At 71.0% G+C, this 115,343-nt stretch carries 100 protein-coding genes, 1 tRNA gene and 1 pseudogene (1 of these 102 running past the window's edge); 59 read left to right on the top strand and 43 right to left on the bottom strand.

Translation table 11 applies throughout. From position 1 onward, the window contains the following. On the top strand, nucleotides 1-1,121 hold the 3' portion of the coding sequence (locus tag AB0K82_RS17130; RefSeq protein ID WP_364397875.1) for a glycosyltransferase. It extends 16 nt beyond the left edge of the window; the window shows 1,121 of its 1,137 coding nt (coding positions 17-1,137); its start codon lies off the left edge, out of view; it ends in the stop codon at nucleotides 1,119-1,121. Here AB0K82_RS17130 and AB0K82_RS17125 read toward each other — a convergent pair. Then, nucleotides 1,112-1,834, bottom strand: coding sequence for a luciferase family protein (locus AB0K82_RS17125; protein WP_364397874.1), 723 nt, complete (start codon nucleotides 1,832-1,834; stop codon nucleotides 1,112-1,114). The genes AB0K82_RS17130 and AB0K82_RS17125 overlap by 10 nt on opposite strands. A gap of 148 nt (nucleotides 1,835-1,982) precedes the next feature. Here AB0K82_RS17125 and AB0K82_RS17120 point away from each other — a divergent pair, with 148 nt between their 5' ends. Further along, nucleotides 1,983-2,924, top strand: a complete 942-nt coding sequence (locus tag AB0K82_RS17120; RefSeq protein WP_364397873.1) for a threonine/serine dehydratase — start codon at nucleotides 1,983-1,985, stop codon at nucleotides 2,922-2,924. Nucleotides 2,925-2,984: 60 nt separating this feature from the next. Further along, the gene (locus AB0K82_RS17115) at nucleotides 2,985-3,590 is read left to right on the top strand and encodes a Uma2 family endonuclease (RefSeq protein WP_364397871.1); all 606 of its coding nucleotides are present in this window, start codon (nucleotides 2,985-2,987) and stop codon (nucleotides 3,588-3,590) included. A gap of 6 nt (nucleotides 3,591-3,596) precedes the next feature. On the opposite strand, the gene AB0K82_RS17110 is transcribed toward AB0K82_RS17115, so the two are convergent. Further along, the gene (locus tag AB0K82_RS17110) at nucleotides 3,597-4,574 is read right to left on the bottom strand and encodes a magnesium transporter CorA family protein (protein ID WP_364397869.1); all 978 of its coding nucleotides are present in this window, start codon (nucleotides 4,572-4,574) and stop codon (nucleotides 3,597-3,599) included. Then, nucleotides 4,565-6,070, bottom strand: coding sequence for a phospholipid carrier-dependent glycosyltransferase (locus AB0K82_RS17105; RefSeq protein ID WP_364397867.1), 1,506 nt, complete (start codon nucleotides 6,068-6,070; stop codon nucleotides 4,565-4,567). Before AB0K82_RS17105 ends, AB0K82_RS17110 begins: the two co-directional genes overlap by 10 nt. Before the next feature lie 212 nt (nucleotides 6,071-6,282). Here AB0K82_RS17105 and rsmI point away from each other — a divergent pair, with 212 nt between their 5' ends. Both rsmI and AB0K82_RS17095 read left to right on the top strand, forming a co-directional pair. Next, nucleotides 6,283-7,131 carry a 16S rRNA (cytidine(1402)-2'-O)-methyltransferase gene (gene rsmI, locus AB0K82_RS17100; protein ID WP_364397865.1) on the top strand — a complete coding sequence of 283 codons (849 nt, stop codon included), beginning with the start codon at nucleotides 6,283-6,285 and terminating at the stop codon, nucleotides 7,129-7,131. A gap of 116 nt (nucleotides 7,132-7,247) precedes the next feature. Beyond that, on the top strand, nucleotides 7,248-7,547 hold the full coding sequence (locus AB0K82_RS17095; protein WP_364397863.1) for a hypothetical protein: 300 nt from the start codon (nucleotides 7,248-7,250) through the stop codon (nucleotides 7,545-7,547). Nucleotides 7,548-7,605: 58 nt separating this feature from the next. On the opposite strand, the gene AB0K82_RS17090 is transcribed toward AB0K82_RS17095, so the two are convergent. Then, nucleotides 7,606-9,192, bottom strand: a complete 1,587-nt coding sequence (locus tag AB0K82_RS17090; protein ID WP_364397861.1) for a hypothetical protein — start codon at nucleotides 9,190-9,192, stop codon at nucleotides 7,606-7,608. A 214-nt stretch (nucleotides 9,193-9,406) separates the two neighbouring features. On the opposite strand from AB0K82_RS17090, the gene AB0K82_RS17085 reads away from it, so the two are divergent. The 5 genes from AB0K82_RS17085 to AB0K82_RS17065 all read left to right on the top strand — a co-directional run bounded on the left by AB0K82_RS17085 (nucleotide 9,407) and on the right by AB0K82_RS17065 (nucleotide 15,550). Next, on the top strand, nucleotides 9,407-10,771 hold the full coding sequence (locus AB0K82_RS17085; protein WP_364397860.1) for a glycosyltransferase family 2 protein: 1,365 nt from the start codon (nucleotides 9,407-9,409) through the stop codon (nucleotides 10,769-10,771). A gap of 235 nt (nucleotides 10,772-11,006) precedes the next feature. After that, a complete protein-coding gene (metG, locus tag AB0K82_RS17080) occupies nucleotides 11,007-12,797 on the top strand; it encodes a methionine--tRNA ligase (protein WP_364397859.1) in 1,791 nt (596 codons plus the stop codon). A 43-nt stretch (nucleotides 12,798-12,840) separates the two neighbouring features. Beyond that, a complete protein-coding gene (locus AB0K82_RS17075; RefSeq protein ID WP_364397858.1) occupies nucleotides 12,841-13,680 on the top strand; it encodes a TatD family hydrolase in 840 nt (279 codons plus the stop codon). Nucleotides 13,681-13,787: 107 nt separating this feature from the next. Beyond that, entirely contained in the window at nucleotides 13,788-14,651 is an 864-nt protein-coding gene (rsmA, locus tag AB0K82_RS17070; protein ID WP_364397857.1) for a 16S rRNA (adenine(1518)-N(6)/adenine(1519)-N(6))-dimethyltransferase RsmA, read from the top strand. An 11-nt stretch (nucleotides 14,652-14,662) separates the two neighbouring features. After that, a complete protein-coding gene (locus AB0K82_RS17065; protein WP_364397920.1) occupies nucleotides 14,663-15,550 on the top strand; it encodes a 4-(cytidine 5'-diphospho)-2-C-methyl-D-erythritol kinase in 888 nt (295 codons plus the stop codon). A gap of 189 nt (nucleotides 15,551-15,739) precedes the next feature. Here the strand turns inward: AB0K82_RS17065 and AB0K82_RS17060 are convergent, their stop codons facing one another. Further along, nucleotides 15,740-15,949, bottom strand: coding sequence for a hypothetical protein (locus AB0K82_RS17060; RefSeq protein ID WP_364397856.1), 210 nt, complete (start codon nucleotides 15,947-15,949; stop codon nucleotides 15,740-15,742). Between the two features lie 95 nt (nucleotides 15,950-16,044). On the opposite strand from AB0K82_RS17060, the gene AB0K82_RS17055 reads away from it, so the two are divergent. The 4 genes from AB0K82_RS17055 (at nucleotide 16,045) to AB0K82_RS17040 (ending at nucleotide 20,693) form a co-directional block, all read left to right on the top strand. Then, complete coding sequence (locus tag AB0K82_RS17055; protein ID WP_364397854.1) at nucleotides 16,045-17,778, top strand: ABC-F family ATP-binding cassette domain-containing protein; 1,734 nt, start codon at nucleotides 16,045-16,047, stop codon at nucleotides 17,776-17,778. Between the two features lie 64 nt (nucleotides 17,779-17,842). After that, nucleotides 17,843-18,955, top strand: a complete 1,113-nt coding sequence (locus tag AB0K82_RS17050; protein WP_364397852.1) for an amidase — start codon at nucleotides 17,843-17,845, stop codon at nucleotides 18,953-18,955. A gap of 92 nt (nucleotides 18,956-19,047) precedes the next feature. Next, a complete protein-coding gene (locus AB0K82_RS17045; RefSeq protein WP_364397850.1) occupies nucleotides 19,048-20,163 on the top strand; it encodes an amidase in 1,116 nt (371 codons plus the stop codon). Continuing rightward, nucleotides 20,163-20,693, top strand: coding sequence for a DUF488 domain-containing protein (locus AB0K82_RS17040; RefSeq protein ID WP_364397848.1), 531 nt, complete (start codon nucleotides 20,163-20,165; stop codon nucleotides 20,691-20,693). Before AB0K82_RS17045 ends, AB0K82_RS17040 begins: the two co-directional genes overlap by 1 nt. 58 nt (nucleotides 20,694-20,751) lie before the next feature. Here the strand turns inward: AB0K82_RS17040 and AB0K82_RS17035 are convergent, their stop codons facing one another. Then, nucleotides 20,752-21,252, bottom strand: coding sequence for a MarR family winged helix-turn-helix transcriptional regulator (locus AB0K82_RS17035; RefSeq protein ID WP_345354618.1), 501 nt, complete (start codon nucleotides 21,250-21,252; stop codon nucleotides 20,752-20,754). A 119-nt stretch (nucleotides 21,253-21,371) separates the two neighbouring features. On the opposite strand from AB0K82_RS17035, the gene AB0K82_RS17030 reads away from it, so the two are divergent. Further along, nucleotides 21,372-21,746 carry a VOC family protein gene (locus AB0K82_RS17030; protein WP_364397846.1) on the top strand — a complete coding sequence of 125 codons (375 nt, stop codon included), beginning with the start codon at nucleotides 21,372-21,374 and terminating at the stop codon, nucleotides 21,744-21,746. A 74-nt stretch (nucleotides 21,747-21,820) separates the two neighbouring features. Here the strand turns inward: AB0K82_RS17030 and AB0K82_RS17025 are convergent, their stop codons facing one another. From AB0K82_RS17025 to AB0K82_RS17015, 3 genes are all read right to left on the bottom strand, one after another. Then, nucleotides 21,821-22,129 (bottom strand): hypothetical protein, encoded by a 309-nt coding sequence (locus tag AB0K82_RS17025; protein WP_364397845.1) that lies wholly within the window; start codon nucleotides 22,127-22,129, stop codon nucleotides 21,821-21,823. 133 nt (nucleotides 22,130-22,262) lie between these two features. Continuing rightward, nucleotides 22,263-23,006, bottom strand: coding sequence for a TetR/AcrR family transcriptional regulator (locus AB0K82_RS17020; RefSeq protein WP_364397919.1), 744 nt, complete (start codon nucleotides 23,004-23,006; stop codon nucleotides 22,263-22,265). A 105-nt stretch (nucleotides 23,007-23,111) separates the two neighbouring features. Beyond that, nucleotides 23,112-24,053 (bottom strand): acyl-CoA desaturase, encoded by a 942-nt coding sequence (locus tag AB0K82_RS17015; protein WP_364397843.1) that lies wholly within the window; start codon nucleotides 24,051-24,053, stop codon nucleotides 23,112-23,114. Between the two features lie 349 nt (nucleotides 24,054-24,402). Between AB0K82_RS17015 and AB0K82_RS17010 the strand changes: the two genes are divergently transcribed. The 9 genes from AB0K82_RS17010 (at nucleotide 24,403) to cysN (ending at nucleotide 33,498) form a co-directional block, all read left to right on the top strand. After that, a tRNA-Gln gene (locus AB0K82_RS17010) sits at nucleotides 24,403-24,474 on the top strand. A gap of 305 nt (nucleotides 24,475-24,779) precedes the next feature. After that, nucleotides 24,780-26,228 (top strand): bifunctional UDP-N-acetylglucosamine diphosphorylase/glucosamine-1-phosphate N-acetyltransferase GlmU, encoded by a 1,449-nt coding sequence (glmU, locus tag AB0K82_RS17005; RefSeq protein WP_364397841.1) that lies wholly within the window; start codon nucleotides 24,780-24,782, stop codon nucleotides 26,226-26,228. A gap of 13 nt (nucleotides 26,229-26,241) precedes the next feature. Continuing rightward, complete coding sequence (locus tag AB0K82_RS17000) at nucleotides 26,242-27,222, top strand: ribose-phosphate diphosphokinase (RefSeq protein WP_364397839.1); 981 nt, start codon at nucleotides 26,242-26,244, stop codon at nucleotides 27,220-27,222. 181 nt (nucleotides 27,223-27,403) lie between these two features. Beyond that, nucleotides 27,404-28,045: a 50S ribosomal protein L25/general stress protein Ctc gene (locus AB0K82_RS16995; RefSeq protein WP_364397837.1), complete on the top strand. Its 642-nt coding sequence runs from the start codon at nucleotides 27,404-27,406 to the stop codon at nucleotides 28,043-28,045. 114 nt (nucleotides 28,046-28,159) lie between these two features. After that, entirely contained in the window at nucleotides 28,160-28,747 is a 588-nt protein-coding gene (gene pth / locus AB0K82_RS16990) for an aminoacyl-tRNA hydrolase (protein ID WP_345354600.1), read from the top strand. 269 nt (nucleotides 28,748-29,016) lie between these two features. Further along, the gene (locus AB0K82_RS16985; RefSeq protein WP_364397835.1) at nucleotides 29,017-30,495 is read left to right on the top strand and encodes a sugar transferase; all 1,479 of its coding nucleotides are present in this window, start codon (nucleotides 29,017-29,019) and stop codon (nucleotides 30,493-30,495) included. A 17-nt stretch (nucleotides 30,496-30,512) separates the two neighbouring features. Further along, nucleotides 30,513-31,283 (top strand): 3'(2'),5'-bisphosphate nucleotidase CysQ, encoded by a 771-nt coding sequence (locus tag AB0K82_RS16980; RefSeq protein WP_364397834.1) that lies wholly within the window; start codon nucleotides 30,513-30,515, stop codon nucleotides 31,281-31,283. Nucleotides 31,284-31,305: 22 nt separating this feature from the next. After that, nucleotides 31,306-32,235: a sulfate adenylyltransferase subunit CysD gene (gene cysD, locus AB0K82_RS16975; RefSeq protein ID WP_364397833.1), complete on the top strand. Its 930-nt coding sequence runs from the start codon at nucleotides 31,306-31,308 to the stop codon at nucleotides 32,233-32,235. Beyond that, nucleotides 32,236-33,498: a sulfate adenylyltransferase subunit CysN gene (gene cysN / locus AB0K82_RS16970; protein ID WP_364397831.1), complete on the top strand. Its 1,263-nt coding sequence runs from the start codon at nucleotides 32,236-32,238 to the stop codon at nucleotides 33,496-33,498. A 61-nt stretch (nucleotides 33,499-33,559) separates the two neighbouring features. Here cysN and AB0K82_RS16965 read toward each other — a convergent pair whose 3' ends face one another. Then, nucleotides 33,560-34,021 (bottom strand): PPOX class F420-dependent oxidoreductase, encoded by a 462-nt coding sequence (locus AB0K82_RS16965; RefSeq protein WP_364397829.1) that lies wholly within the window; start codon nucleotides 34,019-34,021, stop codon nucleotides 33,560-33,562. A gap of 59 nt (nucleotides 34,022-34,080) precedes the next feature. Here AB0K82_RS16965 and AB0K82_RS16960 point away from each other — a divergent pair, with 59 nt between their 5' ends. After that, entirely contained in the window at nucleotides 34,081-34,977 is an 897-nt protein-coding gene (locus AB0K82_RS16960; RefSeq protein WP_364397828.1) for a glycosyltransferase family A protein, read from the top strand. A gap of 291 nt (nucleotides 34,978-35,268) precedes the next feature. Here AB0K82_RS16960 and AB0K82_RS16955 read toward each other — a convergent pair whose 3' ends face one another. After that, on the bottom strand, nucleotides 35,269-37,143 hold the full coding sequence (locus AB0K82_RS16955; RefSeq protein ID WP_364397826.1) for a Wzz/FepE/Etk N-terminal domain-containing protein: 1,875 nt from the start codon (nucleotides 37,141-37,143) through the stop codon (nucleotides 35,269-35,271). Between the two features lie 108 nt (nucleotides 37,144-37,251). Continuing rightward, nucleotides 37,252-38,322: a hypothetical protein gene (locus AB0K82_RS16950; RefSeq protein WP_364397825.1), complete on the bottom strand. Its 1,071-nt coding sequence runs from the start codon at nucleotides 38,320-38,322 to the stop codon at nucleotides 37,252-37,254. A gap of 204 nt (nucleotides 38,323-38,526) precedes the next feature. Here AB0K82_RS16950 and AB0K82_RS16945 point away from each other — a divergent pair, with 204 nt between their 5' ends. The 5 genes from AB0K82_RS16945 (at nucleotide 38,527) to AB0K82_RS16925 (ending at nucleotide 45,934) form a co-directional block, all read left to right on the top strand. Then, nucleotides 38,527-39,954: an O-antigen ligase family protein gene (locus AB0K82_RS16945; protein WP_364397824.1), complete on the top strand. Its 1,428-nt coding sequence runs from the start codon at nucleotides 38,527-38,529 to the stop codon at nucleotides 39,952-39,954. Then, the gene (locus AB0K82_RS16940) at nucleotides 39,951-41,540 is read left to right on the top strand and encodes an oligosaccharide flippase family protein (RefSeq protein WP_364397822.1); all 1,590 of its coding nucleotides are present in this window, start codon (nucleotides 39,951-39,953) and stop codon (nucleotides 41,538-41,540) included. The genes AB0K82_RS16945 and AB0K82_RS16940 overlap by 4 nt, the downstream gene beginning before the upstream one ends. A gap of 1 nt (nucleotide 41,541) precedes the next feature. After that, nucleotides 41,542-42,444, top strand: coding sequence for a sulfotransferase domain-containing protein (locus tag AB0K82_RS16935; RefSeq protein ID WP_364397820.1), 903 nt, complete (start codon nucleotides 41,542-41,544; stop codon nucleotides 42,442-42,444). Between the two features lie 218 nt (nucleotides 42,445-42,662). Then, on the top strand, nucleotides 42,663-44,723 hold the full coding sequence (locus tag AB0K82_RS16930) for a fibrinogen-like YCDxxxxGGGW domain-containing protein (RefSeq protein WP_364397819.1): 2,061 nt from the start codon (nucleotides 42,663-42,665) through the stop codon (nucleotides 44,721-44,723). Nucleotides 44,724-44,833: 110 nt separating this feature from the next. Beyond that, nucleotides 44,834-45,934, top strand: coding sequence for a glycosyl hydrolase (locus AB0K82_RS16925; RefSeq protein ID WP_364397818.1), 1,101 nt, complete (start codon nucleotides 44,834-44,836; stop codon nucleotides 45,932-45,934). A gap of 24 nt (nucleotides 45,935-45,958) precedes the next feature. Here the strand turns inward: AB0K82_RS16925 and AB0K82_RS16920 are convergent, their stop codons facing one another. Genes AB0K82_RS16920 through AB0K82_RS16910 form a run of 3 tightly spaced genes read right to left on the bottom strand, consistent with a single transcriptional unit; the run spans nucleotide 45,959 to nucleotide 48,203 of the window. After that, nucleotides 45,959-46,510: a glycosyltransferase gene (locus tag AB0K82_RS16920; RefSeq protein WP_364397817.1), complete on the bottom strand. Its 552-nt coding sequence runs from the start codon at nucleotides 46,508-46,510 to the stop codon at nucleotides 45,959-45,961. Then, nucleotides 46,507-46,956, bottom strand: coding sequence for a PssD/Cps14F family polysaccharide biosynthesis glycosyltransferase (gene pssD / locus AB0K82_RS16915; protein WP_364397815.1), 450 nt, complete (start codon nucleotides 46,954-46,956; stop codon nucleotides 46,507-46,509). Before pssD ends, AB0K82_RS16920 begins: the two co-directional genes overlap by 4 nt. Then, nucleotides 46,953-48,203, bottom strand: coding sequence for a hypothetical protein (locus AB0K82_RS16910; protein WP_364397814.1), 1,251 nt, complete (start codon nucleotides 48,201-48,203; stop codon nucleotides 46,953-46,955). The genes pssD and AB0K82_RS16910 overlap by 4 nt, the downstream gene beginning before the upstream one ends. A gap of 177 nt (nucleotides 48,204-48,380) precedes the next feature. Between AB0K82_RS16910 and AB0K82_RS16905 the strand changes: the two genes are divergently transcribed. Beyond that, nucleotides 48,381-49,247, top strand: coding sequence for a beta-1,6-N-acetylglucosaminyltransferase (locus tag AB0K82_RS16905; RefSeq protein ID WP_364397813.1), 867 nt, complete (start codon nucleotides 48,381-48,383; stop codon nucleotides 49,245-49,247). Between the two features lie 18 nt (nucleotides 49,248-49,265). Here the strand turns inward: AB0K82_RS16905 and AB0K82_RS16900 are convergent, their stop codons facing one another. From AB0K82_RS16900 to AB0K82_RS16860, 9 genes are all read right to left on the bottom strand, one after another. Next, entirely contained in the window at nucleotides 49,266-49,832 is a 567-nt protein-coding gene (locus tag AB0K82_RS16900) for a hypothetical protein (protein ID WP_364397811.1), read from the bottom strand. A gap of 131 nt (nucleotides 49,833-49,963) precedes the next feature. Continuing rightward, a complete protein-coding gene (locus AB0K82_RS16895) occupies nucleotides 49,964-50,629 on the bottom strand; it encodes a hypothetical protein (protein WP_364397810.1) in 666 nt (221 codons plus the stop codon). 79 nt (nucleotides 50,630-50,708) lie between these two features. Continuing rightward, nucleotides 50,709-51,392: a response regulator transcription factor gene (locus AB0K82_RS16890; RefSeq protein ID WP_364397808.1), complete on the bottom strand. Its 684-nt coding sequence runs from the start codon at nucleotides 51,390-51,392 to the stop codon at nucleotides 50,709-50,711. Nucleotides 51,393-51,457: 65 nt separating this feature from the next. Next, nucleotides 51,458-52,825, bottom strand: coding sequence for a histidine kinase (locus AB0K82_RS16885; RefSeq protein WP_364397806.1), 1,368 nt, complete (start codon nucleotides 52,823-52,825; stop codon nucleotides 51,458-51,460). 350 nt (nucleotides 52,826-53,175) lie between these two features. Next, entirely contained in the window at nucleotides 53,176-53,268 is a 93-nt protein-coding gene (locus AB0K82_RS16880; protein WP_364397804.1) for a DUF397 domain-containing protein, read from the bottom strand. An 11-nt stretch (nucleotides 53,269-53,279) separates the two neighbouring features. After that, complete coding sequence (locus tag AB0K82_RS16875) at nucleotides 53,280-53,684, bottom strand: hypothetical protein (protein WP_364397803.1); 405 nt, start codon at nucleotides 53,682-53,684, stop codon at nucleotides 53,280-53,282. A 571-nt stretch (nucleotides 53,685-54,255) separates the two neighbouring features. Then, the gene (locus tag AB0K82_RS16870) at nucleotides 54,256-57,507 is read right to left on the bottom strand and encodes an RHS repeat-associated core domain-containing protein (protein WP_364397801.1); all 3,252 of its coding nucleotides are present in this window, start codon (nucleotides 57,505-57,507) and stop codon (nucleotides 54,256-54,258) included. A gap of 856 nt (nucleotides 57,508-58,363) precedes the next feature. Continuing rightward, entirely contained in the window at nucleotides 58,364-58,456 is a 93-nt protein-coding gene (locus AB0K82_RS16865; protein WP_364397800.1) for a DUF397 domain-containing protein, read from the bottom strand. After that, on the bottom strand, nucleotides 58,444-59,232 hold the full coding sequence (locus AB0K82_RS16860) for a helix-turn-helix transcriptional regulator (RefSeq protein ID WP_364397798.1): 789 nt from the start codon (nucleotides 59,230-59,232) through the stop codon (nucleotides 58,444-58,446). Before AB0K82_RS16860 ends, AB0K82_RS16865 begins: the two co-directional genes overlap by 13 nt. A gap of 130 nt (nucleotides 59,233-59,362) precedes the next feature. Between AB0K82_RS16860 and AB0K82_RS16855 the strand changes: the two genes are divergently transcribed. Both AB0K82_RS16855 and AB0K82_RS16850 read left to right on the top strand, forming a co-directional pair. After that, on the top strand, nucleotides 59,363-59,818 hold the full coding sequence (locus AB0K82_RS16855) for an ATP-binding protein (RefSeq protein ID WP_364397797.1): 456 nt from the start codon (nucleotides 59,363-59,365) through the stop codon (nucleotides 59,816-59,818). Then, on the top strand, nucleotides 59,815-60,021 hold the full coding sequence (locus tag AB0K82_RS16850; RefSeq protein WP_364397795.1) for a hypothetical protein: 207 nt from the start codon (nucleotides 59,815-59,817) through the stop codon (nucleotides 60,019-60,021). The genes AB0K82_RS16855 and AB0K82_RS16850 overlap by 4 nt, the downstream gene beginning before the upstream one ends. A 238-nt stretch (nucleotides 60,022-60,259) precedes the next feature. On the opposite strand, the gene AB0K82_RS16845 is transcribed toward AB0K82_RS16850, so the two are convergent. The 3 genes from AB0K82_RS16845 to AB0K82_RS16835 all read right to left on the bottom strand — a co-directional run bounded on the left by AB0K82_RS16845 (nucleotide 60,260) and on the right by AB0K82_RS16835 (nucleotide 63,673). After that, nucleotides 60,260-61,222 (bottom strand): sulfite exporter TauE/SafE family protein, encoded by a 963-nt coding sequence (locus tag AB0K82_RS16845; RefSeq protein ID WP_364397793.1) that lies wholly within the window; start codon nucleotides 61,220-61,222, stop codon nucleotides 60,260-60,262. A gap of 128 nt (nucleotides 61,223-61,350) precedes the next feature. Further along, nucleotides 61,351-62,907, bottom strand: coding sequence for an adenylyl-sulfate kinase (cysC, locus tag AB0K82_RS16840; RefSeq protein WP_364397791.1), 1,557 nt, complete (start codon nucleotides 62,905-62,907; stop codon nucleotides 61,351-61,353). Between the two features lie 61 nt (nucleotides 62,908-62,968). Beyond that, entirely contained in the window at nucleotides 62,969-63,673 is a 705-nt protein-coding gene (locus tag AB0K82_RS16835; protein WP_364397789.1) for a class I SAM-dependent methyltransferase, read from the bottom strand. A 194-nt stretch (nucleotides 63,674-63,867) separates the two neighbouring features. On the opposite strand from AB0K82_RS16835, the gene mfd reads away from it, so the two are divergent. The 6 genes from mfd (at nucleotide 63,868) to AB0K82_RS16805 (ending at nucleotide 75,667) form a co-directional block, all read left to right on the top strand. Beyond that, the gene (mfd, locus tag AB0K82_RS16830; protein WP_364397787.1) at nucleotides 63,868-67,452 is read left to right on the top strand and encodes a transcription-repair coupling factor; all 3,585 of its coding nucleotides are present in this window, start codon (nucleotides 63,868-63,870) and stop codon (nucleotides 67,450-67,452) included. Between the two features lie 93 nt (nucleotides 67,453-67,545). Continuing rightward, nucleotides 67,546-68,229 (top strand): hypothetical protein, encoded by a 684-nt coding sequence (locus AB0K82_RS16825; protein ID WP_364397786.1) that lies wholly within the window; start codon nucleotides 67,546-67,548, stop codon nucleotides 68,227-68,229. Further along, nucleotides 68,217-69,146, top strand: a complete 930-nt coding sequence (locus AB0K82_RS16820; RefSeq protein ID WP_364397784.1) for a MazG family protein — start codon at nucleotides 68,217-68,219, stop codon at nucleotides 69,144-69,146. The genes AB0K82_RS16825 and AB0K82_RS16820 overlap by 13 nt, the downstream gene beginning before the upstream one ends. Before the next feature lie 94 nt (nucleotides 69,147-69,240). Then, nucleotides 69,241-71,439, top strand: a complete 2,199-nt coding sequence (locus AB0K82_RS16815; protein WP_364397782.1) for a transglycosylase domain-containing protein — start codon at nucleotides 69,241-69,243, stop codon at nucleotides 71,437-71,439. Between the two features lie 125 nt (nucleotides 71,440-71,564). Next, nucleotides 71,565-73,961: a transglycosylase domain-containing protein gene (locus AB0K82_RS16810; protein WP_364397780.1), complete on the top strand. Its 2,397-nt coding sequence runs from the start codon at nucleotides 71,565-71,567 to the stop codon at nucleotides 73,959-73,961. A 185-nt stretch (nucleotides 73,962-74,146) separates the two neighbouring features. Beyond that, nucleotides 74,147-75,667 (top strand): MFS transporter, encoded by a 1,521-nt coding sequence (locus AB0K82_RS16805; protein ID WP_364397778.1) that lies wholly within the window; start codon nucleotides 74,147-74,149, stop codon nucleotides 75,665-75,667. An 82-nt stretch (nucleotides 75,668-75,749) separates the two neighbouring features. Here AB0K82_RS16805 and AB0K82_RS16800 read toward each other — a convergent pair whose 3' ends face one another. Beyond that, on the bottom strand, nucleotides 75,750-77,483 hold the full coding sequence (locus tag AB0K82_RS16800; RefSeq protein WP_364397776.1) for an alpha/beta hydrolase-fold protein: 1,734 nt from the start codon (nucleotides 77,481-77,483) through the stop codon (nucleotides 75,750-75,752). A 214-nt stretch (nucleotides 77,484-77,697) separates the two neighbouring features. Between AB0K82_RS16800 and AB0K82_RS16795 the strand changes: the two genes are divergently transcribed. After that, entirely contained in the window at nucleotides 77,698-78,279 is a 582-nt protein-coding gene (locus tag AB0K82_RS16795) for a Uma2 family endonuclease (protein ID WP_364397774.1), read from the top strand. Nucleotides 78,280-78,286: 7 nt separating this feature from the next. Here the strand turns inward: AB0K82_RS16795 and AB0K82_RS16790 are convergent, their stop codons facing one another. Genes AB0K82_RS16790 through AB0K82_RS16780 form a run of 3 tightly spaced genes read right to left on the bottom strand, consistent with a single transcriptional unit; the run spans nucleotide 78,287 to nucleotide 81,012 of the window. Further along, nucleotides 78,287-79,171 (bottom strand): ABC transporter permease, encoded by an 885-nt coding sequence (locus tag AB0K82_RS16790; protein ID WP_364397773.1) that lies wholly within the window; start codon nucleotides 79,169-79,171, stop codon nucleotides 78,287-78,289. Beyond that, entirely contained in the window at nucleotides 79,161-79,940 is a 780-nt protein-coding gene (locus AB0K82_RS16785) for an ABC transporter ATP-binding protein (protein ID WP_364397771.1), read from the bottom strand. The genes AB0K82_RS16790 and AB0K82_RS16785 overlap by 11 nt, the downstream gene beginning before the upstream one ends. Nucleotides 79,941-79,968: 28 nt before the next feature. Beyond that, nucleotides 79,969-81,012, bottom strand: coding sequence for an ABC transporter substrate-binding protein (locus tag AB0K82_RS16780; RefSeq protein ID WP_364397769.1), 1,044 nt, complete (start codon nucleotides 81,010-81,012; stop codon nucleotides 79,969-79,971). A gap of 428 nt (nucleotides 81,013-81,440) precedes the next feature. Here AB0K82_RS16780 and AB0K82_RS16775 point away from each other — a divergent pair, with 428 nt between their 5' ends. The 6 genes and pseudogenes from AB0K82_RS16775 to AB0K82_RS16750 all read left to right on the top strand — a co-directional run bounded on the left by AB0K82_RS16775 (nucleotide 81,441) and on the right by AB0K82_RS16750 (nucleotide 87,330). Next, complete coding sequence (locus AB0K82_RS16775) at nucleotides 81,441-83,054, top strand: IS200/IS605 family accessory protein TnpB-related protein (RefSeq protein WP_364397767.1); 1,614 nt, start codon at nucleotides 81,441-81,443, stop codon at nucleotides 83,052-83,054. 83 nt (nucleotides 83,055-83,137) lie between these two features. Next, nucleotides 83,138-84,418: a phosphopyruvate hydratase gene (gene eno / locus AB0K82_RS16770; protein WP_364397766.1), complete on the top strand. Its 1,281-nt coding sequence runs from the start codon at nucleotides 83,138-83,140 to the stop codon at nucleotides 84,416-84,418. A 12-nt stretch (nucleotides 84,419-84,430) separates the two neighbouring features. Continuing rightward, nucleotides 84,431-84,853, top strand: a complete 423-nt coding sequence (locus AB0K82_RS16765; protein WP_364397764.1) for a septum formation initiator family protein — start codon at nucleotides 84,431-84,433, stop codon at nucleotides 84,851-84,853. Between the two features lie 171 nt (nucleotides 84,854-85,024). Then, on the top strand, nucleotides 85,025-85,579 hold the full coding sequence (locus AB0K82_RS16760; RefSeq protein WP_364397762.1) for a DUF501 domain-containing protein: 555 nt from the start codon (nucleotides 85,025-85,027) through the stop codon (nucleotides 85,577-85,579). Nucleotides 85,580-85,739: 160 nt separating this feature from the next. After that, a pseudogene (locus AB0K82_RS16755) lies at nucleotides 85,740-86,333 on the top strand (exopolyphosphatase); the annotation flags it as partial. A gap of 508 nt (nucleotides 86,334-86,841) precedes the next feature. Next, nucleotides 86,842-87,330 (top strand): hypothetical protein, encoded by a 489-nt coding sequence (locus AB0K82_RS16750; RefSeq protein WP_364397761.1) that lies wholly within the window; start codon nucleotides 86,842-86,844, stop codon nucleotides 87,328-87,330. Between the two features lie 402 nt (nucleotides 87,331-87,732). Here AB0K82_RS16750 and AB0K82_RS16745 read toward each other — a convergent pair whose 3' ends face one another. Then, the gene (locus AB0K82_RS16745) at nucleotides 87,733-88,194 is read right to left on the bottom strand and encodes a hypothetical protein (protein WP_364397760.1); all 462 of its coding nucleotides are present in this window, start codon (nucleotides 88,192-88,194) and stop codon (nucleotides 87,733-87,735) included. Nucleotides 88,195-88,335: 141 nt separating this feature from the next. Here AB0K82_RS16745 and AB0K82_RS16740 point away from each other — a divergent pair, with 141 nt between their 5' ends. The 4 genes from AB0K82_RS16740 to AB0K82_RS16725 are packed head-to-tail and all read left to right on the top strand — an operon-like array spanning nucleotide 88,336 to nucleotide 93,815. Next, on the top strand, nucleotides 88,336-89,868 hold the full coding sequence (locus tag AB0K82_RS16740; protein ID WP_364397758.1) for an NAD(P)-binding domain-containing protein: 1,533 nt from the start codon (nucleotides 88,336-88,338) through the stop codon (nucleotides 89,866-89,868). 10 nt (nucleotides 89,869-89,878) lie between these two features. Further along, nucleotides 89,879-90,913, top strand: coding sequence for an alpha-hydroxy acid oxidase (locus tag AB0K82_RS16735; RefSeq protein WP_364397756.1), 1,035 nt, complete (start codon nucleotides 89,879-89,881; stop codon nucleotides 90,911-90,913). Beyond that, nucleotides 90,910-92,274 carry a cytochrome P450 gene (locus tag AB0K82_RS16730; protein ID WP_364397754.1) on the top strand — a complete coding sequence of 455 codons (1,365 nt, stop codon included), beginning with the start codon at nucleotides 90,910-90,912 and terminating at the stop codon, nucleotides 92,272-92,274. The genes AB0K82_RS16735 and AB0K82_RS16730 overlap by 4 nt, the downstream gene beginning before the upstream one ends. Then, nucleotides 92,271-93,815 (top strand): MFS transporter, encoded by a 1,545-nt coding sequence (locus tag AB0K82_RS16725; protein ID WP_364397753.1) that lies wholly within the window; start codon nucleotides 92,271-92,273, stop codon nucleotides 93,813-93,815. The genes AB0K82_RS16730 and AB0K82_RS16725 overlap by 4 nt, the downstream gene beginning before the upstream one ends. On the opposite strand, the gene AB0K82_RS16720 is transcribed toward AB0K82_RS16725, so the two are convergent. Further along, a complete protein-coding gene (locus AB0K82_RS16720) occupies nucleotides 93,763-95,067 on the bottom strand; it encodes a HAMP domain-containing sensor histidine kinase (protein ID WP_364397751.1) in 1,305 nt (434 codons plus the stop codon). The two genes, AB0K82_RS16725 and AB0K82_RS16720, sit on opposite strands and share 53 nt — an antisense overlap. 22 nt (nucleotides 95,068-95,089) lie before the next feature. Further along, nucleotides 95,090-95,788 carry a response regulator transcription factor gene (locus AB0K82_RS16715; RefSeq protein WP_364397749.1) on the bottom strand — a complete coding sequence of 233 codons (699 nt, stop codon included), beginning with the start codon at nucleotides 95,786-95,788 and terminating at the stop codon, nucleotides 95,090-95,092. Nucleotides 95,789-95,926: 138 nt separating this feature from the next. Between AB0K82_RS16715 and AB0K82_RS16710 the strand changes: the two genes are divergently transcribed. Next, a complete protein-coding gene (locus tag AB0K82_RS16710; RefSeq protein WP_364397747.1) occupies nucleotides 95,927-96,313 on the top strand; it encodes a hypothetical protein in 387 nt (128 codons plus the stop codon). Between the two features lie 75 nt (nucleotides 96,314-96,388). Here the strand turns inward: AB0K82_RS16710 and AB0K82_RS16705 are convergent, their stop codons facing one another. From AB0K82_RS16705 to AB0K82_RS16675, 7 genes are read right to left on the bottom strand one after another with little or no spacing between them, the layout of a single operon-like run. Next, nucleotides 96,389-97,330 (bottom strand): N-acetylmuramic acid 6-phosphate etherase, encoded by a 942-nt coding sequence (locus AB0K82_RS16705; RefSeq protein WP_364397745.1) that lies wholly within the window; start codon nucleotides 97,328-97,330, stop codon nucleotides 96,389-96,391. 39 nt (nucleotides 97,331-97,369) lie between these two features. Then, on the bottom strand, nucleotides 97,370-98,281 hold the full coding sequence (locus AB0K82_RS16700; RefSeq protein ID WP_364397917.1) for a MurR/RpiR family transcriptional regulator: 912 nt from the start codon (nucleotides 98,279-98,281) through the stop codon (nucleotides 97,370-97,372). A gap of 2 nt (nucleotides 98,282-98,283) precedes the next feature. Continuing rightward, a complete protein-coding gene (locus AB0K82_RS16695) occupies nucleotides 98,284-99,297 on the bottom strand; it encodes an ABC transporter ATP-binding protein (protein ID WP_364397743.1) in 1,014 nt (337 codons plus the stop codon). Then, the gene (locus AB0K82_RS16690) at nucleotides 99,290-100,294 is read right to left on the bottom strand and encodes an ABC transporter ATP-binding protein (RefSeq protein ID WP_364397741.1); all 1,005 of its coding nucleotides are present in this window, start codon (nucleotides 100,292-100,294) and stop codon (nucleotides 99,290-99,292) included. The genes AB0K82_RS16695 and AB0K82_RS16690 overlap by 8 nt, the downstream gene beginning before the upstream one ends. Further along, nucleotides 100,291-101,190: an ABC transporter permease gene (locus AB0K82_RS16685; protein ID WP_364397740.1), complete on the bottom strand. Its 900-nt coding sequence runs from the start codon at nucleotides 101,188-101,190 to the stop codon at nucleotides 100,291-100,293. The genes AB0K82_RS16690 and AB0K82_RS16685 overlap by 4 nt, the downstream gene beginning before the upstream one ends. After that, complete coding sequence (locus AB0K82_RS16680; protein WP_364397739.1) at nucleotides 101,187-102,149, bottom strand: ABC transporter permease; 963 nt, start codon at nucleotides 102,147-102,149, stop codon at nucleotides 101,187-101,189. The genes AB0K82_RS16685 and AB0K82_RS16680 overlap by 4 nt, the downstream gene beginning before the upstream one ends. A 13-nt stretch (nucleotides 102,150-102,162) precedes the next feature. Further along, nucleotides 102,163-103,737 (bottom strand): ABC transporter substrate-binding protein, encoded by a 1,575-nt coding sequence (locus AB0K82_RS16675; RefSeq protein WP_364397737.1) that lies wholly within the window; start codon nucleotides 103,735-103,737, stop codon nucleotides 102,163-102,165. An 85-nt stretch (nucleotides 103,738-103,822) separates the two neighbouring features. Between AB0K82_RS16675 and AB0K82_RS16670 the strand changes: the two genes are divergently transcribed. The 4 genes from AB0K82_RS16670 to AB0K82_RS16655 all read left to right on the top strand — a co-directional run bounded on the left by AB0K82_RS16670 (nucleotide 103,823) and on the right by AB0K82_RS16655 (nucleotide 108,903). After that, nucleotides 103,823-104,941 (top strand): serine hydrolase domain-containing protein, encoded by a 1,119-nt coding sequence (locus AB0K82_RS16670; protein ID WP_364397735.1) that lies wholly within the window; start codon nucleotides 103,823-103,825, stop codon nucleotides 104,939-104,941. After that, nucleotides 104,941-106,110 (top strand): anhydro-N-acetylmuramic acid kinase, encoded by a 1,170-nt coding sequence (locus tag AB0K82_RS16665; protein ID WP_364397733.1) that lies wholly within the window; start codon nucleotides 104,941-104,943, stop codon nucleotides 106,108-106,110. The genes AB0K82_RS16670 and AB0K82_RS16665 overlap by 1 nt, the downstream gene beginning before the upstream one ends. Then, nucleotides 106,107-106,616: a GNAT family N-acetyltransferase gene (locus AB0K82_RS16660; RefSeq protein WP_364397731.1), complete on the top strand. Its 510-nt coding sequence runs from the start codon at nucleotides 106,107-106,109 to the stop codon at nucleotides 106,614-106,616. Before AB0K82_RS16665 ends, AB0K82_RS16660 begins: the two co-directional genes overlap by 4 nt. An 88-nt stretch (nucleotides 106,617-106,704) precedes the next feature. Continuing rightward, nucleotides 106,705-108,903, top strand: a complete 2,199-nt coding sequence (locus AB0K82_RS16655; RefSeq protein WP_364397729.1) for a molybdopterin oxidoreductase family protein — start codon at nucleotides 106,705-106,707, stop codon at nucleotides 108,901-108,903. A gap of 77 nt (nucleotides 108,904-108,980) precedes the next feature. Here the strand turns inward: AB0K82_RS16655 and AB0K82_RS16650 are convergent, their stop codons facing one another. After that, nucleotides 108,981-109,541: a GtrA family protein gene (locus tag AB0K82_RS16650; protein WP_364397727.1), complete on the bottom strand. Its 561-nt coding sequence runs from the start codon at nucleotides 109,539-109,541 to the stop codon at nucleotides 108,981-108,983. A 220-nt stretch (nucleotides 109,542-109,761) separates the two neighbouring features. Here AB0K82_RS16650 and AB0K82_RS16645 point away from each other — a divergent pair, with 220 nt between their 5' ends. Continuing rightward, entirely contained in the window at nucleotides 109,762-110,052 is a 291-nt protein-coding gene (locus AB0K82_RS16645; protein WP_364397725.1) for a hypothetical protein, read from the top strand. A gap of 729 nt (nucleotides 110,053-110,781) precedes the next feature. Here the strand turns inward: AB0K82_RS16645 and AB0K82_RS16640 are convergent. After that, nucleotides 110,782-112,359, bottom strand: coding sequence for an MMPL family transporter (locus tag AB0K82_RS16640; RefSeq protein ID WP_364397915.1), 1,578 nt, complete (start codon nucleotides 112,357-112,359; stop codon nucleotides 110,782-110,784). A 146-nt stretch (nucleotides 112,360-112,505) separates the two neighbouring features. Between AB0K82_RS16640 and AB0K82_RS16635 the strand changes: the two genes are divergently transcribed. The 3 genes from AB0K82_RS16635 to AB0K82_RS16625 all read left to right on the top strand — a co-directional run bounded on the left by AB0K82_RS16635 (nucleotide 112,506) and on the right by AB0K82_RS16625 (nucleotide 115,161). Beyond that, the gene (locus AB0K82_RS16635) at nucleotides 112,506-113,207 is read left to right on the top strand and encodes a response regulator transcription factor (RefSeq protein WP_364397723.1); all 702 of its coding nucleotides are present in this window, start codon (nucleotides 112,506-112,508) and stop codon (nucleotides 113,205-113,207) included. Continuing rightward, nucleotides 113,207-114,379 (top strand): HAMP domain-containing sensor histidine kinase, encoded by a 1,173-nt coding sequence (locus tag AB0K82_RS16630; protein WP_364397721.1) that lies wholly within the window; start codon nucleotides 113,207-113,209, stop codon nucleotides 114,377-114,379. Before AB0K82_RS16635 ends, AB0K82_RS16630 begins: the two co-directional genes overlap by 1 nt. A gap of 119 nt (nucleotides 114,380-114,498) precedes the next feature. Then, nucleotides 114,499-115,161, top strand: coding sequence for a hypothetical protein (locus tag AB0K82_RS16625; protein WP_364397719.1), 663 nt, complete (start codon nucleotides 114,499-114,501; stop codon nucleotides 115,159-115,161). The last annotated feature ends 182 nt before the right edge of the window (nucleotides 115,162-115,343 follow it).

Genomic DNA, 115,343 nt, shown 5'->3' with positions numbered 1-115,343 from the left:
ACATCTTCATCGTCTGCAACAACCACGAGGAGCTCGGCGGCCTGCAACGCTGGGCGCACCACGTCGGCCGGCTGTTCACCGAGCGCGGCCACCGCGTGCACATCATCGGCATCACCCACGCCGAGGACGCCCACGACTACGGCCGGGACCTGCCGTACCGGCTCACCACCCTGCACGACACCCCGCCGCCGCCCCGCAAGGGCGGCCGCGTGCGCGAGCTGCGGCGCCTCGCCTTCCAGCGCAAGGGCGCGGCCAGGCTCAGCGAGATCTTCCGCGCCGCCCGACCCGGCGGGATCGTCATCGCCGCGCAGGTCTGGGCCATGGAGTGGGTCGCCCTCGCCGACACCGCCGGGATGCCGGTCATCGGCATGAGCCACGAGTCGTACGAGGCGACGAAGGGGTCCTCGCGGTTCCCCCGCGTGCAGCGCTACTTCGGCGACGTCGACCGGCTGCTCGTGCTCACCACCGAGGACGCCGACGCGTGGGCCCGTGCCGGAATGTCGAACGCCGACGTGATGCCCAACCCCCTGCACGTCACCCCGACGGCCTTCCCGGACCTCGCCGAGCCCGTCGTCGTCACGCTCGGCCGGATGTCGTTCGAGAAGGGCCAGGACATGCTCCTCGAGTCCTGGGCCAAGATCACCGCCGGGGCGCGGTCCGCGCCGTCGCCGAACCGCCCGCCGACGTGGCGGCTGCGGCTGTACGGCTCCGGGCCCGAGGAGGAGGCACTGCGCAGACAGGCCGCCGAACTCGGCGTCGACGCCGAACTACCCGGCAGCACCTCCGACGTCCAGGGTGTCCTGACCAGCGCGTCGATCTACGCGCTGCCGTCCCGGAGCGAGGGCTTCCCGATGACCATCCTGGAGGCCATGGCGTACGGCCTCCCCGTCGTCGCATTCGACAGCGCCCCCGGCATCCGGGAGCTGATCACCCACGAGGTCGACGGCCTCCTGGTCACCCCCGGAAACGTCACCGAGTTCGCCGCCGCGCTCGAACGCCTCATGGACGACCCCGGGCTGCGCACGAAGATGGGAGAGGCGGGGCGCAGGTCGGTCCAGCGGTTCTCCGCCCAGGTGGTCGTCGACCGCTGGGAGCGCATGTTCGAGCTGGTCTACCGCTGACGGAGCGGCCGCACCCGCCGCAGTGGCCGGGGCAGGGAACGCGCCGACGCCCCGGCCGCTAAGGTCCCCTCGTCCCGTCGGTCCTGGTCGGGATCGCCGGGACGCTCGCTCTCGTGACCCTCCTCGCCAGGGGCCTCCGCCGCGCCGGAGGCGCGCCAGGGGCGCGCACTCTCCTCGTCGCGCCGGGTGCGATCGGCGCCGGTGAGCCGCGCACCGCGTCGGGTCGGCTCCGCCCCCACGGGTCGTTCATCCTCCGCACCCGCTTCGCGGGTGGCCTCCGCCCTCGACGGTCCGGTCCGATCGCCGCGTCGGGTTCGCTCCCAGGTGCACGGGCGGGCCGGTGTCGTCCGGTCCTCCACGGCCTGGATGGCCAGGCTCATCAGGCTGATGAGCAGGGACCCCGCGGTGTCGGTGTCCAGCCGCACGGTCACCCAGTCGTCGCCCGGCCGGACGACGATCTGCCCGGACTCGGCCAGCACCTGGTCCACCCGGTCGATGAACGATCGGGTGAGCCGTAGATCGGCCTCATCCCCGGTGTGCAGATGAAGAATCTGGGTGCCACGGAACGCGAATCCGCGGCCGACGCCGCACGACGGCCGGCCCGCGGCCAGCCCCGGCCAGGTCGTCAATTGTGCGGCTACGCGTTCGGCTGTGCTCCGGCTCTTCGGAGGGCCTGTCACGGCCCCAGGATCCCGTGTCGCCGCCTTTCTCATAAGGGCTCGCGCCTCAATCGTTATCAATCGATTTACCGTTCTCTTCCCCTTCCCGCCACCGCCACGACGCACACCGGTCGTTTCCACCGACGAGGCGGAGGCCCAGGCCCGGCGACGGATCCTTCCCCGCTGGTCGTACGGTGGACGGGTGATCTCTCGCAGCGACGTGACGGCGGCCGGCGCCCGCATCGGGTCCCGGGTCCGCACGACTCCGGTGTTCGACGACGGGGAGCGGTGGCTGAAGCTGGAGCAGCTCCAGCACACCGGATCGTTCAAGGCCCGCGGTGCGTTCAACCGGATCCTCGCGGCCGTCGAGCAGGGCGGCCTGCCGGACGCGGGCGTGGTGGCCGCGTCGGGCGGCAACGCCGGGCTCGCCGTCGCGTACGCGGCACGTGAACTGGGCGTCCCCGCGGAGGTGTACGTCCCGGAGACCGCGCCCGCGGTCAAGGTGGCCGGGTTGAGAGCGCTCGGCGCCTCCGTCGTCCAGGTGGGCCGCGAGTACGCCGAGGCGTACGACGCCGCGACCAAGCGCGTGGCCGACACGGGCGCGCTGTTCTGCCACGCGTACGACCAGCCGGAGATCTGCGCGGGGCAGGGCACCCTCGCCCTCGAACTCGAGGAGCAGACCGGCGGGGTCGACACCGTCCTGGTCGCGGTCGGCGGTGGCGGGCTGATGGCCGGCATCGCCGCGGCCCTGGAGGGCAGGTCCCGCGTCGTCGCCGTCGAGCCGTACGGCTGCCCGTCCCTGCACGCCGCCCTCGAGGCCGGCGAACCGGTCGACGTGGAGGTCTCCGGGGTGGCGGCCGACTCCCTCGGCGCCCGCAGGGTCGGCGACATCGCCTTCGACGTCGCCCGCCGGACCGGCGTGACGTCCCTCCTGGTGTCCGACGAGGACGTCGTGGCCGCCCGACGAGAGCTGTGGCGGCGCCACCACCTCGTGGTGGAACACGGCACCGCCGCCGCGTACGCCGCCCTCCTCACCGGCGCCTACCGTCCGGCCCGCGGCGAGCGCCTCGCCCTCATCTGCTGCGGCGCCAACACCGACCCGTCGGATCTCACAGAGCGTCGAACTCTGACCACCGCACAGTGAACCTTGGTAGCGTGGCCATTGACAAGGTTCCTTGGAGGTCGTCTCCGCGGAGGACATCAGATGACGGTGGCGCCGATGACCGACATGCCTGACACGCCACGGAAGCGTCCGTGGTACATCCCTCCGGAGGGAGGCTTTCGGGCCGAAGACCTCGATCGCATTCCGGAGTTGCCTCCTCACACACAGCTAATCGATGGCAGTCTGGTCTTCGTGAGCCCCCAGGCCAACTTCCACATGCTGACGATTTCTCTCCTCGAGATGGTGCTGCGTCGACTCGCCCCGTCCGGGCTGCGTGTGCGCCGGGAGATGACGATCACGATCGGTCCGAGGCAGCGGCCGGAGCCGGATCTTCTGCTCGTCCGGGCGGAAGGAATCACGGGCCCTGAGCAGACGACGTATCGACCGGAGCATGTGGAACTCGTCGTCGAGGTGGTCTCGCGAGAGTCGGAGGTGCGGGATCGGGAGCGGAAACCGCAGCTTTACGCGGGGGCGAGCATTCCGCATCTCTGGCGAGTGGAGAACACCGGAGGACGGCCGACGGTTTACGTGTACGAGCTCGATCCCGCGACTGACTCCTACGCGCTCACCGGGATCCATCACGATCGGCTGAAGCTGACGGTGCCGTTCGACCTGGACATCGATCTCACGGAGGTCGATCGGCTCTGACCGTGCTCAGAGCCAGTCGCGTTTGCGGAAGACGGCGTAGAGGGCCACTCCGGTGACGATGAGCACGGCGATGCTCGTGACGAAGCCCCACTGCTTGCCGAAGCCCGGGTACGGGACGTTCTCGCCGTAGAAGCCGGTGATGGCGGTGGGCACGGCGATGACGGCGGCCCAGCCGGTGAGCTTCTTCATCACCAGGTTCAGGTGGTTGCCCTGCAGGGCGATGCGCGTCTCCTGCAGGCTCGTCACCGTGTCACGCAGGCTGTCGGTCCACTCGGTGGCGCGCAGCACGTGGTCGTAGACGTCCTGGAAGTACGGGGCCATGGGCGCCGGGATGACGTCGAGGTCGCGGCGCAGCAGGCTGTTCACGACCTCCCGCATCGGCAGCACGACCCGGCGCAGCAGCGCGAGGCTCTTGCGCAGCCGGTAACTCCGCTGCTGGGTGTCGGGAGGCACGCGGTCGGCGAACAGTTCCTCTTCCAGCCCGTCGATCTTGTCGTCGAGCGCCTGTACCGCCGCGAAGTGCCCGTCGACGACCAGGTCGAGCAGCCCGTGCAGGAGGAAGGCGACGCCGTACTTCGCCAGGTCCGGCGAGCCGTCCCAGCGCCCCCGCAGCTCGTCGAGGTCGAAGCCCTCGTCCGTGCGCACGGTGACCAGCGCCCGTTCGGTGATGAACGCCGAGATCTCGTGCTTGTCGAGCTCGGTGCCGTCGGCGGAGAGGCGGACGGAGTAGGCGTTGAGGAACAGGTGCCCTTCGTAGCGGTCGAGCTTGGGCCGTTCGTGGTGGCTGACGGCGTCCTCGACCGCGAGCGGCGACAGCCCCAACTCCTCGCTGATGAGGTCGAGCCCCGCGGCGTCGGGCGCGCAGAGGTCCAGCCAGACGACGGTGTCGGACTCGGCCAGGTAGTCGCTGATCTGCTCGGCCGGGAAGTTCTCCTTCTCCAGCCGCCCGTCGCGCCAGACCCGCGTCCGAGGGCTCAGATCCATGAGAGCAACCACATGCGGGCGTGCCAGGAGTCGTACGTCATGACCTGTCCCGCCAGCACCGGGTAGAAGTAGTAGAAGTTGGCCAGCGCGACCAGGACGTACGCGCCGGCGATCGCGGAGCCGAACACCCGGCGGGCCGGGGGCGCGGTCGCCGGACCGACGAGCAGTCCGAGCGCCAGCACGATGGACAGCACCATGAACGGCAGCATCGGCGTGGCGTAGAACAGGAACATGGTGCGGTGGTTCAGGCCATAGTAGAACCACGGCACCCAGCCGGCCAGGAACCCCAGGAGGGTGGCGCCCGCCCGCCAGTCGCGCTGCACCAGCCACCAGGCGGCCACGATGAGCATCGTGATGATGGAGATCCACCAGATGGCCGGGGTGCCGATGTCGAGGACCTCGCGCGAGCAGGTGGCGGCCCCGCAGCCGGAGGGCTGGGTGTAGTAGAAGGCGACCGGCCGCTTGAGGATCAGCCAGTTCCACGGCCAGGACTGGTAGTCGTGGTGGGCCGTGAGCGTGGTGTGGAAGTGCCACATCTGCTGGTGGTAGTCCCACAGCCGGGGCATCGCCTGGAAGAACGCGGTCACCGGGTTGGCGGCGACGCGGCCGCGACCCCAGCCGCCCGCGTTGAAGATCCAGCCGCTCCACCAGGCGACGTAGGTGATCAGGCTGAGGATCACGAGGGAGACGAAGGCGGGCACGGCCTCGAAGGCGAACGCGCCGGCGTACGGGCGGCGCACTCCCGCGGCCCGGCGGGCGCCCATCGACCACACGAGGGTCAGGATCCCGAACGCCGCGATGTAGTACATGCCGGTCCACTTGGTCGCGGTCGCCGTGCCCAGGCAGAGGCCGGCCGGGATGAGCCACCAGTGCATGACGAACGGGCCGAGGCCGTCGTCGTCCCCGCGTTCGGCGATCTTGCGGGCGAGCCGGGCGCGCGAGACGTCCCGGTCGATGACGATGAAGGCGAATCCGGCCAGGATCCAGAACATCACGAAGACGTCGAGGATGGCCGTCCGGCTGGTGACCAGGTGCATGCCGTCCACCGCGAGCAGCAGGCCGGCCGCCGTGCCGAGCAGGTTGGACCGCGTCATCCGCCGGGCGACCCGCGCGAGGATCAGCACCGACAGGGTGCCGATCAGGGCGGCGGAGAAACGCCAGCCGAACGGCGTCATCCCGAAGATGGACTCACCGACGGCGATCAGCCACTTGCCGGCGGGAGGGTGCGCGATGAAACTTCCACCGTCCGCCCAGATGTGGAGGTCGGACGGGTGCTGGAGCAGGAGCTTGTCGGCGTCCTTGACGGTGTTGTGCTCGTAGCCGAACTTCAGCAGCGCGTACGCGTCTTTGGCGTAGTACGTCTCGTCGAAGATGACGGCCCTGGGCCTGCCGAGATGCCAGAAGCGCAGCACACCGGCGAACAGCGTCACCAGCAGGGGGCCGACCCACCCCATGAGTCTGCTGCCGGGCACGTCCGGTTTGAGCCACTGACGCAATGAAGGTGGTCTTCTTCCCTGCTCGGGTCGGGTCTCGGGTTCGATTCCTGTCATCGCCACCACTCCGACATCGTACGGGCGGAAGCCGAGGCGCTCGCGCACTTCACCGCCAGAAGGGTTCCGCGACGACGCGTTCGACACCGCGGACCCCCTGCGCGAGCGGCGCGCGCGGTCTGGACCGAGTGCCGGTGGAGACCCCCGAAGATGGAGGTGTGGAGAACTCAGGGACGCTGACGCTGGCCGCCGCACCGATCGGACGAGTGGAGGACGCGTCGGCGCGGCTGCGTACGGCGCTGGCCGAGGCGGACATCATCGCGGCGGAGGACACCCGGCGGCTGCGGAGGCTGGCCGCCGACCTGGGCGTGTCACCGGCCGCGCGGGTGGTCTCGTACTACGACGCGAACGAACGGGCCAGGGCGGCCGAGCTCCTCGACGAGCTGCGCGCGGGCCGGGACGTGCTGGTGATCACGGACGCGGGGCTCCCGGGCGTCTCCGACCCCGGGTACCGCCTGGTCACGGCGGCGGTCGAGGCGGAGGTGCCGGTCACCGTGCTGCCCGGTCCGTCCGCGGTGACGACGGCGCTCGTCATCTCCGGGCTGCCCAGTGACCGGTTCTGCTTCGAGGGGTTCCTGCCGCGCAAGGGCGGGGAGCGCGCCGCGCGGCTGCGCGCCCTCACCGACGAGCCGCGCACGATGGTGTTCTTCGAGGCGCCGCACCGGCTCGCGGTGACGCTGGAGGCGATGGCGGCGGCACTGGGGAGCGACCGCCGGGCCGCCGTGTGCCGCGAGCTGACCAAGACGTACGAGGAGGTGCGCCGCGGTCCGCTCGGCGAGTTGGCCGAGTGGGCGGCGGGCGGCGTGCGCGGGGAGATCACCCTGGTCGTCGCCGGGGCGCCGGAGGAGACGGGGCCGGTGAACGTGGCGGACCTCGCGGCGGAGGTGGAACGCCGGGTGGGGGAGGGCACGCCGCGAAAGCAGGCGATCGGGGATGTGGCGCGAGAGCACGGGATACCGAAAAGAGAAGTTTATGACGCGGTCATTGCCTACAAAGCGGATCATTGACCCTTATTTGAACTTATTTTTGCGAGGCCGCCCCCGCGCTAAGCGCCTCTTGGTGGGAAAGATGAGTTCGGTGCGTATTCCACGCGTGTACGCCGATTCCCCCGGGGGTGACGCTGATGCACGAATCCATGATCTCGAATGAGACGTGGACCTACGAATGCCTCGTCTGTCTGCTCGACTGGCACGAGGATTTCGAGGTCGGCCACTGCGCCGACGGGCACGGCGGCGAGGTCGTCTACTACCGCCGCAACGGCCATCGCTGCACCTCTCCGTGGGCGGAGCTCTACTGCCCGTCCTGCGGGGCGTACGACGTCAAGATCCTCCCGCCGGGACGGCCGCGGAGCCAGGCCGTCCCGCCCCACCGTCACGCCGAGCTTGAGATGATCTTCAAGCTCCGCAGGCTTCACGCGTACTGATCGGCCACCGGGCGTGTCTCCGGCCGCACGCGGCCCGGGGGCACGCCCTGCGCCTGCCCTACGCCGGCACGGCGTCGCCGGACGACGACGAGGTGCTCTCCGCGTCCGCCGCGCCGCCGCGCCGCCGGAACATCCGGGCGAGCTTCCGCCGCGGCTCGTCCGAGAAGGTGATCGCCGCGGCGATGCAGGCCAGCGGCACCGTCGGCAGGACGTACCGGTAATCGAACTCCGCCGTCGCCGGCGGCACGAGCAGCAGCCCGGTCGCGGTGATCCACGGCAGCAGCGCGGCCCCGCCCCACCGCCGCCAGAGCGGGATCAGCCCGGCCAGGCCGACGATGAGGATGCCGCCCAGCAGCGTGCCGGGCAGGTGCACGAACCGCTGGTAGGTCCGGATGGTCGTGGCCCACGGGTCGACGATCTTCGTCCGGGCGTTGCCCTGCTCGTACGTGTGGGCCTCGGCCGCGGCCGTCTTGTCCTTGCTCATCCGCCAGGTCGGCAGCGCGGCGGACTTCTTGCTGAACTGGTACATCTCGTACGTCGCGCGGTCCGGGAAGACCGTGCGCCTCCACCGGAACGTGAACAGGAAGTCGTCGCCGACGACCCGCAGATAGTCGAGAGGCTGGGCGATGATCGCCCGCTTGGCGAAGTCGCTGGCGAGCTGGTTCTGATAATCGGTGAATCGCTGCGCCGGAATGCGGTGGAACGGGGAGTTGCGGTTCCAGATCGCGTCCTGGGAGAAGACCAGCGGCGTGTGCGAGGTCTTGTTGTTCTTGCACAGGGCGTACTCGGTCACCGGCGGTTTGATCTTGTTACAGTCCGCGAACGCCGACACCCGCGCGTACAGGAAGACGCCGCTGCTCATGGTCATTCCCGGCTTGCCGTAATACGACCAGAACCAGCCGGCGTAGGCGGCGAGGGGCAGCGCGCACACCGCGACGGTGGCGACGATCACACGCCACTTGATCCGCCGCACGAGGAAGTACACGACCACGGCGGCCAGGACCGGCGTGCCGACGGTACGGGTCAGCGTCGCCAGGCCCAGCAGGAGCCCCGCGAGGGCACCGGTCTTCCAGGTGAGGTCCCGGCCGTGCCACAGCAGCAGTGTAACGATCGACACGAGCAGGAAGCCGAACATCGTGTCGGACAGGATCAGGTGCTCGAGCTGGATCTGGTAGCCGTCGTACAGCACCGGCAACGTCGCCAGGCTCGCCCCCCACCCCGGCAGCCGGAACCTCCTGCGCAGCACGGCGTAGATCATCACCGCGGAGGCCAGGCCCATCAGGTGCTGGATCGTGGCGACCAGCATGAAGCTGTGGAAGGGCTTCAAGATCCACAGCAGGAAGGAATACCCGTCGGGCCGGATCGGGTGCGGATACGGCGCCATCGCGACGTGCAGGTAGTCGAACGAGTCGTTGAACCAGGCCGCGGGCCGGTAGCCCAGGGTGGCGATCATCCGGAGCAGCGCACCGCCCGCCAGCACGACGGTGAAGATCTTGTGCCGCCCCACGAGTGCGCGCAGCCCGAAACCACTGACGGCCGGCGTCTTTTCCGTCACATTCTCGTCAACCGTCGTGACCTGCGGTTCCTCGTCGGAACGCGTATTGGTCACCACGGTGGACCCGCCCCGCTCTCCGGCGTTCGTCAAGTCCGGACCGACCTTCCTGGACCGCACAGCCCCTATCCTGATATCCCCAGCCTGCCGTTGTCCCTGTGCTCCATGTGGAGTTAAAGGTTGCGACTTTGCAACACGCGGTCGCTCGTCGGCAGGCATCATGGATAACACGCGCCACTTGTCGGAACACGACGAGGTTAGTCGAAAAGCCCCCAAGCCAGTGCTGCGGGGTGATGGAGGACACGACGTGGAACTCTCCGTGGTGATGCCGTGCTTGAACGAGGCTGAGACCGTCGAGACCTGTGTTCGCAAGGCCCTCGGCTTCTTCGCCGAGCACGGTGTCGACGGCGAGGTCATCATCGCCGACAACGGCAGCACCGACGGCAGTCGCCAACTCGCCCGCGACGCCGGGGCCCGAGTCGTCCCCGTGGCCGCCAAGGGTTACGGCAACGCCCTCATGGGCGGCATCCGCGCCGCCCGCGGCACGTATGTCGTCATGGGCGACGCCGATGACTCCTACGACTTCACCGCCCTGCTGCCGTTCCTGGAGCAGTTGCGGGACGGCGCCGACCTCGTCATGGGCAACCGGTTCAAGGGAGGCATCGCGCCCGGCGCCATGCCGCCGCTGCACAAGTACCTCGGCAACCCGGTGCTGAGCTTCGTCGGGCGGCTGTTCTTCGGCAGCAAGATCGGTGACTTCCACTGCGGGCTGCGCGGGTTCCGGCGGGACTCCATCCTGCGGCTTGAGCTGCAGACCGGCGGCATGGAGTTCGCCAGCGAGATGGTGGTCCGCTCCACCCTCGCGGGCTACGACATCCGCGAGGTCCCCACGACCCTGTCGCCCGACGGCCGGTCGCGTCCGCCGCACCTGAGCACGTGGCGCGACGGCTGGCGCCACCTGCGCTTCCTGTGCCTGTACAGCCCGCGCTGGCTGTTCCTGATCCCCGGCCTGCTCATGATGGCGATCGGGCTCATCGCGGGCGTCGCCCTCGCCGCCGGGCCGATTCGCGTCGGCGACGTCGCGTTCGACGTCGACACCCTCGTCGGGGCCTCGGCGGCGCTGGTGATCGGCTTCCAGGCCGTGCTCTTCGCGTTGCTGACCAAGGTGTACGCCATGGAGGAGGGATTCCTTCCCCATGACAAACGGGTGCAGCGCATCATCGACAACTGGAGCCTGGAGCGCGGCCTCGTCGTCGGCGGCCTGCTCGCGCTCGCCGGTCTCGTCGGGCTGGTCGCCTCGCTGTCCCACTGGCAGGTGCACAGCTTCGGCCAGCTCGAGCCCCGCCACTCGCTGCGCCTCGTCGTGCCGTCGGCGACCGCGCTCATCATGAGCTTCCAGATGATCTTCGCGTCGCTGTTCGTGAGCATCCTCGCGATCCGCCGCCGCTCGCACCCGCCGGTGACCGACGCGGTGGACGAGGCCGCCGGCGTGGTCGACGCCGCGGCGGACAAGGTGCGCAGCGAGAGCCAGGCCGACGAGGCCGCCGCGAGCGCGCGCGCCGACGCGGAGGCGGCCGACGACGGCGAGGACACCGCCGCCGAGACGGCGTCCGCGGAGGCCGTGCCGGCCGAGGCCGGTGCGAGCGCCGAGGGCGCCGACAAGACCGTCTGACCCGATCCCCCACGAGGCCCCGGCGATCCGCCGGGGCCTCTTTCATGCGCCCGGCACGACGGCACCGGCGCCGGACGCGCGGACCTTCCGGCTGGACCGACGGCCTCGGCGTCCCGGCTGACGTACGAGCGGGCGTGCGGCGCCGGGCGGGAGCCGGCGCCGCACGCCCGAGACCCGCATGCCGGAAAGGCGACATTGGAATGAGTCATCGGCGGGCGACCCGTAGGCTTAGCACATGTCCAGCCGTCACATCCTGACCGCGCCCGCCTGGCCGTACGCCAACGGGCCCCGCCACATCGGGCACGTCTCCGGCTTCGCGCTGCCCGCCGACATGTTCAGCCGCTACCAGCGGATGGCGGGCAACAAGGTCCTGATGGTGAGCGGCACCGACGAGCACGGCACCCCCATCCAGGTGCAGGCCGACAAGGAGGGTGTGTCGGCCCGCGAGCTGGCCGACCGCTACAACCGGGTGATCGCCCAGGACCTGCACGGCCTCGGCATGTCGTACGACCTGTTCACCCGGACGACGACGCGCAACCACTACGCCGTCGCCCAGGAGATCTTCAAGGGCCTGTACGACAACGGCTACGTCTTCGAGAAGAAGACGATGGGCGCGATCTCCCCGTCCACGGGGCGCACCCTGCCCGACCGCTACATCGAGGGCACCTGCCCGATCTGCGGGTACGACGGGGCGCGCGGCGACCAGTGCGACAACTGCGGCAACCAGCTCGATCCGATCGACCTGATCAACCCGCGGAGCCGCATCAACGGCGAGACGCCGAAGTTCGTCGAGACCGAGCACTTCTTCCTCGACCTGCCCGCGTTCTCCGAGACCCTCGGCTCGTGGCTGCAGGGCAAGGAGGGGCTCTGGCGGCCGAACGTCTACAAGTTCACCCGCAACCTCCTCGACGACATGCAGCCCCGGCCGATCAGCCGCGACCTCGACTGGGGCGTGCCCGTGCCGCTGCCCGGCTGGATCGACCGGCCGGACAAGCGGCTGTACGTCTGGTTCGACGCGGTCGTCGGCTACCTGTCGGCCTCGGTCGAGTGGGCCAGGCGCAGCGGCGACCCCGACGCCTGGCGGGCCTGGTGGCAGAACCCCGACGCCGAGACGTACTACTTCATGGGCAAGGACAACATCGTCTTCCACGCCGAGATCTGGCCGGCGATGCTGCTCGGCTACAACGGCGAAGGCGACAAGGGCGGCACGGCCGGCTCCCTGGGGAAGCTCAGCCTGCCCACCGAGGTGGTCTCCTCGGAGTTCCTGACCATGGAGGGCAAGAAGTTCTCCTCCTCGCGCCAGGTCGTCATCTACGTCCGTGACTTCCTCGAGCGGTACGACGTCGACGCGCTGCGCTACTACATCGCCGTCGCCGGCCCGGAGAACCAGGACACCGACTTCACCTGGTCGGAGTTCGTCCGCCGCAACAACGACGAGCTCGTCGCCACCTGGGGCAACCTGGTGAACCGCTCGATCTCCTTCGCGGCCAAGAACATCGGGGAGATCCCGGCGGCCGGCGAGCTGACCGACCTCGACCGGGACATCCTGGAGCGGTCGCGCAAGGCGTTCGACGCGGTCGGCGCCGAGCTGGCGCGCTCGCGGTTCAAGAACGCCGCGAACGAGGCGATGCGCACCGTCGCGGAGGCGAACAAGTACCTGTCCGAGCAGGCGCCGTGGAAGCTGAAGAACGACGACCCGGAGCGGATGAGGACGATCCTGCACGTCGCGCTGCAGCTCGTCGACGACGCCAAGTCGCTGCTGACCCCGTTCCTGCCGGGCTCGTCGGAGAAGGTCCACCGGATGCTCGGCGGCCAGGGCGAATGGAGCGGCGCCCCGGAGATCCGCGAGGTCGCCGAGGAGGGCGGCCCCGACTACCCGGTCCTGACCGGGTCGTACGACACCGAGGCGCGCTGGGAGTCGCGGCCCATCGCGGCCGGCACGCCGCTGGCCCCGCCCACGCCGCTGTTCGCCAAGCTCGACTCCTCGGTCGTGGACGAGGAACTGGCCCGGCTGGAGCAGTCCTGACACCGCGCTCATACCGGGCCGCGACACCGGGCAGGGTGCTCATATGAGCGAGAGGGCGGAGATGAACACGTCGGACGGGTTCCGCGGCGCGGCGTTCCCGCCACTGCCCGAGCCCCTGCCGGTCGAGGTGTTCGACAGCCACTGTCACCTGGACATCCTCGAGGTGCCGATCACGGAGGTGCTCGCCGCCGCCCACTCGGTCGGCATCCGGCGGGCCGTGACCGTGGGCTACGACCTCGCCTCGTCGCAGCACGCCGCCGACGCCGCCGCGACGTACGACGACGTGTACGCCGCGGTGGCGATCCACCCGAATGACTCGGGTGACGCCACCGCCGACGTCCTCGCCGACATCGCCAAGCTCGCCGCGCTGCCCGACGTCCGAGCCGTCGGCGAGACCGGCCTGGACTACTACCGCGACTGGGCCACGGTCGAGGACCAGCAGCGGTCGTTCCGCGCCCACATCGACATCGCCAAGCGCACCGGCAAGGCCCTCGTCATCCATGACCGGGACGCCCACGACGACGTGCTGCGCATCCTGGAGGAGGAGGGCCCGCCGGACAAGGTCGTCTTCCACTGCTTCTCCGGCGACCGGGAGATGGCCAAGGTCTGCGCGGACCACGGCTACCACATGAGCTTCGCGGGCAACGTCACGTTCAAGAACGCCGGCGGCCTGCGGGAGGCGGCGGCCGTGGCGCCGCTGGACCTGATCCTCGTCGAGACGGACGCGCCGTACCTCACGCCGGTGCCGCACCGGGGCAAGCCGAACGCCCCGTACCTCGTCCCGCTCACCGTCCGCGCGCTGGCCGAGACCAAGGGCGTCGACCTGGCCGAGCTGTGCGCCGCCATCGCCGCCAACGGCGAACGCGTCTTCGGCCCCTGGTAGCCGCAGCACGCGTGATCACGGGTGTTCGCCGTCCGTAGAGGGCGGCGATCGTCAGTGATCATGGGATGGGGGCCGGCGCCCCCTCCCGCGTACGGGACACTAATCGTGTGGGTGAACGACTTCTCGGGCCGGCGGACGTCCGCGCGCTGGCCGGTGGGCTGGGGTTGCGGCCGACCAAGACCCTCGGACAGAACTTCGTCATCGACGCGAACACGGTGCGGCGCATCGTCCGCGACGCCGACGTCGGACCGGAGGACGTCGTCCTGGAGGTCGGTCCCGGGCTGGGCTCGCTGACCCTCGCGTTGCTGCCCATCGCCGGTCGCGTCGTGGCCGTCGAGGTCGATCCGGCCCTCGCGCAGCGGCTGCCCGAGACCGTCGCCGAGCGCGCTCCCGACCTCGCCGACCGCCTGAACGTCGTGCCCGCCGACGCCCTGCGGGTCACCGAGCTGCCGGGCCCGCCGCCGACCGCGCTCGTCGCCAACCTCCCGTACAACGTCGCGGTGCCCGTCGTCCTGCACCTGCTCGGGGCGTTCCCGTCCCTCCGGCACGGGCTGGTCATGGTGCAGGCCGAGGTCGCCGACCGGCTGACCGCGGGCCCCGGCGGCAAGGTGTACGGCGTGCCGTCGGTGAAGATGGCCTGGTACGCCCGGGCGCGCCGGGCCGGGAACGTCGGCCGCGCGGTGTTCTGGCCCGCGCCGAACGTCGACTCCGGGCTCGTCGCCTTCACCCGCCGCGAACCACCGACGAGCGCGGTCCCGCGCGAGGAGGTGTTCGCCGTCATCGACGCGGCGTTCGCCCAGCGCCGCAAGACCCTCCGCGCGGCGCTGGCCGGCTGGGCCGGTTCGGCCGCGGCGGCGGAGGAGGCCCTGCGCGCCGCGGGAGTCGACCCCACGGCCCGCGGCGAGGCCCTCGACGTCACCGCCTTCACCCGTATCGCCGAGCACCGGCCCCCGTCGCCTACGATCGGTTGATCGTGACCACTGTGACCGTGCGCGTGCCCGCCAAGGTGAACCTCCAGCTGAGCGTCGGCCCCGTCCGCGACGACGGCTACCACGACCTCGTCAACGTCTTCCACGCCGTCTCGCTGTTCGACGAGGTGACCGCGGTCCCGGCCGACGCGCTCAGCGTCACGGTCGACGGCCCGGCGGGCGTGCCGACCGGCCCGGACAACCTCGCGGCCCGCGCCGCCGCCCTGCTGGCCGAGCACGTCGGCAGGCGCCCGGACGTCGCGCTGCACATCCGCAAGGACATTCCGGTCGCGGGCGGCATGGCCGGCGGCAGCGCCGACGCGGCGGCCGCCCTGCTGGCCTGCGACGTGCTGTGGGAGGCCCGGCTCGACCGCGAGACGCTGCTGGAGCTCGCCGCCCGGCTGGGCAGCGACGTCCCGTTCGCCCTGCTCGGCGGCACCGCCGTCGGCCTGGGGCGGGGGGAGCGGCTGACCCCGGTCGAGGTCACGGGGGAGTTCCACTGGGTGTTCGGGTACGCCGACGGCGGCCTGTCCACGCCCGCGGTGTACGCCGAGTGCGACCGCCTGCGCGCCGCCGGGGAGCAGGACAGCGTGTGGCCCGAGGTGTCGGACGACCTGATGGCCGCGCTGAAGACCGGCGACGCCGAGGCGCTCGGCCGGGCCCTGCACAACGACCTGCAGCCGGCGGCGCTGAGCCTCCGCCCGTCCCTGCGCGACGCGCTCGCGGTCGGCCGTGACGCCGGCGCCTTGGGCTCGCTGGTGTCCGGATCCGGCCCGACCTGCGCCTTCCTCGCCGCCTCCCTCGACCACGCCGCCGAACTCGCCGCCGCCCTGAACGACTCAGGCCGGTTCGCCGCCGTACGCCCCGCCTCCGGACCCGTCCCCGGCGTCACCCTCGTCTGACCCGATTCCGGCGCGCCCGCGAAGGGACGATCGCGCTCGCCTGCGGACGCCACCGGCGAGCGCGATCGTCCAGGGTTCTCCCCGCCGTCGGCGCTGACCAGGACGCATGACGTCGTACCGTCGGTCAGCCGCCGACGACCTGAGTGTCACATCGCACTCCGGACGCGCCGGAGAGGCGGGCGTCCTTGGTCACCAGCGGACACTCGTAAAAGACGCGGCGTATCCGTCGTCGCGGTCTTCGAAGCGGGCGAGTACGGCCGCGTTTCGTGACTTGCGGGCCTCTGCCTTGATCACCTGCAGCAAGTAGGCCTGCAGGGACTGTCCCCGCATCCGAGCCATCTCTGCGAGCGTGTCACGAACGTCTTCGGGGACGTCACGGATCTGGAGAGCGACGTTCATGCATGCATTTTGAATGCAATCGCTCTGTGATCGCGCGGTTTCACGGTGAGAGCGCGCCGGAGCGCGAACGCGGAGCCAGTAGGCTTGGTGGCGTCGTGAATCTGATCAATGTTGAAGGCCTCGGTAAGGCGTACGGGCCGGTTCCCCTGCTCGACGATGTCTCCCTCGGCGTGTCCGCCGGTGACCGGATCGGCGTGGTCGGCCGGAACGGCGGCGGCAAGAGCACGCTGGTCGCGCTGCTCGCCGGGCGCGTCGAGCCCGACAGCGGGCGGGTCACGCACACGCGCGGGCTGCGGCTGGGCTTCCTGACGCAGCGCGACGCCTTCCCCGAGGGGGCGACCGTCCGCTCGGTCGTTTTCGGCGACCGGGCCGAGCACGAGTGGGCGGGGGACGCCCGGGCGCGCGAGATCCTGGCGGGGCTGCTGCCCGGCGTCTCCCTGGACAGCCCCATCGAGGGCATGTCCGGTGGTGAGCGGCGGCGCGTCGCGCTCGCCCGGCTGCTCGTCCCCGAGACCGACCTGCTGGTGCTGGACGAGCCCACCAACCACCTGGACATCGAGGCGATCGCCTGGCTGGCCGGGCACCTGAAGGACCGGACGCTCATCGTCGTCACCCACGACCGGTGGTTCCTGGACGCGGTCACCGACCGCACCTGGGAGGTGTCCGACGGGCGGGTGCACCGCTACGAGGGCGGGTACTCCGCGTACGTCCTCGCCAAGGCGGAGCGGGCCCGCATCGCGGCCTCCGCCGAGGAGAAGCGGCAGAACCTCCTCCGCAAGGAGCTCGCCTGGCTGCGCCGAGGGCCACAGGCCCGCACGTCGAAGCCGAAGTTCCGGGTCGAGGCCGCGAACGCCCTCATCGCCGACGAGCCGCCGGCCCGCGACACCGTGGAGCTGGTGCGGTTCGCGACGGCACGACTCGGCAAGACGGTGTACGACGTCGAGGACGCCACCGTGCGCGTCGGCGACCGTGTGATCTTCCAGCACCTGACGTGGCAGCTCGGCCCCGGCGACCGAGTGGGCGTCGTCGGCGTCAACGGCAGCGGGAAGACCACGCTGCTGCGGCTGCTGGAGGGGACGGTCGCGCCGGCCGCGGGCCGGGTGGTGCGCGGCAAGACGGTGCAGCTCGCGCACCTGTCACAGGAGCTCGGCGAACTCGACCCGGCGCGGCGCGTCCTAGAGTCGGTCGAAGAGATCAAGCGTCGCATCAGTCTCGGCAAGCGGGAGTTCTCGGCGAGCCAGATGCTGGAGCGGTTCGGTTTCCGCGGTGACGCCCAGTGGACTCCGGTGGGCGACCTGTCCGGCGGCGAGCGCCGGCGCCTTCAGCTCCTGCGGCTGCTGATGGCCGAGCCGAACGTCCTCCTGCTCGACGAGCCGACCAACGACCTGGACATCGAGATACTGACCGAGCTGGAGGACCTGCTGGACGGCTGGCCCGGGTCGCTCGTCCTGGTCAGCCACGACCGGTACTTCCTGGAGCGGGTCAGCGACCATGTCGTCGCGCTGCTGGGCGACGGCCGGCTGTCGCTGCTGCCCGGAGGAGTCGACGAGTACCTCGACCGGCGGAGTCGCTCGACGCCGGAACCCCAGCCCGTACGGGCCGCCGAGCCGAAGCCCGCCAAGAACTCCTGGCAGGCGAAGAAGGAGCTCGACCGGCTGGAACGGCGCATCGAGAAGCTCGGCGACCGCGAGGCGGAGCTGCACGAGCTGATGGCCGCGCACGCCACCGACCACGAGAAGCTGCTGCGGCTTGACGCGGAGCTGAAAACGGTGCGGGCCGAACGCGAGGAGATCGAGGAGCAGTGGCTCGTCCTCGCTGATGAGGCGTAGACCGCCCTACCAAGTAGTAATGAGGGGTGTTCTTCGCCGCTCGATCCGGCCATGATCGCATTCCATGGCGACATGGATGATGCGGTTGGACGACTTGGGTGACGGGCCGCGGCTGGCGGTCAAGGACGCGATGGACGTCAAGGGCACGCCGACGAGCGCGGGCAGCCCCGCCGTCGCCGACCGCGCCGAGCCGGCGGCGGCCGATGCCGCGGTCGTCGCGACCGCACGCGCCCAGGGCGCCCGCATCGTCGGCAAGACGAACCTGACCGAGCTGTGCCTCGGCGCGGACGGCGTGAACCCCTGGTTCGGCACCCCGGTGAACCCGCTGGACCCCTCCAGGGTCCCCGGCGGTTCGTCCAGCGGATCGGCCGTGGCCGTCGCCACCGGGGAGGCGGACGTGGCGCTCGGCACGGACACCGCCGGGTCGGTGCGGATCCCGGCCGCCTGCTGCGGCATCGCGTCGCTGAAGACGACGTACGGCCGCGTGCCGCTCGACGGCGTTCATCCGCTGGCGCCCTCCGTCGACGTGGTCGGCCCGATGGCCAGGGACGTCGCCGGGGTGACGCTGGGGATGGGACTGATCGAGCCGGGCTTCACCCCCGCTTCGTACGACCCGGGGATGACGGTCGGCAGGTTGCGGATCCCGGGAGTGGCGGAGCCGGCGATCGACGCGGCCGTGGACGCCGCGCTGCGCCGGGCCTTCAGGATCGTCGACGAGACCTGTGCGCACTTCGTCGACGCCGTCCTGGCCAACGGGGTGTTCGTCGGCGAGGAGGCCTACCGGCACAACGGTCACCTTCTGGCCGACTCGAGCCGGCTCAGCGAGCGGATCTACCGGCGGGTCAACGGCCTGAAGGCCGACGCCAAGGGCAAGCGGGGCTGGGCCGAGGCGACCCGGCGTGCCATTCGCACCGAGCTGGACACCCTGTTCAAGCGGCACCCGGTCCTGGCCCTGCCGGTCCTGCCGACGGTGGCGCCGCCCCCGCCGGCGGGCGACGACGACCTGCTGTTGTGCGTGCTCACCGCGCCGTTCAACCTCGCCGGGCTGCCGGTGTTCGCGCTGCCGGTGCCGCTGCCCGGATCCCATCTGCCGACCGCCGTGCAGCTCGTCGGGCCGGCGGGGGGCGAGGAGATGCTGTGCGGCGTCGCCGCCGCCCTGGCGGCCGCGCTGTCCTGAGCCGGTCGCGAGCGGTCGGGGCTGTCGGATCCGTGGCGGGACGGGCAAGATGAGTCCGTGACCTTGGCGATGGCGAGTGGGCGAGGCGGATCGTGACGACGTGGCTCTTGCGGATGGAGGCACCCGGAGACGGCCCGCGGCTCGCCGTCAAGGACGCCATCGACGTCGCCGGAGTGCCGACGACGGCGGCCTGCCCCGTCATCGGGGACCGGGCGGCACCGGCCGAGGCGGACGCCCCGTGCGTCGCCGCGGCCCGCGCGCAGGGCGCTCGGATCGTCGGCAAGACGAACCTCACCGAGCTGTGCCGGGCCGCCGACGGCATCAACCCGTGGACGGGCGTCCCGGTGAACCCGGTCGATCCGGAACGGGTGCCGGGCGGTTCCTCCAGCGGCTCGGCGGTGGCCGTGGCGACCGGCGAGGCCGACGTCGCGCTCGGCACCGACACGGGCGGGTCGGTGCGCATCCCCGCGGCCTGCTGCGGAGTCGCCGGCTTGAAGACCACCCACGGCCGGGTGCCGCTCGCGGGCGTCTTCCGGTTCGCGCCGTCACTGGACACCGTGGGACCGCTCGGCCGTGACGTGGCGGCGGTCGCGCTGGGCATGCGGCTGATCGAGCCCGGATTCGCGCCGGAGCCGTACGAGCCCGGAGCCACCGTGGCGCGGTTGCGTCCGGAGGGCGTGGCGGTGGACCCGGCGGTGGACGCCGCCGTCGACGCCGCGCTGCGCGCGGCCGGTCTGACGTTCGTCGACGAATCCGTCGACGCCTGGCAGGAGGCCCTGTCCGCCGGCAACACGCTGATCCGGGGCGAGGGCCACCGCGAGCACCGCGGCCTGCTCGCCTACCCGGACCGGATGAGCGCCCGCATCCGCCGGCGCATCGAACGCGGCGCCCTCGTCACCGACGGGCTCTTCGACGAGGCGTACGCCACCCAGGTGGCGACGCGCGACCTGTTCGACAAGCTCCTCGAGCACTATCCGGTGCTCGCGCTGCCCACGATCTCCCAGCCGCCGCCCCGGATCGGCGCCGAGCGCGAGGTCGACCTGACCGAGCTCACCCTGCCGTTCAACCTCTCCGGCCATCCGGCGCTGGCGCTGCCCGTGCCGGGGGCCGGCACGGGCCTGCCCGCCTCGCTGCAACTCGTCGGGCCGGCCGGAGGCGAGGAGCGGCTGCTGGCCATCGGCGCGGTGGTCGAGGCCGCCCTGCGCTGATGGCCGTTCTCACCTTCGGGCACGGCACCGCGTCGGCGGACCGGATCGCCGAGCTCCTCGGCGCGGCCGGTGCCGAGCTGCTGGTGGACGTGCGTACGGCGCCCGGCAGTCGCCGCAACCCCCACGTCGCGCGGCACGAACTGGAGCGCTGGCTGCCCGAGCGTGGGATCGGCTACCGATGGGACAAGCGTCTCGGCGGCTTCCGGCGGCCGCCCGCCGACTCGCCCGACGTCTTCTGGCGCGAGGAGATGTTCCGCGGCTACGCCGCCCACATGCGCACCGAGGAGTTCGGCGCGGCGGTTGACGCGCTGCTGGCGGAGGAGCGCCGGCAGGCCGTGATGTGCAGCGAGAGCGTGTGGTGGCGTTGCCACCGTCGGCTGATCGCCGACTACCTCGTCCTGGTCCGGCAGGTGCCGGTCGTCCACCTCATGCACGACGGGCGTCTCACCCCGCACACGCCCGCGCCGGGGGCCCGCGTCCGCGACGACGGGTTCCTCGTGTACGACGGCGGCCAGGAACCGCTGATCTGACCTTCGGCGGCGTGGCCCCGTACCGGGGGAGCACGCCCTCGCGACGGCCCGACGGCGGTCAGGCGGCCGGGTCGGTGTCGAAGGGGATCAGCAGGGAGCGCAGGAGGTTCGCGAGCGTGCGGCGGTCGCCGGGGCTGAGGGCGCCGAGCAGGTCGCGTTCACGGTCGACGAGGTCGGCGAACGCGGCGTCCACCCGGGTGCGGCCCGCGTCGGTCAGGCGGACGAGGACGCCGCGCTTGTCGTGGGGGTCGGGGCTGCGGCGGACGAGGCCGGCGGACTCCAGGCGGTCGATCCGGTTGGTCATCGTCCCGGAGGTCACGAGGGTGGCGTGGAGCAGCCGGCCGGGGCTCAGTTCGTACGGCGGGCCCGCGCGCCGCAGCGCGGTCAGCACGTCGAACTCCCACGACTCCATCCCGTGCGCGGCGAACACCGCCCGCCGGGCGCGGTCGAGGTGCCGGGCGAGGCGGGAGACCCGGCTGAGGACGTGCAGGGGCTCCACGTCGAGGTCCGGACGCTCCGCGTGCCATGCCTCGACCAGCCGGTCTACCTCGTCCTCCACAATCGATCACCTTACCTGTCTTGACATCGAGATATCGACGCCGGGAGCATCTGCCTTGACGTCAAGAGATATGGGCGCCGGCGCTCCGGCCCGGACGCCGGGCGGAGGAGAGCACAAGGATGAGCCTCCTGATCGGACTGCACCACGTACAACTCGCGGCCCCGCCGGGCACGGAGCCGCGAATGCGGGAGTTCTACGCCGGCACCCTGGGCCTCACCGAGGTGCCCAAACCGCCGGCCCTGGCGGCGCGCGGCGGAGTGTGGTTCCGGGCGCCGGGCGTCGAGGTCCACATCGGCGCCGAGGCCGACTTCCGGCCTGCCGGGAAGGCCCATCCGGGGATCCTCGTGAGCGACCTGGACGCGCTCGTCGACCGGCTCCGGGCGGCCGGTCACCAGGTCCGGCCCGACGACCGGCTGCCCGGATACCGTCGCTTCTACGTCGATGACCCCGTCGGGAACCGCCTGGAGTTCCTCCAGTCGAACGAGACGGCCTGAGCCGATCCGCTCCCGCGGCGCCGCCCGCGGACCGGGTGGGCGGCGTCGCGCGGACGGCCCCACACGGAGGTCGATCACGGGCCGCGCGCCTCCCGATCGGCCAGCATCTCCCAGTCGGCCAGCACGTCGAGCAGGATGCCGAGGATCCGCCGCAACTCCTCGACGTGCTCGGTCTTGCGGACCGCGTCCTCGAAGCCGGTCGGCTGGGCGTCGAGTGCCAGGACGGCGTCCTCGAGGCTCTCGGTGAGCCGCGTCGCGCAGGCGTCACCCGAGGTGTCGGCCGTGCGGCCCGCGCGTCGGGATGTCCCGACCCCCTCGGCCGCCCCGCCACGCGGCCGGTGGCCGACGCGGCCGTGGTCGGAGTCGCCGGATCGGTATCGCACTGCCCACCTCCTGGATCCGCCGACGGCGGATCGTCGCCCGCGAGGGCGGGCGGCCCGCGCCGGGCGAGAGCCCGTCACCGTCGCTTGTCGCGAACACGGTAGGGGCCGGGTGTGACAGAACGGCTACGGAGGGTCAGATGGCGGCGGGGTCGATGCCGTTGCGGCGAGCGGCCCGGGCCTGCTCCTTGGCCTCTTTGGCGGCTTCCTTCGCCTTGGCCTTCAGCTCTTTCTGGCGGGCCTTGTAATCCGTCGTGAGGTGGGGCTTCGGCTCCAGCCCGGACAGGCCGTTCCAGGCGAGGTTCACCAGGTGGGCGGCGACCTCCTCGCGCTTGGGCTTGCGCACGTCCAGCCAGTAGGTGCCGGTCATCGCGACCATTCCGATGAGCGCCTGGGCGTACAGCGGGGCCGCCTTGGGGTCGTAGCCCTTCTCCTTGAACTCGTCCCCGAGGATGTGTTCGACCTGGTTGGCGATGTCGCTGAGGAGACTGGCGAACGTGCCCGTCGCCGAGGCGGCGTGCGAGTCGCGGACCAGGATGCGGAAGCCCTTGCTGCTGTCCTCGATGTACTCGAGGAGTGCGAGGGCCGCGCGTTCGATCTTCTGGCGCGGGTGCCCGCCGACGAGCGCCTTGGTGACCAGATCGAGCAGTCGCTCCATCTCGCGGTCGACGACGACCGCGTACAGGCCCTCTTTGCCGCCGAAGTGCTCGTACACCACCGGCTTGGACACTCCCGCCACGCTGGCGATCTCCTCTATGGAGGTGCCGTCGAATCCGCGTTCGGCGAAGAGTGTCCGGCCGATGTCGAGCAACTGTTCCCGTCGTTCTTTTCCGGTCATGCGCTTCCGGCGTGACCGTGGGGGTTCGCTCACGTTCTCAATTGTCGCGGTAGCAACCGAATCGTTGGCTACGCTCACTGCTCGCTCTTCCCTGGCGGCCCTGGATTCCCGACCGCAGGCGGCGCCGTGTGAGACTGTTAGTTTCGCTTACGATATCCGCTTTGTGGCGAGACGTTGCTCGTTCGGCCAACGAACATCGGAGACCCAGCCGAGCTTCTCGAACATCCAGATCAGCCGCGCGCTGATGTCGATCTGACCCTTGAGCACGCCGTGCCGGGCGCACGTCGGGTCCGCGTGGTGCAGGTTGTGCCAGGACTCGCCGAACGACGGGATCGCCAGCCACCACACGTTCTTCGCCTTGTCCCGCGAGTCGAACACCTCGTCGCCCATCACGTGACAGATGGAGTTGATGGCCCAGGTGACGTGGTGCAGCAGGGCGACGCGCACGAGCGAGCCCCAGAAGAAGGCGGTCACCGCGCCCCACCAGGACATCGTGACCAGGCCGCCCAGCAGGGCCGGCAGGAGCATCGAGACGGCGACGAGACCGGGGAAGACCCGGCTGATGCGGCGGATGTCCTTGTCGGCCACCAGGTCGGGGCAGAACTTCGCCGGGGAGGTGCGGCGGGCGTCGAACAGCCAGCCCATGTGCGCCCAGACCAGGCCCTTGGACAGCGCCTTCCAGTCGCCGCCGAACCGCCACGGCGAGTGCGGGTCGCCCTCCTTGTCGGAGTACTTGTGGTGGCGGCGGTGGGTGGCCACCCAGTCGATCACGCTCATCTCGATCGAGAGGCTGCCCGCGAGGGCCAGCGCGATCCGCAGCGGACGCTTGGCCTTGAAGGACTTGTGGGTGAAGTGCCGGTGGTAGCCGACGGTCACCCCCAGGCCGGTCACCGTGTACATCACCACGGTGATGGCCACATCGCTCCAACCGAGACCCCAGCCCCAGGCGAACGGCACGGCCGCCGCGACGGCGAGGAGCGGTACCGCGATGAAGACGGCCAGCAGGACGCGTTCGAAAACGCCCTTGGGCTTCGCTTCGATCTCAGGTAGGGCCTGCGGTCGAGGTGGCGCGGACGGGGCTATGGTCATGCGGTTCCTCCTGCCCATCGGGAAACTTACGGCTACGCAACCGTAACCTACGGCGGCGTAAGTTAGGTAGATACCCGGCAGGATTTCCGCAAACATGTCGTGTCGGTCACACGAGGGTTGCCAACTCGCAAGTCGCGACTTAGCGCCTCATAGCGACAGCCGTGCTCCGGCGGCCGATCCGGGCCGCGCCCCGGCCTCGGCTCCGGCGGCCGGTCGCGACCGCGCTCCGGCTTCGGCTCGCGCGGCCGATCGCGGCCGTGCTCCCGGCTTGATCGAAACGAGCGCGCCGCCTGCCGAGGCAACCGCTATCGTTAGGGGTGCCGTGCGGCAGGCGATGCCGTGGCGGCGATCCGGCGTGGTGAAATCGGCATCACGGAGGGTTTTGGTCCCTTTATTTCTGGTTCGAATCCAGGCGCCGGAGCCCTCTTCTCCACCGGGCCTGCGCGGTCCCCGGAGGCCCGGTGACCTCGGCTTCGCCGCTCCGCGTCCCTGACCGGGGCGCATGGGGTCCGCCCGCGGGCGGTATCCTTCGGGTGTCGGGCGGGTTACGGGCCTGCGACCCCGCCTCTTCGCAGGCCGGCACCCTCGCCGGAGGTCCTCCCAGACGTCCGCGCCCGGCTTCGAACCTGTCAGCGACGCCGAGGAGCCTCCTCCAGTGAGCGGAGCGAGCCACCGGGCGATGCCATGTCACCAGCACCTCACCGAGCCGTCCGGTGAGGTGGTCGCGTGACCATGAGCCGCCCCGCAGCCGTCATCGTCCTCGCCGCGGGCGAGGGCACCCGGATGAAGTCCCGCACCACCCCCAAGGTCCTGCACGAACTGGGTGGGCGCAGTCTGGTCGGGCACGTCCTCGCCGCAGCCCGTGACCTGCGGCCCGAGCGACTCGTGGTGGTCGTCGGGCACGGCAGGGACAAGGTCGTCGAGCACCTCGCGCAGATCGCGCCGGACGCGGTCGCCGTGACCCAGGAGCAGCAGAACGGCACCGGCCACGCGGTCCGGATCGTCCTCGAGGCGGTCGGTGCGCTCACCGGCACCGTCGTCGTCACCAACGGCGACCACCCGCTGCTGCGCGGCGAGACACTGGCCGAGCTGGTCCGCACGCACGAGACCGAGGGCAACGCCGTCACCGTCCTGAGCACCGAGATCCCGGACCCGACCGGCTACGGCCGCATCGTGCGCGGCCCCGGCGGCGAGGTGGCCGGGATCGTCGAGCACAAGGACGCGGGGCCGGACGAGCGCGCCATCCGCGAGATCAACGTCGGCATGTACGTCTTCGACGGCAAGCTCCTGGCGGACGCGCTCGGCCGGGTGACCACCGACAACGCCAGCGGCGAGGAGTACCTCACCGACGTCGTCGGGATCCTCCGCGAGGACGGCCACCGGGCCGGCGCGTACAAGGCGGCCGACTGGATCGAGACTCAGGGCGTCAACGACCGGGTCCAGCTCGCCCAGGCGCGGCGCCAGCTCAACGACCGCGTGCTCGAGGCGCACATGCGCGCCGGCGTGACGATCGTCGACCCGCTGTCCACGTGGGTCGACGTGCAGGTGACGCTCGAGCCCGACGTGGTCATCGAGCCGGGCACCCAGCTCCACGGCGCCACCCACGTGTCCGCGGGCGCCCGGATCGGCCCGAACTGCACGCTGACCGACACCTCCGTGGGCGAGGACGCCGTCGTCGTGAACGCCGTGTGCGTCTCCGCCGAGATCGGCCCGGAGGTCAGCGTCGGCCCCTTCGCGTACCTGCGGCCGGGCACCAGGCTCGCCCGCAAGGCCAAGATCGGCACGTACGTCGAGACGAAGAACGCCGTGGTGGGCGAGGGCACCAAGGTGCCCCACCTGACCTACGTCGGCGACGCGGAGATCGGCGAAGGCTCCAACATCGGCGCCGCCTGCGTCTTCGTCAACTACGACGGCGTGACCAAGAGTCGCAGCGTCGTCGGCGACCACGTCAAGGTCGGCAGCGACAACATGATCGTCGCTCCGGTCACGATCGGGGACGGCGCGTACACCGCGGCCGGTTCGGTGATCACGAACGACGTGCCGCCGGGCGCGATGGCGGTCGCGCGCGCCCGCCAGCGCAATGTCGAGGGGTGGGTCGAGCGCAGGCGCGCCGGCACCCCCTCCGCGGAGGCGGCCCAGCGCGCCCGCGAGCAGGACGGCCAGGACAGCGAGTAGGGAGACTGTACGCGTGACAGGGATCAAGGCGACGGGCGAGAAGAAGCTGATGCTCTTCTCCGGCCGGGCATACCCCGAGCTCGCCGAAGAGGTGGCCGAGGCCCTCGACGTCGAGCCGACGCCCACGTCGGCGTACGACTTCGCGAACGGTGAGACGTTCGTGCGGTTCAACGAGTCGGTGCGCGGCTCGGACGCCTTCGTGCTGCAGAGCCACACCGCGCCGATCAACCAGTGGATCATGGAGCAGCTGATCATGGTCGACGCGCTCAAGCGCGCGTCGGCCAAGCGGATCACGGTCGTCGCGCCCTTCTTCGGGTACGCCCGGCAGGACAAGAAGCACCGCGGCCGGGAGCCGATCTCCGCCCGGCTGATGGCCGACCTGTTCAAGACGGCCGGCGCGCACCGGCTGATGGTGGTCGACCTGCACACCGCGCAGATCCAGGGCTTCTTCGACGGCCCGGTGGACCACCTGTTCGCCCTGCCGATCCTCACCCGGCACATCCGCGCCAAGCTCGACACCGAGCAGGTGACGGTGGTCGCCCCGGACGCCGGCCGCGTGCGCGTCGCCGAGCGCTGGAGCGACGAGCTGGGCGGCTGCCCGATGGCCATCATCCACAAGCGCCGCGACCCCGAGGTCGCGAACGAGGTGAAGGTCTTCGACGTCGTCGGCGAGGTCGCCGGGCGCACCTGTGTCGTCGTCGACGACATGATCGACACCGGTGGCACGATCGTGAAGGCGGCCGACGCGCTGTTCGAGGAGGGCGCCGCCCGGGTCGTGGTGGCCGCGACGCACGGCGTGCTGTCCGGGCCCGCCGTCGACCGGCTGAAGAACTCCCGGATCTCCGACGTCGTGCTCACCAACACGCTGCCGATCCCGGACAACAAGCGGTTCGACAAGCTGACCGTGCTGTCGATCGCGCCGCTGCTGGCCCGGGCGATCAGTGAGGTGTTCAGCGACGGCTCGGTGACCAGCCTTTTCGGCGGCCACAGCTGAGATTTCGTCCCTCGGCACGAAGCGGAACGCCGATCGGCTAAACTTGGGAGACCGTGTGCGTCCGACGCTGCCTCCATGGGCTCGCCCACTCTGAGTCCGGCCGCGAGGAGCATCGATGATCTTCGACGTTACTTGCGTCGACTTGTACTGACAAGCTTCATTTGAGCGAGGAGTTTTCGCCGTGTCCGAGGTACGCATTGCCGCCGAGCCCCGCACCGAATTCGGTAAGGGCCCCGCCCGGCGCGCTCGCAGGGCCGGCAAGGTGCCCGCTGTTCTGTACGGACACGGCACCGACCCGAAGCACATCACGCTGCCCGGCCACGAGCTGATGCTCGCCCTCAAGACGCCCAACGTGCTGCTGCGCGTGGAGGGCCTTGGGGACGGCGCCGAGCTCGCGCTGCCGAAGGACGTCCAGCGCGACCCGCTCAAGGGCTTCCTCGAGCACGTCGACCTGCTCGTCGTGAAGCGCGGCGAGAAGGTCACCGTTGAGGTTCCGGTCCAGGTGACGGGCGAGGTGGCGCCGGGCGGTCTGCTCGACCAGCAGCTGGTGCAGGTGGCCCTCGAGGCCGAGGCGACCCACCTTCCCGAGGCGGTCGAGGTCGACGTCGAGGGCCTGGAGGTCGGCACGCAGGTCCTCGCCAAGGACCTCAAGCTGCCGGCGGGTGCGACGCTGGGCGCCGACGAGGAGGCCCTGGTGCTGCACGTGCTGCCGTCGCCGACCGCCGAGCAGATCGAGGCGGCGACCACCGGCGAGGGCGAGGCGCCCGCCGCCGAGGCGCCCGCGGCCGAGGGCGAGACCGCGGAGCAGGGCGGCGAGGAGTAACACAGCCCAGTGTGGGCGCCCCCGGACGGGGGCGCGTCGAGCCCGTGCGGAATGGGCGTCGGACAGGCCCGGCGGTCCACGCGCGGGCTCTGATGTGTCGGAGGGTGGTCGGTGATGCCGGACGTGGGCGCGGACGCTCCCTGGCTCGTCGTCGGGCTCGGCAACCCGGGCCCCGAGTACGCCGGCAACCGGCACAACGCCGGCTTCATGGTCCTCGACGTGCTGGCCGCACGAATGGGCGGCCGGTTCAAGGCGCACAAGGCGCGTGCCGAGGTCGTCGAGGGACGGCTCGCCGGGCTCCGGGTCGTGCTCGCCAAGCCCCGGTCGTACATGAACGAGTCCGGCGGCCCCGTAAAGGCTTTGCGCGACTTCTACAAGGTGCCGCTCGAGCGTGTCGTCGTCGTGCACGACGAGCTCGACATCCCCTACGGCACGCTGCGCCTGAAGCGTGGTGGCGGCGACAACGGGCACAACGGCCTGCGCTCGATCACCAAGGCGCTCGGCGGGCGTGACTACCTACGGGTCAGGTTCGGGATCGGCCGGCCGCCCGGCCGCATGGACGCCGCGGTGTTCGTGCTGCGCGACTTCGCCGCGGCCGAGCGCAAGGAGCTCGACCTGAACACCGAGCGCGCCGCCGATGCGACGGAGTCGTTGCTCACGGACGGCCTGGACCGGGCGCAGAACATCTTTCACACTGCTTAGAAGAACTCTCTCCCCGGGCGAACTCGACACGTACGGCGATTACGTGGTTTCCGCCCCTCTGTGCGTTCTAGGTCTCTATCGTGCCAGGTGTACCCCCAGGAGCCACGGTGCCGTCCCGGCGGTCGTCGCCCGAAAGATCACTGTTTCGACGCCCACTGGTCCTCGTGTGACACGACGGGCGATTTTTGGCGGAACGTGTGAACCTTCCATGTCCCCTGGGCGTCCTGCTTCAGCAGAGTCCTGTGTGTGTTACCTCGGCGAGGGGTGAAATGGCGGTCGTCGGAGAAGCGTGGCCCGAGGCCCAGGCCGCCCACGACAGTCGTTCGCGGATCCAGTCCTGGACCTCCGGTTATGCGCGGCAGGCCTGGTGTGTCGATTTTCTCGTCGCCCTGCTCGCGGGGCTGTTCGCCTTCGTCGCGCGGTTCCGCTACCCGACCTTCGGCGACCCGTGGAGCACTCCCTACATCGGACTGAGCCTCGTCCTGCCCTTCCTGTGGACCGGCGTGCTCGGCGTGGCACGCGCGTACGAGCAGCGGCTCATCGGCGTCGGGTCCGAGGAGTTCCGCCGGATCATCCAGGCCGGTTTCTCGCTGACCGCCACCGTGGCGATCCTCGCGTACGCCACCAAGATCGACGTCGCCCGCGGCTACGTCATCGTGGCGCTGCCCCTCACCACGGGACTCGACCTGGTCGCGCGGTACCAGCTCCGCAAGCGGCTGCACCGGCGGCGCAAGGCCGGCGAGTGCATGCGCCGCGTCGTGGCCGCCGGGCACCGGGCCGCGGTGGCCGACCTGGTACGGCAGTTGCGCCGCGAACCCCAGCACGGCATGCAGATCGTCGCCGCCTGTCTCCCGCCGATGCTCGCCGCGGGTGACGACGCGGTCCGCGAGATCGAGGGCGTACGGGTCGCCGGTGACTTCGCCCGGATCGCCGGTACCGTCGAGGCGGTGCACGCCGACACCGTCGCCGTGCTCGCCTGTCCCGAGCTGGACGGGGTGGCCCTGCGCCGCCTCGCCTGGCAGCTCGAGAAGGACGACGTCGACCTCGTCGTCGCACCGGCGCTCATGGAGGTCGCCGGTCCGCGCACCTCCATCCGCCCGGTCGCCGGGCTGCCGCTCCTGCACGTCGAGCACCCCGAGCTGAGCGGCGTCCGCCGGCTCATCAAGAACGCGTTCGACCGCACCGTCGCGGCCGCGGCGCTGATGGTCCTGTGGCCGCTTCTGGCCGCCATCGTGATCGCCATCCGGCTGGAGAGCCCCGGCCGCGCGCTGTTCCGCCAGGTCCGGGTCGGCCAGGACGGCCGCGAGTTCACCGTGCTGAAGTTCCGGACGATGGTCGTCGACGCCGAGCGGCGCAAGGCCGAACTCCTGCAGCTCAACGAGCACGACGGCGTCCTGTTCAAGATCAAGAACGATCCGCGGATCACCCGGATGGGGGCCTGGCTGCGGCGCTACTCCCTCGACGAGCTGCCCCAGCTGTTCAACGTGCTGTGGGGCGACATGTCGCTGGTCGGCCCCCGCCCGCCGCTGCCCGACGAGGTCGCACAGTACGGTGATGACGTGCGCCGCCGCCTCGTCGTACGACCGGGCATGACCGGTCTGTGGCAGGTGAGCGGACGGGCGGACCTGACCTGGGAGGAATCCGTGCGCCTGGATCTGCGTTACGTCGAGAACTGGTCCTTGACCCTCGACCTGCAGATCCTCTGGAGGACCTGGGCCGCCGTCCTGCATGGTTCTGGTGCCTACTGACGTGTAGAGAGAAGTACGTGATCCACGACGACCACGCCCTCGCCAGGGATCTGGCCACCGAGGCGGGAGCGCTGCTCCTGCGCCTGCGCGCGGAGTCCGGCTTCGCCGACGTACGAAGACTGCGGGACACCGGCGACCGGGAGGCGCACCTGTGCCTGACCGAGGCGCTCGCCCGGCAGCGTCCCGGTGACGCCGTCCTCAGCGAGGAGGGCAAGGACGACCTCGCCCGCGTCGACGCCGACCGCGTCTGGATCGTCGACCCGCTGGACGGCACGTACGAGTACGGCGAGGAGGGGCGGTCCGACTGGGCCGTGCACGTCGCGCTCTGGGAGCGGGACTCCGACGGCACCGGGCGGCTCACCGCCGGGGCCGTCGCGCTGCCCGCCCAGGGCCGCACGCTCTCCACGGCCGAACCGCCGTCGCTGCCTCCGCTGCGCGACCCCGCGCAGATCCGGATGACGGCCAGCCGCAGCCGCCCGCCCGCGTTCCTCGACCGGCTCGTCGACGAGGTCGAGCCGGACGTGCGGGTCATGCCGATCGGCTCGGCGGGCGCGAAGGTCGCCGCGGTGCTCCTCGGCGACGTCGACGCCTACGTGCACGCGGGCGGTCAGTACGAATGGGACTCCGCGGCGCCGGTCGCGGTCGCCCTCGCGGCGGGCGCCCACGCCTCCCGCATCGACGGGTCACCCCTGACCTACAACAATGAGAACACCCTGCTGCCGGATATCCTGGTTTGCCACCCGGATTTGGCGCCAACGCTGCTCGCCGGCATCCGGGCGGTCTCGTAAGCGAACCCGGGAGCGGCACCACATGCAGCGCAGCACCGCTGACACCCGTGACTACCGGACGTCCCAGCTCGGCGTCCTGGAGTCCGAATCGATCCACATCATCCGGGAGGTCGCGGCCGAGTTCGAACGGCCCGTCCTGCTCTTCTCCGGTGGCAAGGACAGCATCGTCATGCTGCGCCTCGCCGAGAAGGCCTTCTGGCCGGCACCGATCCCGTTTCCGGTCATGCACGTCGACACCGGCCACAACTTCCCGGAGGTCATCGAGTACCGCGACCGCCGGGTCGCCGAACTCGGCGTCCGCCTCGTCGTCGCGTCCGTCCAGGAGTCCATCGACAAGGGCCGCGTGGTCGAGGAGACCGGCCGGCGGGCCAGCCGGAACCGCCTGCAGACCACCACCCTGCTGGACGCCATCGAGGAGCACCGGTTCGACGCCGCGTTCGGCGGGGCCCGGCGCGACGAGGAGAAGGCCCGCGCCAAGGAGCGCGTCGTCTCCTTCCGCGACGACTTCGGCCAGTGGGACCCGAAGAACCAGCGGCCCGAGCTGTGGAGCCTCTACAACACCCGGATCCGCCAGGGCGAGCACGTCCGGGTCTTCCCGCTGTCGAACTGGACCGAGCTCGACATCTGGGACTACCTCCGGCTGGAGGGCCTGGAGATCCCCTCCATCTACTTCGCCCACACCCGCACGGTCTTCGAGCGCGACGGCATGCTGCTCGCCGACAGCCCGTACTCCAATCGGGGTGACGACGAGCCGGCCTTCGAGGCGATGGTCCGCTATCGCACGGTCGGCGACATGAGCTGCACCGGCGCCGTCGAGTCGACCGCGACCGGCCTGGACGAGGTCATCGCCGAGATCGCCGCCACGCGGGTCACCGAGCGCGGTCAGACCCGCGCCGACGACCGCACCAGCGAGGCCGCCATGGAGGACCGCAAGCGGGAGGGTTACTTCTAAATGGACATTCTGCGGCTCGCCACCGCGGGCTCGGTCGACGACGGCAAGTCCACCCTCATCGGGCGTCTGCTGTTCGACTCCAAGTCGATCTTCGAGGACCAGCTCGAGGCCGTCGAACGCACCAGCCGCGACCGGGGTGAGGACTACACCAACCTCGCCCTGCTGACCGACGGCCTGCGCGCCGAGCGGGAGCAGGGCATCACCATCGACGTCGCCTACCGCTACTTCGCCACGCCCCGGCGCAAGTTCATCATCGCCGACACCCCCGGGCACATTCAGTACACCCGGAACATGGTGACCGGCGCCTCGACCGCCGACCTGGCGATCGTCCTGATCGACGCCCGGAAGGGCATCCTGGAGCAGTCACGCCGCCACGCGTTCCTGGCGACGCTGCTGCGGGTGCCGCACCTCGTGCTCGCGGTCAACAAGATGGACCTCGTCGACTACGACGAGGCGACGTTCGAGCGGATCAAGGACGAGTTCACGTCCTTCGCGGCGAAGCTGTCGGTCGGCGACCTGACGTTCATCCCGATCTCGGCGCTGCACGGCGACAACGTCGTCGAGCGGTCGGCCAACATGCCCTGGTACGACGGCCCGTCGCTGCTGCACCACCTGGAGAACGTCCACATCGCCTCCGACCGGAACCTCATCGACGTGCGGTTCCCGGTGCAGTACGTCATCCGGCCGCACAAGTCGACCGACCCGGAGCTGCACGACTACCGGGGCTACGCCGGCCAGGTCGCGGGCGGTGTGCTCAAGCCCGGCGACGAGGTCATGCACCTGCCGTCCGGGCTGACGACGCGGATCAAGCGGATCGACACCGCCGACGGCGCGGTGGACGAGGCGTTCCCGCCGATGTCGGTCACGCTCCTGCTCGAGGACGACATCGACATCTCCCGGGGCGACATGATCTGCCGGCCGCACAACCGGCCGCAGGTCACCCAGGACGTCGACGCGATGGTCTGCTGGATGTCCGACGAACGCCCGCTCGTGCCGCGCGGCAAGCTGGTCATCAAGCACACCACCCGCACCGCCAGGGCGATGATCAAGGAGCTGCAGTACCGGCTCGACATCAACACGCTGCACCGGCACGAGGACGCCGAGCGCCTGGAGCTCAACGAGATCGGGCGGGTACGGCTGCGCGTCACCCAGCCGCTGTTCGCCGACGACTACTCCCGTAACCGCGGCACCGGTGGGTTCATCCTCATCGACGAGGCCACCAACGCGACCGTCGGCGCCGGCATGATCATGGAGAACCGCTAGGACACGTCCTGACCGTACGGGCCCGGCTTCCCGGTGGGAGCCGGGCCCGTACGCGTTGTGATCAGGGCCGCTCGGGCGGGAAACCGCCGGTCGCGATCGGTCCCCACTCCTCGATGTGGATGCGGATCAGCGACTTGTCCTGGCGCCGCATCGCCTCGCGGTACTCGTCCCAGTCGGGGTGCTCGCCGGCGATGCAGCGGTAGTACTCCACCAGCCCGTCCAGCGCCGCCGGCATGTCGAGCACCTCGGCGCGCCCGTCGACCTGGACGTACGGGCCGTCCCAATCGTCGGACAGCACGCAGATCGACACCCGCTCGTCCCGCCGCAGGTTCCGCGCCTTGGCCCGCGCGGGGTACGTGGAGACGACGATCCGTCCGTCGGCGTCCACGCCGCACGTCACGGGCGACATCTGCGGTCGGCCGTTCGCCCGCACCGTGGACAACAACCCGTGGTGCCGGGGCCGCAGGAACTCCAGCAACTGGTCTCGCTCGACCCGCTCGGCGGTCGCGATCCTCGGAGCCACGTGAAATCACCTTTCCGGACGCTGCTCGTCGTTTTCCGCAGCACTCTAAACTGTCGCGCGTGCCGCCCTCCGTGGGAGTGGTCATCCCCACTCACAACCGTCCCCAACTGCTGCGCAAGGCGATCGAGTCGGTGCTGGCCCAGGACTACGCCGGGCAGGTCCGCGTCGTGGTCGTGTACGACCGGGCCGAGCCCGACCTGAGCCTGGCGGGCGACCGGGTCGAGGTGCTCGCCAACACCCGTACGCCCGGCCTCCCCGGCAGCCGCAACACCGGGATCCTCGCGCTCGACACCGACCTGGTGGCCGCCTGCGACGACGACGACGTGTGGCTGCCCGGCAAACTGGCCGCCCAGGTCGCCGCCCTGGAGGCCGAGCCCGACGCGGTCCTCGCCAGCTGCGGCATCCTGGTCGACTTCGACGGCCGGGAGGTGCCCCGCCTGGCCGGCGCCGACCGGGTCCTCTTCGACGACCTCGTCGGCGACCGCGTGATGAGCGTGCACTCCTCGACGTACGTCTTCCGGCGCGAGGCGCTGATCGACATCGGCATGGTCGACGAGACGATCCCGGGCGGCCAGGGCGAGGACTGGGACCTGGCGCTGCGCGCCGCCCGGCGGCATCCGATCGTCAACGTCGACCGGCCGTACGTCCGCGTGCTGTTCGGCCAGACGTCCTACTACGCGCAGGCGTGGGAGACGAAGGTCGAGGCCCTGCGGTGGTTCCTCGACCGTTACCCGGAGATCGGCCGGTCCCCGGCCGCGGCCGGGCGGGTGTACGGGCAGATCGCGTTCGGCTGCGCCACCATCGGCCGGCGCCGGGAGGCCGTGCGCTGGGCGGGACGGGCGATGCGGGCGAACTGGAAGGAGCGGCGGGTGCCGTTCGCGCTCGCGGTGGCCAGCGGCGCCGTCTCGGGCAAGCGCGTCCTGCTGACGCTGCACGCCCGCGGCCGGGGCATCTGACCCAGGTCGGCGCACGCGGCGATGCCGGACCGGATCGCGCCACCGCGAGGCCCGGACTCGACACCACCGCAAGCCTCATGGACCGGGGCATACCGACCCTGCGGGGGCGGCGTCCGTGTTCGGCGGTGTTTCGTGAGACGAGAAAATTCTCGTCTCACGAAACAGCTCCGAAAGCCAGCACCCCTGCTCGGGCCCCTACCAGCGGCATCCGCCAAGGATCACGATTTTGAGACCCGACGCGCACGGCGGCCGGCGCGCGGAGTCGTGTCTTCGCGCGCTGAACGGCGGTGCTCAGGTCCAGGTGACCTTGGGGTTCGCGGCCGTCTCCGCCGCGCTGTTGTCGGCCGGTGCCGGCCGTGCCGACTCGGTGCCGTCGGTGCGCGGGGCCGCCTCGGCCGACCGGGCCGCCTCGGCCGAGCGGGCCGGGTCGACGGAGCGGGCCAGGTCGGACCGGGGCTGACCGGTGGAGCGCGTCGGCGCCTGGGGCCGGGCGGCCTCCTCACCGGACGCGGGCGGGAGCGGTTCGGGGCGGTGCCGCCGGCCCTTCGGCGGAAGGGCGCCCTCGTCGGACACGGCCACCATGTCGAGCACCGTCGGCGCGTCCTCGATGGCCTCGTACTTGTTCTGCTTCGGCGGCGCAGCGGCCGGCCGCTCGCGCAGCGGCGGCGGGGTACGGGCCGGCAGGGGCCGGGACGGCGGCGGCGCCACCTTGTCGTCCTGTACGGGCAGTACGACCGCGCCCATCACCGCGGCGCCCATCCGGTCGATGCGCCGGACCCCGTCCCGTATCTGGGCGTAGCGCGCGAGGGGGATCTCGACCACCATGAGCGCGGCGTCCGCCAGGTCCGCCAGCGCCTGGGCGTCCGCGCCCAGCTCGGTGGACGGGGCTTCGATGACCGTGAAGCGGTAGTCCTCCCGAAGGGAGCCGATCAGGCGGTTCATCTGCTCGCGCTGCAGCAGTTCGGCGGCCAGTTCGCTGTTCGTGCCGACCGTGATGGCGCTCAGCGTCGGCGCGCCGTGGTTCTTGCGGATCACCTCGCGCGGTTCGGCCCAGCCGAGCAGCACCTCCGACAGGCCCGGTCCTTCCGGAAGGCCGAGCAGCTCGCCGGCCACCGAGGAGCCCAGGTCCGCGCAGACCAGCAGGACGTCCGAGCCCGTACGGGCGAGCGCCGCCGCGAGGTTGGCGGCGACGAAGCTGCCGCCGCGGCCCGGCGCCGCGCCGGTGACCAGGAGGACGTGGTTGCCGTGGCCCAGCGTGGCGGTGAGGACGTGGGAGAGCTCGTGGAAGCTCTGCCCGGTGCGGCTGCGCGCCGGCAGCAGGCCCAGGCCCTCCCGGCCGCGTTTGGCCGGAATGTCCACGAGGACCGGCAGGTCGAGGACGCGCTCGATGTCGTGGGCGGTGCGCACCCGCTTGTCCGTCCGGTCCAGGAGGATGGCCAGCACGACACCGAGCAACAGGCCGCCGACGAGACCGCTGGGCAGGTACTTCGTCAGGCTGGGGTCGGACGGCGAGGCGGGCAGCCGCGCGTCCGTGATGATTTGTCCGGGGTCCACGTTGGCGGCGCTCACCCGCAGGTCGGACGACTTGTTGTTGAGGGCCTGCATCTGGGCGATGACCAGGTTCCTCTGCACCTTGTCGGTCATCGTCCGCAGTTGCTTCGACAGCGAGTTGATCTGCCGCTGGAGAGCCGCCATCTGGGTCATCAGGACGGTGGTGGCGCTGTCGCGTCGGTCGTCGAGGTAGGCCTGGGCGAACGCGTGCGCGCGGTCGCGGGCGCCCGCGGCGGTCGCGGCGTTGACGGTGATGTAGATGACCGTCGAGTCGTTCGGGACGTTCACCGACACGGACATGCTGAGCGCGGTCGGGTTCTCTTTGGTGTGCAGGTCACGGGCCACCCGCTCGGCGACGTCGTACGAGCGGACGCGCTGCGCCTCGGTCTGCAGGTTGATGTCCTGCTGCTTGCCGGACTGGCTGCCGCTGTCCAGCTTCGTGGGCGTGACGTTCACGACGGCGAACGCGGAGTACGTCTTGGGCATGACGACGACGAGCATCGCCGCGACCGCGACGCCGAGCGCCGCTGCGGCGACAACCACCCACCAGCGGCGTTTGAGCATTGCCAGGTAGTCCGCGAGCTCTCGCGAGCCCCCCGTGGCCGTGGCGTCCATCTGACTGCGTGGCCCCTTCGCCGAAGGTCTATGAGACCGCCATAACATACCTTGCCGGGCTTGGCCTAGCCTGCGCTCGCGGAGAACCGCAGGCGGCCGGAAATCTAGCTAGGTGCGTCGCCGGATGTGGAGACCGATGAGCGCGACCGCGAGGACGAAGGCCGCCCCGCCGATGGCCATCGCGATGAGCGTGGTGTCCTGCCCGGAGCCGGTACCGCCGGCGCTCTGCCCCCGGGCCAGCGGCGTCGTCACGGCATTGACCGAGCTGGGCAGCGGGACCCGCCAGATGGGCTGGCTCACGCCCTCGGAGTTCACCAGCAGGGAATGGCCGTCCGGCGTGAAGGTCGCGCCTTCGCCCTGTCTCTGCTGGGGCAGGAGGACCTCCACCGGCTTCTCCGCCAGGGACTTGACCACGTCGCCGTTGTTGATCCACCAGATGTACGCGGTGTCGTCGTTGCGGATGACGACGCGGTCGCCGGTGGGGGAGAAGTCGCCGCCGGACGCCCTGGTGACCGGTACGTCGACGACCTTGCGCAGGAGGTTGACGCCCTGCGGGTTCAGGCTCGCCGGGGCCTCCCACAGCGACGCGACCTGCTGCGGGGTCTCGGTCTTGGTGACGACGAAGACGCGGCCGGTGCCCGGCTGGACGAGCAGGGTCTCGGCGTTGCGCCCGGGGATGCCGTCGGCGTACCGGAGATGGTAGGTCTCCAGGCCGGCCGGGCTGACCTGGCCGGTGGAGTTCGCGGGCGGCTCGTCGAACTTCAGCACCGCGTAGTCACGCCGGCCGGACTTCTTCGCGGCCTGCCGGGTGCGGAGCGCGTCGCCGATGTCGCCGAGGTAGATGGCCCGCTTGCCACTGCGCAGCCGGACCGCGGAGATGTCCTCCCAGTCCTGGTTGGACCCGGCGGGCAGGCGTACCGTGAACCGCGCCTTGCCCTCGGCGTCGAGGCCGAAGACGTCCGTGGAGCGGCCCGAGTCCTCGTGGCTGTAGAGGATGCGGCCGTTCTCGCTGGTCGCCAGCCCGCTCGCCTGGGTGATGGCCGGGTCGGCCACGACCTCGACGACCTGCGCGTCGATGGGCTCCGGATCCGCGCCGACCCGGGCGGTGGCGGCGGTCGGCCAGAAGACGCAGAGCGCGGCCAGGACCGCCGACGGCGCGCGAGACAGGCGGATGGGCATGCTGATTCCCGGATCTCCCCACTGAAGTCTCTGAGAAGGTAAGGCCCGGGGCCGTCCCCGGTAAACTCCTGCCGGCGTGGCGGCGGGACAAGCAGTCTAAGGAGCTGTCGGTGTCGAACGGGTACGAAGGGGCGGTTCCGGCGGCCAGGAGTGCGCCGTCGAGCACGCCTTCCGGCCGGCGGGCCTGACCGCCTCGTGACCGCCTTGAGCCCCTTCAGCGCACGGTCGGCGTCCCGGCGCGGCGCCACCGACCCGTCCTCCTCGCCCTCCTCCGCGGACGAGCCGTCGTGGGGCCAGGAGCTGCCGACATGGCCGTTCGCGACCTTCTTCGCGGGCTACCCGCTGCTGTGGGTGCTGGGGCTCGGCGGGTTCGCCGCGGACCTGGCCGCGCTGCCGATGTTCGGCATCCTGCTGCTGCGGCGCGGCCTCCGGGTGCCGCCCGGCTTCGGGCTGTGGCTGCTGTTCCTGATCTGGATGACGTTCGCGGGGACCCAGCTGGACAGCGCGGGCCGCATGATCGGCTTCGTCTTCCGGTTCCTGAACTACGCCGCGGCCACCGTCTTCTTCCTCTACGTCTACAACTCCTCGCGCCGCGCGCTGCCGCTGTCCCGGGCCATCGGTCTCATGGTGCTGTTCTGGGTCTGGGTGGTGGCGGGAGGCTACCTGGGCGTCGTCCTGCCCAACGGGTCGATCAGCACGCCCATGCAGAGCCTGCTGCCGGGGTCGATCGCCGGCAACGACTACGTGAAGGACCTGGTCCACCCGAAGTTCGCCGAGGTGCAGCGGCCGTGGGGAGCGCCGCGGGCGTACAACCGGCCCAGCGCGCCGTTCCCGTACACCAACACGTGGGGGAGTCACTTCGCGCTGCTGGTCCCGTTCGCGATCCTGTACATGCGCACGGCGGCCGTCCGGTGGCGGCGGCAGGCGGTCACCGTCCTGCTCCTCGCCTCGCTGGTCCCCGCCTTCAGCACCCTGAACCGCGGGATGTTCCTGGCGGTCGGCGTCGGCGTGTTGTACGCCGCCCTCCGGTTCGGCTTCCGCGGCCAGGTCAAGTGGCTCGCGGCGGTGCTCGTCCTGCTGGGGATCGGTCTGGCGACGGCCTCGGCGCTCGGGGTCGGGCAGAGCATCGGCAGCCGGACACAGTACAGCTCCACGAACGCGGGCCGGGCGACCATCTACCGGGAGGCGTTCGAGCGCACGCTGCAGTCGCCGTTCATCGGCTACGGCGCGCCGCGCCCGTCGCTCACCCTCAGCATCTCGGTCGGCACCCAGGGCCAGTTCTGGAACGTCATGTTCTCGTTCGGCTTCGTGGCGCTGATCCTGTTCTGCGCCTGGCTGTGGTCGCTTCCCCTGCGGACGCGAGCCGCGCCGGGCGCGCTGCTGTGGCTGCACGTCGTGACGGTCATGGCCGCATTCATGATGTTCTACTACGGGCTGGACGGCTCCCAGCTCGTGGTGATCTTCGTGGCGTCGGCGCTCGTGATGCGGGAGACGGCGGCCGGCCCGGAGGCGGCGCCGCTCACCCCACCCCGCCGACGGCCGGGGACCGGCCTCGCCCGGCCGGACGTCCTGTCCGGCTGGAGCCGGTACACACCGGGGCCGACCTGGAGCCAGGGAGAGGACGACGATTGACCACCCAGGCCGAGGCCACGCGGAACGACCGCGCGGGGCGCTCGCACTTTCGGGAGTTCGCGCGCGGCGGGGCGATCGGGCTGGTCGGCTCCCTCGTCGCGGCCATGGCGGGGTTCCTGCTGACCGTCGTCGTCGCGCGGGTGCTGGGCCCGGCGCAGACCGGCGTCTTCTTCACGGTCGTCGCGCTCTTCATGATCCTCACCGAGGTCACCGAGCTGGGCGCCGACACCGGGCTGGTGCGCAGCACGGCGCGCCTGCGCGCCCTCGGCCGGATCGGCGACCTTCGCCGGGTCGTCGTCGCGGCGCTGGTCCCGGTCCTGGCCGTCGGCGCGGTCACCGGGCTGGCGGTGTTCGCGCTGGCACCCTGGCTGGCCCGGCTGCTCGTCGACGCCGCGCACCGTGACGACGCGGTCTTCCTGCTGCGGGTCTGCGGGCCCGTCCTGGCCGTCTCCGCGGTCCGCAACGTCGCGCTGTCGGGCACCCGCGGCCTGGGCAGCCTGGCCGCGTTCACCGTCCAGGCGAACGTCATCACGCCGCTCAGCCGGCCGGTGCTGGTCATCGCCGTCGCCGCCCTCGGGTACGGCGCGGGCGGGGTCATGGTCGCCTGGTCGCTGCCGATCGGACTGACCTTCGTGGCGGCGGTCGCGATCCTGTGGCGGCTGGTCCGCCGCGCGGAGGCCGAACAGCACGCGGAAGGGGAGCGGCAGGCCGCGCCGGACCCGGCGGAGCCCTCGGCCGTCCGGGAGTTCTGGGCCTTCTCCGGGCTGCGCGGCGTGGCGGCCATGCTCGAGATCGTCGTGACCTGGCTGGGCGTTCCGCTGGTCAGCGCGATGGTGTCCAGCCATGACGCGGGCGTCTACGCCACCGCGGGCCGGTTCATCACGACCGGAACCCTCGTGCTGGCGGCCACGCGGCTCGCCGTCGCACCGCAGATCGCCGCCCTGCTCGCCCGGGGGGAGACCCGGCAGGCCGAGGACCTGAACGCGGTCGCCACCGGCTGGGTCGTCGCCGCCTCCTGGCCGTTGTACCTCGCCCTCGCGGTGTTCGGGCCGTTCGTCCTCACGCTCTTCGGCACGGACTTCCGCGGCGGCGCCGGGGCCATGGCGATCCTCGCCTCGGCGATGGCGCTGGTGCTGGCGACCGGCAATGTGCAGACGGTCCTGCTCATGGGCGGCAAGAGCTCGTGGAACCTGCTCGACAAGGCCGTCGTCGTGGTCCTCATGGTGGTGCTGCACCTGCTGCTGGTGCCGCCGTTCGGCATCATCGGCGCCGCCGTCGCGTGGGGCGTGTCGATGCTCGTGGACAACCTGCTGGCCGTCGTGCAGGTGCGCTATCTCATGGGCCTGCGGCTGCGGACGCGGACGCTCGCGCCGGTCGGAATCTGGGCACTGGTGTGGTTCGGTGGCCTGGGCGTGGTGCTGCGGATGCTCCTGGGCACCGGCCTGGTGGCGTTCGCGGCGTACGCGGTCCTGGCCACCTGCGGCTACGGTGCCGTGCTGTGGCGGCTGCGGTACGTGCTGCACGCCGATGTGATGTTCGGAGCGCTGCGGTCACGCGGGCGCGCGGACGCGAAGGAGGAGGGCTGACGTGCCGACCGGGTTCGTCGGGTGGGCGAAGGACCGCTCGCCACGCTGGGTGAAGGACGCGGCGAACGCGACGACGCGCGCGTACGCCGTGCGGACCGCCGACCGGCGTCATCTGCCGGACTTCCTCATCATCGGCACCAAGCGCGGCGGCACGACCTCGCTGTGGAACTACCTCATCCAGCACCCGCTGGTCATGCCGATGTATCCGGCGTCGCGCGGGGTCAAGAGCCCCGGCTACTACTACGTCAACTATGACAAGGGCGACGCCTGGTACCGCTCGCACTTCGCCACCGAGGAGGAGCTGGACCGGGTCCAGCAGAGCCTCGGCGGCCCCCGGCCCGTCACCGGGGAGGCCTGCCCCTATTACATGTACTACCCGCCGGTGCCGGAGCGGGTGCGCGCCCGCACTCCGGACGTGAAGATCATCGTGACGCTGCGCGATCCGGTGAAGCGGGCCTACTCCCACTACTGGGAGCGGGTGGGGGACGGCGTCGAGGACCTGAGCTTCGAGGACGCCCTGGCGGCCGAGCCGGAGCGGCTGCGCGGCGAGCGCGAGAAGATGGCCGCCGACCCGATGTACTACAGCCGGGCGCACGACTTCTACACCTACCAGGACCGGGGCGTCTACCGGCCGCAACTGGAGAACTGGTTCTCCGTCTTCCCCCGGGAACAGTTCCTCATCATGCCGGCGGAGGACCTGTACGCGAACGAGCAGGCGGCCGTGGACCGGGTCACCGAATTCTTGGGACTTCCTGCACATCCCCTGAAGATCGCTGAGCGGCACAACCATCTCCCGGCGCCGCCGATGAATCCGGACACCAAGGAGCGGCTCACCGAGTTCTATCGCCCGCACAATCGGGCCCTGTACGAACTGCTGGGCGAGGAGTACTCCTGGCCGGCCTGACGTGGCGGGGCGGGGGGACGCATGACCCGCGCCGGTGGTTTACCGGTCCCGCCGATTTTCTCGGCGCCAATTACCGGTAATAGCGAAATGATTACTCTCGTTGACAACGCGTGGCCGTTTGCACTAATTTTGCCACGTTCCTGCGCCAGCTCCTCTGTGCCGCAGATTGTTTATCCCCCGAGCCCCTCTGCTCGCCGCTTTACTCCGCGGGAGAGTTCATGGCATTCCGTCTGCCTGCGCGCAAGACCCCCTTGGTCGCCGGTGCGGCCGCCCTGGTCGCCGCCGGCGTCATCTTCGTCCCCAACTGGGCCAGCGCGGGCGCGCCGGACGGCAAGTCCTCCGGTGCCGCCGCGCTGTCCTGCTGGGCCATCAAGCAGGACTATCCGAAGAGCGTCACCGGCCTGTACTGGCTGAAGACGCCTCGGATGAGCAGCGCCCAGCAGTTCTACTGCGACATGACCACCGACGGCGGGGGCTGGGTCCTCGTCGGTCGTGGCCGGGAGAACTGGACCTTCCACTACGCCGGGCAGGGCAGCGCGTCCAACGTGCGCAACACGCCCGACGGCACCGCCGCGTTCTCGCCCGCGACGGTCCCCGGCGACACCATCAACGGGCTGTTCAACGGCGGCCCGATCGACGGGGTCCGGCTGCACCGCGCCAAGAACTCCACGGGCACCTCCTGGCAGGACGCCTCGCTGAAGTTCAAGGACCTGGCCGACTGGTCGTGGACCTTCGACGGCGGGCTCCCGTTGAGCTCGGCCGACTTCGACGGCACGTCCTACAGTGGCGGGTACACCGACAGCATCAAGAAGTCCGACGTGGTGCTGCGCCCGTACAACTCCCTGTCGACCGTCAAGAGCGCGGACGACTCATGGAAGAAGGGCTTCGCGTACGCCACGACGAGCGTCTCCGGCGCGTCGACCAGCGCGAGCAGCTACCTCTGGAAGGGCACCTCCAAGGGCCTGCCCACCCCCTTCACGCAGGTCTGGATCCGACCCAAGATCACGACCGCGACGGGTGGGGCGGCCCCGGCCGCGCTGAAGCTGCTCAGCGGCAAGACCTCGCCGAGCCCGTGGGGCGTGACCGGCGTCGTCAGCGGTCAAAGCGGTGAGAACCACATCGAGGTGCACGCCCTCGGCGTCGTCGGAAGCACCCTCTACGTCGGCGGCGAGTTCCAGTACGTGCAGAAGGGCGCCACCCCGGCCGCCGGCGAGAAGGTCGAGCAGTCCTACCTCGCGGCCTTCGACACGAGCACCGGCGAGTGGAAGACCGGGTTCCGGCCGAAGCTCGACGGCGAGGTCTGGGCGATCAAGGGGACCAGCGACAAGCTCTTCGTCTCCGGTGACTTCACCAACGTGAACGGCGTCGCCAACACGGCGGGCCTCGCCGCGCTCGACCTGAAGACGGGCGCGCCGCTGTCCACCTGGAAGGCGAGCCTGATCCGGAACAAGGCCGTGCCGCGCGGCCGGGCGATGGACATCCAGGACGGCTGGCTCTACATCGGCGGCACGTTCGACCACATCGTGGGCGGCTCGACCATCAACAAGTCGCCGTTCTGGGTCGGCGGCGCGGCGCGCGTCAAGGTGACCGACGGCACCCCGGACACCACCTGGAACCCGTTCTTCGACGCGGGCGTGTACTCCCTCGACGCCAGCTCGCAGGGGGACCGCGTCTACTTCGGCGGCCGCATGCAGCACATGGGCAAGCAGAAGGAGGTGCCGCTCAAGGACTTCGCGATCGTCAGCACGGCGGCGCCGGGCGGTCACATCTCGGGGCTGGGCGACCAGAAGTGGATCCCCAGCATCGACGACCCGGACAAGCCGTACCGCCAGACGATCCTCGAGGTCGGCGACCGCGTCTGGATGGGCGGGTCAGAGCATGACCTGCAGGTCTACGACCGGGACTTCAACAACAAGATCGGTGGGAACCTCGCCCGTCAGGGCGGTGACTTCCAGGCGAGCGTCGAGATCAACGGTGTCCTGTACGCCGGGTCGCACGGCTTCGACTTCGACTACACCGACGGCTGGACGTACCCGGACCCGAAGACCGGCGGCTACTCCAACGTGCACCGCCTCAACATGGTCGGCGCGTGGGACGCCAAGACCGGCAAGTACCTGCCCAACTGGAACCCCATCTTCGCGTCGCGGGCCGGAAACGGCGTGTGGGCGCTCGTGAAGGACAACAATGGGTGCATGTGGGCCGGTGGTGACCTGAAGAGCGGCTCCTGGACCGGCTCCGCCTACCAGTGGCTCGGCGGGTTCGGCCGGTTCTGCCCCTGACCCCACCTCTGGGCCGGGCGCGGTAACTTCCGCATCGTGATCGGGGAACCACCCACCGGGTGGTTCCCCGTTCCCGCTTGCGACCCGGCGGGAATGAAAGGCTTGGAAGCATGAGGATCGTCAGAGCACGCGGTCGCGTCATCGCCCTGTCGGCGGTGGCGCTAGTAGGCGCGGGCACCGTCCTGTCCGCCTGCGGCTCCGCGGCCGGCAACGACGGCTCGAAGGGCGGCAAGACGGCCACGAACGCGCGGGCGGCCACCCTCGCGGAGGGCAGGTCGGCGGCGGCGGGCGGAGACTGCGGCGCCGACGCCAAGCTCATGCCCAAGTGCGGCGCCTACTGGGGCATCTACTCGGTGCAGGGCAAGTCCCTCACCTCGGCCGTCACCGACATCGAGGGCAAGGTCGGCCGCCGCTTCGACATCGTCCTGCGCTTCCACGACTGGTCCAACGCCGCCGGGCCAGGCCGTTTCCCGGACGCCTCCGAACGCGTGCTCGGCGGGTCCCGGCTGCTGTTCTTCGCCTGGGAGAGCAAGGTCTACCAGGGCCAGCAGAGCTACAAGTGGCGCGACATCGCGGCCGGCGCTTACGACAAATCCGTGATCGAGCCGGTCGCGAAGCGTGTACGGGCCTACGGGAAGAAGGTCTTCATGTCCTTCGACCCGGAGATGGACCGGCACCAGGACAAGGGCGAGATGAAGGGCAGCCCGGCGGAGTACGTCGCGGCCGCCCGGCACGTCCATGACGTCTTCCACCGGGCCGGCGTCAAGAACGTCGTGTGGGTGTGGGTCACCACCGGCACGATGAGCGGGGCCAACCCGCAGCGGATGCTCGACTCCTATCCCGGTGACGCGTACGTCGACTGGGTGGGCTGGGACCCGTACAACTTCTACAAGTGCCACAACGGGCCGTGGTACACGTTCGACCAGAAGGTGGGGCCGACGTACCGCTTCTTCCAGCAGCACGGGCTGGCCAAGAAGCCGTTCATCCTCCCGGAGTACGGCACGCAGTACGACCCGGCGGATCCGAAGCGCTCGATCCAGTGGTACCGCGAGATTCCCGGAGTGCTGCGCGGCAAGTACCCCAACATCGCCGGGCTGATCAGGTTCGACGCGGGGCCGGGCTGCAACCTGAAGGTCGACAACGGCCCGGGCATGCTCGGCTCGTACGCGACGGCGGGCCGGGACACCTACCTCAACACCACCGGACGCTGACCGCCGGGCGCTGAGAGCGCGGAGCTAACCCGCCCTGCCGGACCGGAAACGGCGGCGGCGGGGCGCGGCGACGAGTTCGTCCACCAGTCGCCCGAACCGCGCGACCGCGGGCGCCGTCTCGTCGGCCTCGTCCGGCACGGCGTACTCCGCCGGGTCGGTCAGGGCGCGGTTCAGGTGGGCGTGCAGGCTCTCGGCGGACTCGGCGAGGGCCACCTTGCCGAAGGTCGCGACGTGCCGGGAGAACCGCACCTGGTGGTCGTCGACGACCTCGTCCAGCCGCGCGATCCGGGGCACCACGATCGGCAGCCGGCCCGCCTGCCGGCTTTCGGTGATCGAGCCGGGGCCGCCCTGGCAGACGACGGCGGTCGCCTGCCGGAACAGCGTCTGCATGTCCGCGTGGGGCAGGAAGTCGTGACACTCGGCGCCCACCGGAGGGTCGGCCGGGCCGTGCTGCACGACGCAGCGGACCTGACCGTTCGCCGCGAGCCACTGCTCCATCCAGCCCATCAACCGGTCGAACCGGTGATGGTCGGTGCCCACGGTCACGAACACCAGCGGCTTGTCCTGGCCGGTCACAAGAGTTGCCCCACGACGGTGCCCTTCGGGTAGCGCGCCCGCTGTTCCTCCCACTGCAGCAGGAACAGGTCCGCGATCGGATAGCAGAGCCGGCCGGTGAGCGTGCCGGAGTCGATGCGGTCGTACACCTCGAGGTACACGGTGCGCCGGCGCAGCAGCTTCCCCAGCACGAAGAACGGCACGGCGACGCCCGCGCCCGAGCTGACGATCACATCCGGCCTGTAGCGCGGGACGAGCCGGAGCGCGAGCCACAGGTTGCGCAGCAGGTTGGGGATGTTGCGGGTCGTCGGATGGTAGGCCCAGGTCACCTGTTCGTCCGCGAGGAGGGAGCAGGCGTCGGCCTTCTCGAACGTCACCCACATCCGCTCGTGCTCGGACCACCAGGGCCGCAGCCGATGCAGCTGGGTCAGATGCCCACCGGTCGAGCAGACCAGGAGGACCCTCATCGTTCCTCCAGGACCTCGAGCATGGCCGGATGGAGGGCGGGGTTCCAGCCGCCGCCCAGCCGCTTGAGGTGGTACGTCCGCATGAACATCTCCAGCAGGTAGAGCCGCCCGAGTAGCCGGCGGTGGTCGTGGGGGAGCTCGGGGAGCTCGTTCTCGGCGGCGGCCCGTACGGCGGCGACCGCCTCGCCCAGCGGCCGGCCGCGCAGCACCAGCGCGTCCTGGAACCTCCAGTGCAGATGGTCGAAGCCCACCGGAACCTCTTCGGCGCTGTGCTCCCAGTCCCAGACGTACAGGTCACCGGCGTAGCGGCCCATGTTCCAGGGCACCCAGTCCCCGTGCCAGCGGCCGACCCGCAGGGGGGTGCCGCCGTGCTCGCGTTCGAGCTCGTCGCAGTGCGCGGTGACCAGTGCCGCGAGGCGTCGTTCCTCGTCGTCGGCGGCCAGTACGGCGGCCTCCGCCCGCAGCGCGTGCCAGAAGGCCGAGTCGGCCAGCTTCGCCGTCCGCGCGGCGAACGGACCCGGGAGGTCGGTCGGGGTCGGTTGGCCGGGAGAGACATCGTCGCAGGGGACCGGCGGGGGCCGGTCGGCCTCGCGGTAGCGGCGGATCCGCGGCGGCAGCGGCGCCGTGACGGTGAGGTCGTAGTCGCGCCACGGACCGTGGTGCAGCAGCCGCGGCACGCGGATGCCGCCCGCCGGCCCCTCGGTGACCGCGGCGATCGCGGCCGCCTCCCGCCGGGTCATCTCCCGGGTGGCGGGGTTCCAGCCGACCTTGGCGTAGCCCACAGGGGCGCCGTCGGCGCCGAAGAGCTGGAGCGTCGGCTTCGAATTGGGGTCGGGCGGCCGGACGCCGACCCCCAGCGCCGGCTGGGGCAGGCCGAGTACGCGCCCCAGGTGCGCGCTCAGCAGGTAGTCGCCAAGCTCGGCGGGCGGGAGGTCGTCGGGCACGCACACGAGCAGCCGGTGGCGCAGCAGGAGCGGGGCGACCCCGGTACGGAAGCCGGCGCCCAGCACCGTACGCGGGACGCGCAGGCGGGCCCAGCGCAGCCCGTTGTAGTGGGTGAGGCTGCCGGCGGCCACGGCCCGGCCGTCGAGCGGGACGAGGAAACGCGGCCGTTCGGGTGAGGGCACCACGGCGTAGCGCTCGACCACGCGGTACCCCGGCGGGACCTCGCCCGACGTGACCCGGACCGGCCACCCGGAGGACTCCGGCTCGGGCAGCCACAGCCGTTCGACAAGTGCGCGGAGCACTGCGCCCCCTGTGCCGTTGATCAGCCCGGATCCGCCCCGGTGACCGACTCCAACTTTCCCGGCACTTTACCGTAATCGACCTTTCATCATCGGACGCGTCACCGCATTTCGGGAACCTGAGTACCCTCGGTCACGCAACGACGAGCGTGAATTCACGGTGAAGGGCGCGGGATGGGCATGGGCGGCGGACCGCTGGTCGTGATCGTGCTGTCGCACCGGAACCCCGGACAGGTCGCCCGGCTCGTGGACCGGATCCGCGGCGGCGTCGATACGGTCGCGGTGGTCCACCACGATCCGAGCGGTGAGCCGCTGACGCTCCGTCCGTCCTCGAACGTCGCGCTCGTCCCGGACGCCCGGCCCGGCCAGTGGGGGCGGCTCTCCCTGGTCGAGGCGCAGTGGCGGTCGCTGCGCTGGGTGGCGGCCAACATCCCGGACTTCTCCTGGGCGCTCCTCGTCTCCGGCCAGGACTATCCGATCCGGCCCATCACCGCGATCGAGAAGGAGCTCGCCGCCTCGCCGTACGACGCGTACCTACGGCACTTCGCCGTGACCTCCGATCCGGCGGCGGACACCGACCCCTGGCAGGCGGTGACCCGACGGCGTTACCTTCGCAAACGGCGGCTGCCCGGCACCCACCGATCGGTGCCGCTGCCGGTCCCGCGCCGGCATCCCTACCGGGACGGGGTGGGGCTGTACGTCGGCGACATGTGGTTCAACCTCTCCGCGCCGACCGTGCACGGCATGCTGGCGGACCCGCTGGCCGACCGCCTGCTGCGTTATCTGCGGTACGCGCCGATCCCGGACGAGACGTTCATCTGCTCGCTGGCCCTGAACGCGCGGCCCGCCCGCTCGGTCGCGAACGACAGCAAGCGGTTCATCCGGTGGGGCGCCGACGCCAGCCATCCCGACCTGATCACCGCGGCGCACCTGGACGAGCTCCGGGCCAGCGACGCGTTTTTCGCACGCAAGGTCGACGTCACCGCGCACCCCGAGGTCCCCGACCTGCTCGACCAGCTCGCCGCCGACCGCGGTCCCGGGTCCTGACGGTCCGGGCCGGCGGAGTCACGAGAAGAAACCGGCCGCACAGTCGAGCCACCACGCGCGGCCGCCGGCCTCGCCGGAAGCGGCCGGACCGCCCGAGCCGCCGCCCGCCAGCATCAGGCCGTACGGGCCCATGTACAGCAGCGGGCGCGCGGGCGCGGGCCCGGCCTGCGGGGGCGCGGCCTGTGGGGTCGTGGCCTGTGCGGGCGCGGCGACCTGCGGCGATGCGGCGGCGTCCGTCGGCGGCGCCGGCTTCTCCGGGTTCACCACGGTCACCTTCTGCGTCAGATTGCAGACCCGGACGTTGTGGCACAGCGCGTTCTGCGCGTCGCTGACACCCCCGGCATTCCGGTTGGTGGTGTGCTGATAGCCGCGATTGCGAACAGGACTCCGCACCGACATGGCGGTGGCGTTGTGGTGGCCGTTCCCGTCGCTGTTGTGATCCGTGACGAGACGCTTTCGTGGGCCCGCGGGGATCCGGGCGGCCTCGGCGGCGGAGGAGAGCCAAGCCAGGCCGAGGCCGACCGTCAGGACGCAGACGCTCGCCCTGCGGTAGAACACGGCCTTCTCGCCGATCGATGCGTCCAAGGTGCCCCGTCGAATCATTCCCCACCCCTGCGAGTCGCCGCTGCCGGACGCGAACGGTCCGTTCGGCGGGCGTACCCGGAACGGATATTCGGATCACGTTCCGGGCGGTGAGCGGCCGAATCATTGCCGGTTCATTGTCGTGTGCTCATCGGCGAATCCGGCAAAGCGGCCGTCGAGCGGTCCGGCGCGGGCGTCAGAACCGGATGCCCCAGCGCGATCCGAGCCCCGAGATAGGCGAAAGGCACCAGAAGCGCGAAGTCGGCGAGGTGGGCTATCGCGATTTCGCGCGGTACTCGACTGATCGGGAATGCGATGGCGCTGACGAACAGCAGGACGCCGATCGGCCGGGGAACCGCCCGGATCCGGGTGAGCACGACACCGAGGACGAAGAGGCTGAGCGGAAAGGCCGGACCGGCGAACCAGAACGTCACGTACGCCGCCGCGGGATGCTGCTGGATCAGGCGCACCGCCTCCGTGTGCGAGACGTTGAACAGCTCCTCGTGCATTCCCTGCAGCCCGAACGAGGCTCCGCCGACGCACCCGTAGATCGCGACCGGCAGCGCGATCGCCGCGTATCTCGGCACTCGCGGCTCGACGATGCGGTACACCGCGACGAGACCGACGAGCCAACAGGTCGTCGCGACCACGATGAGAGTTCCGGCGGTGATGCCCTGATAGCGGTCGGTCCAATAGAAAGTCGAAATCGCCTGGAGCGCCGGGCCCAGGATGAGGCAGATTCCGGCGATGGTCCGGGATACCGAGTGCATGCTTTCTCCCTCGCCTTCGTGAATGACCACGCAGGCAACGCTAGGGAGCCGCACCGTGGATTCCATCCGCTTCGCGGCGCGACGCGATACCGCGGTCGCGGTACGGGCGCTACCGCTGGGGTGGTGTGTCGGGCGGTGCTCCGGCCAGCCCCGACCGGTAGGCGAACACCACGAGCTGGGCGCGATCCCGCGCGCCCACCTTGGCCATCGCCCGGTTCACATGAGTTTTCGCGGTCGCCGGACTCATCGCCAGCCGTCGGCCGATCTCCTCGTTGGTCAGGCCCTCGGCGACGAGCGCGACGACCTGGCGTTCCCGATCGGTGAGGGCCGACGGCAGGGCCGGGTCGAAGGCCGGCTGCCCCGATCGCCCCACGAACGCGGCGATCAATCGGCGGGTCACCCGAGGCGCGAGCAGGGCGTCGCCGGCGAACACCGTGCGCACCGCCTGCCGCAGAGCGTCGGGGTCGATGTCCTTGAGCAGGAATCCGCTGGCCCCCGCGTGCAGCGCGGCGAAGACGTATCGGTCCAGGTCGAACGTGGTCAGGACGATCACTTTGACGCCCGGCGTCCGCTCGTCGGCGAGGATCCGCCTCGTCGCGGCGAGCCCGTCCGTGCCGGGCATCCGCACGTCCATCAGCACGACGTCGGGGCGGTGCGCCCGGGTCAGGGCGACCGCCTCCTCCCCGTCGGCGGCCTCCGCGACGACCTCGATGTCCTCCGCCCGGTCGAGGAGGATGCGGAACCCGGCCCGGACGAGAGTCTGGTCGTCGGCCACCAGCACACGGATCGTCACGTCGCCTCCTCGCCCCGCGGTCGGTCGCCCATCTGAAGCCTCCATCTCGCGTCGCCGGGACCCGCTCACGTCTCGTCCGGGGCCGGCAGCCAGGCGCGTACGCGGAACCCCCGCCCCGCGCCGTCGGGCCACTCGAACGGGCCCGCGGTCAACCGGCCGCCCAGACCCGCCGCGCGTTCGGCCATGCCCCGCAGGCCGTTGCCCTCCGTGACCCATCCGGATTCGCCGGTACGGCCGTCGCCCTCCGTCACCCATCCGGGTCCGCCGCTACGGCCGTCGTCCTCCGCGACCCACCTGGGTCCGCCGGTACGGCCGGCGTCCTCCGTCACCCGATCGCGCTCGCGGACGCGACGGTCGCCCTCCGTCGCCGACCCGGTTTCGCCGGCGCGGCCGTCACCTCCGCCGCCGTCGTCGCGAACCTCCAGCGCGAGCCCGGCCTCGTCGTACCGGACCAGGATCTCCACCAAGCCGGCGTCGGAATGACGCAACGCGTTGGTGAGGGACTCCTGCGCGATCCGGTAGGTCGTCAACTCCACCAGACGCGGCAGCGGGCGGCGTTCCCCCTCAATCCGCACGTCGACGCGCGGCCCGCGCCCGACGCAGGCCAGTGCCAGGTCCGGGATCCGGTCGATGGCCGGAGCGGGGGCCGCCATGTCGCCCTCCGCGCCGTCCTGTTCCCGCAGGACGCCGACGGTCGCGCGCATCTCGGCCATCGCCTCGCCACCGGCCCGCCGGACCGCCTCGAGCGCCTCCCGCGCCTGGTCGGGGGCCTCCGTCAGCAGTTCGGCGGCCACGCTCGCCTGCACGTTGATCACGGCGATCGTGTGGGCGGACACGTCGTGGAGTTCGCGGGCGATGCGCATCCGCTCCTCGGCGAGTCGCCGCGCGGCGACCTGGTCCCGGTGCGCGGCCAGCAGCGCCAGCCGGGCCGCGAACTCGGCGCGTCGCGCGCGTCGGCTGTGTACGGAGTCGCCCAGTAAGAGCGCCGCGACGAACACCACCGTCGACCCATCGAGGGCCGCGTCGAACAGGCCGACGCCGGTGTACTTCGTCCGGGCCAGCGCGTCCGACACGACCAGCCAGCCCGCGACCGCCAGCCCCGCCCTCCGCCGCGACGCGGCGGCGGCAGAGAACAGCGCGACCCAGACCGGCACGGCCGGCGCTCCGCCCGGATAGTTCGCGGCGTGATACACCACCCACAGCAGGAAGACGACGGCGAGCGCCAGGGCCGGACTGCGTCGGCGGACCGGCAGCGCCGCCGCCATCGCGAGTCCGATCCCATAGGCCCACGCGTCAGGACTCCGGTCGGCGGTGCCCGGCGCCGCAGCGTCGATGCGGTAGACGGTCGCCGCAGCGACGACCGCGCACAGGATCGCCTCCCCGGCCCATGGCGGAACCGCTTCCATCCGACGACGCAGCCGCGTGAGGTCCACGCCCCCACCGTACGGACGATCATCCCATGACGCTCCTGGCCGGTGCCGGTCATCGAGAACCACACGGGCGAGTTCAGTGAATCGTTCTGGGGGCGTCCACCTGATGATTCCAACAGACTGCTCGCCGAGCAGGGGCGCAGACTGCACATCGTCGACCAACTCGCCGCTGCCCGGGCGGGCGCAACGTTCGGTGAAGCCGCTGGGAACGGTACTGGTATCGGGACGAACCATCAGGCAGGACGCGCTTTCGCCGAGCGTTGTGCGCGGAGAATCGAGCCCGAGGCACTCGGCACGAGATCGAATGAAGCCCCCGGCGCACGGTCGCCGGGGGCTTCTTCGGGACCGGACTTCTACCGGGTGACCTGGGCGACTTCGACGCAGTTCGTGTTGCTGCCGCTCCGGCTGCTCTTACGCCAGACGAGCTCGGGCGCGGGCCGGGACATGGGGACTCGACCTACTCCTTTGCCAAGCCGATGATCAGGTCCACCGACTTCTGGGGAGGCAAAGCCGCATCGGCGATGCGGGTCCGAGCCAGCTTAAGACGGCGGTTACCCTCAGCGTTCTCGATGTACTCCTCGCCGGTGAGGTCGTCGACATAGGAGATCGGCGGGTCGATCTCGTCCGGCAACTCCGTCGACCACGAGACCGCCCACCGCCCCGACCAACATGGTCGGGAGGGGCGCACGGAAATGGGGGCCGTTTCTTCAGGAGAGGTGTCGCGAGTCGACCGGCGCGGGCCGCCCGCGGACATCGTCAGGTAGCTGCGGATGACGAGGCCGGACGTGGCGATGAGCAGCGCTATGGCCTTCCCCTGACGTGGCGAATGACCGCCTGCCCCGTTCCTGAGCAGGCGGTCCACTCAGCCATTCTGCTTCGGCGTCGCCATCGCGGACCCTCGGCCACCGCTTGGCGAGATCGTCATGATGCCAGGCATACTCTGTGACTGCGGCCAGAGCCAGTTCCACGATCTGCCGATCTATCTACCAGGTCGTCTTATTCTGTAGATGGCCACCATTCCAGTGCGGATAAGTGACGCAGTGAATCTTAGGTTGAACCTACCCCGCAGGTGACGCCTCCGCCGAATGCGCCCGCCAGCATAGCGCCTGCCCTATGAAGTGCGCTGCGATAATATTTCCGGTTGTGATGGGAGCGCCGTCTGATGCCCGACGCAGCCGCGTCGGGCATCAGACGATGGTATGGAAGCTCGCCTAACGTTTCCTCCTGAGGGCTGACTCTGGACCGTAGATCAGCGCCAGTGCTGTCGCTCCGACGACGATCGGGGTCATTATCGCGAACGTGACGGCTCTGCTCAGTCCCGCGAGACCGCACAGGACGCCCAGGGGTATGCCTGAAGCGAAGAAGGCAAGCAAGGCAACCGCGAACTGCCGTTCGCTGAGTCGTCGACGATCCTTCACTTCATTCTCCAGAGACTAGCCGTTCGTGATCGCGTATACGGAGCTACCGATCGAGAGACCGAAACCTCCACCAATGAAGGCTCCCACCCCGCCTGCGGCGATACATCCCGCTCCCGCCAGCGTTATGCCGATAACACATCCGGCAAGCCCCCCGACGGTAGCGCCTACCTCGATATAGGATGAGACGTACGACATGTAGTCACCTATCGGGTCGAGACCTGAAGGGTCGCCGTAGTTCTCAGGGTTATCCGCCACATAGGCATACTTGTTTCCGTTTTTTGTGTCGGCGAGTTTGGTGATGGTGTCTTGTTGGGTGAACCTTCCTTGAGCGGGGTTGTAGTGGCGGTGGCCGAGTTTGAGAAGGGTGGTGTTGGGGTCGGTGAAGGCGCCGGTGTAGCGGAGGAAGTTGGGTTGGGCTTCCCAGCCGGTGTCGGGGGTGACTTCGCCGTAGGGGGTGTAGTCGTAGTGGGCGGCTTGGAGGCCGGCGGGGGTGATGATGGCGACGACTGAGCCGAGGCCGTCGGTGGCGTAGGCGTAGTCCTTGGCGCCGTTGTAGAAGCCGAGGGGGGTGCCTTGGCCGTCACGTTCGATGTAGGTGGGGGTGGTGCCGCTCTGATAGGACTGGATCCAGGGCTGGCCGTTCTGGTCGGCCAGGCCGTAGACCAGGGTGGTGCTGTAGCCGGCTCTGACCATTTCGACCTGGTCGGGTCCGGCGTACTTGTAGGGGACGGTCTTGGCGCTGTTCACGGCCGAGGTCATCTGGCCGGCCGCGTTGTAGGTCATCGTCCATCCGCCATTGCTACCCGTCGCGGTCTGGTTGCCCGCGCCGTCGTAGCTCTCCCCGCTATTGCTGATTTGATTCGCGGAGTTGAACGAAAGGCTCTGACTCTGCGTGCCATCGACCTTGGCGGATGTGCGGTTCCCGTCGTCGTCGTACGCGTAGTCGTAGGTGTGACCTGCGGCGTTGGTCGCCTTGGTGAGGCGGTTGGCCTTGTCATAGGAGTAGACGCTGACCTTGTTCGCCACGTGGTCGTTGACCCATTGGCGCAGGCCGGTGTCGTTGCTCGAGGAGGTCGAGCAGGTGTCGTCGCTGCCGTGGGGGCTGTAGCAGTACGACAGGTCGGATACGACCAGCGTCGAATCGCTGTTGCGAGTGGTGGCCACGCGGGTGACGCGGCCGGACTTGTCGTACGTCGTCTGGGTGTGCATCGCCCAGGTGCTGCTGGAGGTCTTGTTGAAGTAAGTGTCGGTCCGGTGGCCGTCGTCGTCGTAGGAGAAGGACCACGGGTCGCCGGCGGCGTCTGTCATTCCGGTCAGCAGGTTGCGGTCGTCGTAGTCGTAGGTGACGGTGCCACGGCCGTCGGTGAGGGACTTGAGGTTCCCGACCGCGTCATAGCCATACGTCAGGTCGCCCCCGCCGGAGGTGGCCGTGCGCTTCAGGACCATGTTTCGGGCGTCGTAGATCCACGTGGTGGTACCGGACGCGTCGGTGCGTTGTGTGAGATTCCCGGCGCCGTCGTAGGTGAAGGTGACCTGTGGGGTGTTGTCGGAGTAGCTGACGCTGGTGACGCGGTCGTCATCGTCGTAGCCGTAGGTGGTCGTACGCCCGGCGCCGTCGGTGGCGGTCTGCAGCCGTAGGTACCAGTCGTAGGTGAAAGACCGGGCTCCCAGGCCGTTGCCGCTCGGTGGCGTGATCTTCGACAGGCGGTGGTGGTCCTCGTAGGTGTACGTCGTCGGGTTGCCGTCGTTCTTCGGGTCGGTGGAGGACTTGGCGGTGCCGTCGTCGTTGTAGTCGACCTTGGCGGTCGCCGCGGTCGCGTCCTTGGACGAAGACAGGTTCCCCGCGCCGCTGTACGTGTACGACGTGGTGTTCTTCTGCGCGTCGGTGCCCGAAGAAGGCTGGAAGTTCGCCGTCGGGTTGGAGGAGGTTGGCGGGTTCGCGTAGGCGAAGGACACGGACGCCCCGGTCGCCGCGGTGGACGTCGTCAGCGACTCGCCGTTGTTGGCTCCATAGCTGTTGGTGGTCGTTCCGCCCACCGCGTTCGTCGAGGTCGCCACATCGTAGAAGGGGGTGTACGACCGCTTGCGCTTGTGCCCCTCGGGGTCCGTCGTCTCGGTGACCCGCTTGGAACCGGAGTCGACCGTGTACGTGGTGTGCGGAACGTCGGCGACGGCCTTGGCCTGGTCGGTGTTGGGATCGGCGACCAGCGTCTGGGTGGAGGAGGTGTACGCCAGCCGGGTGACCTGGCCGTCTCCCGCACTACCGGTGACGAACCGGGTGACCGCAGTCGCCCGGTGGCCACCGTCATAGTCGATCCTCGTCGTGGCGCCGGCCCCGCTGGTGATCGAGGTCAGGTTGCCGGACGCGTCGTACCCCAGGCCGATCGTCTCGCCGGCAGGCTCGGTGATCTGCGACAGGCGGCCGGACCCGTCGTAGGTGTAGGAGGACTTCCGGCTGCCGTAGTCCAGCTCCGAGACGAGGCCCGCGTCGTTGTACGCGACGGTGATCTGCCGACCCCACGTCTCGTGCGGCAGGAACGTCACGGATGTCCAGCGGTCGTTGTACGGGTCGTAGGCGTACTCCGTCTTGTTGCCGTTGCGGTCCTCCGTGCGGTCGAGGTCGCCGTCGGACGTGAAGTACCGGGTTCGGCCGGTCTCGTGTTCGGTGAGCTTCCAACCGCTGTCGGTCTTGACCAGATCGGCCTTGAACTCCTTGGGTGTGGTGTAGCCCGATCCGGAGGGCTGGAAGGTTCCGGTCGTGCCGTCGGGAGCGAAGTACGTGACGGAGTCGTCGCTGTTCTTGAACAGCCGGACGTCCTTGCCCTCCCGCGTACGCCACCCTGGCCCGTATGCGCCGTTCGGCCGGCTGGAGGACAGCAGCAGGCTGTTGTAGACCGCGCCGAGGGAAAGGTTCTGGTCGATCTGCGGCAGCGTCAGATCCTGCGTACGGACCATCGCATTGCCCGAGCCGACGTTGACCTTCAGTTCGAGGTAGTCGGCGAGTTGGAAGGTCAGGAAGGTGCCGTTGCGGGTTGGGCCCGAGCCGGTCGGCGCGTCGGCCGCCAGCGCCTTGGACGGGGTGAACTTCGGCAGGTTGGAGGACGCGAGATGGACCTTGCCGCTGGAGTGCGGTGAGGCGAGGCTGAAGGAGTGATTGTGGCGCTTGGCGGGCTTGCCCGCCGCCTGCGCCGCGGTCGGTATGACGGCGATGCTCGAGGTCAGCAGCGCGATGGCGGCGAGCCACGCGGTACGACGATGCGATGACACGAAGTCCCTCTCGAAGAACCGACAGGAACGCGGCAGGGGACGGCGCGGCTGCGCGGCCCCCCTTCTCGATCGGTTCTCGGCCCCCGGACCACGGTCTCCTTCCGAGCCGGCGGGCGATCGATCGCTCGACGGCAGTTCCGGATCAAGGAGACATTTCGAGATCATTGATCTTCCATGACGATCAGTCAATTACTCGGTAAGACCGCATCTGGACATTTTTGTCGGGAGACTGATTTAAGGCATGCGAAGGAATGGGGCGGTCGATACGCGACCGTCCCTTCAGGTGCAATCAAGGTGCCTTAGACGTCCTTTTCGTCGCCCGTCTCCGGCGTCCCCGCCTGTCGGTCAACGAATAGTATGATCTTGGCCGATGACAGAAGGCCGGTTCCGGAAAAGGACGACAACCGTTGCTGTTCAGGGAGAGGACTGCCAGGTCAGGGCCTCTGAGGCGGGAATGGCCGGACCTGGCCGCTCGACCTTCGCGTGTCTTCGCGGATCGTCATCTCACTACGAAGACTCACCGAGCGCCCACGCTCTGTAGCGCGGCGTCGGAAATTGAGACCTGTACGGAGAGTGCCTGCCTGTGACGCAGGACAGTCGCCCTGGTGATCTGGCGTGACGGTCAACAATCGTGGGGCGGCTGCTGTCCGGCCCCATCGCCATGTTCTACTCCGGCCAGGGCGGCCACCGCGTGATCTTCAGTTCCGACATGACCTGAAGCGTCTCAGTGGTGGCCGCCCTGCCGACTTCTAGGGTCAGGCGTATCGCCCAACGCTCGTCAACGAGCTACCGACCAGCCGTCGACCTGCAAGAATGCAAGATTCCAATGTGCTGCTGCAGTACTAGCGGAGTTCGATTACCTGGTTGCCTTCTCCGTAACGGCGACCTCCACGCACTCGCTGCCGTTCGCATTGCTGCGGGAGGACTTGCGCCACGTCAGGTTGTCCATGATTCAGCTACTTTCTTGATGAGGCGGATTGATTCCTGCTCGCTCAGCGCGTGCTTTCTTAATATCTCGAACAAGCGCCGGAGCTTGGACACCTCCTCGGCGTTCTCCACCACTTCGCCGCTGATGGCATCGTCCAAAAAGCCGACCTCGGACTCGCCGTTGTAACTCGCGAGGCTGAACGGTCCGGTGTACTGGGCGCCGATGGGTGAGTCCATCTTGATTACCTGGATGATCACGTGTTCATGCTTCGCCATCTCCACTAGGTGATTGAGCTGGTCCCGCATGACCGCGGCGCCACCGACGTTCCGGTACAGCACGCTTTCGTCGATCAGCGCGACCAGGACAGGGGGATTCTCCTTGGTGAGGACCTTCTGGCGCTCGATCCTGACTTTGACCTGATCTTCGTCGCGAAGGATCGCGCGGGCGTAGTCCTCGTTCTGGAGGAGACCGGGAAGAACATCGAACGAGAACCGCAGCAGCAGGGTCGAGCCGGCTTCCACGTGCGCCCACTTGCCCATGTACTCCTGAGGCTTCTCTCCGGTGACCAGACACTCGGCGATGTCGCGGAGTTCGCCGTTCGTCTCGAGGATCCGCTCGACACTTGCCAGAGTTGTCGGATCGGGGATGTTTCGCCCCGACTCCCAAGCCGCGATCGCTGACTCTGTGAGATTGAGCCGTTCGCCGAGAGCGCGCCGGCTCAGCTTAGGAACCTGCCGTTCGCGAACTGTTCTCAGTCTTCGGCCGAAGTACGCCCGGCCGGTCATGCGTGCTGCCATCGCGACTCGTACCCTTCCTTACTTGGTGCGGTGGGGGCCGCACTCGTTAAGGGTAGAGCCGAATCCGCTTTCCCGCCAGTGATCGAGGCGTCACGCTGAGTGCATCGAAGCCGGACACACGGAGATCGGCATGACAGTCGCCCCACACGTTCAGCACCGCTACGAAAGGCACCTGCCTCCCGTCAAGGCCGCCGCGGGGACGGCCCGAGACTTCGTGGAGTCCCGGCTGAGAGCCTGGGGGCGCGCCGATCAAATCGAAGACGCCACCGTGATCATCGGAGAGATGTTCAACAACGCACTCCTGCACGCCGAATCGAAAGAACTCGTCGCCGCCATCGACTGGAACGGCGGGCGAATACGGCTGGAGATGTGGGACGACTCTCCCGAACGGCCGAAAATCGTACCCATCGATTTCGAGAAGGAGTCCGGGCGGGGGATGCGCATCATCGCTTCCCTTTCCGAGATATGGGGCTCCCGCCTGGCGGCCTCCGGCAAGTGCGTCTGGGCGATTCTGCCGAGTCAGAGCGAAGGCCGGCTCACCATCCCCGTGGATCTTTCCCGCGAAGTCAAGGAGACATGGACATGAGCGCTGTACCGATGGGCGACGCACCATCCGGCTGGATACGTGTCGGCGAGGACGTACACGGGCTTCCGCTGTGGCGGCGGCGCGACGAACCCTGCTACGTCGCCACCCGTGACACGGATCAACTCCTGTTCATCGACGCCGCGCTCGCCCGATTCGACCGGATGAGCGGGGAGGAGTTCCACCGGTTCGTCTCCTCGCGGTAGGCATCCTCGCAGCCTGAGCCGCCCGGAGAGACGTGGACGCGTGGCATGGAGGCGCGACTCGTGGCCGCCGTTGTCCCCCGCCGCGCGTCCACCCGCCCCCGTACGGCCAACCCCCCGATGCCGTACGGGACGGGCCGCCGGGTCGAGCGTGATGTGTCTGGTGGGGAAGATCGCGCTAACCGGCTGGTCCGCATGGCGGGCCGTTCCGAGCTCTGGCCGGCGACGGCTGTGGGCGAGGTCAGTGGGTCACGATGGAGGTGTCCGCTTTCGAGTGGCCGGGCCGTACGGGCTGGGCGGGTGGCGCGTCGTGGCGGGGGAGGGGGAGCGGGCGGAGGCCGTTCCAGGCGCGCAGCAGGCACCAGGCCGCCGTGCCGACGACGACCGCGGCGACCAGCGCCCAGGCCATCGGGGTGGTGCCGACGCCGAACATCTTCAGCGCCGAGGCCAGCAGGACGAACGCCAGCGCCCACCGGATCAGGCCGCCCGGGGCGCGGGACGACGCGAGCGAACCGAGGAACACGCCGGGGATCGATCCGGCCAGCAGCGCCAGCGTGACGCTGAGCTGGAAGTCGCCGAACAGGATGTGCCCGAGCGCCGCCGCCCACACCAGGGGCACGGCCTGCAGCAGGTCGGTGCCGACCAGCCGGTTCGCGGTGAGCTTCGGGTAGAGGGCCAGGAGGGCGACGATGATCAGCGAGCCGGAGCCGACCGAGGTCATGCCGACGACGAGACCGCCCACCGCCCCGACCAACATCGTCGGGATGGGGCGTACGGAAATGGGGGCCGACGGCGCGTCATCGGGAGTGGTGTTCCGGGCCGCCCGGCGCGGGCCGCCCGCGGACATCGTCAGGTAGCTGCGGATGACGAGGCCCGATGCGGCGATGAGCAGGGCGACGCCGAGGGCGATCTCGATGACGGTCTGGATCCGGTCGCCGTGTCCGAGCGCGCGGGCAAGGAGGACGCCGCAGAACGCGGTCGGTACCGAGCCGGCGCACAGCCAGGCGACGAGGCGCAGGTTGACCGTCCCGCGACGCAGGTGCACGAGGCTGCCCACCGGCTTCATCACGGCTGCGGAGACGAGGTCGCTGGAGACCGCCGCGAGCGGCGGAACGCCGAAGAAGACCGTGAGCATCGGCGTCATCAGGGCGCCGCCGCCCATCCCGGTCAGCCCCACCACGATCGCGACCAGGAACGATCCCATGGCCATCTGATAATCGAAGTGCATCCGTATGCCCTACCCGTTAAATCGGGAAAGTCGGACATTCAGAGTACGCGGTGACGAACGAGGATCGCCAGAGAGGCCGCTGTTGGCGTTAGGTGACCGAACCCTTACTCGGAGCGCACCCAGCCGCCGGCGATGAGCAGGTCGAGGACCCGCTCCACCGCGGCCTCGGGCGTCAGCTGCGAGGTGTCGACGGTCAGCTCGGCGTCGTCCGGCACCTCATAGGGGTCGGAGATGCCGGTGAACTCCGGGATGAGGCCGGCCCGCGCCTTGGCGTACAGGCCCTTGCGGTCGCGGCGCTCGCACTCCTCCAGCGGCGTGGCCACGTGCACCAGGACGAAGTCGCCCGCGGCGTTCACCATCCGGCGCACCTCCGCCCGCGTCGCGGCGTAGGGCGCGATCGGCGCGCAGATCGCGACCCCGCCGTGCCGGGTGATCTCGGCGGCGACGTACCCGATGCGGCGGATGTTCAGGTCGCGGTCGTCCCTGGAAAAGGTCAGGCCGGCCGACAGCAGCCGGCGGACCACGTCGCCGTCCAGGAGGGTGACGGTACGCCCGCCCCGCTCGACCAGGGCGTCGGCGAGCCCGCGCGCGATCGTGGACTTGCCCGAGCCGGACAGGCCCGTGAAGAACACGGTGAGACCCCGCTCGTGCCGCGGCGGATCGGCCCGGCGCAGCTCCTCCGCCACCGCCGGCAGCGTGAACCACTCCGGGATCTTCTCGCCGCGGTCCAGCATCGCGGCCAGCTCGGCCTCGGTCGGCTCCGACCGGATGTGGTCGGGCTCGATCTTGGAGACCGGACGCCAGACCTCGACGCTCTCGTCGTACGCCCACGGCTCCGGCGTGACCGGCTCGATCGGCAACTGCCCGATCACCGGCGGCACGGTCCACGCACCCGCCCGCGCGGTCTCCTCGGTGTCGGCGGCGGGCTCCAGGAAGAAGTGGGTGGCGCCGTACGCGGCGGCGACGTGGGCGGCGAGGGCCAGGTCGCGACCCGGCCGCTCGATCAGCGGCACCGGAACGACGAGCGTGCCGGCCGGCAACTCGCGGCGGACGGCCAGCAAGGCGCGGACGAGCGCGTCGTCGTGCCCCTCGCCGATCAACGGCAGCAGCAGCAGCCGCGCGTCGAGCTTCTCGGCGAGCTGCCGCAACTGGCCGAGATGCCGCCGGTGCAGCGGGCCGCGGGTCGCCAGCGCCAGGGTCGTCACCCCGGCCAGCTCCGCGCGCACCTCGCGCGGGGACAGCCGGAGCCGCCGGAACGCGCCGTGCTCCGGAGCGCCCAGCGCCTCGACCCGGCCGGCCGCGTGCCAGGAGGTCGTCTCCGACGCCCGGAGTGGGTCGCCCTCGGGGAAGCCGGCTGGTGACCTGTTGTCCTGCCAGGTCTCGTGGACGTGCAGGACCGCGAGCGGCACGCCCTCCGGATCGGTCAGGACGAGCCGCTCCTCCTTGGTGAGGTCCTCGGGGACGGCGAGCGTCACGGGCGCCGGCCATGGCGTGCCGTCGGCCAGCCGTCCGGCGGCGGCCACGGTCGCCGCGTCCACCGCGCCGAGGAAACCGGTCAGCGGTTGGAACGCGCCGTTCAGCAGCAGTTCGAGGTCGGCCAGCTCGGCCGGGCCGGGCGTCAGGCTCGGCAGGTCGCGTAGGTCGCCGGCTTCCGTCGTCAACGCAGGCTCCGATCGTGTTTCGACCGTTGACTATTGAACTCTACGCTCTGCCGGTGCCACCTCAGATGATGCGCGCGTAGCGATTCTCCGGCTTGCGGATCACCATGGCGACCTCGCTGTACGCCGAGGTCGCCCGATTCCGGGACAAGACGGCGACCGCCCGGCACAGCATCCGCACGATCGTCCCCGACCTGGTCACCCTTCCGGCGGACGTGTGCTCCTCGACGACGACCAGGCCCCGCATCAGGCAGTACGCCCGCATCCCGGCGAGCGACGCCACCCGCTCGTACACCGGCCGCGGCGGGACGCCGCGCTGCCACAGGACGGAGCGCAGCCACCGCGGAGCGACCCGGTCCAGGCGGCCGAACGCGCTGTCGCGGTCCCGGAACCGCACCAGCATCAGGCCGCCGGGCCGGAGCGCCGCGACGAACCGGTCGAGGACCAACTCCGCGTGCGGGATCCGCTCGATCAGGTACGAGGCGTGCACGATGTCGTAGACGCGCGGCGGCATGGGCACCGTGCGCAGGTCGCCGAGGTGCCAGGCGTCCAGGTCGCGGCGGGCGCGGACACCCGCCTGCACCTCCGCGAGATCGACGTCGACGCCGGTCACGTGGCACTCGCCGGGATGCAGGTCGAGCGGCGCGCTCCGGCCGCAGCCGGCGTCGAGGACGCGTAGTCGCTCGAACGGCCTCTCGTCGGCGTACTCGCGAACGCGTTCGTGGAAGACGTCCGTGTCGAAGGTCGGCGGCGTCCGCAGCTCGGTCACGCCCCGGAGCGTAGCCGCCCGCTCGCGCCCCGTGCTCACATTCGGCATTGTCCGTGTCGTCTGTCGCCTGCCGCTCTCTGGTACCACCCGCTTCGCCGGGGTGCTGCGGCTTGTGGTACGGGTGACGCGTAGGCTGGGGACCCCGGGGTGAGATCACTCTCGGGCCTTCACGCTGCCTGACACTTGATGAGCTCATGACCCTTTCCGGACTGCTCGACGTCGCCGCCGCCGATCCCGCACTCGTTCGCGCGCTGAAGAGCGCCGACGCCCACCTGGACCTCGTCGCGCCGCCGGCGCTGCGCCCGGTCCTGGGCGCCGCGCTGGCCCGCGAGCGCGGGCGCACCGTCCTGATGGTCACCGCCACGGGCCGGGAGGCCGAGGACCTGACCGCGGCCCTGACGAGCCTGCTCGACCCGGCCGCGGTCGCGCAGTTCCCCGCGTGGGAGACGCTGCCGCACGAGCGCCTGTCGCCGCGCTCGGACACGGTCGGCCAGCGCCTCGCCGTGCTGCGGCGGCTGGCCCACGGCGACCCCGACGACCCGGCGGCCGGTCCGCTGCAGGTCGTCGTCGCCCCGGTCCGGGCCGTGCTGCAGCCGATCGTCGCCGGGCTCGGCGACCTGGAGCCGGTGCGCCTGCGGTCGGGTGACGAGGCCGAGCTGGACGACGCCGTGCGCCGCCTGGTCGACGCGGGGTACAACCGCGTCGACCTGGTCGAGAAGCGCGGCGAGATCGCCGTCCGCGGCGGCATCCTCGACGTGTTCCCGCCCACCGAGGAGCACCCGCTGCGCGTGGAGTTCTGGGGTGACCAGGTCGAGGAGATCCGCTATTTCAAGGCGGCCGACCAGCGTTCGCTCGAGGTCGCCCAGGACGGGCTGTGGGCGCCGCCGTGCCGCGAGCTGCCGCTGACGGCGTCCGTGCGCGAACGCGCCCGCGAGCTGGGCCGGGAGCACCCGGCGCTCGCCGACGTCCTCGAGCAGATCGCCGACGGCGCGGCGGTCGAGGGCATGGAGGCGTTCGCGCCGGTCCTCGCCGACCACATGGAGCTGCTCCTCGACGTCCTGCCGGCCGGTTCCTCGGCGGTCGTCTGCGACCCCGAGCGCATCCGCACCCGGGCCGCCGAGCTGGTCAGCACGAGCCAGGAGTTCCTCGAGGCGTCGTGGGTGAACGCGGCCGCCGGCGGCGAGGCGCCCATCGACCTGGGCGCGGCCGCGTACAAGACGCTGGACGAGGTCCGCGACCACGCCGGAGAGCTCGGCCTGGCGTGGTGGACGATCACGCCGTTCGCGAGCGCCGAGTCGGCGGGCGCCGGCCGGACCCGCCGCGAGTACTCCGCGGCCACCGGCGAGCTCACCGAGGTGGCCGCCGACGAGGAGCCGGACGCGGGCGACGGCGGCGCGCTCCGGATCGGGGCGCGCGCGGCGGAGGCCTACCGGGGCGACACCCAGCGGGTGATGGGCGACGTCAAGGGCTGGATCCACGAGGAGTGGCGGGTCGTGCTCGTCACCGAGGGCCACGGCCCGGCCGAGCGGCTGGCCGAGGTGGTCCGCGAGCAGGGGCTCGGCGCGAAGGTCACCGAACTGCCCGGACCGCCGGAGCCGGCGATCGTGAACGTCTCCTGCGGCCTGCTCGACCACGGCTTCGTCTGGGAGGCCGTCAAGCTCGTCGTGCTCACCGAGACCGACCTGTCGGGGCAGAAGTCCTCCACCAAGGACATGCGGCGCATGCCGTCGCGGCGGCGCGGCGGCGTGGACCCGCTGCGGCTCACCGTCGGCGACTACATCGTGCACGAGCAGCACGGCGTGGGCCGGTACGTCGAGATGGCCAGCCGGACCGTGCAGGGCGCCACCCGCGAGTACCTCATCATCGAGTACGCCAAGGGCGACCGGCTGTTCGTGCCGACGGACCAGCTCGACGAGGTCACCCGCTACGTCGGCGGCGAGGCGCCCAGCCTGCACCGGCTCGGCGGCGCCGAGTGGCAGAAGCAGAAGGGCCGGGCGCGCAAGGCCGTCCGCCAGATCGCGGGCGAGCTGATCCGGCTCTACTCGGCCCGCCAGGCGTCGCCGGGGCACCCCTTCCAGGCGGACACCCCGTGGCAGCGCGAGCTGGAGGACGCCTTCCCGTACATCGAGACGCCGGACCAGCTCGCCGCCATCGACGAGGTCAAGTCCGACATGGAGAAGCCGGTCCCGATGGACCGTCTGATCTGCGGCGACGTGGGCTACGGCAAGACCGAGATCGCGGTGCGGGCGGCGTTCAAGGCCGTGCAGGACGGCAAGCAGGTCGCGGTGCTGGTGCCGACGACCCTGCTGGTGCAGCAGCACCTGTCGACGTTCACCGAGCGGTTCGCGTCGTTCCCGGTGGTGATCAAGCCGGTCAGCCGGTTCCAGACCGACAAGGAGGTCGCCGAGACGCTGCGCGGCGTCGCCGAGGGCACCGTCGACCTCGTCATCGGCACGCACCGCCTGCTCTCGCCGGAGACCCGCTTCAAGGACGTCGGTCTGATCATCATCGACGAGGAGCAGCGGTTCGGCGTCGAGCACAAGGAGCGCCTCAAGGAGATGCGGACCCAGGTCGACGTGCTCGCCATGTCGGCCACGCCGATCCCGCGCACCCTCGAGATGGGGCTCACCGGCATCCGGGAGATGTCGACGATCCTCACTCCGCCGGAGGAGCGGCACCCCGTCCTGACGTTCGTCGGGCCGTACGACGACAAGCAGATCGCCGCGGCCATCCGGCGGGAGCTGCTCCGCGAGGGCCAGGTCTTCTTCGTGCACAACCGGGTGCGCTCGATCGACAAGGTCGCCAAGCATCTCACCGAGCTGGTGCCGGAGGCCCGGGTCGGCGTCGCGCACGGCCAGATGAACGAGCACCAGCTCGAGAAGATCATGGTCGACTTCTGGGAGAAGGAGTACGACGTCCTCGTCGCGACCACGATCGTGGAGAGCGGCCTGGACATCCCGAACGCCAACACCCTGATCGTCGACCGCGCCGACATGTACGGCCTGTCGCAGCTGCACCAGCTGCGCGGGCGGGTCGGCCGCGGCCGGGAGCGCGCGTACGCCTACTTCCTGTACCCGCCCGAGGCGCCGCTGACCGAGACCGCGCACGAGCGGCTCGCGACGATCGCCCAGCACACCGAGATCGGCGCGGGCATGTTCGTGGCCATGAAGGACCTGGAGATCCGGGGGGCCGGCAACGTCCTGGGCGCCGAGCAGTCCGGGCACATCGCCGGCGTCGGCTTCGACCTGTACGTGCGCATGGTCGGCGAGGCCGTGCGCGAGCTGCGCGAGGAGGGCGTCCCCGAGACGCCCGAGGTCAAGGTGGAGCTGCCGGTCGACGCGCACATCCCGCACGAGTACGTCCCCGGCGAGCGCCTGCGGCTGGACGCGTACCGCCGGATCGCGGCGATCCAGAACGACGACGAGATCATCGCCGCCCGCGACGAGCTGGCCGACCGCTTCGGGCCGCCGCCGGTGCCGGTGCTGAACCTCCTGGAGGTCGCGCGGTTCCGCGCCCTGGCCCGCCGGGGCGGGCTGACGGACGTCACCCTGCAGGGCAACCACATCCGGTTCTCGCCGGTCAGCCTGCCGGAGTCGCGCACGGTGCGGCTCCAGCGCCTGTACCCGAAGAGCATCCTGAAGACGGCGACGAATACGCTGCTGGTGCCGGTGCCCAAGACCGCTCCGCTCGGCGGGCGTCCGCTGCGCGACCAGGAGCTGCTGAAATGGTGTACCGATCTGGTGGAGGCGCTGTTCCTGCCCGATCCCGTGGCCCGATGACGAGCCGCGGCCAGATGACGAGTCGGGGCCAGGAGATCCCCGGTACCGGACGTACCCCGCGACCCCCGCGGGCGAGGAATTGAGAAGGACGCTGTGATCCGTAAGCCATTCAAGATCATGATCGCCGCCGCGCTGGCCGGCACGGCGCTCACCGCCTGCGGTCCCGTGAAGACGGGGGCGGCGGCCCTGGTCGGGAACGACCGCATCACGATCGCGAAGCTGAACTCGACGGTCGACAAGTGGTCCAAGGAGCTGCCGAAGTACCCGGGCGCGCAGCAGATCGCCCAGCAGGCGCAGGCCCAGGGGCAGCAGGTGCCGTTCGACCCGTCCTCCCCGCAGCGCAGCGCCCTGTACCAGCTCGTCGACATGTTGGTCTGGGACGAGGTCGGGCGCGCCGACGGCGTGAGCGTCAGCGGCGGCCAGGTCGACGCGATCATCGCGCAGAACGGCGGGCTGCCCACCATCGACGCCAACGTGCTCGCCCAGGGCCTGCCGACCGAGTACAGCCGCGACTACGTGAAGTCGGTCGTCCTCCGCCAGGAGCTCATGCGGAAGTACGGCGTGACCACCGCGCAGGACCAGCAGTCCCAGCAGCAGGCGCTGCAGCAGGTCGCCGGCATGTACCAGCGGGCGGGCCGCCGCCTGAAGCTCGACGTGAACCCGCGCTACGGCTCCTTCGACTTCCAGCACATGGCCCTCGGCCCGGTCTGCCCGACCCTGTCCAAGCCGGACTCCGGCACGCCGACCACGAGCGGCGGAGTCTCGTGCCAGGCCTGATCTTCCTCGCCTCCTCGCCGCGGGTCGCGCCGGGGCAGCTGACCTGGTCCGCCTGGGAGACGCTGCGCGTCGCCGACCGGGTGCTCGCCGGTTCGGCCGAACACCCGCAGCTGCCGTACGTCCGCGCGGCCGGCGTCACGGTCGAGGTCGTCGAGCCGGACGCCACGGCCCTCGTACGCGAGGCGTCGACCGGCGCCGTGGTGTGGCTGGCCGACCCCGACGGCGACGAGGCGCTGATGCGGTCGGTCGGTTCGGTCCTCGTCGGGCTGGACGACCCGCCGCAGCTCGAGGTCGTCCAGGGCGCGTACGACCTGCCCGGCGCGCGGTTCCTCGACCTCGTCGCCGTGATGGAGACGCTGCGCCGCGAGTGCCCCTGGGACCGCAAGCAGACGCACGCCTCCCTCGCGCCGTACCTCCTGGAGGAGGCGTACGAGGTCGTCGACACCATCGAGGGCGGCGACCTCGAGGCGCTGCGCGAGGAGCTCGGCGACGTCCTCATGCAGGTGGTCTTCCACGCGGAGGTGTCCACGGAGTTCTCCGTGGACGACGTGGCCGAGGGCATCGTCGAGAAGCTCGTCCGCCGCCATCCGCACGTGTTCGGCGACGTCACGGTCGCGGACGCCGACGAGGTCAACGCCAACTGGGACAAGATCAAGTCCGCGGAGCGGGGCGAGGGCGCCTCGATCTTCCACGGGGTCCCCATGTCCCAGCCCGCGCTCTCGCTCGCGGCCCAGGTGCAGCGGCGCGCGGCAAAGGCCGACGTGCCGGAGGAGCTGTTCGCCGACGACGAAGTGGGCGCGGACCTGTTCGCGCTCGTCCGCCGGCTCCGCGAGGAGGGCCGCGACCCCGAGGCCGAGCTCCGCGCCGCCGCCCGCCGCTTCCAGGACCGCGTCGAGCAGCGGCAAGAGGGTCGATAACCGGCGAGACCGGGACGGCTGCCGCGATGGCCGGTGAATCCCCTCCCCAGGTTTCCGATCACCGTCTGTGTGGGGATGACCGCGAAGTGTGGGGATGGATTCGGGGCGGCGGTCGGCGCGGCTGACGGACCTGGTGATCGCCGGGGTGGCCGCCGGCGTGCTGTCGGCCTGCCTGGCGCTGCCGGTCCTGCTGCCCACCGGTCTGGGCGTCAAGGCCGCGAACCACTCCTTCGAGACGCTGCCCGAGTCGCTGGCGGCCCCGGTGCTCCCGCAGCGTTCGGTCATCCTGGCCGCCGACGGGTCGAAGCTCGCGACGTTCTACTACGAGAACCGCGTCGAGGTGCCGCTCGCCAAGGTGGCGCCCATCATGCGCCAGGCGATCATCGCGATCGAGGACAGCCGCTTCTACCAGCACGGCGCGCTGGACGCCAAGAGCATCCTGCGGGCGCTGATCGCCAACGTCGGCGCGGGGACCGTCATCCAGGGCGGGTCGACGCTCAGCCAGCAGTACGTCAAGAACGCCCTCGCCGAGACGGCGACCACCGCGGCGGGGCGCCGGGAGGCGCTCGAACCGACCGCGGTCCGCAAGCTCCGCGAGCTGCGGCTCGCCATCGGCCTCGAGAAGCACCTCACCAAGGACCAGATCCTGGAGCGGTATCTCAACATCGCCTACTTCGGCGACGGCGCGTACGGCGTGGAGGAGGCGGCCCGCCACTACTTCGGGGTGCACGCCGCCGACCTGTCCCTGGCGCAGGCCGCGACGCTGGCGGGGGTCGTACGGGCCCCGCAGACGTACGACCCGAACCTCCACCCGGTGCGGGGCCGGGAGCGCCGGGACACGGTGCTCGACCGCATGGCCGAGCTCAAGGTGGTCACTCCCGCGCAGGCCGCCGAGGTCAAGGCCCAGCCGCTGGGGTTGCGGATCACCACCGCGCCGAACGGCTGCGTGGAGAGCTCCGCGCCGTTCTTCTGCGACTACGTCCAGCGGGAGATCCTGGCGAACCGGGCGTTCGGGAAGACCCCCCAGGAGCGCCGGTTCCTCCTGCAGCGCGGCGGCCTGCAGATCCACACCACGCTCGTGCCCCGCATGCAGAAGGCCGCCCAGCACGCCCTGAACCGCTACGTGCCGCCGAACAACAAGTCGGGCAAGGCCGCCGCAGAGGTGCTCATCCGGCCCGGCACGGGCGAGATCACCGCGATGGCCCTCGACCGCCGGATGGGCGACAGCACCAAACGCGGCACGCTGTGGGTGAACCTCGCCGCCGACTCCGACCACGGGTCCAGCCTGGGCATGCAGGCGGGGTCGACGTTCAAGATCTTCACGCTGGCGGCCGCGCTGGAGAAGGGCATGGCGTTCGGCCACAAGCTGGACGCGCCGAAGTCGTTCGTCCCGACCGGGTTCCGGAACTGCGACGGAGACCGCGTCGGCGACCCGAACGTCTCGCTCGGCAACGCGGGCGACGGTGAGGGCGGCAAGCAATTCACCCTGGTCACCGGCACGTGGCACTCGGTCAACACGTTCTTCCTCGAACTCGAGCGCAAGGTCGGCCTGTGCGCGACGTACAAGATGGCGACCCGGCTGGGCATGCGGCGCGCGACGGGGCAGAAGCTCGAGCAGTACCCGTCGTTCACGCTCGGCTTCAACACCGTCTCGCCGCTGCGGCTCGCGGCGGCGTACGCGGCGTTCGCGGCGCGCGGCCGCTACTGCCACCCGATCGCGATCACGAGCATCATGGGCCCGACGGGCTCCCTGCCGGTACCGCGCGCCAAGTGCCACCAGGCCGTCGAGGAGGGCGTCGCGGACGCGGTCAGCCACGTGCTCCGGGGCGTGCTGACCAAGGGCACCGCCAAGGGCAACGAGATCGGGCGCCCGGCGGCGGGCAAGACGGGCACGGTCGACAACTTCTCGGCCGCCTGGTTCGCCGGGTACACGCCGGACCTGGCGAGCGCGGTGTGGGTCGGCGACCCGCGGGGCGGCTACAAGCATCCGCTGCGCGACGTGTGCCTGGGCGAGGGCTGCTACGGCCAGGTGTACGGCGCGGACGTGCCGGCGCCGATCTGGCGGGAGACGATGGAGGCCGCCCTGAAGGGGGTTCCGGAGCACGACTTCGAGGCCCCGCCGGGGGAGTACCTCCGGGAGGGCGACGGCGAGAAGGAGGACGACAAGGACAAGGACAAGGCCAAGGAGAAGGGCATGGGGGCGGAACAGGGCCAGAAGGACGGCCCCGAGCCGAACAGCCACCTGCCGTGGTTCTTCGATCCGCCGTTCGCCTGGCCGTGGAAGGGAGACTGACACCGCCGCCGGAGCCCCGTCGCCGCAGTCAAATGTCGCTCCTCGTCCCATAGTGGCCTGATTTCGATGGCCTTTTGTTGACCCGTGGAGATCCTTCCCGGGCCGGTTCGTCGTACGCTGAGCCGGTGTCAACTGGGGAAGACCCGCGGAGTGACGCCCTGCGGATCATCGGGCGTCTCGCGGGCGCCGGTGTCGTCGCGGGCGTGCTGGCGGCGCTCATCGCCTTCTCCACCGTCGGCATGGTCGGCGTGGGCGCGCGCAACGGCGCCAACTGGTTCGAGGCCATCCCCGGCGATCTGCGGACCCCGCCGGTGGCCCAGCGTTCGGTGATCCTCGCCGCCGACGGGTCGAAGCTGGCCACGTTCTACTACGAGAACCGCATCGACGTGCCGCTGAAAAAGGTCGCCCCGATCATGCGCAAGGCGATCCTCGCCATCGAGGACAGCCGCTTCTACGAGCACGGCGGGCTGGACCTCAAGGGCACGGTGCGCGCACTGGCCAGCAACCTCGCCGCCGGTCAGGTCACGCAGGGCGGGTCGGGCATCACCCAGCAGTACGTCAAGAACCTCCTCGTCGAGACCGCCGACAACGACGCCGAACGTCGGTCGGCGCTGGCGACGACGCCGGCGCGCAAGCTCCGCGAGCTGCGCTACGCCGTGGCGATGGAGAAGCAGCTCACCAAGGACCAGATCCTCGAGCGGTACCTCAACATCGCCTACTTCGGCGGGGGAGCGTACGGCGTCGAGGCCGCCTCCCGGCACTACTTCGGCCACTCCGCCGCCAAGCTGACCCTGCCCGAGGCGGCGCTGCTGGCGGGGATCGTCCGTTACCCGTACGCCTACGACCCGACCGTCAACCCGGGCCTGGCCAAGCAGCGGCGCAACACCGTGCTGCAACGGATGAGCGACCTCGGCTGGCTGCCCGCCGCGACCGCGTCGGACGCCGAGGGGGCCGGCCTCGACCTGCACGTCACGTCGACGCCGAACGGCTGCGTGGAGAGCTCGGCGCCGTTCTTCTGCGACTACGTCGAGCGGGAGATCCTCGGCAATCCGATCTTCGGCAAGACCGTGAAGGTCCGCACCAGGCTCCTCCAGCGCGGCGGTCTGGTCATCCGGACGACGCTGGACCCGAAGATGCAGCGCGCCGCGCAGCGCGCGGTCGACCGCTACGTCCCGCCGAAGAACTCCAGCCACAAGGCGGCCGCCGAGGCGCTCGTCGAGCCGGGCACCGGCCAGGTGAAGGCCATGGCGGTCGACCGTGACCTGGGGCCAGGCGGGAAGCGGGGCAAGACCTGGGTGAACTTCGCCGCCGACTCCGATCACGGCACGAGCATCGGCATGCAGGCCGGATCCACTTTCAAGATCTTCACGCTGGCGGCCGCGCTGGATCAGGGCATGCCGTTCGGGCACCGTCTGATGGCCCCCGACCACTACACCCCGACCGGGTTCCGCGACTGCGACGGCAAACCGGTCAGCTCCACGGAGTCGCTGGGCAACGCCGCCGACGGTGAGGGCGGCCGGACGTTCAGCCTCGTCACCGGGACGTGGAACTCGGTCAACACCTTCTTCCTCCGGCTGGAGAAGGAGGTCGGCCTCTGCGACACGGTGAAGATGGCCGAGAAGCTCGGCATGCGCCGCGCCGACGGGTCGGCGCTGCAGCAGTACCCCTCCTTCACGCTCGGCTTCAACACGGTCTCACCGCTGCGCGTCGCGGCGGCGTACGCGGCCTTCGGCGCTCGCGGTGAGTACTGTGAGCCGATCGTCCTCACGAAGATCACGGACACGACCGGCCACGAGCTGAAGGTCCCGAGCGCCCACTGCCACCAGGCGATCGACAAGGGCGTCGCCGACGCCGTCAACCACGTACTGCGCGGGGTGCTGACCCGGGGCACGGCCGCCGGGATGGGCATCGGCCGCCCGGCCGCGGGCAAGACGGGCACGGTCGACGGCTTCTCCTCCGCCTGGTTCGCCGGGTACACGCCGGACCTGGCGAGCGCGGTGTGGGTCGGCGACCCGCGAGGCGGTTACAAGCATCCGCTGCGGAACGTCTGCCTGGGCGGCCGCTGCTTCGGCGAGGTGTTCGGCGCGGACATCCCCGCGCCGATCTGGCGTCAGACGATGCTCGGCGCGCTGCAGGACGTGCCCGCCCACGACTTCCACAGCCCGCCGGGCGACTACTACAGCGAGGGCTCCGGCGAGGACCGTGTGCAGGTCCCCGACGTCCTCGGCCTCAGCCCGTCGGCGGCGGCCGCCCGGCTGCGGGCCGCGGGCTTCGACGTGAGCTTCGGCGCGCGCGTCGCCTCGGACACCTACCCCTCGGGCACGGTCGCGCGTACCTCGCCGGGCGGCGGCGCCGCGGTCGAACCGGGCGCCACGGTCACCATCTACGTCAGCAAGGGCGCGCGGCAGGAACCCCCGTCCAACCCGTTCCCGCCGCCCGGTGGGCCGGGTCCGACGACCCCGCCCGGCCCGCCGACGCAGCCGACCTTCCCGCCACCGGTCGGCGGGACCCCCGGCCTCTGACCCGGCGTCGCGCGCCGGTCATTCAGATAGCGGACATTCCGTTACTTCCGGGTGTTTGTGTGCTCAAAGGGCGACGAAGCACGCCCTGAACCTCAGATCTGTCCATGATCCCTTCACCGTGCGGCGGGGGCTTTCTAACGTAAGCGCATCCTGACGGTACGCAACCACACGGCAAAGGAGACGACGTGGGCGCTCCCCCGCACCAGCCCACCGTGCGAAGCCTCGTACCCGCGCGGATCGATCGACTGCCCTGGTCCCGCTTCCACACCCGGATGATCGCCGCCCTCGGCGTGGCCTGGGTGCTGGACGGGCTGGAGATCCAGATCGCCAGCATCGTGGGACCGGTCCTGCAACACGCCGGCACCCTGCACCTCAGCTCCCAGGACGTCGGATTCTCGGCGACGATCTACCTGCTCGGTGAAGTGCTCGGCGCGCTGGTCTTCGGCCGGCTGTCCGACCGCCTCGGACGTCGCCGGCTGTTCGTCGCCACCCTCGCGCTCTACCTGGTCGCCAACGGGCTGACCGCCTTCTCGTTCAACTACGGCAGCTTCCTCGTGCTCCGCTTCATCGCCGGAATGGGCATCGGCGGTGAGTACGCGGCGATCCACTCCGCGATCGACGAACTGATCCCGGCGCGCTACCGCGGCCGCGTCGACCTGGCGGTCAGCGGAACCTACTGGTTCGGCGCGATCGTCGCGTCGCTGAGCGAGTACGCCCTGCTCAACCACAGCCTGCTCGCCGACAACATCGGCTGGCGGGTCGGCTTCTTCATCGGCCCGGTGATCGGCGTGGCGATCTGGGGCCTGCGCCGCACGCTCCCCGAGAGCCCCCGCTGGCAACTGGCGCACGGGCAGGCGGAAGAGGCGGAGAAGACCGTCGCGCTGATCGAACGCGAGGTCGAGGCGTCCGGACGCACCCTGGAGCCGGTCGACCCCGAGCGGTACGTCGAGGTGCGCCCGCAGGAGAGCGTCTCGTTCGCCCAGGTCGCGAAGACGCTGTTCCGGGACTACCCCTCGCGGTCGCTGCTCGGCGCCACGCTGATGATCAGCCAGTCGTTCCTCTACAACGCGATCTTCTTCACGTACGGCCTGGTGCTCAAGCACTTCTATGGGGTCTCCGACCACGAGGTGGCGAAGTACTTCTTCGCCTTCGCGGCGGGGAACCTCCTCGGCCCGCTGCTCATCGGACGGCTGTTCGACACGGTCGGCCGCAAGCAGATGATCGCCGGAACGTACCTCGTGTCCGGCGCGCTCCTGGCGGTCAGCGGCTACCTCTTCAAGATCGGGTCGCTGACGGCCTTCACGCAGACGGTGCTCTGGACGGTGATCTTCTTCATCGCCTCGGCCGCGGCGAGCTCGGGCTACCTGACGGTCAGCGAGATCTTCCCGATGGAGCTGCGGTCCCAAGCGATCGCGCTGTTCTTCGCCATCGCGCAGGTCTTCGGGGCCCTCGGACCGACGATCTTCGGCGCCCTGATCGGCGACCAGGACCACCCGGACCGCGGCAAGCTGTTCATCGCCTACCTCATCGCGGCGGGCGTCATGGGCTTCGCGGGGATCATCGCGGCGATCTTCGGCGTCAAATGCGAGCAGGTCTCGCTGGAGGACATCGCCGCCCCGCTCAGCGCGGCCAAGAAGGTGCCGGAGACCCTCGCCGAGCGGCTCGATGACCTCGAGCCCGGCCCCGGCCCCGCCCCGGCGATCTGACCCCGTCCGGTCCCGCGTCGGTCTGACGACGCCTGGCCCCGCATCGGATCCCCTCCGATGCGGGGCCGCTTCACGTGCGGCGTCAGCGGGGGAGGCCGACCGACTTCTCCGGCGGCATGATGACGCCGCCGGAGGGGCTCAGCCGGGCCGTGCCGGCCGGCCCTCTCCAGGCGCTGGTGTCGGTGCCCTTCGGCGCGTGCCGGGCGATGTAGTCGGCGTAGACCGAGAACCACTCCTGGGCGCTGTACGGCGACCAGCCGTGCTGCTTGGCCCGGCCGTAGACGAACGTCGCGTCCGCGGTCGGGTTCGTACGCGCGTCGAGGGTCTGCTGCAGCAACTGCACCGCGTCGTTGAGGAAGTACGTGTCGGTGTCGCCCACGTAGACGTAGATCCTGCCCTGGAGCTTCGGCCCGAGCGCCGGCCACTCGGCGGCGAGCTTCGCGCTCAGGTCCATCGGCCTCCACCGGGCGGTCACCGCGGGATCGATGACGCCGGTCCGCTTGTCCCACGCGAGCGCCGGGTAACCGTCCCGGCCCTGGGGGCCGTACACCGCCTCCCAGATCGCCCACGCGCCGCCCGATCGGTCACGGTCGCCGCGGGCCAGTTCCCACAGGTTCTCCTGGGCCATGACGTAGTTCGTGTCACCGGCGACGTCGCGGCTGTCCGGGCGGGGCGTGCGATCCCACTCGCGGACGGTGTCGTAGGCGTTCGCGTCGCCGTACACGTTGACGATCTGGTGGCGGTGGAAGTCGACCGGGTCCGGATATCCGGCGAACGTTCCGCCGTACACGTCCGGATAGAAGACCTCGCTCGCGAGCGCCTCCCACCCGCCCGTGGAACCGCCCGAGGTGACCCGCGCCCACGGCGCGGCGATGGTCCGGAAGCCGGCGTCGATCGCCGGGATCAGCTCCTTGGTGGTGGCGTCGCCGTACGGGCCGAGGTTGGCGGAGTTCACCACGTACGAGGAGTCATAGAACGGGTTCTCCTCGCGGACCTCGACGCTGATGAAACGCGGAGCGGCGTCCGACATCCACCACTTGGAGAACGCGTTGCCCTGGTCCTCGCGAAAGCCGTGCGGCGCGCCGGTCGTGAAGTGCGCGAAGTGGTATTCCACCGGGTAGCGCTCGTCGTCGGCCGCGTCGTAGCCGGCGGGCAGCAGCACGTTCGCGCCGACGTACATCGGCCGTCCCCAGAACTTCGACAGGGACGGGCTGAGGATCTTCACGTGCTTGACGTGCGCGGTGTCCGCCGGGTTGCCCTGCTGGCAGGTACCACCGGCGGGAACGGGCTGCGCGGGCGTGATCACGTGGTCCAGGTTCAGCCGGATCGTGCCCGATCGCCGGGGCTGGAGATCGATGGTCTGCGGCGTGCCGTACATGTTGCCGGGCGAGTTGAACAGGTCCTGCCCGTCCCCGCACGGCATGTGGAGCCGCACGGTCGAGCCGTCCGAGCGGTGGAACGTCGTGTAGACGTTGAAGAACGCCTGCACGGTGTAGCGCCCAGGCGGCAGGTCGCCCAGCCGCTCCAGGGGATAGCCGTACGCCCGCCCGTCCACATACGCCGTACGCCCGGGCCGTAGCCCGTCGACGTCCTGCCCCCAGAACGGCACGCCGCCGGTGATGTCGATCTGCTCCCGCGGCTCCGGCGCGGCCTTGCGCGAGATGACGACGTACGCGCGGCCGTCCGCCGCGTCCTGACGCAGGGTGGAGGGGAACGAGAGAGCGAACCGCAGCGGCGGATCCGGGTCGGCCGCGGCGACCGTTCCGCCCATCGTCAGCAGCATCGCACCGATCGCGCCGATGACACGAGCCCGCACGGCGTGCCTCCTCTTGATCAAGGCCGTGGTTACGGGCTGGACGATGTCACGAATACGGCCCACACGGAATGGGCGATCCGGCCCCAGAAAGCCTTTGGCCGGTTCAGGCCGTACGGGTAACGAATCGTAATGAAGTGAATGCGTAGCGTGCTCACTCCTGTTTAGGATGCGGGCATGCCAGACTGGTGTCGACATCGTCGGGAGGCGAGCGAAGGTGATCGCGGAAGCCGTGCCGTACGAAGACTTCTGGTTCCACGACGGCCCTTGGACCGAGGAGGACTACCTCCGGATTCCGCCCGGCGGGCCGAAGATCGAGCTGGTCGACGGGAGGCTCGTCGTGAGCCCGGCGCCTAGACAGGCGCATCAGCGGCTCATGCGACGGCTGGCCAACCTGCTGGAGGCGCAGGCGCCAGACGACCTCGCCGTCGAAGTCGAGCTCAACGTGCGCATCGGCCCGGAGAAGATCCTCATCCCCGACGTGGTCGCGACGTACGAGCAGGGCGACGATGTCCTGGTCCACCATCCGGCGGAGATCCTCCTGGTCGTGGAGGTTCTCTCACCGTCGAACAAGGGCCAGGACTGGGTCTACAAGAATCACCTCTACTCCGTCGCCCGCATCCCCTGGTACCTCCTCGTGGAGGTCGACGAGAATGACGAGCGGCCGACGCTCATCCTGCAGCGGCTCGGCTCGGGCCACTACAACGAGGTGGCCCGAGCGACGTGCGGGGAGACGTTGCAGCTTCCCGATCCGTTCGGGGAGGTCGATCCGGCGGACCTGCTCAAGCGGCGTCCCTGACGATCCCTCAGGAGGGGTCGAGGCCGCGGCTTCGGCGGAGGGCGCGGTCGACGGCGGAGAAGAGCCGGTCGATCACGATGCCGATGACCAGGATCACGATCATGATGGCGATCATGTCCGGCGCGTCGATGTTCTCCCGGGCGTACTCCAGGCGGACGCCGAGCGACGTGTGGTGCCCGATGATCACGAGGAGCTCGCCCGCCATCAGGCTGCGCCAGGCGAACGCCCACCCCTGCTTGAGCCCCGTCACGAAGGCCGGGAGCGACGCGGGCAGGATGAGGTGCCGGTACAGCGCCAGTCCGCGCAGCCCCAGGATCTTCCCCGCCCGCAGTAGGATCGGCGGGGTGTAGTCGACGCCGGCGATCAGGCCGTTGGCGATCGACGGGGCCGCGCCGAGCACGATGACGAACAGGATCGCGCTCTCGCTGAGCTGGAACAGCAGGATGGCGAGCGGGAACCAGGCGATCGACGGCATCGTCTGCAACCCGGTGATCAGCGAGCCGAACGCCACCCGCAGGAACCGCACCCGCGACACGACCGCCCCGATCGCGGCCCCGACGACGATCGCCAGCGCGAAGCCGATCACCGCGCGGCGCATGGTCAGGCCCAGCCCCGCCCAGAACGACGACTCGCTCAGGTCCCGGCCCAGCTGCGGGAAGACCTGCGCCGGGCCGGGCAGGACGTACGTCGGCTTCCAGCCGCTGAGCACGACGATCTCCCAGACGCCGACCGCGATGGCGATCGCGGCGAGCACCGGCCACGCCGACGCCCAGGTCCGCCGCAGCAGGCCGGGGCGTGCGCGGTTCGCCATCTCCAGCGCGTCCAGGCCCGCGATCTGACGCTCGAGCACGTTCGTCGCCGCCCCGCCCGGCTCCATCGGTTCACGCTCCATGACGGCCGACCTCCTCACGAAGCCGATCGGTGATCTGTCCCGCCAGCGCGGCGACCTCGCCGTCGTCGATGCGCCGCGGCCGGTCCAGTGGCACCGGGAACTCCTCGACGACGCGGCCGGGACGGCTGGACAGCAGGACGACGCGGTCGCCGAGGCGTACGGCCTCGCGCACGTTGTGCGTCACGAACAGCACGGTGAGGGAACGCTCGGACCAGATGCGCTCCAGCTCGTCGTGGAGCAGGTCGCGGGTCATCGCGTCCAGCGCGCCGAACGGCTCGTCCATCAGCAGCACGTCGCTGTCCTGGGCGAGGGCCCGGGCGATGGCGACGCGCTGGCGCATCCCGCCGGAGAGCTGGTGGGGCCGCTTGCGGCCGAAGCCGTCCAGGTGCACGGCCTCCAGCAGTTCGGCGGCGCGCCGCCGGCGTTCGGCCTTCGGCACGCCTCGCGTGCGCAGGGCCAGCTCGACGTTGCCGGCGACGGTCAGCCAGGGGAACAGCGCGGGCTCCTGGAACATCAGGCCCACCCGCGCGCCGCCGACGTCGACCGTGCCGAGCGTCGGCCGGTCCAGCCCGGCGACGATCGACAGCAGTGTGCTCTTGCCGCACCCTGACGCGCCCAGGATGCAGACGAACTCTCCCGGATCGACCGACAGCGACACCTTGTCGAGCGCCAGGAGCGCGCCGCCGCCGGTCCCGTACGCCTTGGAGACACCGTCGATCCGCACCGGAGGGGCGGCCGTCCGCTCCGGTTCCCATGTGGTGGCAGCCATTTTCTTCTCCCTCAGCCCAGCGGGCGGGTCACGAGTCGCTCACCGCCGGTTCGCCCTTGGCCTTGAGGACCTCGTTGAGCGGTCCGAGGTCGTAGATGCCCTTCAGGTCGACGTGGTCGAGCAGGCCGACCGCCTCGGCGTGCTGGGCGCTGGCCTGCAGCGACGAGGCGATCGGGTCGTTGGTGAAGGTGACGTTCTTGAACGTCGCGTCGAGGGCGGCCTGCTTGAGCGGCTTGCCGGTCAGCGACCCCAGCTCCGTGTTGGCGGCCTGCTCCGCGCCGGCCTTGTCGGAGTTGATGTAGTCGGTCGCCTCGACCTGCGCCTCGAGCAGCTTCTTCACCAGGGCGGGGTGCTTCTTGAGGAACTCGGTCCGCACGATCAGGTTCGTGATGACGAACTTGCCGCCGGGCCACAGCGACGCCTCGTCGACGAGCTTCTTGCCCTTGCTCTCCAGGATGAGCCGGGAAGCGTACGGCTCCGGCACCCACGCGCCGTCGATCTGGCCCTGCGCGAACGCCTGGAGGGTCTGGGAGTTGTCCTGGGGGACGACGTGGACGTCGCCGCCGCCGGCCTTGTCCGTCTTGAGGCCCTGCTGCTTCAGCCAGTAGCGGAGGGCCACGTCCTGGGTGTTGCCGAGCTGCGGGGTGGCGATCTTCTTGCCGCGCAGGTCGGCCGCCGAGGTGATGGACGGCTTGACGATCAGGGCGGCGCCGCCGCTGGCCGCGCCAGCGATGATCTTGATGGCCTGGCCGTGTGACTTCACGAAGGCGTTGATGGCCGGGTTGGGGCCGACGTACGTCGCGTCGACCGCGCCGGAGAAGACCGCCTCGGTGGCGGCCGGGCCGGCGTTGAAGGTGAGCGTCTTCGGGGCCTTGCCGAGGTGCTTGGTGAAGATGCCCTTCTGTATGCCGACGAGCGCCGTGGCGTGCGTGATGTTCGGGAAGAAGCCGAGCCGGACGACGGTGTCGTCGGTCCCGGAGGACGTCTTCTTGTCGTCGCCACCGCCGCACGCGGTGAGCAGCCCGGTGCCGACGATGATGGCAAGGCCGAAGGCCGCGAGCCGCGGTTTCATGGGCAACTCCCACTATATCTATCGATCAGGTCTGATTGGTCGCTTAAGTAGACAAGGGATTCGAAGGAAGCGTCAAGTAGGTGGAATGCGGGTGTAACCGGTTGACTACTGGACGAAGAGGCTGCAGATGGACGGCCGGTGGCCTGATCCGGCCACCAAGGGTGCCGGGCAGTACTGTCGAAGCTTTAAGTGACGGTATGGTTACCGAGTGATTTCGGTGGAGTGGGGGCGAGCGCAGGGGGTCGGTGCCTGCACCGCTTACCGCTGGTTTCGCAAGGATGCTGTGCCGGTTGCGGCTCGGTCGGTCGGGTCTCAGGTTTCCGGCGATCAGGTGCGAGACGTGGTAGAGCCAGCCGTGTTGCGCGCTCGTGTTCATGGCGGTGGTTCGGTGCGGAACCATGTTCGCCGGGCGCTGGAGGTGGTCGGTCATGCCTGACCTGCGCCTTATCCAGCCACCATTCGTGGCGCTGGGTCCGCCGGGTGTGGCGATCCGCGACCGGCTCAAGAACGTCACGGCCCAGGACGTACAGATGCTGCAGTTGGTGGGTGACCATCTCGGTTCGCTGGCCTCCCGTGATCTGAAGACACGGTGTGCAGCCGGACTGAATCATGACAATGATCATTGGGCGGCCCGCAAGCGGGCGTTGACGGAGGAGTCGTCGTCGCGGTGGGCCGGTTCGATCACCAAGGCCACCCATGACCAGTGGGCGTTAGCGCGCCGCAACCAACTGGCCTACCTCCGCAGTCTCGAGGCCGCGATACGCACGATCACTCAGCGCCTGTCTGTTCCGGTGGGTGAGAAGGGCTCGAAGGAAGCGCCGGGTGGTTATCGCAGTGCGCAGGAGTGGTTCGCCAAGACACGTCGCCTGCACCTGCTTCAAGACCGGCTGACGCGCCTCCAGGCTGATTATCAGGCTGGGCGGGTCCGTGTCGTACGGGGCGGTAAGCGGCTGCTGCGTAACCGGCACAACCTGGAGGCGGCCCAGCTCACCAAGACTGAGTGGCGCGCGCGTTGGCGGGCCGAACGCCGGTTCCTCCAAGCCGATGGGGAGTCCGGCAAGCGGTACGGCAACGAGACACTCCGTATCACTCCGGAGGGCGAGATCAGTATCAAGCTCCCGGTACCCCTGGCGCATCTGGCCAACGCCAGGCACGGCCGGTATGTCCTCGCCGCGAGGGTGTCGTTCCCACACCGGGGCGAGCAATGGCGCGACCGCATCACCGCGAACCAGGCCGTGGCCTACCGCATCCACGAAGACGTCCAGCGCGGCCGCTGGTATGTGACCGCATCCTGGACGATCCCAGCGGCCAGGACCGTCCCGCTCGAAAGTGCCCGGGGCGGAGGTGTGATAAGTGTGGACACCAACGCCGACCACTTGGCCGCCTGGCGCCTGGATGCCCACGGCAACCCCGTCGGTGCCCCGCGCCGCTTTGACTACGACCTGACCGGCACCACCGCCCACCGTGACGCTCAAGTCCGGCACGCCCTGATCCGTCTGCTGCACTGGGCGAAACGGCACGATCTGGCCATCGCGATCGAAGACCTGGACTTCACCGCCGAGACCACCCGCGAAAAACACGGACACCGCAAATGGTTCCGGCAGCTGATCTCCGGCATGCCCGTCCGCAGGCTAAGGAACAGGCTGGTGGCGATGGCCGCCGAACTCGGCATCCCTATCATCGCCGTCGACCCCGCTTATACCTCCAAATGGGGAGCCCAGCACTGGCAGCACACTTTGACCACTTCCCGGCGTCCCGTTACTCGCCATGAGGCGGCGGCGGTGGCGATCGGACGACGCGCTTTGGGGCATCCGATCCGGCGACGGACGGCACCACCCCCTGCTCGCCAGAGCGATGAGCAGGGGCATCGGACCGTCCAGGCCGCACCAGAAGCCCCACGGTGTGAGGAACCCCGCCCCCGTATCCTGGGACCACGGACACGATCCGCGCCGCCCGGATGCGGAGTGAACGCGGGGGACCAGGATGCTCAACACCGTTCGGAGCGTCCGGCTGAGCATGCGCAACTCATGCTCAGCCCATAGGAACGGTGGCGTTGCGCGGCTGTCCAGCCCAGTGCGACTAAGCTCAGGGGCGAAAGGTCCGATAGTGATCACAAGGAGCTCAAGTGTCGTCGATCGAAGCCGTACACGCTCGGGAGATCCTCGATTCTCGGGGTAACCCCACGGTCGAGGTGGAAGTGCAGCTCGACGACGGCAGCGGAGCGCGCGCAGCGGTGCCGAGCGGCGCCTCGACCGGCCAGTTCGAGGCCGTCGAGCTCCGCGACGGCGGGGAGCGGTACAACGGCAAGGGCGTCGAGAAGGCCGTGCAGGGCGTCGAAGACGAGATCGCGCCCGAGCTGCTCGGATACGACGCGGACGACCAGCGCCTGATCGACCAGGCGCTCATCGACCTCGACGGGACCCCTGACAAGTCCCGCCTGGGCGCCAACGCCATCCTTGGCGTCAGCCTCGCGGTGGCGAAGGCCGCGGCCCTGTCGGCCGACCTCCCGCTCTTCCGCTACGTCGGCGGGCCGAACGCCCACGTGCTGCCGGTGCCGATGATGAACATCCTCAACGGCGGCGCCCACGCCGACACCAACGTCGACATTCAGGAGTTCATGATCGCGCCGATCGGCGCGTCGACGTTCAGTGAGGCCGTCCGCTGGGGCGCGGAGACCTACCACGCGCTGAAGGCCGTGCTGAAGGGCCGGGGCCTGGCGACCGGGCTCGGCGACGAGGGCGGTTTCGCCCCCGAGCTGCCGAGCAACCGGGACGCCCTGGACCTGATCCTGGAGGCGATCCAGCGGGCCGGGTTCCGGCCGGGCGCCGACATCGCGCTCGCCCTGGACGTGGCCGCCACGGAGTTCCACTCCGAGGGCACGTACGCGTTCGAGGGCGGCAAGCGCTCCGCCGAGGAGATGGCGTCCTACTACGGCGAGCTGCTCGACGCGTACCCGCTGGTCTCCATCGAGGACCCCCTGTCGGAGGAGGACTGGGCCGGCTGGCAGGCGCTCACCGAGGCCGTCGGCTCCCGCGTCCAGATCGTGGGCGACGACCTGTTCGTCACCAACCCGGAGCGCCTGCAGCGCGGCATCGACTCGGCGGCGGCCAACGCGCTCCTGGTCAAGGTCAACCAGATCGGCACGCTGACCGAGACCCTCGACGCGGTGACCCTCGCGCACATGAGCGGCTTCCGCACGATGATGAGCCACCGTTCCGGCGAGACCGAGGACACCACGATCGCCGACCTGGCCGTCGCCGTCGGCAGCGGTCAGATCAAGACGGGCGCCCCGGCCCGGAGCGACCGGGTGGCCAAGTACAACCAGCTGCTGCGCATCGAGGAGCTCCTCGACGACGCCGCGCGGTACGCCGGCCGGTCGGCGTTCCCCCGCTTCCACGGGGAGTGAGACCGGGCTCCGATGGCCGAGGAGAAGCGGCGACCGCCTGAGCGGAACGCCAAGGAGATGCGGCGCGCTCATCTGACGAGCCGCGCCGCGATCCTGGCGGTCGTCGCCTGCGCGATCGCCCTGAGCCTGGCCTATCCCGTCCGGGAGTACATCGCCCAGCGACGGGAGATCGCATCGCTGCGGGTCCAGCAGCGAGTGGCGCAGGGACAGGTCGAGCAGCTCTCCCGGCAGAAGCAGCGGCTCGGCGACGAGTCCTACATCAAGCGCGAGGCGCGCCGCCGGTTGCACATGTGCGATCCGGGCGCCAAGTGCTACGTGGTGCTGGGCGGGGGGCAGAGCAGCGGTCAGGACGCCTCCCGCAAGCGCCCGCCGCCCACCCCGCCCTGGTACGTCACGCTGTGGCGGTCGGTGGACGCGGCGGATCGGCGCCGCTGACCGCATACCCTGAGCGCTGGCATTGAAGATTTCGGCGAGGCGGTTCGCGGTACCGACCCGCCGGCGGCGATCCGGCACGCCGATGACCGGCGGCCGGAGTACGGCGGCGGTCCGGTGCCATGGCGACAGGTCGGCAGGCGGGCCTGCCGGTGACTCCGGAGGGCTTACCCGGTGATCGAGGAACGCGACGTCGCGGCGGTGGCCGCGCAACTGGGCCGTGCGCCGCGCGGGCTGCGGGCGATCGCCCATCGCTGCCCCTGCGGGCTGCCCGACGTGGTGGAGACCGCGCCCCGGCTGCCCGACGGCACGCCGTTCCCGACGTTGTTCTACCTGACCTGCCCGAAGGCCGCGTCGGCGATCGGGACGCTGGAGGCGAGCGGGCTGATGCGGGAGATGACCGCCCGGCTCGACGCCGACCCGGAGCTGGCCGCGGCGTACGAGGCGGCGCACCGCGACTACCTCGACCGCCGGGACGCCGCCGCGAAGGAGGAGGGCGTCGAGCCGCTCCCCGAGGGGATGCAGAGCTCGGGCGGCATGCCGTCCCGGGTGAAGTGCCTGCACGCCCTGGTCGCGCACGAACTCGCGGTGCCGGGGGCGAATCCCTTCGGCCGGGAGGCCCTGGACCGGATGCCGGACTGGTGGCGCACCGGCTCGTGCGCGACCACATGTGGCACCGAGGCCGGGCGGTCTCCGGGATCCGATGACGCGAACCGTCAGGCGTTGTAATGATTTGGTGTAAGTCGGCGGCCGAAGCGGGCGGCCCGCGTGAGCCGGGTCCCTCGGGCGCGGTCGGAGGTGGAGGCGGAGACGGCGGTCATGGTGATCGCCGTCGCCGAGGAGCGCGGGAGGACCGCGCCGACGAGGTGCGCCGGGAGGCGAACGAATCGTGAGCACAGCGACGCGTGTCGCGGCGATCGACTGCGGGACGAATTCCGTCCGTCTGCTCATCGCCGACATCGTCGACGGCCGGTTGACCGACCTCGAACGCCGCATGGAGATCGTGCGGCTCGGGCAGGGCGTCGACAAGACCGGTCGCCTGGCCCCCGAGGCCCTCGACCGCACGTTCGCCGCCATGCGGGGCTACGCGAAGCTGATCGCCGCGCACGACGTCACCGGCACCCCCATCAAGACGAGGGTCGTGGCGACCAGCGCCACCCGTGACGCGTCCAACCGGGACGACTTCGTGCGAGGCGTCGTCGACATCTTCGGCGTGGCACCCGAGGTGATCACCGGTGAGGAAGAGGCCCACCTGTCGTTCATCGGGGCGACGAAGGATCTGTCGGCCCTGCGGCCGATGCGCCCGTACCTCGTCGTCGACATCGGCGGCGGCTCCACCGAGTTCGTCTTCGGCACCACCGAGGTCGAGGCGGCGCGCTCGGTCGACATCGGCTGCGTCCGGCTGACGGAGCGGCACCTGCGGGCCGACCCGCCGTCGCCCGAGCAGGTCGCCGCCGCCGTCGCGGACATCGACGCGGCCCTCGCCGCCGTGCGCGACGGTCGGCCGGCGCCGGAGCCGGCGAGCATCCCGGTGCCGCCCGGAAACGGCGCCGGTCGGGGCGCGACGGAGCCGTGCCCGGCCGACGCGGCGCGGGGCGCGGGGCGGGGCCACTGCGCGGGGGAGGGGGGGGGGGGGCCGGGGCGCCCCCCCCCCCCACCCCCCCGGGGCGGGGGCCGGGCGGGGCGCGGGCGCGCGCGCCCCCCCCGCGGCTTTGGTGCCGGGGCGGGCCGCCCCCCCCCGCGACGGCCATCGCCTCGACCGCCTTCTCGGCCTGTTCGACGGTGTGGCGGCCCAGGCCGCAGGCCGTGGCGACCGCGTACGCCTCGCGGCCGGCGGCGGCCTCGAGCAGCCGCAGGCTCTCGGCGCTGCCCTCCGGGTCGGTCGCGGCGGCGATGCCGGCGATGATCCGCCACTCCGGGTCCAGCCGTCGCAGCGGCCGGTAGAACTCCTCGGTGCGCGGCGAAGGGTGCGCGCCGTACGCAGCGGGGAGGTGCACCGGCGGCAGCGGCCGGCCGGCGCGGCGCAGGGCGGGGGCCAGGAGGTTGAGGTACGTCACGGCCGGGCCGAGGTCGCGCGGCGCGACGAGCTCGGTGTTCGCCAGGTTGCCGTAGCACAGGTGCAGGATCACGTCCGCGTCGGCGGGGAGGCGGCCGAGGAGGCCGGCGACCTGACGGGCGAGCAGCCGCGCGGCGAAGGACCGGCCGCCGGGCAGCCGTTTCGCCATGTCCATGCCGACCAGGACGGACGGCGTCTCCAGTTGCCAGACGACGTCCTGGTCCGTCACCGCGTGGAACGCGGTCACCTCGTCGACGATCGCCTGGGTGAACACCGAGAGGTACCGCAGGGACAGCCACGGCCGGCCCTCGAACACGAAGATCGCCAGGTCGAGCGGGTTGGGCAGGCTGAGCTGCAGGCGGACGTCGGCGAGTTCGGGGCGTTCGGCCCGCAGCGCGCGGAACTCTTCCAGCATCTCGCGTAGCGCGTCCTCCCGGTCCATCGCCACGTCCGCGGGCTGGAGCTGGTGGCCGCGCCGGACGCCGTACCGGCGCATGTCCTTGTAGCCGGTGTACTCACCGGGCCGGTCGACCTCGAACGCCGGACGCCCGGCGAGGGTGCGCAGGTAGGCGACGATCCAGTTGGGGTCGAGGTCGCAGGGCAGCGTGGTCAGCCGGTGGTCGCCGACCTGACGAGTGATCCACTCCATGGCCCTGCGAGGGGTGCCGCACACGTCCGGCGGCAGGCTTCCAACAAAGTGCATGTGACGCGACATAGCGTCACATTTACCTCCAAGATCACTTCTTGGCAATTACCGGCCATGACCGGATCGTGACACTAAGGTGCCTGTGATCGGCCATCGCCGGCCGGGAGGCCGACGACGCCGTCAGCCCGTAGCCGGAGTGACCGGGCCGGGGGCCGGCGGCTGTGGCGTCGGCGCGAGCTGGAGGCCGCCGGATCTCGACGCCACGAGCGTCGCCGTGTACGCGTCGTCGCAGGGGCCCGGGTGCGACGGATCTCGACTGAGGCGGGCGCGGCGGGTGCCGGCGAAGAGAAGACGGTTCCCGGAGCCGTAGACGCGCAGTGCGACGGCCACGGTGACGGGTCTCGTCAGGTCCGGGGCCGCCACGACCACCCTCAGGTCGCCGGTCCCGGGCAGGTCGAAGGACGTCCGGCACCTCTTGTCGACGCATCCCCACACGCTCACCGTGCCGCCGGCCCCCGCCAGTAGCTCCGCCTTGACGATGAAGACGACGGCCGAGGCGCGGAGGATCTCGGCGCAGTTCGCGCCCGTGCCGCAGCCGGTCGCCGCGAGCGTGAGGCACATGGCGAGCGTCGTGACCCGCATACCGAGAGGACGCGCCGCGTGGCGGATCCGGTTTCCCGATGGCCGGGAGCGGTCACGGCCGGGTCGCCTCTGAAGAAGCTCTGAGATTCGCGAGCCCATCCTTGCCGCGTCCGACCCCTGATCGAACGGCTGAGGTGCGTGGTGAAGGACTACCTGGTGATCGGAGCGGGACCGGCCGGGCTGCAGCTCGGATATCTGCTGGAGAGGGCGGGCCGCGACTATCTGATCCTCGAGGCCGGCTCGTCGCCCGGCACGTTCTTCAGGACGTTCCCCCGGCACCGGACGCTGATCTCCAACAACAAGCGGCACACCGGGTGGACCGACCCGGAGCTGAACCTGCGGATGGACTGGAACTCCCTGCTGTCCGACGACCCGGAGCTGCTGTTCACCCGGTACAGCGAGCGGTACTTCCCGCCCGCCGACGAGATGGTGCGCTACCTGAGCGACTTCGCCGAGGCGACGAAGCTGAAGATCGCGTGCGACAGCCGAGTCGTCCACGTCACCCGCGACGACGAGGGCTTCGAGGTGCGGACCGAGGGCGGTGACGTGCACCGCGCCCGGCGGGTGGTCGCGGCGACCGGCCCCTCGCAGCCGTACGTCCCGCCGATCCCCGGCATCGAGACCGCCGAGCTCTACACGGAGGTGTCCGTGGACCCGGCGGACTTCACCGACCAGCGGGTGCTGATCATCGGAAAAGGCAACTCGGCGTTCGAGACCGCGGACAACCTGATCGAGAAGGCCGCGGTGATCCACGTCGCGGGGCCGAGCTCCGTACGGCTGGCGTGGCAGACGCACTTCGTCGGGCACCTGCGCGCGGTCAACAACAACTTCCTCGACACGTACCAGCTCAAGGCGCAGAACGCGATCCTCGACGGGAGCGTCAAGAAGATCGAGAAGCGGGACGACGGCTACCTCGTCACGGTCAGCTTCGCCCGCGCGAACGAGGTCACCAAGGACGTGCCGTACGACCGCGTCATCGTGTGCACGGGCTTCCGCTTCGACGCCTCCATCTTCGACGAGTCGTGCCGGCCGGAGCTGACGATCCGCGACCGGTTCCCCGCCCTGACGACGGCGTGGGAGTCGGTGAACGTCCCCGGCCTGTACTTCGCCGGGACGATCACCCAGTCCCGGGATTTCAAGAAGGGGACGAGCGGGTTCATCCACGGGTTCCGGTACGGCGTGCGCGCCCTGCACCGGATCCTGGAGAGCAGGTACGAGGGCGTGGAGTGGCCGCACCGGGACCTGCCCGGCACGCCCGAGGCCCTCGCCGACGCGGTGCTCGAACGGGTCAACCGCACGTCGGCGCTGTGGCAGCAGTTCGGCTTCCTGGCCGACGTGATCGCGGTCGACGGCGAGGGCGCGCGGTACCTGGAGGAGATGCCGTTCGACCACGTCGACCTGCCCGACCACTACCGGATCACGCTGGACTACGGCCCGGACCACGACAAGCACGACCCGTTCGACATCTCGGTGCGCCGCATCGCGCAGAGCGACTCCGCCCGGGCGGACGAGGGCCACTACCTGCACCCGATCGTGCGGCACTACCGGGGCGGGGAGCTCGTCGCCACGCACCACATCACCGAGAACCTCGAGAACGAGTGGAACTCCCCGGACACGCACCGGGAACCGCTGCGGGCCTTCTTCGCGGCCCGGACCGCGACCGTGCCGGCCTGAGGGAGGACCGGTGCGGACCCTGCGCGAGTACGAGGCCGTGGCGCGCGAGCGCCTCGACCCGGTGCACTACGACTACTTCGCGGGCGGCGCGGGCGACGAGGTCACCCTGCGGGCGAACGAGGAGGCGCTGGCTCGTCTGGCGCTCGTCCCCCGCGTTCTGCGCGGCGGCGCGCGGCGGGAGCTCGGCGTGACCCTGCTCGGCACGACCGCGTCGATGCCGGTGCTGGTGGCGCCGACGGCCTTTCACCGCCTCGCCGCTCCCGACGGCGAGCGCGCCACGGTGCGGGCGGTGGCCGCCGCCGACACGATCATGATCGTCAGCATGGCCTCGACCGTGGCGGTGGAGGACATCGCGGCCGAGGCGCCGGGCGCGAAGCTGTGGTTCCAGCTCTACGTCCAGCCCGACCTCGGCTTCACGGAGGCGATCGTCCGGCGGGCGGAGGCGGCGGGCTGCGGGGCCCTCGTCGTGACCGTCGACTCCCCCGCCCTGGGGCGGCGCGAACGCGACGACCGCAACGGCTTCCACGACCTGCCGGACGGCCTGTACTGCGAGAACCTCCGGATCGGCGACTCCCCCGGCCACGTCCGGCAGATCGCGATGTCACCGGAGATCTCCTGGGACCACGTCGCGTGGCTGCGGGACGTCACCGACCTGCCGATCGTGCTCAAGGGCGTCCTGCACCCCGAGGACGCCCGGCTCGCCGCCGACGCCGGCGTCGCCGGGCTCATGGTGTCCAACCACGGCGGCCGCCAGCTCGACACGGTGCCCGCCACGATCGACGTCCTCCCGGACGTCGTGGCCGCCGCGGGCGGCCTGCCCGTGCTGATGGACGGCGGGATCCGGCGCGGCACCGACGTGCTGAAGGCCCTCGCCCTCGGCGCGAACGCGGTGGCGCTCGGCCGCCCGGTCGTCTGGGGCCTGGCCGCCGAGGGCGAGCAGGGCGTCAAGGGCGTGCTGGAACGGATCCGCGACGAGGTCGACCACGCCCTCGTCCAGTGCGGATGCGCGTCGGTCCGGGACCTCGACCGGACGTTCGTCCGATGACGGTCGCGATCCTGGCCGTGGGCGCGGCCGCCCTCCTGCTGAGCCTGCCGTACTGGCTGCCCGGCCGGGTCGTCGCCCTCCGTGTGTGGATCTTCGCCCGCGTCAACGGCGACGAGGGTATCCCGGTGCCCGGACCGCTGGTGGACGTGTCCCGGTTCAAGCAGGTGTACGCCGATCCGGCGGCGGACGGCCGCAGCAGGGGCGCGGCCCTGTCCGACCTGTTCTGGTACTGGCTGGCGCCCGGCCCGCACATCCACCAGGAGCACCTCGAACCCGGGCCGCGCTACGACGAGGTCGCCCGGACGACGCGCGCGATCCTGGCCATGCCGACCGCGCGGGCGGAGGAGCTCACCGCCCGGTGCGTCGAGCGGGGGCTGCGCGGGATCGACGGCACGACGTCCGTACGGCTCCGTGACCTGATGATGCCGATTTGGGCGGAGTTCTACTACGAGGTGGTCTTCGACGAGCCGTGCCCGCCGGAGGCGCGCGACCTCATCGTCGCCAACGCCGACGACGTGGTGACCGCGCTGAAGTGCTGCGGGCTGCGGCACATGAACCGGCGGCTCCGGCTCACCGACTATCTGGAACGCCGCCTCGCCGACGTACGGCATCCGCTGCCGGTGGGGCTGTCGGCACGGGAGCGGGCGCTGTACCTGCAGGGCACCTTCTTCAACACGGCGGTCGTGCAGACGTCGGAGGCCATGACCCACCTGCTGATGGTGCTGGCGGACCACCCGGACGCGCGGGAACGGCTGCGCGACGCCGACGACCGGTACGTCCAGCGGGTGATCGACGAGACGCTCCGGCTGTACCCGCTGTTCGGCGTCGCGCACCGCGTCACCTCGGGCGAGATCCGGGTCGACGACCGTACGACGATCCCGGCGGGGTCGGTGCTTCTCTTCTCCTATCCGGAGTTCCACCGCGCCCGGTTCGAGGACCCCGACGAGTTCCGTCCCGAGCGCTGGGAGACGCTGTCGGCGCGGGACGCCGACCACATCCCGTTCGGGATCGCCGCGAACCGCCCCTGCCCGGCCTGGCACCTGACCCCGATCACGATGCGGGTGGCGGCGCGCGAGGTGGTCCGGCGGTTCGCGCTGCGGACGTCCGCCGCGCACACCCGGTCCGCGCCGAACCGGGGCCCCTGCCTGCTGATCCCCCACGACGCGGCCGTCTCCGGCGTACGACCGGCGGCGCGGCTGGCGGTCATGCGCGTCCGGGACCGCTGGGAGGACGTCTCGCGCAGCGTCGTCCAGCTCGTCCTCGGCGGCTACATGGTGTGGGACGCCCGCCGGAAACGGCTGTGCGAGCGTCATTTCGCGGCCGTCGAGGCGGCCTGCCCCGTCACCGGGAGGTCACGGTGAAACGACACGCGTTCTGGATCGGCGCCCTGCTGGTCACGGCCGGCGTGCTCATGCACGTCCCCGACTACGTGATGGCCCGGCACGACCACTACATGATGGCCGGGATGCCGATGGGCCGGACGATGTCGCTCGGCATGACCCTCATCGTGATCGGCCTCGCCCTGTGCACGTGGTGCCTGCTGCCCGGGCGGGAGGAACGGGCCGCCCGGGCGCGGCGCGCCTCGGCCGTGCCGTACGCCGCGCTCGACGAGTCGCCGCTGACGCGCGCGCACTGGCTGCTCGTGGCCGTGCTGACGATCGGCCTGGTCGTGGACACGATGAAGCCGGCCTCGCTCGGTTTCGTGGTGCCCGGCATGGCCGACGAGTACGGGATCAGCACCAAGGCGGCGGCGTCGCTGCCGTTCGTCGCGATCACGGGCACGGTCACCGGGTCCGTGCTGTGGGGGTTCCTCGCCGACGTCTTCGGCCGCCGGTCGACGATCCTGCTGTCCGCGATCATCTACATCGCCACGTCGATCTGCGGCTTCATGCCCAGCCTCGGCTGGAACCTCGTCATGTGCTTCTTCATGGGCGCGTCGGCCGGCGGCATGCTGCCGACGGTGTACTCGCTGATGGCCGAGTCGATCCCGGCCCGGCGGCGCGGCGGGCTCATCGTGCTGCAGAGCGGGCTGGGCGCCGCGCTCGGGTACCTGGTGGCCAGCGGCGCGTCCGCCCTGCTGGTCCCGCACTTCGGCTGGCGGATCCTGTGGGTGCTGGGCGCGCCGACCGGCGCGCTGCTGCTCCTGCTGAGCCGCTGGATCCCGGAGTCGCCGCGGTTCCTGCTGTCGGTGGGCCGGGAGGAGGAGGCGGCCCGGGTGATGGCGCGGTACGGGATCACGACCCGCGCGTCCGGCGCCGCGCCCGTGACCCCGCCCGCCTGGTCCTCGTTCCGGTCCCGGATCCGCGCGCTCCTGGTGCCGCCGTTCCGCCGCCGCACGCTCACCATCACCCTGTACGGCCTGGGCTGGGGCATCGTGAACTGGGGCTTCATCACGTTCCTGCCGACGTTCCTGGGCGACGGCGGCAAGCACTCGGCGGGCGGGCTGTTGTTCTTCTCCTCGCTGTTCGCGGTGCCGAACACCGCGCTGGCCGCCTACCTGTACGGGCGGTGGGGCAGCCGCCGGACCATGTTCTGCTACGCCGCGATCACCGGCGGGGTGCTCGTGCTGTTCCCGGTGCTCGGCGTGGACGCGGACCGGGGCCGGGCGCTCCTCCTCGTCCTGCTGGTCACGCTGCTGGCCGGGGCCGGCGGCATGATCGCGCTGCTGTCGCCGTACTCCACCGAGGTCTATCCGACCGCCCTGCGCGCGGGCGGCAGCGGCCTGGCCGCGGCGGCGGGCAAGATCGGCGGCATGCTCGGCCCGCTGCTGCTCACCTCGACCCCCGAGCCGGCCACGATGGCGCTCGTCGTCGCGGTTCCCGTCGGCGCGGCGGCGCTGGTGCTGCGGCTCACCGGAATGGAGACCGCGGGGCGGCCACTGGTGGAGGCGGAGACGGGTTGACCTCGACATGCCCGGTGCGGGACGTCGCGTGCTCGGGGCGGGGGGCCGGGGGCAGGCGTACGGTGAAGGCCGCGCCCGCGCCGGGCCGTCCGTCCACCTCGATCGTGCCGCCGTGGCCGTCGACGACCTCGCGGACGAGGGCCAGTCCGAGGCCGAACCTGCGGCCCGTGCCGTGCTCCCCGCGGGCGAACCGGGTGAACAGCCGCTCGGCGTCTCCCGGGTCGAGTCCGACGCCGTCGTCGCGGACCTCCAGCGCGACCGCGCTCTCGCTCCGGGTCAGCGTCACCGTGATCCGCCCGCCCGGGGCGATGTGGCCGAAGGCGTTGTCGATCAGCGAGGTGACCACGCGCCGCAACGCCGGCTCCACGCCGCGGACGACGTACGGCCCCGCGTCCCGGCGCCGGACCTCGACGGTGGCCTGGCGGGCCTCGGCGCGGGCGCTCTCGGCGGTGACCAGGTCCTCGGCGAGGACTCCGAGGTCCACCGCGCCGAACGGCCGCTGGGTCTGCCGGAGCTGCGCCGACAGGAGCAGGTCGTCGATGACCTCGCCGAGCTGGCGGGTGCCGGTGACCATGCGCCGCAGCTCGGCGGCCAGGTCCGCCGGGTCGCCGCCGGGACGCAGCCGGCGCTCCATGAGCTGCGCGCGGGTGTGCAGCTGGGTCAGCGGCGTGCGCAGCTCATGGCTCGCGTCGGCGACGAACCGGCGCTGGCGGGCGAGGGCCTCCCCCAGCGGCGCGATCGCCCGGCGGGAGAGCAACTGGCCCACGAGCAGCGCCGCCGCCAGCCCGGCGGCCTCGGCCGCGGCGAGCGCCTCGTAGAGCCGGCGGCGCTCCTCCACCTGGTAGCGCAGGTCGATGGCCGCCTGCCGGACCACGCCGCCGCGCACCGCCGTCCGTACGACGTAGGCCCGGCCGCCGACGGTGACGCGTCCGACCCTGGTGCGGTGGTCGGCCGCGACCCTGCGCAGCACCGAGCGCACGGGCAGGTCCGCGGGCGCGCCGGGCGAGGTGGTCAGGGCGTTCCCGCGCAGCTCGAACAGCCAGATGCAGGGCGGCGGGTGGGCGAGGTCGGCCTGAGCGACCGCGAGGGCGAGGTCGCGTCGCGCGGAGGACTCCTGGCCCTCGATCGTCACGCAGTAGACGAGCATGCCGACGAGCGCCACGATGAGGGTCACGGCCCCGGCCACCTGCGCGGTGATGACGGCGCGGGCCCGGACCAGCAGTCGCCGTTCGAGGTCCGGGGGTCTGGTCACGGCGCCGCTCCCGGTCGGGCGGTCAAAGCTCGCCCGCCCGGTAACCCACGCCTCGTACGGTGCGGACGACCGTCCGGCCGAGCTTGGTGCGCAGGTAGTACACGTAGGTGTCGACGATGGACTCGGCCGGCGCCGCGTCGAAGACGCGCTCGCGCAGCGCGGCGCGGGTGTGCACCTGGTCGGGGCGGCTCGTCAGCACGCGCAGCAGCTCGTACTCCCGTCCCGACAGCGTCACCTGCGCGCCATCCGGGAGGGTCACCACTCTGGTCGCGAGGTCGAACCGGCCGGCTCCCAGCGGCAGGACCTGGGCGGTGTCCCGGTTGCGGCGGTGCAGCGCGCGTACCCGTGCCAGCAGCTCGTCGACCTCGAAGGGCTTGACGAGGTAGTCCTCGGCGCCCGCGTCGAGCCCGGCGACCCGGTCGGCGACGGCGCCGAGCGCGGTGAGCACGAGCACCGGGGTGACGACCGCCCGGCGGCGCAGCCGGACCAGCAGGTCCAGACCGTCGATCGCGGGCAGGCCCCGGTCGATGATCATCGCGTCGTACGGCCGGCTCAGGCCGAGGTGCAGGCCCCGCTGGCCGTCGCGTGCGACGTCGACGGAGTAGCCCTCCTCGGCGAACAGCCGGCCCAGCATCTCGCTGAGCTCGTCGTCGTCCTCGACGATCAGGAGGCGGGCCCGTGCCGCGGCACGCGGCTCGGGCTCGGCGATTACTGACAGCATTCGTCATCCCAGAGAGGATCTTGGTCAGGACTCGGGAGAACCGTAGATCCTGCCGGGTCACCGCCACAAGGGACGAATACGTCATCTCGGCCTTCGCCACATAGGCGCCTGCCATCGCCCGACCACCCCGCAAACAACGTGAAACTGGTATACCCGGGCGGCGACACCGGCACCCAGAACCGGTTCACCGCGCTGCGGTCGTTCAAGGTCCTGGCCTGCACCGCCTCGGCGACCGTCGACTGCTCGAACACCGCCGACTACCGGACCGTCTACACGAGCGCGAAGGACGCCTTCCCGTCCGTGCGGCCCCGCCCGGTCGCGCCCGACCTGACCATGCGGTCCTTCACCATCCCGCGGACCACCGCCACGCACCTGCGCCTCGAGGTCGCCGCCTCGCAGTGCACCGGTGGACCGGACTACGCGGGACAGCGGACGAACGACCCGAACGTCCCGACCGACTGCACGACCGGAAGCGCGATCTCCGGTCAGGTCAGGGCGGCCGACTTCCAGGTCTTCGCCCGCTGACCCGGCCGCCGGCGGGCCCGCCCTCGGCGGCGGGCCCGCCGGTCCGCGCTCTCACCGGTGGGCCCGCCGGCGCCGTCAGGCCGGGAGATCCGCCGGGGGCGCGGGGTCCGCGTCCAGGGTCGCCAGCGCCTGCCGGACCCGCCCGCCGGACGTCTCCAGCGCGGCCCGGCACTCATCCGGCGTCACCGCGGTGCGCCGCCGCGCGAGCAGGTAGACCAGCGCGGTCTTCAGGTCGCCGCAGAGATCGATCGCCGCCGCGCATTCGGCGTCGTCCGCCCCGGTGGCCTGCACGAGCAACTCCATCGACCGGCCGCGGAGCTTGGCGTTCGTCGCCCGCATGTCGACCATGAGGTTGCCGTAGGTGTGTCCCAGCCGCACCATCAGCGCGGTCGAGAACGCGTTCAGGATGAGCTTCTGCGCGGTGCCCGCCTTGAGCCGGGTGGAGCCCGTGATCGCCTCCGGGCCGGTGTCCGCGACGAGCAGGTAGTCCGCGAGCTCCGCCAGCGGGGCGTTCGGGTTCGAGGTGATGAGCGCCGTGGCCGCCCCCACGGCGCGGGCGGCCGTCAGCGCCGCCCCGACGTAGGGGGTACGGCCGGAGGCGGCCAGGCCGATCGCCACGTCCGCCCCGGTCACGCCGGTGGCGTCGGTTCCGTCGTCGTTGTCCTCGGCGTTCTCGACGGCGCGTACCAACGCCGTGGCGCCGCCGGCCTGATGGGCGATGACCACGTCGTCGGGCAACCCGAATGTCGGGAGCAGTTCGGCCGCGTCGAGCACGCCGAGCCGTCCGGACGTTCCCGCGCCGAAGTAGTGCACCCGGCCGCCGGCGGCGACCCGCGCCGCGGCGTCGTCCACCAGCGCGGCCAGCCGGGGCAGCACCACGGCGACCGCGTCGGGTACGGTGCGGTCCTCCTCGTGGAGCAGGCGGACGAGCTCAAGCGTCGGCACGGCGTCGAGCTCGGCGGTCCGGGCGTTGACCTGCTCGGTCGGGGACACGACCCGGATTCCGGAGTGGTTCACGAACGGCCTTCCTGTCTGGGACTCTTTCAGCGGGCCTCGCTACCGCGCGGTCGGGGCGTTGCCCGAAGTGGAACGGCGGGTGACGACGGCCTCCCGTGTCGCCTCGAGCGCGGCGATGGCCTGGTCGTAGCGGCGCTGGGCGACCGCGGTGAACAGCACGTCGACCACGCACAAGGCGGCGATTCGGGATGCTGTCGCGCCCGAACGGAAGGTCGTCTCCCGATCCACCGTGGTCAATAAAACGTCCGCCGCGGCGGCGAGCGGTGAGTTCGGTACGCCGGTCAGCGCGATGGTCAGGGCGCCGCGCGCGCTCGCCTCACGGATGACATCGACGACGTCCGGGGTCGTACCGGTGTGCGACACGCCGATCGCGACATCGGCCGGGCCGAGCAGCGCGGCGGCGGTCAAGGCCGCGTGGGTGTCGTGCCAGACGTACGCGATGAGCCCGATCCGGTGCAGTTTCTGCTGCAGGTCGAGTGCGACGACGGCGCTCGCCCCCACGCCGACGATGTCGACCCGGCGCGCGCCCGCGGTGAGCGCGACCGCCTCGGCGAGCGCCGCCCGGTCGAGGTTGCGCGCCGTGTCGGCGATCGCCTGCTGGTCGGTGAAGGTGACGGTGTCGATGATCGAGTCGAGGTCGTCGTCGCGGCTGATGTCGCTTCCGACACGGCGGTTCGCCGCCCGCTCCTGCTCGCGTCCCGACTCCGCCGCGAGGGCGATCCGGAGCTCGCGGTACCCGCGCAGCCCGAGCTCCTGGCACAGCCGCAGCACCGTGCTCTCCGACGTCTGCGCGGCCCGCGCGAGTTCGGAGATGGTCTGGGCGGCGGCGTGCGCCGGCGCACGCAGGATGTAGGCGGCGACGCGCCGTTTCGACGGCACCAGCGTCGGCTGGAGCCCCCGCAGTCTGGTCAGGACGTCCTGCTGGTGATCCTGAGAGTCGTCGGCGGCCATGTTCACCGGCCCGTCCCCTCCGCCGTCGCCTCGCTGCTCGTGACGTGGCAGGCCAGCCGATGCCAGCCGGCTTCCGGCAGCATGAGCGGTTCGACACTGCGGCAGCGGTCCTCGACCAGCGGGCATCGCGGGTGGAAGCGGCATCCCGAGGGCGGGTTCGCGGCGTCCGGGACCTCCCCGGTCACGACCAGGTCGGCCGGCGGAGCGTCGAGCCGTGGGTCGGCGATCGGCACCGCCGCCTGCAGCGCACGGGTGTACGGGTGTCCGGGGGTGTCGGAGACGGCGTCCCACGGCCCGTACTCGACGATCTTGCCGAGGTACATCACCGCGACATGGTCGGCGAGATGGCGCACCATGCCGAGGTCGTGAGAGATGAACACGAAGGTCAGTCCCAGCTCGGTGCGCAGCCGGGCCAGCAGGTTGATGATCTCCGCGCGGACCGACACGTCCAGCGCCGATACGGGTTCGTCCAGCACGAGGACCTGCGGCTCGACGGCGAGCGCGCGGGCGATGCCGATGCGTTGCCGCTGCCCGCCGGAGAGCTGGTGGGGGTATCGGTCCGCGGTCGCCGGCGACAACCCGACCGTCTCGAGCAGTTCACCGACCCGCGCCGTACCGGACGGCAGCCGGTGCACCGTCAGGACCTCGGCCAGCGCGGCGCCGATCCGCTGCCGCGGGTCGAGGGAGGCGTATGGGTCCTGGAAGACGAGCTGGATGACGCGCCGCAGTTCCCGCAGTTCCCGCCGCTTGGCGAGGTCGATGCGGCGGCCCAGGATCTCGACGCTTCCGGAGTCCGGCCGTTCGAGCCGGGTCAGCAGCCGCGCGAGCGTCGACTTCCCGCAGCCGCTCTCCCCGACGACGCCGAGCACCTGACCGCGCTCGACGCTCACACTCACGTTGTCGAGCGCGTGGACCTCGCCGCGCCCCGGGGTCCGGTAGCGCTTGACGACGTCGCGGACCTCGATCGCGATCTCGCCGGAGGAGTTCCCTCCACCGGGCGTCGGCCTGTCAGGCACGGGTGGTCACCCCCGCGGACGGTGCGCGCCATTCCCCGCGCGGCACCCAGCATGCGGCTCGGGAGCCGGCACGGTCGATCAATGGAGGTTCCTCCGTGTCGCAACGGTCCTGTCGCTCCGGGCAGCGCGGCGCGAACGGGCAGCCCGGCGGAAGCGCGGACAGCGCGACCGGGCTGCCGCCGATCTGCGGCAACGGCGCCTGGTGCGGATCTTCTGGCGTCGGCAGCGAGCGCAGGAGACCGTCGGTGTAGGGATGGTGAGGGGTGGCGAACAACTCGCGCGTACGGGCCAGTTCGGCGACCCGGCCGGCGTACACGACGGCGACCCGATCGGCGATCCGCGCCACCACGCCGAGGTCGTGGGTGATCCAGACGACGGCGAGCCCGTACTCGTCCCGCAGCCTGGCGACCAGCTGAAGGATCTGCTGCTGGATCGTCACGTCCAGCGCCGTGGTCGGCTCGTCGGCGATGAGCACCTTGGGCCGGGGCGCGATCGCGCACGCGATCAGCACCCGCTGCCGCATGCCGCCGGAGAGCTGGTGCGGGTAGAGCCGCATCAGCGCCCGCGGCGACGGCAGGCCGACCTCGCCGAGCACGGTCACCGCCCGCTCGTGGGCCTCCTCCTTCGACCAGCCGTGCGCCCGCAGCCCCTCGGTCACCTGTCTGCCGATGCGCATCATCGGGTTCAACGACGTCATCGGGTCCTGGTAGACCATGCCGATCTCGGCGCCGCGAACGGCACGGCGCTCGGCCTCGCGCAGCGCCACCAGGTCCCGGCCCTCCAGGAGGACCTGACCGCTGGTGACGGAGGCGCCGGTCGGCAGCAGGCCGGCGATGCTCAGGGCGGTGAAGGACTTGCCCGAACCGGACTCGCCCACGACCGCCAGGGTCTCGCCGCGGTCGACTTCGAGGTCGACGCCCCGCAGGATCTCCAGCGGCCCGGACGGAGTGCGGATCGCGGTGTGCAGACCGCGTACCGCCAGCATCGGTTCGCTCATGGGCGGGAGTCCCTTCGCGGGTCGAGAGCGCTGCGCAGGCCGTCGCCGAGGAGGTTGAGCGCGATGACCGCGACGACGATCGCGAGCGCCGGGAAGGTCAGCGTCCACCACGCGTCCGCGACGGTGTTACGGGCCTCGGAGACCATCAGGCCGAGGCTGGGGGTCGGTGGCCGGGTTCCCAGGCCGAGGAACGACAGCGCGGACTCGGTGAGGATCGCCCAGGACAGCGCCAGCGTCACCTGCACGATGATCGGCGCGCTGACGTTCGGCAGCACATGACGCAGGAGGATCCGCGGCAGTGGCGTGCCGAGCACCCGCTGCGCCTTGACGTACTCCGAGGCGCCGACCGCGAGTGTCGGGCCCCGCGACACGCGGGCGAAGATCGGCGTGTAGACGACGGCGATCGCGATCGCGGTGTTCTGCCATCCGCTGCCCAGGGCGCTGACGACCGCGAGCGCCAGCAGGATCGCGGGGAACGCGAAGAGGATGTCGACGAAGCGGCTGACGACCTGGTCCACCCAGCCGCGGAAGAATCCGGCGCTGATGCCGAGGATCGAGCCGATCACGGCGGCCACCGCCACCGAGACGGCCGCGACCCGCAGTGACGTCCAGATCCCGACGGCGGCCCGTGCGGCGATGTCCCGGCCGAACTGGTCCGTGCCGAACCAGTACCGGCCCGAGGGACCCTGCAGCCGGGCGGCCGGGTGCTGCGCGATCGGGTCGTTCGGCAGCACCCCGAACGCGCCGAGCACGGCGATGACGACGAGCAGCATGATGACGGCGAGGCCGATCCGCCCGTTGCGGTCCCGCCAGACCCGGGCGAGCAGCCGGGACCGTCCGGGCGCGGCGGGGGCGGAGCCGACGGGCTCGGCCACCGGGGTGGGAAGAATGCTCATGTGGCACGCGTCCGTGGGTCGATGATCCGGTAGAGCAGGTCCACGAGCAGGTTGACGAGGACGAACAGCACCGCGATGACCAGCACCGTGCCCTGTACCACCGGGTAGTCCCGGTTGGAGATGGCGGTGAACAGCAGGCGTCCCATCCCGGGCAGCGCGAAGATCTGTTCGATGATCAGGGTGCCGCCGAGCAGATAGCCGAACTGGATGCCGGTCAGCGTGACGATCGGGATCGTGGCGTTACGCAGGATGTGCGAGTTCCGGACCCGGCCCGGCGACAGCCCCTTGCCCCGTGCGGTGCGCACGTAGTCGGCCTCGGCCATCTCGACGTACTCCGATCGGGTCGTGCGCATGACGTTGGCCGCGAACGCGACCGCGAGCACGAGGGACGGGTAGAGGATCTGACTCATGTTCCCCCCGACGGAGCGGGTCAGCGGCACGAACGTGCCGGTGTCGGGGAAGTAGTGGAAGGCCTGAGCCAGGAACGTCACCATGGCGGTGCCGAGCACGAACTCCGGGATGGCCAGGCCGACCAGCGACGCGCCCTGGGTGAGCGAGTCGGAGGCCCGTCCCGGCCGGCTGCCGGCGAGCACGCCGAGCACCACGCCGAAGGCGGTGCCGATCAGCGCCGACAGCACGGCGAGCTCGACCGTCACCGGCAGCGCCGAGGCCACCAGGCCGGTGACGGACCGGCCACTGGTCAGCGACAGGCCCAGGTCACCGCGCGCGACGCCCGAGATCCACGTCCAGAGCTGGGAGAACCAGGACTGGTCGATCCCGTAGAAGTGCTCGAGCGAGGCACGCTGCGCGGGGGTCAGCGTGCCCGACTCGATGCCGAGGGAGGCGGTGATCGCGTTTCCCGGGATAGTGCGCAGGACGACGAAGACGACCACCGTCACCCCCAGCAGGGTGATCAGCGCGCCCAGGAGCCGGGCCCCCAGCCATCGCAGGTTCAGCATCGGCTCGCCGCTCTCAGGACGCGCTGGTCAGCGAGCTGAGCAACTCGTCCGGCCGCGGCGTGAACCCGTGGACGCCCGAGCCGACCAGGTAGTAGTCGTCCGAGCGGAACATCCAGACCCACGGGGACTCGGCCAGCAGCTCCTTCTGGAGGTTGCGGAAGGTCTCCTGCCGCTTGCCGTCGTCGCTGGTGGAGTTGCCCTGGTTGAGCAGGTCGGACAGCGTCGAGGAGTCCAGACCCGCCGGCTTGGCGAGGCTGCCGCCGGAGGTGTAGTAGCGCCCGTACATCAGGAACGGATCGTACGAGCCGCCGTTCAGCGCGACGGCGGCGTCGTAGTCCGCCGCGAGCCACGCCGACACATACGGCCCGGTGGACAGCTGCTTCAGCTGGAGGTTCACACCGATCTTGGAGAGCTGCGACTGGACGTTCTGGGCCTCGGCGTTGGCGGTGGCGTACTCGCCGGTCTCGACGATGGTGGTGAGGGTGAAGCCCTTCGCGTAACCGGCCGCGGCCAGCATCGAGCGCGCCTTGGCGACGTCACCCGGCGTACAGGGCAGGCCGTCCGTCGCCGAGTAGGAGAACGCCGGGCTCGTGATGGGGCCGGTCACGGTGCCGTCGCCGTAGGCCGCCGTCTGCACCACCTGGTTGCGGTCGATGGCGCAGCTGATGGCCTGCCGCACCCGCTGGTCGCGCAGCGGGCCCTTCTGGCCGTTGAGCATCAGGACGTGGTACGCCAGGGCCGGCTGCTTGGCGAGCGCGTACTTGTCGGACTTGCCGGCCTGGCGGGCGACGCCGGGGTCGGAGAGCAGGCCGAGCTGGAACGCGCCGGCCTTCATGCCGGACAGGATCGACGACTCGTCCGGGATGACCCGGAACTCAAGTTTCTTGATCTTCGGCGCGCCGCCGTAGTACTTCGCGTTGCCGGTGAGGACCACCTGCTGGCCGGGGTTCCAGCCGTTCCAGGCGAACGCTCCGGTGCCGTTGGGCTTCTTGCCGACCGTCCCGGCGGCGATGTCCTTGGCCGACTCGATCGAGGAGTTGACCGACGCCAGCGAGTAGAGGAGCGACGCCGACGGCTTGGACAGGTGCAGCACCACCGTCGCGGCGTCCGGGGCGTCCACCTTCTCGATGGCGGTGAGGTTGGAGCGGGCGACCGCGCCGGTGCTCTGGTTCAGGATCCGCTCGATCGACGCCTTGACGTCGCTTGAGGTGAACGGCGAGCCGTCCTGCCAGGTCACGCCCGTGCGAAGGGTGAAGGTGACGGTCCGCCCGTCGGGCGAGATCTTCCACTGGGTCGCCAGGTCCGGCTGGATCTGACCGGTGGGGCTGGTCGCGACCAACCTCGAGTAGACGAGGCCCAGTGTCTGCTGCGTCTGGAACGCCGTCGCCAGGTGCGGATCGAGCTTGTCGATGTCGCCCGTTCGCGCGACGACGAACGTCGAGGCGCCCGGTGAGGACGAGGAGTTCTGCGAACCGCTGGGCGAGCAGGCGGCCAGCGCCGCGACGGCGGTCGCGGCGACGGCGGTGACGGCGACGGAGGTGATCCGGTTCCGGATACCGCCACGACCGGGCGAGTTGGGGGGTGTCATACGAGGTCCTCCGAGCAACGGGTTGCCGCAGAGGTTAACGGTTGACCTTGATGACAGACAATAGGTGAACCATTAACCTGTGCCCGTGTCCGAAATCACCCGCCTCACCGCGGACCCGCTGGTCACCGTCGTCACCGACCTGCTGAGCGAGTCCTTCGACGAGGGAGCCGCGCCCCCCGGGGCGCTCGTCGCCGTCGCCGAAGGCGGCCGGATCCGCTACGCCGCCGGCGGTGTCGCACGGCACGACGCGACCGGCCCGCCGGTCGAGATGGGCTGGGACACGAGGACGGACGCCGGGTCGGTCAGCAAGATCGTCGGTACGACGGCCGCGCTGATGGCGCTGGTGGACGCCGGCGAGGTCGCTCTGGACGCGCCGATCGCGCGTCACCTTCCGGAACTCGACCGGCACGGCACCGTCCGCGACCTGCTCGAACACCGGGCCGGTCTGTGGGAATGGTGGCCGCTGTACCTGAAGGGCGCTCGCGGTGACGACGCCGTCTCACTCGCCGCCGGCCTGCCGCTCCGCTACCGGCCGGGCGAGGGACGGCACTACTCGGACCTCGGGTTCATCCTGCTCGGCGCGCTGGTCGCACGCGTCGGCGGCGACCTCGCGGCGACCGTGGACGACCTGGTGCTGCGGCCTTACGGGCTGACCGAAACGCGCTACGCCACGCCCGCGCCCGGCGGGCCGGTGGCCGCGAGCTCGAACGGCGACACGATCGAACAAGGCATGATCACCTCCGGGACCCCGTACCCGGTCGACGGCGCCGTCACCGACTTCGCCGGCTGGCGTGACCACGTGCTGGTCGGGGAGGTGAACGACGGCAACGCCTTCCACGCGTTCGGCGGAGTCGCCGGGCACGCCGGGCTGTTCACGACGGCCGCCGACCTCCTGCGGTTCGCGACGGGCCTGCTGAGCCGGCTGGACGGTGCCGGGCCGATCCGGCGTGACACGGTCGCGGGGTTCCTCACCGCCGGCGCCGCCCCTCATCAGGCGCTGGGATTCCGGGTGTGGGACCTTCCGTCGGGTCCCGCCTTCGGGCACACCGGCTTTCCCGGAGTCGCGTTCGCGGTCCTGCCCGAGCGCCGGGCCGCCGTGGCGATGATCACCAACCGGCTGCACGCGAGCGGCCCGCCCCGAGCGACCGAACCGATGTGGCTGCGGGTGCTCGCCGCGGCCGAGGCCCACCTGAGGAGGCCCTGATGGACCTGACCGTCATCGGCATGATGTGTGGCACGTCCTATGACGCGGTCGACGCCGCCGCCGCCGACTTCTCGCTGACCGGGGAGGAGATCGTCTGCCGTCCGCGCGGGCTGTACAGCGAACCCGTTCCGGACGGGCTCCGAGCCCGGATCGCGGCCGCCCTGCCACCGCACCCCACCACCATGGAAGAGGTGTGCCGGCTCGACACCGAGCTGGGCCGGCTGTTCGGCTCGGTCGCGGCGGCGGCCAACGAGCGCCTCACCGGCGGTGGCGCCGACCTGATCGTCTCCCACGGGCAGACCGTCTTCCACTGGGTCGAGGGCACGCACGCGCTCGGCACGCTGCAACTGGGCGCCGCCGCCTGGATCGCCGAGGCGACCGGCGTGACCACCGTCTCCGACCTGCGTACGCGCGACCTGACGCGGGGCGGCCACGGCGCGCCGCTCGCCTCGACGCTGGACGCGCTGCTCGTGCTGTCGGACGAGGTACGGCGCGGCTCCCTCAACCTCGGCGGCATCGCCAACATCACCGTGCGCGACGCGGATGGAAACGTGATCGCGTACGATCTCGGCCCCGCGAACGCGCTGATGGACAGCGCCGTCACCGACGCCACGGCGGGCGCCGAGCGAATGGACGCCGGGGGCGCGCGGGCGGCACGGGGAACGGTGCACGCGGAGCTCCTCGACCGGCTGCTCGCCGAGCCGTACTACCGCGCCGCACCGCCCAAGTCGACCGGCAAGGAGCTCTTCCACGCCGACTACGTCCGTGCGGCGGTCGGCGGGCTCGACCTCGGAACCGACGACCTGCTCGCGACGCTCACGGAACTGACCGCACGACTCGTGGCCGACGCCTGCCGGGCGTACGCGCTCGCCGAACTCGTCGTCGCGGGCGGTGGCGTCCGCAACCCGACCCTGATGCGGCGGATCGCCGAGCTCTCGGCGCCGGTGCGCGTTCGGCCGATCGAGGACTTCGGCCTGTCGGCGCAGGCGAAGGAGGCGTACCTGTTCGGTCTGCTGGGCTACCTCTCCGTGCACGGGCTCGAGGGCACCATCGCGTCCGCGACCGGCGCGCGTACCGGCTCGATCCTGGGATCCCTGACACCGGGCGCGACGCCGCTGCGGCTGCCGGAACCCGCGACCGTGCGGCCGCGCCGGATGTGCGTCAAATGATCACCTATCGGCGGGCGGTCACCGGCGACCTGCCCGGGATGGCCGATGTATTCGTGGCGGCGTGGCGGGCCGGGTATCGGGGCGTCGTGCCGGACGAGGTGATAGACGCCCTCGACGCCGGCACCGTCGCGACCGACCTGGCCACGGGGCTGAGCGCCCCCGGGCTGGCGACCGTGCTCGCCGTCGACGCCGGCGGGCGGCCGGTGGGGTTCGCCCGCTACGGCGACGACGCCGACCACCCCGGCGGGGGTTATCTGGCCGCCCTCTACGTCCATCCGGCCGCCTCGGGGGCGGGCGTGGGGCGCGGCCTGCTCCAGTACGCGATCGACGCGATGCCCGGCGTGGACGTCCGGCTGTGGGTGTTCGAGGACAACGACCGGGCGCGCACGCTGTACGAACGAGCCGGATTCCGTCCCGAGGGCGCGCGGCTGGTCGATCCGCGCTGGCGGGCGCCCCAGGTGAGGTATCTCCGCCCGGCCCGGCCGAGCGCCGCCGTGCGCCGGTAGCCCGCGCCGGATCAGTGATCACGGGTTCCCTTACCGGACGCGCGGCCCTATCGTTTCGTGAAACAACTCAGTGCTGCCGGAGGCGTCGATGGCCGAGACGACCGCGTACCGGATCTGTCCCCTGTGCGAGGCCACCTGCGGCCTCGAGCTGACGATCGCGGACGGCCTGGTCACCGGCGCCCGCGGCGACCGCGCCGACGTCTTCAGCCACGGCTTCGTCTGCCCCAAGGGTGCGACCATCGGCGAGCTCGAGGACGACCCCGACCGGCTGCGCTCCCCCATGGTCCGCGACGGCGACGACTGGCGCGAGGTGGGCTGGGAGGAGGCGTTCGCGGCGGTACGCCGCGGCCTCGACGAGGTCACCGGACGCCACGGCCGGCAGGCGCTCGCCCTCTACCTCGGCAACCCGAACGTCCACACCCTGGCGGGCGGCCTGTACGCCGGCCCGCTGGCCCGCGCGCTGGGCAGCACGAACCTCTACACGGCCAGCACGGTCGACCAGATGCCCAAGCACGTCTCCAGCGGCCTGCTGTTCGGCGACCCCTTGGCCATCCCGGTGCCGGACCTGGACCGCACCTCGTACCTGCTGGTCCTCGGCGCCAACCCGCTGGAGTCCAACGGCAGCCTGTGCACCGCCGCGGACTTCCCCGGAAAGCTGAAGGCGCTGCGCCGGCGCGGCGGCACCCTCGTCGTCGTCGACCCGCGCCGCACCCGGACCGCGCGCCTCGCCGACCGGCACCTGCCGATCCGGCCGGGCGCCGACGCGTACCTGCTCTTCGGCGTCGTGCGCACCCTGTTCACCGAGGGCCTGGTCGCCGACACCCCCGGAGTCGACGGCGTGGCGGACGTGGAACGGCTGAGCCGCGACTTCGCCCCCGACGACGTCGCGGACGTCTGCGGGATCCCGGCCGAGGAGATCCGGCGGATCGCCCGCGAACTGGCCGCCGCCCCCAGCGCCGCCGTCTACGCCCGCATCGGCACCTGCACCGCCGAGTTCGGCACGCTCACCAACTGGCTGGTCGACGTCGTCAACGTCCTGACCGGCAACCTGGACCGGCCCGGCGGCGCGATGTTCCCCCTCGCCCCGCACCGCCGCCCCGGCACGGGCAGCGGGCGCGGGTTCCGGACCGGCCGCTGGCACAGCCGCGTCCGCGGCCTCCCCGAGGTGCGCGGCGAGCTGCCCGCCACCACCCTGGCCGACGAGATCCGCACGCCCGGCGAGGGCCGGGTGCGCGCCCTGATCACGGTGGCCGGCAACCCGGTGCTGTCCCTGCCCGGCGGCGAGCGCCTCGGCGACGCGCTCGGCGACCTGGAGTTCATGGTCAGCGTCGACCCGTACCTGAACGAGACGACGCGGCACGCGCACGTGATCCTGCCGCCGCCCCCGCCGAGCCGGTCACCGCACTACGACCTGGCGTTCGGGGACCTCGCGGTGCGCAACACCGCGCGGTACTCCCCGCCCGCGGTCCCGCTCCGAGACGGCGAGCTCGAGGAGTGCGCGATCCTGTCCCGCCTCATCGGCATCGTGTCCGGGCAGGACACCGACGTCGACGAGTCGGCCATCGCCCACCTGCTCGGCAGGGCGATCGCCGACCCGTCCTCGCCCGTTCACGGCCGGGACCCGGCGGAGCTGCTGCCGCGGCTCACCGGCGAGACCCCGGCGCTGCGCCGCCTCGACCTCATGCTGCGCCTCGGCGCGTACGGCGACGGGTTCGGCGCGGTGCCGGACGGCCTGTCCCTGCGCGCGCTGCGGAACGCGCCGCACGGCGTCGACCTCGGCCCGCTGCGGCCCCGGCTGCCCGAGGTGCTGCGGACGCCGTCCGGCCGGATCGAGCTGTGCCCGCCGCCGCTCGCCGAGGACGCGGTACGGCTCCGCGGCGGCCTCGCCCGGCGGCGTACCGGCCTGGTCCTCATCGGCCGTCGCCACCTGCGGTCCAACAACAGCTGGCTGCACAACGTGCCGGGCCTGGTCCGGGGCTCGAACCGCTGCACGCTGCAGGTCAACCCGGAGGACGCCGGCCGCCTCGGGCTGACGGACGCGGGAACGGCGAAGGTGACGGGCGCCGGCGGCACGATCGAGGCGGAGGTGGAGGTCACCGCCGAGATCATGCCCGGCGTCGTCAGCCTCCCGCACGGCTGGGGTCACGGCCGGCCCGGCACGCGGATGGCCGTCGCCGCCGCGCACCCCGGCGTCAACGCCAACGCCCTCATCGACCCCCTCGCCCTCGACCCGCTGTCCGGCAACGCCGTTCTCAACGGAGTGCCGGTGGAGGTCCAGCCCGCCTGACGAGGCGCGGATCAGGATGCGCCCCGCCCGACGAGGCGCCGGGCGGGGTCGGTCCGGCCGATGGCCGGGCGCGCGGCTCAGGCGACGAGCTCGGACTCCTCGTCGGAGCGGGCCGCGGCCGATCCGACGCTCGCCGAGGAGGCGGGGCCGGCCGTCTTCTCGTGCGGGAAGACCCACTTCTTCATCGCCCACCAGCGGAAGGCCATGCCGAGCAGCGTGCCGATGATCATGCCGCTCAGGAAGTCGGAGACCTCCTGGCCGACATGGCTGACGTTCGGGTACTGCAGGTCGAACGCGTAACGCGCCAGATAGAGCGGGATGTCGTTGACGATGATGCCCAGGGCGCTCACGACGAAGAACAGCACCGCCTCGACGTGCCGCCTGCGACCGCCACGGGCCCGGAACGACCATCCGCTGTTCATCAGGTACGACGCGATCGTCGCGACGATGATCGCGATGGTGAGCGCCGTCACCGGCTTGGTCCGCATGACCGTCAGCTTGAGCCCGTAGTTCACCCCGGCGGTCAGCAGGAAGCAGACACCGCCGGTGAAGGCGAACTTCACCAGCTCACGGTGCTTGACCAGCAGCGGGCGCAGTGGCGCGGGGACGCGGGAGAGCGTGATCCGGGTGAGCGACACCCGGGCAGTCTACGGGCCGTAGGACACTGGAGGGGCCCGACCCCGACATGTCCGATGGGTCACGCGGTATCCCCCATCCGGCCCGCGCGTTGTCACCGACCCTCTCACCGAACGCCGCCGACGAGCGCGCGGATCGCCACTAATTCGATGGATTCGCCGACCCGCCTCCCCTAGGGTCGTCGCGGCCCCGAGGTCGTCAGGTCGCCGGTAGGAGTGGATCATGCGAGTGCACTATCCCCGCACTCCCCACCTGCCCTGGTCTCCGGGAGTCGGGGCGGACGACGTGCGCGCCGCCGGCCTGTCCGGGGGCCGGGAGGCCGGGATCGCGGACGGGCACGCCTGGCTCCGTCCGTTCGAGACGGGACCGGCGGCGACGCGCTTCGCGGTGGGGCTGTGCCGTACGCCGCCGGACGCCGTCCGGCTCGCCGCGATCGCCGAGCCCTGGGCCTCGACGTTGCGCGGGGTCACCGTCGCGTGGGCGCCCTGTGGTGGGGTGCCGCCGCTGCGCTGACCCGCCCGCGCACTCGGGGACGACCGGTCTCGAGCGCGGGCGCGCCCCGCACCGTTCGGCGGATTCGCCGATCCGCCCGTCACGGGCGGCGGTCCGGGGTCCCCGGTGGGATGCGCGGTGACCCGACGGGTCGGCACGCTGGCCGGGAGGCGGCCGGCCGGGTCGCTGGACGCGAGACTTCTGGTGCGCCGGTCAGGAGCGGCAGGCCCTGTTCCATCGGAAACGGGACGTCTGGCGCACCGGTCAGGAGCGGCCGACCCGGGTCCGCCGGACGCGGGACGTCCGGCGCGCCGGCTAGGTGTGCTGTCCGGTGGATCACGTGCTGGTCGATCTGTGACGGCGAGGCATGCGTGCGGTACCGGTCGGTCCGCCCGCTTGGTGGGGCGTCGTTTCTGGTGGTGTCTACTCAGCGGAGAGAATTCTCCGCTGAGTAAACACCGGTGGAAGAGGACGGGCGACCCGGGGGTGCGACCTGTGGAGATTGCCCGTTATCTCCCTGAGGGTGGCCGTGCGGGGCCGTACCGGATACTCGGCAAAGGCCCGCCCGTGCTGCCGATATAGGGGCTTTTGCCCTCGTCCTGGACTGCGGTCGCCGAGCATTCGGTACGCCGTGGGCGGCGGACCGACGCCGTCCCGGGGGCCGGCCCGGCCGGCCGGGGTGACGAATCCGCCGCTACCGGACAGTGATCAGCCTGGTCTCCGTACTGTCACAAGACCACCGGGCAGGTCCTAGGGGCGGCCGGCCGGGACGGGGTCCGGTACCGGTTCCGGTGGGAGCCGGGCGGGACGGACCCGCAACGCCCAGGCGGCCCAGCGGGGCAGCCACCAGTTCCAGCGGCCGAACAGCGACACGAGGGCCGGCACCAGCAGCGCGCGGATGACCGTCGCGTCCAGGAGCACGCCGAGGCCGAGGCCGGTCGCGAACACCTTCAGCTCCGTGATCGGCGCGGACGCCAGCGAGGCGAACGCCAGGAACAGGATGAGCGCCGCGCTCGTCACCAGCCGGCCGGTGCGGCCGATGCCCTCGACGACGGCGGTCCGCGTCGACCCGGTCCGGTCGTACTCCTCGCGCATCCGCGCCAGGATGAAGACCTCGTAGTCCATGGACAGTCCGTACAGGAACGCGAACACCATCACGGGGACGAACTCCGTGATCGAGCCGGTGGCGGCGATCCCCCAGATCGGTTCGGACCCGTAGCCGTCCTGCCAGACCAGGACCATGGTGCCGAGGACCGCGGCCAGCGACAGCAGGTTCAGCAGCACCGCCTTCAGGGGCAGCAGCAGCGACCGGAACCCCCGGGCGAGCAGCAGGAACGTCGCCACCGCGATCAGCGTCAGCATCAGCGGGAACGCCCCGTACACGGCCTTGGCGAAGTCGACGCCGACCGCCGCGGAGCCGCCGACCCCGACCCCGGCGGGCACGGCGGCGCGGACGCGCCGGACCGTGTCCTTCCCCGCGGCGGAGCCTCCCTCGGCGGCGGGCAGTACCGCGACCAGCGCCGTTCCGTCGCGACGCCAGGCGGACGTGTCCGGAGCGATGGCGGTGACGACGCCGGGCAGCCGGGTGAGGCGTGCGGCCGTCGCCGCCGGATCTACGCCTCGGGGCACGAGGACGTCGATCGGGGTGAGGACGCCGGTCGGCACGCCGGAGTGGACGAGGGCGGCCCGGCCCTCGTACGCGGGCCCGGACGAGGCGAGGGCGTCGCTCTCCGGGTCGCCCAGGTGCAGGCCGAGGGCCGCGACCGCCAGGGTGACGAGGACCGCGCCGGAGGCGGCGACCGCGGCCCACCGGAACCGTGCGACGCCCCGCGCCCAGGCGGACCAGCCGCGCCCGGCGCCGCCGCCCCTGCGCAGCCGGGGCCGGTCGATCCGCGATCCGAACCTCGCCAGCAGCACCGGCAGCAGGGTGAGCACGGCGACCACGCTGACGATCGGGATGATGATGCCGCCGTAGCCGACGCTGCGCAGGAACGGGACCGGCAGGACGACCATCGCGACCAGTCCGATGGCGACCGCCCCGCCGCTGAAGACGATCGCGCGCCCGGCGGTGGCCATCGCGCGGCGTACCGCCTCGTCGCCCTCGTACCCGGCGGCCTGCTCCTCGCGCCATCGGGTCACCAGCAGCAGCGAGTAGTCGATCGCCACCCCCAAGCCGATCAGCGCGACGATGAACTGCACGATCACGCTCACGTCGGTGACCGTCGTGAGCCCGTACACCACGAGGAACGACGTGAGGATCGAGCACGCCGCGATCAGCAGCGGGACGAGGGCGAGCAGCGATCCGAAGACGAACGCCAGAACGGCCAGCGCGCCGAGTCCGCCGACCAGCGTCTCGGACAGGACGTCAGGGCCGCGGCCCGATCCGCTCTTCCAGCGCCGTGTGCCGGTTCTGGGAGTTCTCTGTCACAGGATTCTCACAGCGTTCTCACAGGGCGACGCGGGACACTGGCCCCGTGACCGACCGCCCCATCCGGGTTCTCGTCGTCGACGACGAGCCCTACCTCGCCGACCTGGTCGCGACCGCGCTGCGCTACGAGGGATTCGAGTCCGCCGTGGCGGGCACGGGCGCCGAGGCGCTCGCCCGGGTCACGGCGTTCCGGCCGGACCTCATCGTGCTGGACGTGATGCTGCCGGACGGGTCCGGGCTCGACACCTGCCGGAGGCTGCGCCGCGAGGGGTGCGAGGCGCCGGTCGTCTTCCTGACGGCCCGCGACGCCACCGAGGACAAGATCGCCGGGCTGACGGTCGGCGGTGACGACTACGTGACCAAACCGTTCAGCCTGGAGGAGCTCATCGCGCGGATCCGCGCCGTGCTGCGCCGGACGAGCCGCCCCGGCGGAACCGACGCGGCACGGCTCGGCTTCGCCGACCTGCAGATCGACGAGGACGCCTACGAGGTGTCCCGGGGCGGCACGCCGCTGGAGCTCACGCCGACCGAGTTCAAACTGCTGCGGTACCTCGTCATCAACGCCGGACGGGTGCTGTCCAAGCGGCAGATCCTCGACCACGTCTGGGACTACGACTTCGGCGGCAACGACGGCGTCGTCCAGACCTACATCAGCTACCTGCGCCGCAAGGTCGACGCCGTGGACCCGCCGCTGATCCACACGGTGCCCCGCGTCGGGTACGTCCTGCGCCTGCCCCGGCCGTTGTGATGTCCCTGCGCAGACGCCTCGTCCTCACCCTGCTGGGCCTGCTCGCCGCCGGCCTGGCGGTCGCCGCGGCGGGCAGCTTCGCGACGCTGCGGGCGGACATCGTCCGCCGGACCGACCGGCAGCTGAACGCGGTCGGCCAGGCGTTGGAGACGGCGATCGGCGACCGCGCCGGCCCCGGCGGCGCCCTCCCGGTCGGCCCGCACGGCGCGTGGCTGGCCCAGGTGCTGGCCGAGAGCGGCGCCATCCCGTCCCTGATGCAGGTTCGCACGGCGGACGGCCGGATCGTCCAGACGTTCGCCGCGCAGGACGCGCCACCGCTGCCGTCCCACCCGGCTCCCTCGGCCGTCACGGCGCGCAACCCCGACGGCGCGCGGATCCTCAAGATCGGCGACCTGCGCCCGCTGGAGGAGATCAGCGGCACGGCACGCGCGATCGGCGCCGGCGACCTGTCCCGCCGCGTCGAACCCGCCGAACCGCGCACCGAGGTCGGACGCCTCGGCCAGGCGCTGAACGACATGCTCGGCCAGATCGAGACGGCCTTCCGCGAACGCGAGGCGTCCGAGGAGCGGCTCCGGCGGTTCATCGCCGACGCCTCCCACGAGCTGCGCACGCCGGTGGCGACGGTCCGCGGGTACGCGGAGCTGTTCCGCCGGGGCGCGGCCGACCGCCCGGACGACCTGGCCAAGGCGATGGCCCGCATCGAGGCGGAGGCCGAACGGATGGGCGCGCTCGTCGACGAGCTGCTCCTCCTGGCCCGGATCGACCAGGGGCGCCCGCTCGACCGGGAACCGGTGGACCTGGCCCGGATCGCGGCGGAGGCCGTGGCCGGCACCCGCGCCGTCGAGCCGGACCGGCCCATCGACCTGGAGGCGGCGGAGGGAGCCGTGGTGCTCGGCGACGCGATGCGCCTGCGCCAGGTCCTCGACAACCTGCTCGCCAACGTACGACGGCACACGCCCGCGGGTGCCCCCGCCGCCGTGCGGATCGATGTCGCCGGCGGCCAGGTGGAGATCTCCGTGACCGACCACGGGCCCGGGCTCGCCGAGGACCAGTGCCGGCGCGAGCGTTTCGTACGGCCGCCCTGCCGCCCACGGCCGCCTCGCCGTACGCAGCCTCACCTCGCCACCCGGGAGGCGGGATCCGGAACCGCAAGATCACGGTCACGCGCCTGACGCATCCCTCGTGACCATGGCATCCAGGACACTGGAACGTTCCGATCATGCGACCGAAACCGCCGTTGCACGTGACGATCGACTTGATTTCAGTCGAATAGATGTTCGATGATTAACGGGTGAGCGAGCTATCGTCGCAGGTCACAGCGGGCTTCTCGCCTCTGGCGGGCATGGACCTGATCCCTGTCCTGCCTGCGCTGCGCGCGGTGATCCCCGGCGGCGGGCTGCGCCCCGGCACGGTCACCGGCGTGGACGGCTCGACCGCGCTGGCCCTCGCGCTGGCCGCCGGGCTCGGGGACCGCTGGTGCGCGGTCGTCGGCCTCCCGGAGGCGTACGTCCCGGCCGCCGCGGCGTTCGGCGGCGCGGACGGCGGCCTCGACCCGATGCGGGTCCTGCTCGTCGACGACCCGGGCCGGCGGTGGGCCGACGTGGTCGCCGCGCTGACCGACGGGTGCGCGATGGTGATCGTACGGCCGCCGGAGGAGCCTCCCGCGCCGGTCGCCCGGCGGCTGACCACGCTGGCGCGCCGGAACGGCTGCGCGCTGGTCACGACCGGTCCGTGGGCGGGCGCGGCCCTGCGGCTGCGCGTCGAGGCGAACCAGTGGTCCGGCGTCGGGGACGGCACCGGCCACCTGCGCGGACGCCGCGCGCTCGTGGCGCTCTCCGGGCGCGGCGCGGCCGCTCCCGGCCGCCGGGTCTGGCTGTGGCTGCCGGGACCGGACGGCGCCGTGACCATCGCCGAACACGAGGGACCGGCACGTCTGGAGGCCGTCGCCGGATGAGGCGCGTGTCACTCCCCGATGCGCCGGCCCTGGTGGTGGGCCGGTGACCGCGCCGCGGGCGCTCGTCGTGTGGTGCCCGGACTGGCCGGTCACCGCGGTGGGCCTGGACGCGAGCACGCCCGCGGCGGTCAAAAGCCGCAAGGTCAAATGTTAGTCCAGAATCGGTCAGCCGCAAGCACTCG

Origin of the sequence: Actinoallomurus sp. NPDC052274, from assembly GCF_040679475.1 — a bacterium.
Lineage (GTDB): Bacteria > Actinomycetota > Actinomycetes > Streptosporangiales > Streptosporangiaceae > Actinoallomurus > Actinoallomurus liliacearum.
The sequence above is the reverse complement of the archived record's forward strand: the minus strand, read 5'-3'. Positions and strand labels throughout refer to the sequence as shown.

What these genes read in the sequence shown, in the direction of transcription:
- AB0K82_RS17125 (WP_364397874.1), bottom strand. Translation starts at nt 1,834, where the DNA reads ATGAGAAAGGCGGCGACACGGGATCCTGGGGCCGTGACAGGCCCTCCG.
- AB0K82_RS17115 (WP_364397871.1), top strand. Translation starts at nt 2,985, where the DNA reads ATGACGGTGGCGCCGATGACCGACATGCCTGACACGCCACGGAAGCGT.
- AB0K82_RS17110 (WP_364397869.1), bottom strand. Translation starts at nt 4,574, where the DNA reads ATGGATCTGAGCCCTCGGACGCGGGTCTGGCGCGACGGGCGGCTGGAG.
- AB0K82_RS17095 (WP_364397863.1), top strand. Translation starts at nt 7,248, where the DNA reads ATGCACGAATCCATGATCTCGAATGAGACGTGGACCTACGAATGCCTC.
- metG (WP_364397859.1), top strand. Translation starts at nt 11,007, where the DNA reads ATGTCCAGCCGTCACATCCTGACCGCGCCCGCCTGGCCGTACGCCAAC.
- AB0K82_RS17075 (WP_364397858.1), top strand. Translation starts at nt 12,841, where the DNA reads ATGAGCGAGAGGGCGGAGATGAACACGTCGGACGGGTTCCGCGGCGCG.
- AB0K82_RS17060 (WP_364397856.1), bottom strand. Translation starts at nt 15,949, where the DNA reads ATGAACGTCGCTCTCCAGATCCGTGACGTCCCCGAAGACGTTCGTGAC.
- AB0K82_RS17050 (WP_364397852.1), top strand. Translation starts at nt 17,843, where the DNA reads ATGGCGACATGGATGATGCGGTTGGACGACTTGGGTGACGGGCCGCGG.
- AB0K82_RS17040 (WP_364397848.1), top strand. Translation starts at nt 20,163, where the DNA reads ATGGCCGTTCTCACCTTCGGGCACGGCACCGCGTCGGCGGACCGGATC.
- AB0K82_RS17030 (WP_364397846.1), top strand. Translation starts at nt 21,372, where the DNA reads ATGAGCCTCCTGATCGGACTGCACCACGTACAACTCGCGGCCCCGCCG.
- AB0K82_RS17015 (WP_364397843.1), bottom strand. Translation starts at nt 24,053, where the DNA reads ATGACCATAGCCCCGTCCGCGCCACCTCGACCGCAGGCCCTACCTGAG.
- pth (WP_345354600.1), top strand. Translation starts at nt 28,160, where the DNA reads ATGCCGGACGTGGGCGCGGACGCTCCCTGGCTCGTCGTCGGGCTCGGC.
- AB0K82_RS16985 (WP_364397835.1), top strand. Translation starts at nt 29,017, where the DNA reads ATGGCGGTCGTCGGAGAAGCGTGGCCCGAGGCCCAGGCCGCCCACGAC.
- cysD (WP_364397833.1), top strand. Translation starts at nt 31,306, where the DNA reads ATGCAGCGCAGCACCGCTGACACCCGTGACTACCGGACGTCCCAGCTC.
- cysN (WP_364397831.1), top strand. Translation starts at nt 32,236, where the DNA reads ATGGACATTCTGCGGCTCGCCACCGCGGGCTCGGTCGACGACGGCAAG.
- AB0K82_RS16955 (WP_364397826.1), bottom strand. Translation starts at nt 37,143, where the DNA reads ATGGACGCCACGGCCACGGGGGGCTCGCGAGAGCTCGCGGACTACCTG.
- AB0K82_RS16950 (WP_364397825.1), bottom strand. Translation starts at nt 38,322, where the DNA reads ATGCCCATCCGCCTGTCTCGCGCGCCGTCGGCGGTCCTGGCCGCGCTC.
- AB0K82_RS16930 (WP_364397819.1), top strand. Translation starts at nt 42,663, where the DNA reads ATGGCATTCCGTCTGCCTGCGCGCAAGACCCCCTTGGTCGCCGGTGCG.
- AB0K82_RS16925 (WP_364397818.1), top strand. Translation starts at nt 44,834, where the DNA reads ATGAGGATCGTCAGAGCACGCGGTCGCGTCATCGCCCTGTCGGCGGTG.
- pssD (WP_364397815.1), bottom strand. Translation starts at nt 46,956, where the DNA reads ATGAGGGTCCTCCTGGTCTGCTCGACCGGTGGGCATCTGACCCAGCTG.
- AB0K82_RS16905 (WP_364397813.1), top strand. Translation starts at nt 48,381, where the DNA reads ATGGGCGGCGGACCGCTGGTCGTGATCGTGCTGTCGCACCGGAACCCC.
- AB0K82_RS16880 (WP_364397804.1), bottom strand. Translation starts at nt 53,268, where the DNA reads ATGTCCCGGCCCGCGCCCGAGCTCGTCTGGCGTAAGAGCAGCCGGAGC.
- AB0K82_RS16865 (WP_364397800.1), bottom strand. Translation starts at nt 58,456, where the DNA reads ATGGACAACCTGACGTGGCGCAAGTCCTCCCGCAGCAATGCGAACGGC.
- AB0K82_RS16860 (WP_364397798.1), bottom strand. Translation starts at nt 59,232, where the DNA reads ATGGCAGCACGCATGACCGGCCGGGCGTACTTCGGCCGAAGACTGAGA.
- AB0K82_RS16855 (WP_364397797.1), top strand. Translation starts at nt 59,363, where the DNA reads ATGACAGTCGCCCCACACGTTCAGCACCGCTACGAAAGGCACCTGCCT.
- AB0K82_RS16850 (WP_364397795.1), top strand. Translation starts at nt 59,815, where the DNA reads ATGAGCGCTGTACCGATGGGCGACGCACCATCCGGCTGGATACGTGTC.
- AB0K82_RS16845 (WP_364397793.1), bottom strand. Translation starts at nt 61,222, where the DNA reads ATGGGATCGTTCCTGGTCGCGATCGTGGTGGGGCTGACCGGGATGGGC.
- mfd (WP_364397787.1), top strand. Translation starts at nt 63,868, where the DNA reads ATGACCCTTTCCGGACTGCTCGACGTCGCCGCCGCCGATCCCGCACTC.
- AB0K82_RS16815 (WP_364397782.1), top strand. Translation starts at nt 69,241, where the DNA reads ATGGATTCGGGGCGGCGGTCGGCGCGGCTGACGGACCTGGTGATCGCC.
- AB0K82_RS16790 (WP_364397773.1), bottom strand. Translation starts at nt 79,171, where the DNA reads ATGGAGCGTGAACCGATGGAGCCGGGCGGGGCGGCGACGAACGTGCTC.
- AB0K82_RS16785 (WP_364397771.1), bottom strand. Translation starts at nt 79,940, where the DNA reads ATGGCTGCCACCACATGGGAACCGGAGCGGACGGCCGCCCCTCCGGTG.
- AB0K82_RS16780 (WP_364397769.1), bottom strand. Translation starts at nt 81,012, where the DNA reads ATGAAACCGCGGCTCGCGGCCTTCGGCCTTGCCATCATCGTCGGCACC.
- AB0K82_RS16775 (WP_364397767.1), top strand. Translation starts at nt 81,441, where the DNA reads ATGCCTGACCTGCGCCTTATCCAGCCACCATTCGTGGCGCTGGGTCCG.
- AB0K82_RS16765 (WP_364397764.1), top strand. Translation starts at nt 84,431, where the DNA reads ATGGCCGAGGAGAAGCGGCGACCGCCTGAGCGGAACGCCAAGGAGATG.
- AB0K82_RS16745 (WP_364397760.1), bottom strand. Translation starts at nt 88,194, where the DNA reads ATGCGGGTCACGACGCTCGCCATGTGCCTCACGCTCGCGGCGACCGGC.
- AB0K82_RS16730 (WP_364397754.1), top strand. Translation starts at nt 90,910, where the DNA reads ATGACGGTCGCGATCCTGGCCGTGGGCGCGGCCGCCCTCCTGCTGAGC.
- AB0K82_RS16715 (WP_364397749.1), bottom strand. Translation starts at nt 95,788, where the DNA reads ATGCTGTCAGTAATCGCCGAGCCCGAGCCGCGTGCCGCGGCACGGGCC.
- AB0K82_RS16700 (WP_364397917.1), bottom strand. Translation starts at nt 98,281, where the DNA reads ATGGCCGCCGACGACTCTCAGGATCACCAGCAGGACGTCCTGACCAGA.
- AB0K82_RS16690 (WP_364397741.1), bottom strand. Translation starts at nt 100,294, where the DNA reads ATGAGCGAACCGATGCTGGCGGTACGCGGTCTGCACACCGCGATCCGC.
- AB0K82_RS16685 (WP_364397740.1), bottom strand. Translation starts at nt 101,190, where the DNA reads ATGAGCATTCTTCCCACCCCGGTGGCCGAGCCCGTCGGCTCCGCCCCC.
- AB0K82_RS16680 (WP_364397739.1), bottom strand. Translation starts at nt 102,149, where the DNA reads ATGCTGAACCTGCGATGGCTGGGGGCCCGGCTCCTGGGCGCGCTGATC.
- AB0K82_RS16675 (WP_364397737.1), bottom strand. Translation starts at nt 103,737, where the DNA reads ATGACACCCCCCAACTCGCCCGGTCGTGGCGGTATCCGGAACCGGATC.
- AB0K82_RS16665 (WP_364397733.1), top strand. Translation starts at nt 104,941, where the DNA reads ATGGACCTGACCGTCATCGGCATGATGTGTGGCACGTCCTATGACGCG.
- AB0K82_RS16660 (WP_364397731.1), top strand. Translation starts at nt 106,107, where the DNA reads ATGATCACCTATCGGCGGGCGGTCACCGGCGACCTGCCCGGGATGGCC.
- AB0K82_RS16655 (WP_364397729.1), top strand. Translation starts at nt 106,705, where the DNA reads ATGGCCGAGACGACCGCGTACCGGATCTGTCCCCTGTGCGAGGCCACC.
- AB0K82_RS16645 (WP_364397725.1), top strand. Translation starts at nt 109,762, where the DNA reads ATGCGAGTGCACTATCCCCGCACTCCCCACCTGCCCTGGTCTCCGGGA.
- AB0K82_RS16630 (WP_364397721.1), top strand. Translation starts at nt 113,207, where the DNA reads ATGTCCCTGCGCAGACGCCTCGTCCTCACCCTGCTGGGCCTGCTCGCC.